General features: G+C 68.7%; 97 protein-coding genes and 1 pseudogene. 49 read left to right on the top strand and 49 right to left on the bottom strand.

The genetic code is table 11. The annotated features are described in order from the left end of the window. Both ACE3N6_RS03330 and ACE3N6_RS03325 read right to left on the bottom strand, forming a co-directional pair. Window positions 1-606 (bottom strand): annotated as a pseudogene (locus ACE3N6_RS03330) (electron transfer flavoprotein subunit alpha/FixB family protein); the annotation flags it as partial. After that, window positions 606-1,355: an electron transfer flavoprotein subunit beta/FixA family protein gene (locus tag ACE3N6_RS03325; RefSeq protein WP_374243747.1), complete on the bottom strand. Its 750-nt coding sequence runs from the start codon at window positions 1,353-1,355 to the stop codon at window positions 606-608. The gene ACE3N6_RS03325 and the pseudogene ACE3N6_RS03330, both read right to left, overlap by 1 nt. Before the next feature lie 228 nt (window positions 1,356-1,583). On the opposite strand from ACE3N6_RS03325, the gene ACE3N6_RS03320 reads away from it, so the two are divergent. Next, a complete protein-coding gene (locus ACE3N6_RS03320) occupies window positions 1,584-2,171 on the top strand; it encodes a TetR/AcrR family transcriptional regulator (RefSeq protein ID WP_374243746.1) in 588 nt (195 codons plus the stop codon). On the opposite strand, the gene ACE3N6_RS03315 is transcribed toward ACE3N6_RS03320, so the two are convergent. From ACE3N6_RS03315 to ppx, 7 genes are read right to left on the bottom strand one after another with little or no spacing between them, the layout of a single operon-like run. Beyond that, window positions 2,134-2,937, bottom strand: coding sequence for a TatD family hydrolase (locus ACE3N6_RS03315; RefSeq protein WP_374243745.1), 804 nt, complete (start codon window positions 2,935-2,937; stop codon window positions 2,134-2,136). The two genes, ACE3N6_RS03320 and ACE3N6_RS03315, sit on opposite strands and share 38 nt — an antisense overlap. A 16-nt stretch (window positions 2,938-2,953) precedes the next feature. Next, on the bottom strand, window positions 2,954-3,754 hold the full coding sequence (locus tag ACE3N6_RS03310; RefSeq protein ID WP_374243744.1) for an enoyl-CoA hydratase: 801 nt from the start codon (window positions 3,752-3,754) through the stop codon (window positions 2,954-2,956). Window positions 3,755-3,809: 55 nt separating this feature from the next. Continuing rightward, on the bottom strand, window positions 3,810-4,442 hold the full coding sequence (locus tag ACE3N6_RS03305; protein ID WP_374243743.1) for a hypothetical protein: 633 nt from the start codon (window positions 4,440-4,442) through the stop codon (window positions 3,810-3,812). Window positions 4,443-4,467: 25 nt separating this feature from the next. Next, complete coding sequence (locus ACE3N6_RS03300) at window positions 4,468-5,418, bottom strand: MlaD family protein (protein ID WP_374243742.1); 951 nt, start codon at window positions 5,416-5,418, stop codon at window positions 4,468-4,470. After that, a complete protein-coding gene (locus ACE3N6_RS03295) occupies window positions 5,418-6,203 on the bottom strand; it encodes an ABC transporter ATP-binding protein (RefSeq protein ID WP_374243741.1) in 786 nt (261 codons plus the stop codon). Before ACE3N6_RS03295 ends, ACE3N6_RS03300 begins: the two co-directional genes overlap by 1 nt. After that, window positions 6,200-7,324: an MlaE family lipid ABC transporter permease subunit gene (locus ACE3N6_RS03290; RefSeq protein ID WP_374243740.1), complete on the bottom strand. Its 1,125-nt coding sequence runs from the start codon at window positions 7,322-7,324 to the stop codon at window positions 6,200-6,202. Before ACE3N6_RS03290 ends, ACE3N6_RS03295 begins: the two co-directional genes overlap by 4 nt. An 11-nt stretch (window positions 7,325-7,335) precedes the next feature. Next, the gene (gene ppx / locus ACE3N6_RS03285; protein ID WP_374243739.1) at window positions 7,336-8,847 is read right to left on the bottom strand and encodes an exopolyphosphatase; all 1,512 of its coding nucleotides are present in this window, start codon (window positions 8,845-8,847) and stop codon (window positions 7,336-7,338) included. A gap of 171 nt (window positions 8,848-9,018) precedes the next feature. Here ppx and ppk1 point away from each other — a divergent pair, with 171 nt between their 5' ends. The 7 genes from ppk1 to bioD all read left to right on the top strand — a co-directional run bounded on the left by ppk1 (window position 9,019) and on the right by bioD (window position 17,351). Further along, complete coding sequence (ppk1, locus tag ACE3N6_RS03280) at window positions 9,019-11,106, top strand: polyphosphate kinase 1 (protein WP_374243738.1); 2,088 nt, start codon at window positions 9,019-9,021, stop codon at window positions 11,104-11,106. 113 nt (window positions 11,107-11,219) lie between these two features. Next, on the top strand, window positions 11,220-12,560 hold the full coding sequence (locus tag ACE3N6_RS03275; RefSeq protein ID WP_374243737.1) for a hypothetical protein: 1,341 nt from the start codon (window positions 11,220-11,222) through the stop codon (window positions 12,558-12,560). Window positions 12,561-12,650: 90 nt separating this feature from the next. Continuing rightward, entirely contained in the window at window positions 12,651-13,988 is a 1,338-nt protein-coding gene (locus ACE3N6_RS03270; protein ID WP_374243736.1) for an adenosylmethionine--8-amino-7-oxononanoate transaminase, read from the top strand. Then, window positions 13,981-15,165, top strand: a complete 1,185-nt coding sequence (gene bioF, locus ACE3N6_RS03265; protein ID WP_374243735.1) for an 8-amino-7-oxononanoate synthase — start codon at window positions 13,981-13,983, stop codon at window positions 15,163-15,165. Before ACE3N6_RS03270 ends, bioF begins: the two co-directional genes overlap by 8 nt. Then, window positions 15,162-15,896 (top strand): alpha/beta fold hydrolase, encoded by a 735-nt coding sequence (locus ACE3N6_RS03260; RefSeq protein WP_374243733.1) that lies wholly within the window; start codon window positions 15,162-15,164, stop codon window positions 15,894-15,896. The genes bioF and ACE3N6_RS03260 overlap by 4 nt, the downstream gene beginning before the upstream one ends. Further along, window positions 15,889-16,668, top strand: coding sequence for a methyltransferase domain-containing protein (locus ACE3N6_RS03255; protein ID WP_374243732.1), 780 nt, complete (start codon window positions 15,889-15,891; stop codon window positions 16,666-16,668). Before ACE3N6_RS03260 ends, ACE3N6_RS03255 begins: the two co-directional genes overlap by 8 nt. 8 nt (window positions 16,669-16,676) lie before the next feature. Then, window positions 16,677-17,351, top strand: coding sequence for a dethiobiotin synthase (gene bioD, locus ACE3N6_RS03250; RefSeq protein WP_374243731.1), 675 nt, complete (start codon window positions 16,677-16,679; stop codon window positions 17,349-17,351). Here the strand turns inward: bioD and ACE3N6_RS03245 are convergent. The 17 genes from ACE3N6_RS03245 to rpsB form a co-directional block, all read right to left on the bottom strand. Next, on the bottom strand, window positions 17,340-18,128 hold the full coding sequence (locus ACE3N6_RS03245; protein WP_374243730.1) for a TrmH family RNA methyltransferase: 789 nt from the start codon (window positions 18,126-18,128) through the stop codon (window positions 17,340-17,342). The genes bioD and ACE3N6_RS03245 overlap by 12 nt on opposite strands. 3 nt (window positions 18,129-18,131) lie before the next feature. Further along, the gene (locus tag ACE3N6_RS03240; RefSeq protein ID WP_374243729.1) at window positions 18,132-18,587 is read right to left on the bottom strand and encodes a CopD family protein; all 456 of its coding nucleotides are present in this window, start codon (window positions 18,585-18,587) and stop codon (window positions 18,132-18,134) included. Beyond that, complete coding sequence (gene rnhB / locus ACE3N6_RS03235; RefSeq protein WP_374243728.1) at window positions 18,584-19,180, bottom strand: ribonuclease HII; 597 nt, start codon at window positions 19,178-19,180, stop codon at window positions 18,584-18,586. Before rnhB ends, ACE3N6_RS03240 begins: the two co-directional genes overlap by 4 nt. Beyond that, window positions 19,180-20,328, bottom strand: a complete 1,149-nt coding sequence (lpxB, locus tag ACE3N6_RS03230) for a lipid-A-disaccharide synthase (protein WP_374243727.1) — start codon at window positions 20,326-20,328, stop codon at window positions 19,180-19,182. The genes rnhB and lpxB overlap by 1 nt, the downstream gene beginning before the upstream one ends. A gap of 3 nt (window positions 20,329-20,331) precedes the next feature. After that, on the bottom strand, window positions 20,332-21,105 hold the full coding sequence (gene lpxA / locus ACE3N6_RS03225) for an acyl-ACP--UDP-N-acetylglucosamine O-acyltransferase (protein WP_374243726.1): 774 nt from the start codon (window positions 21,103-21,105) through the stop codon (window positions 20,332-20,334). Further along, entirely contained in the window at window positions 21,102-21,536 is a 435-nt protein-coding gene (gene fabZ / locus ACE3N6_RS03220; protein ID WP_374243750.1) for a 3-hydroxyacyl-ACP dehydratase FabZ, read from the bottom strand. Before fabZ ends, lpxA begins: the two co-directional genes overlap by 4 nt. A 19-nt stretch (window positions 21,537-21,555) precedes the next feature. After that, window positions 21,556-22,578: a UDP-3-O-(3-hydroxymyristoyl)glucosamine N-acyltransferase gene (gene lpxD, locus ACE3N6_RS03215; protein WP_374243725.1), complete on the bottom strand. Its 1,023-nt coding sequence runs from the start codon at window positions 22,576-22,578 to the stop codon at window positions 21,556-21,558. 10 nt (window positions 22,579-22,588) lie between these two features. Beyond that, window positions 22,589-23,092: an OmpH family outer membrane protein gene (locus ACE3N6_RS03210; protein ID WP_374243724.1), complete on the bottom strand. Its 504-nt coding sequence runs from the start codon at window positions 23,090-23,092 to the stop codon at window positions 22,589-22,591. A gap of 34 nt (window positions 23,093-23,126) precedes the next feature. Beyond that, window positions 23,127-25,415, bottom strand: coding sequence for an outer membrane protein assembly factor BamA (bamA, locus tag ACE3N6_RS03205; RefSeq protein WP_374243723.1), 2,289 nt, complete (start codon window positions 25,413-25,415; stop codon window positions 23,127-23,129). A gap of 6 nt (window positions 25,416-25,421) precedes the next feature. Continuing rightward, entirely contained in the window at window positions 25,422-26,786 is a 1,365-nt protein-coding gene (gene rseP, locus ACE3N6_RS03200; RefSeq protein ID WP_374243722.1) for an RIP metalloprotease RseP, read from the bottom strand. Between the two features lie 46 nt (window positions 26,787-26,832). Further along, a complete protein-coding gene (gene ispC, locus ACE3N6_RS03195; RefSeq protein WP_374243721.1) occupies window positions 26,833-28,026 on the bottom strand; it encodes a 1-deoxy-D-xylulose-5-phosphate reductoisomerase in 1,194 nt (397 codons plus the stop codon). Between the two features lie 3 nt (window positions 28,027-28,029). After that, the gene (locus tag ACE3N6_RS03190; RefSeq protein ID WP_374243720.1) at window positions 28,030-28,857 is read right to left on the bottom strand and encodes a phosphatidate cytidylyltransferase; all 828 of its coding nucleotides are present in this window, start codon (window positions 28,855-28,857) and stop codon (window positions 28,030-28,032) included. Beyond that, window positions 28,850-29,638 (bottom strand): polyprenyl diphosphate synthase, encoded by a 789-nt coding sequence (gene uppS, locus ACE3N6_RS03185; protein WP_374243749.1) that lies wholly within the window; start codon window positions 29,636-29,638, stop codon window positions 28,850-28,852. Before uppS ends, ACE3N6_RS03190 begins: the two co-directional genes overlap by 8 nt. A 49-nt stretch (window positions 29,639-29,687) precedes the next feature. Next, window positions 29,688-30,245, bottom strand: coding sequence for a ribosome recycling factor (gene frr, locus ACE3N6_RS03180; RefSeq protein ID WP_374243719.1), 558 nt, complete (start codon window positions 30,243-30,245; stop codon window positions 29,688-29,690). Window positions 30,246-30,255: 10 nt separating this feature from the next. Then, complete coding sequence (gene pyrH, locus ACE3N6_RS03175; RefSeq protein ID WP_374243718.1) at window positions 30,256-30,972, bottom strand: UMP kinase; 717 nt, start codon at window positions 30,970-30,972, stop codon at window positions 30,256-30,258. Window positions 30,973-30,986: 14 nt separating this feature from the next. Continuing rightward, window positions 30,987-31,883 carry a translation elongation factor Ts gene (gene tsf / locus ACE3N6_RS03170; RefSeq protein WP_374243717.1) on the bottom strand — a complete coding sequence of 299 codons (897 nt, stop codon included), beginning with the start codon at window positions 31,881-31,883 and terminating at the stop codon, window positions 30,987-30,989. 76 nt (window positions 31,884-31,959) lie between these two features. Continuing rightward, entirely contained in the window at window positions 31,960-32,712 is a 753-nt protein-coding gene (rpsB, locus tag ACE3N6_RS03165; protein WP_374243716.1) for a 30S ribosomal protein S2, read from the bottom strand. Window positions 32,713-33,011: 299 nt separating this feature from the next. Here rpsB and map point away from each other — a divergent pair, with 299 nt between their 5' ends. Beyond that, window positions 33,012-33,839, top strand: a complete 828-nt coding sequence (gene map, locus ACE3N6_RS03160; RefSeq protein ID WP_374243715.1) for a type I methionyl aminopeptidase — start codon at window positions 33,012-33,014, stop codon at window positions 33,837-33,839. A gap of 10 nt (window positions 33,840-33,849) precedes the next feature. Continuing rightward, window positions 33,850-36,447 (top strand): [protein-PII] uridylyltransferase, encoded by a 2,598-nt coding sequence (locus ACE3N6_RS03155; protein WP_374243714.1) that lies wholly within the window; start codon window positions 33,850-33,852, stop codon window positions 36,445-36,447. Between the two features lie 2 nt (window positions 36,448-36,449). Here the strand turns inward: ACE3N6_RS03155 and def are convergent, their stop codons facing one another. Together def and ACE3N6_RS03145 are read right to left on the bottom strand one after the other, a co-directional pair. Beyond that, entirely contained in the window at window positions 36,450-36,983 is a 534-nt protein-coding gene (gene def, locus ACE3N6_RS03150) for a peptide deformylase (protein WP_374243713.1), read from the bottom strand. Continuing rightward, window positions 36,980-37,726 carry an S-methyl-5'-thioinosine phosphorylase gene (locus ACE3N6_RS03145; protein ID WP_374243712.1) on the bottom strand — a complete coding sequence of 249 codons (747 nt, stop codon included), beginning with the start codon at window positions 37,724-37,726 and terminating at the stop codon, window positions 36,980-36,982. Before ACE3N6_RS03145 ends, def begins: the two co-directional genes overlap by 4 nt. A 139-nt stretch (window positions 37,727-37,865) precedes the next feature. Between ACE3N6_RS03145 and typA the strand changes: the two genes are divergently transcribed. Further along, complete coding sequence (typA, locus tag ACE3N6_RS03140; RefSeq protein WP_374243711.1) at window positions 37,866-39,680, top strand: translational GTPase TypA; 1,815 nt, start codon at window positions 37,866-37,868, stop codon at window positions 39,678-39,680. Between the two features lie 94 nt (window positions 39,681-39,774). Here typA and galU read toward each other — a convergent pair whose 3' ends face one another. The 4 genes from galU to smc are packed head-to-tail and all read right to left on the bottom strand — an operon-like array spanning window position 39,775 to window position 47,405. Next, entirely contained in the window at window positions 39,775-40,662 is an 888-nt protein-coding gene (galU, locus tag ACE3N6_RS03135; protein ID WP_374243710.1) for a UTP--glucose-1-phosphate uridylyltransferase GalU, read from the bottom strand. Next, the gene (gene ligA / locus ACE3N6_RS03130; RefSeq protein WP_374243709.1) at window positions 40,659-42,761 is read right to left on the bottom strand and encodes an NAD-dependent DNA ligase LigA; all 2,103 of its coding nucleotides are present in this window, start codon (window positions 42,759-42,761) and stop codon (window positions 40,659-40,661) included. Before ligA ends, galU begins: the two co-directional genes overlap by 4 nt. Before the next feature lie 12 nt (window positions 42,762-42,773). After that, entirely contained in the window at window positions 42,774-43,859 is a 1,086-nt protein-coding gene (locus tag ACE3N6_RS03125; protein ID WP_374243708.1) for a cell division protein ZipA C-terminal FtsZ-binding domain-containing protein, read from the bottom strand. 21 nt (window positions 43,860-43,880) lie between these two features. Beyond that, window positions 43,881-47,405 (bottom strand): chromosome segregation protein SMC, encoded by a 3,525-nt coding sequence (smc, locus tag ACE3N6_RS03120; protein ID WP_374243707.1) that lies wholly within the window; start codon window positions 47,403-47,405, stop codon window positions 43,881-43,883. Window positions 47,406-47,630: 225 nt separating this feature from the next. On the opposite strand from smc, the gene dapC reads away from it, so the two are divergent. The 6 genes from dapC to ACE3N6_RS03090 all read left to right on the top strand — a co-directional run bounded on the left by dapC (window position 47,631) and on the right by ACE3N6_RS03090 (window position 53,706). After that, on the top strand, window positions 47,631-48,845 hold the full coding sequence (gene dapC, locus ACE3N6_RS03115; RefSeq protein WP_374243706.1) for a succinyldiaminopimelate transaminase: 1,215 nt from the start codon (window positions 47,631-47,633) through the stop codon (window positions 48,843-48,845). Between the two features lie 32 nt (window positions 48,846-48,877). Then, window positions 48,878-49,708: a 2,3,4,5-tetrahydropyridine-2,6-dicarboxylate N-succinyltransferase gene (gene dapD / locus ACE3N6_RS03110; RefSeq protein ID WP_374243748.1), complete on the top strand. Its 831-nt coding sequence runs from the start codon at window positions 48,878-48,880 to the stop codon at window positions 49,706-49,708. Window positions 49,709-49,785: 77 nt separating this feature from the next. Beyond that, window positions 49,786-50,955, top strand: coding sequence for a PilT/PilU family type 4a pilus ATPase (locus tag ACE3N6_RS03105; protein WP_374243705.1), 1,170 nt, complete (start codon window positions 49,786-49,788; stop codon window positions 50,953-50,955). 89 nt (window positions 50,956-51,044) lie between these two features. Next, a complete protein-coding gene (gene dapE / locus ACE3N6_RS03100; protein ID WP_374243704.1) occupies window positions 51,045-52,187 on the top strand; it encodes a succinyl-diaminopimelate desuccinylase in 1,143 nt (380 codons plus the stop codon). Next, window positions 52,184-53,122 (top strand): 50S ribosomal protein L3 N(5)-glutamine methyltransferase, encoded by a 939-nt coding sequence (gene prmB / locus ACE3N6_RS03095; protein WP_374243703.1) that lies wholly within the window; start codon window positions 52,184-52,186, stop codon window positions 53,120-53,122. Before dapE ends, prmB begins: the two co-directional genes overlap by 4 nt. Window positions 53,123-53,256: 134 nt before the next feature. Continuing rightward, window positions 53,257-53,706, top strand: coding sequence for a response regulator (locus ACE3N6_RS03090; RefSeq protein ID WP_374243702.1), 450 nt, complete (start codon window positions 53,257-53,259; stop codon window positions 53,704-53,706). Between the two features lie 9 nt (window positions 53,707-53,715). Here ACE3N6_RS03090 and ACE3N6_RS03085 read toward each other — a convergent pair whose 3' ends face one another. The 12 genes from ACE3N6_RS03085 to ACE3N6_RS03030 all read right to left on the bottom strand — a co-directional run bounded on the left by ACE3N6_RS03085 (window position 53,716) and on the right by ACE3N6_RS03030 (window position 62,496). Next, entirely contained in the window at window positions 53,716-54,195 is a 480-nt protein-coding gene (locus ACE3N6_RS03085) for a glutathione peroxidase (protein ID WP_374243701.1), read from the bottom strand. A 12-nt stretch (window positions 54,196-54,207) separates the two neighbouring features. Beyond that, the gene (gene iscX / locus ACE3N6_RS03080) at window positions 54,208-54,402 is read right to left on the bottom strand and encodes a Fe-S cluster assembly protein IscX (protein ID WP_374243700.1); all 195 of its coding nucleotides are present in this window, start codon (window positions 54,400-54,402) and stop codon (window positions 54,208-54,210) included. Continuing rightward, window positions 54,402-54,743 carry an ISC system 2Fe-2S type ferredoxin gene (fdx, locus tag ACE3N6_RS03075; RefSeq protein ID WP_153159541.1) on the bottom strand — a complete coding sequence of 114 codons (342 nt, stop codon included), beginning with the start codon at window positions 54,741-54,743 and terminating at the stop codon, window positions 54,402-54,404. Before fdx ends, iscX begins: the two co-directional genes overlap by 1 nt. A gap of 8 nt (window positions 54,744-54,751) precedes the next feature. Then, on the bottom strand, window positions 54,752-56,620 hold the full coding sequence (gene hscA, locus ACE3N6_RS03070) for a Fe-S protein assembly chaperone HscA (protein ID WP_374243699.1): 1,869 nt from the start codon (window positions 56,618-56,620) through the stop codon (window positions 54,752-54,754). Beyond that, a complete protein-coding gene (gene hscB, locus ACE3N6_RS03065; protein WP_374243698.1) occupies window positions 56,620-57,150 on the bottom strand; it encodes a Fe-S protein assembly co-chaperone HscB in 531 nt (176 codons plus the stop codon). The genes hscA and hscB overlap by 1 nt, the downstream gene beginning before the upstream one ends. A 16-nt stretch (window positions 57,151-57,166) precedes the next feature. Then, window positions 57,167-57,490, bottom strand: coding sequence for an iron-sulfur cluster assembly protein IscA (iscA, locus tag ACE3N6_RS03060; RefSeq protein WP_153159544.1), 324 nt, complete (start codon window positions 57,488-57,490; stop codon window positions 57,167-57,169). A gap of 14 nt (window positions 57,491-57,504) precedes the next feature. Beyond that, a complete protein-coding gene (gene iscU / locus ACE3N6_RS03055; protein ID WP_153159545.1) occupies window positions 57,505-57,888 on the bottom strand; it encodes a Fe-S cluster assembly scaffold IscU in 384 nt (127 codons plus the stop codon). A gap of 13 nt (window positions 57,889-57,901) precedes the next feature. Next, window positions 57,902-59,113, bottom strand: coding sequence for an IscS subfamily cysteine desulfurase (locus ACE3N6_RS03050; protein ID WP_374243697.1), 1,212 nt, complete (start codon window positions 59,111-59,113; stop codon window positions 57,902-57,904). 43 nt (window positions 59,114-59,156) lie between these two features. Next, window positions 59,157-60,305, bottom strand: coding sequence for a cysteine desulfurase family protein (locus ACE3N6_RS03045; protein WP_374243696.1), 1,149 nt, complete (start codon window positions 60,303-60,305; stop codon window positions 59,157-59,159). Between the two features lie 17 nt (window positions 60,306-60,322). Then, window positions 60,323-60,811, bottom strand: a complete 489-nt coding sequence (gene iscR, locus ACE3N6_RS03040; RefSeq protein ID WP_374243695.1) for a Fe-S cluster assembly transcriptional regulator IscR — start codon at window positions 60,809-60,811, stop codon at window positions 60,323-60,325. A gap of 103 nt (window positions 60,812-60,914) precedes the next feature. Next, on the bottom strand, window positions 60,915-61,679 hold the full coding sequence (gene cysE, locus ACE3N6_RS03035; protein WP_374243694.1) for a serine O-acetyltransferase: 765 nt from the start codon (window positions 61,677-61,679) through the stop codon (window positions 60,915-60,917). A 94-nt stretch (window positions 61,680-61,773) separates the two neighbouring features. Continuing rightward, window positions 61,774-62,496 (bottom strand): RNA methyltransferase, encoded by a 723-nt coding sequence (locus ACE3N6_RS03030; RefSeq protein ID WP_374243693.1) that lies wholly within the window; start codon window positions 62,494-62,496, stop codon window positions 61,774-61,776. 78 nt (window positions 62,497-62,574) lie between these two features. On the opposite strand from ACE3N6_RS03030, the gene ACE3N6_RS03025 reads away from it, so the two are divergent. Both ACE3N6_RS03025 and ACE3N6_RS03020 read left to right on the top strand, forming a co-directional pair. Beyond that, window positions 62,575-63,381 carry an inositol monophosphatase family protein gene (locus ACE3N6_RS03025; RefSeq protein ID WP_374243692.1) on the top strand — a complete coding sequence of 269 codons (807 nt, stop codon included), beginning with the start codon at window positions 62,575-62,577 and terminating at the stop codon, window positions 63,379-63,381. Beyond that, entirely contained in the window at window positions 63,381-63,995 is a 615-nt protein-coding gene (locus ACE3N6_RS03020; RefSeq protein ID WP_374243691.1) for an arylesterase, read from the top strand. Before ACE3N6_RS03025 ends, ACE3N6_RS03020 begins: the two co-directional genes overlap by 1 nt. A gap of 15 nt (window positions 63,996-64,010) precedes the next feature. Here ACE3N6_RS03020 and ACE3N6_RS03015 read toward each other — a convergent pair whose 3' ends face one another. Next, the gene (locus ACE3N6_RS03015; RefSeq protein WP_374243690.1) at window positions 64,011-64,556 is read right to left on the bottom strand and encodes a class I SAM-dependent methyltransferase; all 546 of its coding nucleotides are present in this window, start codon (window positions 64,554-64,556) and stop codon (window positions 64,011-64,013) included. A gap of 173 nt (window positions 64,557-64,729) precedes the next feature. Between ACE3N6_RS03015 and ACE3N6_RS03010 the strand changes: the two genes are divergently transcribed. After that, complete coding sequence (locus tag ACE3N6_RS03010) at window positions 64,730-65,329, top strand: cytochrome c (RefSeq protein WP_374243689.1); 600 nt, start codon at window positions 64,730-64,732, stop codon at window positions 65,327-65,329. A gap of 97 nt (window positions 65,330-65,426) precedes the next feature. Here the strand turns inward: ACE3N6_RS03010 and ACE3N6_RS03005 are convergent, their stop codons facing one another. Continuing rightward, window positions 65,427-66,707 carry an FCSD flavin-binding domain-containing protein gene (locus ACE3N6_RS03005; RefSeq protein ID WP_374243688.1) on the bottom strand — a complete coding sequence of 427 codons (1,281 nt, stop codon included), beginning with the start codon at window positions 66,705-66,707 and terminating at the stop codon, window positions 65,427-65,429. A gap of 14 nt (window positions 66,708-66,721) precedes the next feature. Continuing rightward, window positions 66,722-67,036 (bottom strand): cytochrome c, encoded by a 315-nt coding sequence (locus ACE3N6_RS03000; RefSeq protein ID WP_374243687.1) that lies wholly within the window; start codon window positions 67,034-67,036, stop codon window positions 66,722-66,724. Between the two features lie 279 nt (window positions 67,037-67,315). On the opposite strand from ACE3N6_RS03000, the gene soxC reads away from it, so the two are divergent. From soxC to ACE3N6_RS02955, 9 genes are all read left to right on the top strand, one after another. Then, window positions 67,316-68,662 (top strand): sulfite dehydrogenase, encoded by a 1,347-nt coding sequence (gene soxC / locus ACE3N6_RS02995; RefSeq protein ID WP_374243685.1) that lies wholly within the window; start codon window positions 67,316-67,318, stop codon window positions 68,660-68,662. Beyond that, the gene (locus ACE3N6_RS02990) at window positions 68,646-69,713 is read left to right on the top strand and encodes a c-type cytochrome (protein WP_374243684.1); all 1,068 of its coding nucleotides are present in this window, start codon (window positions 68,646-68,648) and stop codon (window positions 69,711-69,713) included. The genes soxC and ACE3N6_RS02990 overlap by 17 nt, the downstream gene beginning before the upstream one ends. A gap of 27 nt (window positions 69,714-69,740) precedes the next feature. Further along, on the top strand, window positions 69,741-70,208 hold the full coding sequence (gene soxY / locus ACE3N6_RS02985) for a thiosulfate oxidation carrier protein SoxY (protein ID WP_374243683.1): 468 nt from the start codon (window positions 69,741-69,743) through the stop codon (window positions 70,206-70,208). A gap of 33 nt (window positions 70,209-70,241) precedes the next feature. Next, window positions 70,242-70,553: a thiosulfate oxidation carrier complex protein SoxZ gene (gene soxZ / locus ACE3N6_RS02980; protein WP_284187147.1), complete on the top strand. Its 312-nt coding sequence runs from the start codon at window positions 70,242-70,244 to the stop codon at window positions 70,551-70,553. Window positions 70,554-70,654: 101 nt separating this feature from the next. Further along, a complete protein-coding gene (soxA, locus tag ACE3N6_RS02975) occupies window positions 70,655-71,461 on the top strand; it encodes a sulfur oxidation c-type cytochrome SoxA (protein WP_374243682.1) in 807 nt (268 codons plus the stop codon). A gap of 15 nt (window positions 71,462-71,476) precedes the next feature. After that, a complete protein-coding gene (soxX, locus tag ACE3N6_RS02970; protein ID WP_374243681.1) occupies window positions 71,477-72,097 on the top strand; it encodes a sulfur oxidation c-type cytochrome SoxX in 621 nt (206 codons plus the stop codon). Between the two features lie 16 nt (window positions 72,098-72,113). Continuing rightward, entirely contained in the window at window positions 72,114-73,838 is a 1,725-nt protein-coding gene (gene soxB / locus ACE3N6_RS02965; RefSeq protein WP_374243680.1) for a thiosulfohydrolase SoxB, read from the top strand. Between the two features lie 32 nt (window positions 73,839-73,870). After that, window positions 73,871-74,833 carry an MBL fold metallo-hydrolase gene (locus ACE3N6_RS02960; RefSeq protein WP_374243679.1) on the top strand — a complete coding sequence of 321 codons (963 nt, stop codon included), beginning with the start codon at window positions 73,871-73,873 and terminating at the stop codon, window positions 74,831-74,833. 4 nt (window positions 74,834-74,837) lie between these two features. After that, window positions 74,838-75,302, top strand: a complete 465-nt coding sequence (locus ACE3N6_RS02955; protein WP_374243678.1) for a thioredoxin fold domain-containing protein — start codon at window positions 74,838-74,840, stop codon at window positions 75,300-75,302. A 24-nt stretch (window positions 75,303-75,326) separates the two neighbouring features. Here ACE3N6_RS02955 and ACE3N6_RS02950 read toward each other — a convergent pair whose 3' ends face one another. Beyond that, window positions 75,327-75,629 carry a c-type cytochrome gene (locus tag ACE3N6_RS02950; RefSeq protein ID WP_374243677.1) on the bottom strand — a complete coding sequence of 101 codons (303 nt, stop codon included), beginning with the start codon at window positions 75,627-75,629 and terminating at the stop codon, window positions 75,327-75,329. A 46-nt stretch (window positions 75,630-75,675) separates the two neighbouring features. Between ACE3N6_RS02950 and ACE3N6_RS02945 the strand changes: the two genes are divergently transcribed. The 4 genes from ACE3N6_RS02945 to ACE3N6_RS02930 all read left to right on the top strand — a co-directional run bounded on the left by ACE3N6_RS02945 (window position 75,676) and on the right by ACE3N6_RS02930 (window position 79,403). Beyond that, a complete protein-coding gene (locus ACE3N6_RS02945) occupies window positions 75,676-76,275 on the top strand; it encodes a rhodanese-like domain-containing protein (RefSeq protein WP_374243676.1) in 600 nt (199 codons plus the stop codon). An 81-nt stretch (window positions 76,276-76,356) separates the two neighbouring features. Further along, entirely contained in the window at window positions 76,357-77,382 is a 1,026-nt protein-coding gene (locus ACE3N6_RS02940; RefSeq protein ID WP_374243675.1) for an amino acid ABC transporter substrate-binding protein, read from the top strand. Between the two features lie 18 nt (window positions 77,383-77,400). After that, window positions 77,401-78,363 (top strand): ABC transporter permease subunit, encoded by a 963-nt coding sequence (locus ACE3N6_RS02935; protein WP_374243674.1) that lies wholly within the window; start codon window positions 77,401-77,403, stop codon window positions 78,361-78,363. After that, the gene (locus ACE3N6_RS02930) at window positions 78,363-79,403 is read left to right on the top strand and encodes an amino acid ABC transporter permease (protein ID WP_374243673.1); all 1,041 of its coding nucleotides are present in this window, start codon (window positions 78,363-78,365) and stop codon (window positions 79,401-79,403) included. Before ACE3N6_RS02935 ends, ACE3N6_RS02930 begins: the two co-directional genes overlap by 1 nt. A gap of 2 nt (window positions 79,404-79,405) precedes the next feature. On the opposite strand, the gene ACE3N6_RS02925 is transcribed toward ACE3N6_RS02930, so the two are convergent. Then, entirely contained in the window at window positions 79,406-80,311 is a 906-nt protein-coding gene (locus ACE3N6_RS02925; protein WP_374243672.1) for a LysR family transcriptional regulator, read from the bottom strand. Window positions 80,312-80,424: 113 nt separating this feature from the next. Between ACE3N6_RS02925 and ACE3N6_RS02920 the strand changes: the two genes are divergently transcribed. The 16 genes from ACE3N6_RS02920 to ACE3N6_RS02845 all read left to right on the top strand — a co-directional run. Then, entirely contained in the window at window positions 80,425-81,270 is an 846-nt protein-coding gene (locus ACE3N6_RS02920) for a pirin family protein (protein ID WP_374243671.1), read from the top strand. Between the two features lie 75 nt (window positions 81,271-81,345). Further along, the gene (locus ACE3N6_RS02915; protein ID WP_374243670.1) at window positions 81,346-81,693 is read left to right on the top strand and encodes a hypothetical protein; all 348 of its coding nucleotides are present in this window, start codon (window positions 81,346-81,348) and stop codon (window positions 81,691-81,693) included. 332 nt (window positions 81,694-82,025) lie between these two features. Further along, window positions 82,026-82,592, top strand: a complete 567-nt coding sequence (locus ACE3N6_RS02910) for a DUF4255 domain-containing protein (RefSeq protein ID WP_374243669.1) — start codon at window positions 82,026-82,028, stop codon at window positions 82,590-82,592. Further along, entirely contained in the window at window positions 82,592-83,446 is an 855-nt protein-coding gene (locus ACE3N6_RS02905; protein WP_374243668.1) for a hypothetical protein, read from the top strand. Before ACE3N6_RS02910 ends, ACE3N6_RS02905 begins: the two co-directional genes overlap by 1 nt. Before the next feature lie 18 nt (window positions 83,447-83,464). Continuing rightward, a complete protein-coding gene (locus ACE3N6_RS02900; protein WP_374243667.1) occupies window positions 83,465-85,306 on the top strand; it encodes a phage tail sheath family protein in 1,842 nt (613 codons plus the stop codon). Window positions 85,307-85,340: 34 nt separating this feature from the next. Further along, window positions 85,341-85,796 carry a phage tail protein gene (locus ACE3N6_RS02895; RefSeq protein ID WP_284187166.1) on the top strand — a complete coding sequence of 152 codons (456 nt, stop codon included), beginning with the start codon at window positions 85,341-85,343 and terminating at the stop codon, window positions 85,794-85,796. A gap of 38 nt (window positions 85,797-85,834) precedes the next feature. Then, window positions 85,835-87,916: a phage tail sheath family protein gene (locus ACE3N6_RS02890; protein ID WP_374243666.1), complete on the top strand. Its 2,082-nt coding sequence runs from the start codon at window positions 85,835-85,837 to the stop codon at window positions 87,914-87,916. Beyond that, a complete protein-coding gene (locus tag ACE3N6_RS02885; protein WP_374243665.1) occupies window positions 87,916-88,398 on the top strand; it encodes a phage tail protein in 483 nt (160 codons plus the stop codon). Before ACE3N6_RS02890 ends, ACE3N6_RS02885 begins: the two co-directional genes overlap by 1 nt. Window positions 88,399-88,546: 148 nt before the next feature. Beyond that, complete coding sequence (locus tag ACE3N6_RS02880; RefSeq protein ID WP_374243664.1) at window positions 88,547-89,806, top strand: hypothetical protein; 1,260 nt, start codon at window positions 88,547-88,549, stop codon at window positions 89,804-89,806. Between the two features lie 2 nt (window positions 89,807-89,808). Further along, window positions 89,809-90,006: a hypothetical protein gene (locus ACE3N6_RS02875; RefSeq protein ID WP_374243663.1), complete on the top strand. Its 198-nt coding sequence runs from the start codon at window positions 89,809-89,811 to the stop codon at window positions 90,004-90,006. Continuing rightward, window positions 90,003-91,082, top strand: a complete 1,080-nt coding sequence (locus ACE3N6_RS02870; RefSeq protein ID WP_374243662.1) for a phage late control D family protein — start codon at window positions 90,003-90,005, stop codon at window positions 91,080-91,082. The genes ACE3N6_RS02875 and ACE3N6_RS02870 overlap by 4 nt, the downstream gene beginning before the upstream one ends. After that, window positions 91,079-91,777 carry a phage baseplate assembly protein V gene (locus ACE3N6_RS02865; protein WP_374243661.1) on the top strand — a complete coding sequence of 233 codons (699 nt, stop codon included), beginning with the start codon at window positions 91,079-91,081 and terminating at the stop codon, window positions 91,775-91,777. Before ACE3N6_RS02870 ends, ACE3N6_RS02865 begins: the two co-directional genes overlap by 4 nt. Next, a complete protein-coding gene (locus ACE3N6_RS02860) occupies window positions 91,771-94,296 on the top strand; it encodes a hypothetical protein (protein ID WP_374243660.1) in 2,526 nt (841 codons plus the stop codon). Before ACE3N6_RS02865 ends, ACE3N6_RS02860 begins: the two co-directional genes overlap by 7 nt. Continuing rightward, the gene (locus tag ACE3N6_RS02855) at window positions 94,293-94,682 is read left to right on the top strand and encodes a GPW/gp25 family protein (protein ID WP_374243659.1); all 390 of its coding nucleotides are present in this window, start codon (window positions 94,293-94,295) and stop codon (window positions 94,680-94,682) included. The genes ACE3N6_RS02860 and ACE3N6_RS02855 overlap by 4 nt, the downstream gene beginning before the upstream one ends. A 205-nt stretch (window positions 94,683-94,887) precedes the next feature. Beyond that, window positions 94,888-97,188 carry a putative baseplate assembly protein gene (locus ACE3N6_RS02850; protein ID WP_374243658.1) on the top strand — a complete coding sequence of 767 codons (2,301 nt, stop codon included), beginning with the start codon at window positions 94,888-94,890 and terminating at the stop codon, window positions 97,186-97,188. A gap of 58 nt (window positions 97,189-97,246) precedes the next feature. Beyond that, window positions 97,247-97,714: hypothetical protein (locus ACE3N6_RS02845; protein WP_374243657.1), on the top strand; the 468-nt coding region annotated here is incomplete at its 3' end.

The following is a 97,714-nucleotide window of genomic DNA, read 5'->3' as shown; positions in this document are numbered from 1 at the left end:
GGAGACGATGATCTTGGCTGCGCCCAGTTCGGGGCGGGCCGACTTGGTGAGTTCGCGACCAACCAGCTTGGTGAGACCGGCATCGGCCACCGCGGCGACCTGCTCCAGCGCACCGGCACCGCCCTCGCCCGCCGCCTCGAAGGCCGTGGTACGAACGGTGATAATCTTCACCGCATCGGCAGACTTGACGGTGGCCAGCGCGTTGCCAGCGTAGATCGGGCGCACGAAGGTGTCGGCGGATTCGATGCCGACGATGTCGGAGATCTGCGCCACATCCAGCAGCGCCGCCACGCGGGGCAGCACATTCTTGCCAAAGGTGGTCGCCGGGGCCAGCACGTGGCTGATGGCACCGCCGGCCGCCTTGACGACGGCGACGATCTGGGCGGCCAGATTTTCGGCGGACTGATCGGCGAAGGCGGCCGAATCGGCCACCAGCACCTTGGCGACGCCGGCCACCTTGGCGGCGGCTTCGGCTGCCGCACCGGCACCCGCGCCGGCAACCAGCACTGCCAGATCGCCACCGAGCCTGGCGGCGGCGGAAATCGTATTGAGCGTTGCGGCCTTCAGGGACGCGTTATCGTGTTCGGCAACAACCAGAACCGTCATCACAGCACCTTCGCTTCGTTCTTGAGTTTTTCGACCAGCTGAGCCACATCAGCCACCATCACGCCCGCGCTGCGCTTGGGCGGTTCGACGACCTTGAGGGTCGTGAGGCGGGGGGCCACATCGACGCCCAGATCGGCCGGCTTGACGGTTTCAAGCGGCTTTTTCTTGGCCTTCATGATGTTCGGCAACGTTGCGTAACGCGGCTCGTTCAGACGCAGGTCGGTGGTCACCACGGCCGGCAGGGCGATCTCGAGGGTTTCCAGACCGCCGTCGATCTCACGGGTGACGGTGGCCTTGCCACTGCCCACCGCAACCTTGGAGGCAAAGGTGGCCTGGGGCCAGCCCATCAGAGCCGACAGCATCTGGCCGGTCTGGTTGGCGTCGTCGTCGATGGCCTGCTTGCCGCAGATCACCACCTGGGGTTGCTCCTTGTCGCACAGGGCCTTGAGCAGCTTGGCCACGGCGAGGGGCTGCAGTTCCACGTCGGTCTCGACGAGGATGCCCCGATCGGCGCCGATGGCCATGGCGGTGCGCAGGGTTTCCTGGCAGGCACCGACGCCACACGACACGGCGACGACCTCGGTTGCCACACCGGCTTCCTTCAGGCGCACGGCCTCTTCGACGGCGATCTCGTCGAAGGGGTTCATGGACATCTTGACGTTGGCGATATCGACACCCGAACCGTCGCTCTTCACACGCACCTTGACGTTGTAGTCGACCACGCGTTTAACGGGAACCAGAATCTTCAATGCTGCGCTCCTTCCATATCAGACGTTCTCCACTATTTTCGGCATGCCGACAGGCGGAGAGTTCCACCCCGCCTCGGGCCGACCGGCCTCTTTTTTCCGACTTGCGGACCCCGCCGCACGAATGGCTGCGCGCTGGCGGGATAAAGCAGGCAGCTTCTCACAGCAAGCCTTGCTTTGTCACTTTCCGTACGGTAGCGTATGGAGCAATAAGCGTCAATACTACTGCGTATGGACAAGCAGCCCCGCGCCCAACTCGACCGTACCACCTGGATCCACGCCGCCCTCGACACCCTCGCGGACGAAGGCGCGGGGAGCATTCGCGTGGAGATCCTGGCCAAACGGCTGCACGTCACCAAGGGCAGTTTTTACTGGCATTTCAAGGATCGCCAGGATCTCCTCGACGCCGTGCTGGAAACCTGGAAGGACGGCCGCATCCGCGACATCGTCAAGCAGACCCGCCCCGAACCCGGGCGGGAGGAAGCCCAGCTGTATCACGTCATCGACGTGTACAGCGCCAGCCGCAACAACAAGGGCATCCTCATCGAACTGGCGATGCGCGACTGGGCCCGTCGCGACCCGGCCGCCCAGCGCATCGTCGAGGAAGTGGACACCGCCCGCCTCAACTGCGCGCGGGATCTGTTCGTCGCCTGCGGCCTGCCGCTCCAAGAGGCCTCGACCCGCAGCGTGCTGCTTTACGCCTACGTGTTCGGGGTGTCGATGATGAACTGCGGCAACTTCGACGGCAACGTCGAAGAGATGAAGGCCGAGATCCGTCACATCATTGCCCGCAGCCGGGCGCCTTCCCCCCGGCCCTGAGCGCCGCCAGCCCGGGGACGACCGCAGCCGCATTGGCGCCCGTCGCGGCGATCACCGCCTCGACCGGCATTTGCCGCAGATCGGCCAGCACCCCGGCGATGCGCGCCAGGTTGGCCGGGTCGTTGCGTCTGCCGCCGCACCAGGCGGGCGGAATGTCCGGCGCGTCGGTCTCCAGCACGATGGATTCCAGCGGCAGGCTTGCCGCCAGTTCGCGGATGCGCCGCGATCCGGTGAAGGTCATCGCCCCTCCGAAACCCAGCCGGAAACCCAGCGCGATGAACGCCTCGGCCTGCTGACGGCTGCCATTGAACGCGTGGGCGATGCCGCCGGTCACCGGAATGCGCCGGAGGTACTTGAGGATCTCGTCCTGGGCGCGACGGATGTGCAGCACCACCGGCAGCGTAAAATCCTGGGCCAGCCGCAGCTGTGCCTCGAAGAACCGCCGCTGCAGGGGCAGATCGCCATCCGCCACGTAGCCGTCGAGCCCGATCTCGCCCACCGCCACCGCGGTGCCGTCGGCCAGCCGCTCACGCAGGCGCTCGAGATCGTCCGGCCCGGCGCGGCCGACATACAGCGGATGGATGCCGAAGGCGTGGCAGCAGTCCGGGTTGGCCCGGGATAAGGCCGCCACGGCATCGAGATTGGCGATTTCCACCCCCGGCACCAGAAGGCCGCCGACGCCCGCAGCGCGGGCCGCCGTGAGGATGGCCGGCCGGTCGGGGTCGAACTCGGCCGCATCCAGGTGGCAGTGGGTGTCGATCAGCACCCGGCCCGGCTCCGGCTTACTTGCCGGTCCACACCGGCTTGCGCTTGGCCATGAAGGCGTCGATGCCTTCGGCGGCGTCCTCGCACATCATGTTGCAGGCCATGACCTCGGCCGCCTGCTGGTAGGCGGCATCCAGACCCATCTCAAGCTGGGAGTAGAACATCTGCTTGCCCATCGAGATGGCCGCGGGCGACTTGGCGCAGATCGACGCCGCCAGCTTCGCCACCTCGTCGTCGAGGGCGTCCAGCGGCACCACGCGATTCACCAGGCCGCGCTGCTTCGCCTCGGCGGCGTCGATGAAGTCGCCGGTGACCAGCATCTCGAAAGCCTGCTTGCGGCCCATGTTGCGGGACAGGCCCACGCTGGGCGTGGCGCAGAACAGGCCCACGTTGATGCCGGAGACGGCAAAGCGCGCCACGTCCGACGCCACCGCCAGATCGCACATCGACACCAGCTGGCAGCCCGCCGCGGTGGCGATGCCGTGGATGCGGGCGATGACCGGCTGGGGCATGTTCACGATCTGCATCATCACCTTGCCGCACAGGCGAAACAGCGCCTGATGGAAAGCCTTGGTGTAGTTGCCGCGCATCTCCTTGAGGTCGTGGCCGGCGCAGAAGGCCTTGCCGGCACCGGCCAGCACCACCGCGCGCACCGAGCGGTCGGCGGCGATGGCCTCCAGCTCGGCCAGCAGGGCTTCGAGCATGGCCTGGGACAGGGCGTTGAACTGCCCCGGGCGATTGAGGGTGAGGGTGGCGACACCGTCTGCGTCCTGGCGCAGCAGCATGGGTTCGGTATCGGCTTGGACGACTGCGTTCATGGGTTCTCCTCCGGGTGATGGAATCGCCGGCACGTGTCGGCCGGTCGTGGATGGCTCACGCGCCGCAACGGGCACGCAAGCGGTGGGCCGGATCGGCATCGAGGGTTTCGAGCCAAGCCAGCAGTTCATGGTTCATGCGGGTCACGCCGTCGCGCAGGGCCAGCACGCCGCCCACCGCATTGGGCGAGGGCGCCGGCAGGCTGACGCCGAAACCGCGGGTGGCGATGGGCTGGTCGCTGCGGGGCGCGAGCAGCGCCGCCCTCACCTCGATCACCCCACGGCTCGCCCCTTCGGCGTCGAAGACCTGGGCAAACTCGTCCAGATCGACCCTCAGGCGGCAACCCAGCCCACCGGCCGGCGGCTCGCTGCCCTTGATGTTGCGCTTGAGGGCCAGTTCGAGGAGCTGCCCGGGGTGGGCCGCCCAGCGGTTCTCGACGAAGACGAGCCGGCGGGTGGGCTGGGCGTACAGCAGCCGGTAGTGCATGCCGGTGGAAGCCAGCCAGGGCGCCGGCACCACCTCGGTGCCGCGCAGGGGGAAGGACAGCGCCCGCGGCGGCTCGCCGTGAAGGGGGCCGAAATCGTGGACGGCATAGCCCGGCGCGGCCTTGGGCACGCTACTGCAGGCGGCCAGCGTCAGCACGCAGCCGGTGACGGCGAGGAGCAGGCGGAGCGAGGGCGGAAGGTGCATGGGCCGGTTCCGGTTGAAGGGCGACTCAGTGGCTGCCCGCCGGGCTGCCGAACCCGGCCTCGCCGGGCCCCGGGGGCGGACGGCGGCGGCCCAGGAGCAGCAGCTGCGGGGTCTCGTCGATCTCGTCGAGCAGATCGGAGAGCTGCCGCGAGGTGGTGGTGAGTTCCTGCAGCAGCACGTTCAGGCGCGGCAGGGTGCCGGTGGCGACGCTCTCGCCGGTGGTGCCGACCAGCCCGTCGATGCGCTCGCCGACGGACTGCAGGCGCGCCACCAGATTGCGACCGTCGCGGGCCAGTGGCACGGCGTCGGCGCTGAGCCGCTCCAGGTTGTCGAGGGACCGCCGGATGCGCCCGAGGTTGTCGGGGCTGACCACCTGACGCACCGCAGCGAGGGTCTGCGGCACTTCCTTCAGGGTGCGGTCGAGGCCCTGGCTGGACGACTCGAGGTTGGCCAGGGTGCGCTCGATGCGGGCAAGGTTCTCGGGCGCGGCGAGGATCGTCAGGCGCTGGGTAAGCTCGCGCACCTGACGCAAAGTCTGGACCGAGGCGTCGGCCACCTCATCCACCAGGCCGGGCGACAGCGCCAGACGCGGCGGCCCGCCGCCCTCCCCCGCCAGCGGCGTGGAGTCGTCGCCAGCGTCGTCCAGCGCGATGAAGGCCAGCCCGGTGACGCCCTGGGTGGCCAGCCGCGCCCGGGTGCCACGGGTGATCGGCAGATCGGTGCGGATGCGGGCGGTGACCAGCACCTTGCGCGGGTCGGCGGGGTCGAGGCCGATGGCGGCCACCTTGCCGGCCACGATGCCCCGGTAGCGCACCGTGGCCTGCTCGTTGAGCCCGTTCACGCTGCCGGCGCTCACCAGCAGCAGATCGCGGGTGGCGTCGCGCCGGTCGGAGAACCACCACAGCGCACCCACCAGGGCGCAGCTCAGGATGAGCGCGAAGAGCCCGGCGGCGATGGCGTGGGAACGGTTTTCCATCAGCCTTCGGCCCGTCCGCGGGCCAGCGCCGCGCGGCTGCGCTCGCTGTGGAAGAAGCGTTCGATGAAAGGGTCCTGCACCGTCATGATCTCGTCGAGGGGGCCGCAGGCCAGTATACGCCCTTCGGATAGCACGGCCACCCGGGTGGCCAGCGCAGCCAGGGTGTCCAGGTCGTGGGTGACCAGCACCACGGTGAGGCCCAGCGCCCGGTGCAGGGCGCGGATCAGCCGCACGAAGCCGGCGCTGCGATCCGGGTCGAGCCCGGCGGTGGGCTCGTCGAGGAGCAGCAGCTCCGGCTCCAGCGCCAGCGCCCGGGCCAGGGCCACGCGCTTGACCATCCCGCCGGAGAGTTCGGCCGGCATGCGCAGCGCCACGTCGGCATCGAGTTCGACCATGCCCAGCTTCAACAGGACAAGCTGGTTGACCAATTCCTCGTCGTCGATGCCGGCCTCGCGCAGCGGAAAGGCCACGTTGGCAAACACGTTGAGGGCCGAGAACAGCGCGCCGTGCTGGAACAACATCCCGAAGCGCCGACGGCGGGCGAGTTGCGCGGCGCGGCTGCCGGCGCCCAGCCGCTCGCCGAACAGGCGCACCTCGCCCTCGGTGGGCTGGAGCAGGCCCACCATCTGCCGCAGCAGGGTGGTCTTGCCGCTGCCCGAGCCGCCCACCAGCGCCACCACCTCGCCGGCCGGCACGGCCAGATCGATCCGGCGGTGCACCCAGGTCTGGCCGAAGCGGGTGGACAAGCCCTTCAGCTCGACCGGAAACGTGGTCGCGCCGCTCATCGGAAAGGCAGCCCGATGCTGCGGGTGGCAATGGCGAAAACCGCGTCCACCAGGATCACCACGGTGATCGAGGTGACCACCGACGCGGTGGTGTTGGCGGAGAGGCTCTCGGTGTTGGGTTTCACCCGCAGGCCGAAGTGACAGGCCACCAGGGCGATGAGCAGGCCGAACACCACCCCTTTACCCAGCCCGATGACCAGGTTGGCCATCGGCACGGCCCGGGGCAAGGTGTTGAGGAAGAACTCGTACCCCATGCCCAGTTGCAGCTTGGCCGACACCATGCCGCCGAAGATCGCCACCGCCGAGCCCCACAGGGTGAGCAGCGGCATCGCCAGCGCAAGCGCCACCACCTTGGGCAGCACCAGGCGCACATAACGCGAGATGCCCATCGTGGTGAGGGCGTCCACCTCCTCGGTGACACGCATCACCCCAAGCTGGGCAGTCATCGCGGAACCCGAACGCCCCGCCACCAGCACCGACACCAGCACCGGCCCCAGTTCGCGGATGATGCCAAGGCCCAGGATGTTGACGATGAACACGTCCGCCCCGAAGGCCCGCAGCTGCAGCGCCGACAGGTAGGACATCACCACGCCGATGAGAAAGCCCACCAGCGCCGTCACCGGCATGGCCTTGACGCCCACCTTGTAAAAGTTGGCGGAGATCTCGAGCCACGGCCACGGCCCGCCGCGACGCATCAGGTAGAACAGGTCGAGGCACAGCTGGCCCACCAGCGCCACGAACCCGAGCAGGTGGCGGGCCAGGTCGATGAGCAGACGCCCGAGATGGGCGGTGGCATCCAGAAACCGGTAGGGTGGCTCGCCGGGGATGCGGGTGTCGCCCAGCGCGGCGATACGCTCGAAGATGCCCTCCAGTGGCGCCGGCAACACCAGCCGCGCCGGCCGCCGGCGCCCCCAGCGCCGCCACAGGAGCAGCGCGCCGAAGCTGTCGAGGCGGGTGACGCCGGAGAGATCCCAGGCGGCCGAATCGGGCACCTCGTCCAGTTGCCGGCGCAGTGCGGGCAGCGTCGGCGAGAGCAGGCGCAGGGTCCAGTCGCCCGACAAGGCCGCCGCCGCCCCGTCGGTGCGGAGCGCCGGTTGCGGACGGGCGTCGTCCGGGGCCATCGGCCGCAGGCTCAGGCGCCGGCCAGGTTGCGGGCCGGGGCGCGCTCCACCCGCACTTTCAGGGGCAGCCCGATGGCCTGCCACTGGCGCTCTTCCTCGTCGAGGACGGCGGCGGTAAGCGGCAGGTTGCGCAGCCAGTCGCTGTCGGCGATCAGCACGTGGCCGCGCCCTTCGCGCTTCAGGCGCAGGGGCGGCACGCCGCGCCCGTCCCGGGCCCGATGCACCACCGCCGACAGGCGCAGGCACAGGATGAGCCGCCACTCGGGGCTGTCCGGCCCGAGGGAGCTGACCCGCGACAGCTTGCCCCGGTGGGCGAGCACCATCCGCGCCAGCCGGCCCTGATCCATCCGCGAGAAGCCCGGCATGTCGGCGTTGCCCAGGATGTAGGCGCTGTGCTTGTGATAGCTGGAGTGGGCCACCGAGACCCCCACCTCGTGGAGCAGCGCGGCCCATTCGAGGAAGCGCCGGTCGACGTTCTCCTCGTCGGTGGCGGAGGGGTCGAGCTGGAGCAGGAAGGCCCGTGCGGTCTCGGCCACCTGACGGGCGTGGGCCCGATCGACGCCGTAGCGCTCGACGAAGGCCGACACGGTGGCATCGCGCAGATCGTGGTGGTGGTAGCGGCCCAGCAGGTCGTAGAGCACGCCCAGCCGCAGCGCGCCTTCCGAGAAGGTCATGCGCTCCAGGCCGAACTCCTGGAACACCGCCCACATGATCGAAAACCCGCCGGTGAGCACCGGCAGGCGATCCGGGCGCAGGCCTTCGAGCTGCAGGTTGTCGATGCTGCCGGCCTTGAGCATGGCGGTGCGCAGGCGCTCCAGCCCGGTGCGGGTGATGCCGCCATCCGAAAAACCGTTGAGTTCCAGGATATCCACCAGCGCCTTGGCCGAGCCGCTGGAACCCACCGCCTCGTCCCAGCCCACCTCGCGGTAGGCGTGGGAGATGGTCTGGATCTCCTTCTGGGCGGTGAGTTCGGCCTCGCGCAGGCCGCGCTTGTCGATGCGACCTTCCGGGAAGAAGCGCAGCGAGTAGCTCACGCAGCCCATGTAGAGCGACTCCAGCGCGATGGGCTCGAAGCTCTTGCCGATCACGAACTCGGTGGAGCCGCCGCCGATATCCACCACCAGCTGCTGCTTGTGGGGGTTGGGCAGCGTGTGGGCCACGCCCACGTAGATCAGCCGCGCCTCTTCGCGACCGGCGATGACTTCGATGGGAAAGCCCAGCGCGGCCTCGGCCTGAACCAGGAAGTGAGACGCGTTCTTGGCGACCCGCAGGGTGTTGGTGCCCACGGCACGGACGGCCTCGGGCGGGTAGTCGCGGATGCGCTCGTTGAAACAGCGCAGCGCGCTGATGCCACGAAACTGCGCGGCGGCATCGAGCATGCGGTCGGACGACAGGCCGGCGGCGAGGCGCACCGACTCCTTGATGCCATCGAGGGGATAGATCTGGTCATTCACGATCCGCCCGATCTGCAGGCGGAAGCTGTTGGAACCCAGATCGATGGCGGCGATCAATTCACGATTCATGAATCAGGCACAGACTGCGCCCCGGGGGCGCGGAAGCCAGGGATTCTAGCACCCGCGCGCCGCGCTTCCGCGCGCCGTCGACACAATGTCGAGGCTTGGCCAGGCTTCATCACGCGGTAACAAAATCGTCACATACTTGGCATTCAATCGGCCGATTCGTCAGGAGATTCCATGCGTCCAAACGCCACCGACCGCCAGTTCAGCCACGACCACTTCACCAACCGGGAGCTGTCCCTGCTCCAGTTCCAGCGTCGCGTCCTCGCCCAGGCCGCCGATCCCGCGGTGCCGCTGCTGGAGCGGCTGCGCTTCCTGTGCATCGTCTCGAGCAACCTGGACGAGTTCTTCGAGGTGCGGGTCGCCGGCGTGAAGGAGCAACTGCGGCTTGGCAGCGTGGCGCTCACCACCGACGGGCTCACCCCCGCCGCGCTCCACGCCCGCATCAGCCAGGAGGTGCACGGCCTCATCGGCGAACAATACGCCTTGCTCAACGACGTGATCCTGCCCGCGCTGGCCGACGAGGGCATCGTCTTCCTGCGTCGCAGCGTGTGGACCGACGCCCAGCACCTGTGGGCCCGCGATTACTTCATGCGCGAGGTGATGCCCATCCTCACGCCCATCGGGCTCGATCCGGCCCATCCCTTCCCGCGGGTGCTCAACAAGAGCCTCAACTTCGCGGTCGAACTCGAAGGCCGCGACGCCTTCGGGCGTAACTCCGGCGCCGCCATCGTCCAGGCGCCCCGCGCCCTGCCCCGGGTCATCCACCTGCCGAAGGCGCTCACCGGCGTCGACTACGGCTTCGTGTTCCTGTCGTCGCTGCTGCACGCCCACGTGGGCGAGCTGTTCGAGGGGATGAACGTGCTCGGCTGCTACCAGTTCCGGGTCACCCGCAACTCCGACATGTTCGTCGACGAAGAAGAGGTGAAGGATCTGCGCGCCACCCTCAAGGGCGAACTCCAGCAGCGCCACTTCGGCGACGCGGTGCGGCTCGAACTGGCCGACAACTGCTCGGACACCATGGCCTGCTTCCTGATGAAGCAGTTCGGGCTCGACCCCGCCGACGTGTATCGGGTGCCCGGCATGGTCAACCCGGTGCGTCTCAATCAGGTGCCCGACTGGGTGAACCGGCCCGACCTCAAGTACCGCCCTTTCCTTCCCGTGCGGCCGCGGGGCCTGGACAAGCGCGAAAACATCTTCACCGCCATCCACCGCCAGGACATCCTGCTGCACCACCCCTTCCAGAGCTTCGAGCCGGTGATCGAGTTGCTGAAGGCCGTCGCCGACGACCCGGCCGTGGTGTCGGTGAAGATGACCGTCTATCGCACCGGCACCGATTCGGTGCTGATGGAACACCTCATCCGCGCCGCCCAGAAGGGCAAGGAAGTCACCGTGGTGCTCGAACTGATGGCCCGCTTCGACGAGGAAGCCAACATCAGCTGGGCCGCCCGCCTCGAAGAGGTCGGCGCCCACGTGGTGTATGGCGTGTTCGGCTACAAGACCCACGCCAAGCTGCTGCTCGTGGTGCGCCGCGAGAACGGCAAGCTGCGCCGCTACGCGCACCTGGGCACCGGCAACTACCACCCGCGCACCACCCGCTTCTACACCGACTTCGGCCTCCTCACCGCCAACGACGAGATCGGCGCCGACGTGGCCGAGGTCTTCAAGCAGCTCACCGGGCTAGGCCAGGCCGGCAAGCTGCGCCACCTGTGGCAGGCACCCTTCACCCTGCAGCCCAACGTGGTGGCGGCGATCCGCGAGGAAGCCGAGATCGCCCGGGCCGGCCGCAAGGGGCGGATCATCGTCAAGGTGAACGCCCTGCTCGAACCCGAAACCATCGAAGCGCTCTACGAAGCCTCCCAGGCCGGGGTCGAGATAAGCGTCATCGCCCGCAGCGTGTGCGCCCTCAAACCCGGCGTGCCGGGGCTGTCCGAGAACATCAAGGTGCGCTCGGTGGTGGGGCGCTTCCTGGAGCACCACCGCATCTTCTACTTCCACGCCGACGGCGCCGAGAAGCTCTATCTTTCCAGCGCCGACTGGATGGAGCGCAACTTCTTCAAGCGCATCGAGGTGGCCTTCCCCATCCTCGACCCCAAAGTGAAACGGCGTGTGATGAAGGAGGGCCTGCGCCCCTACCTGGGCGACAACTGCCAGGCGTGGGAACTTGACGGCGACAACCACTATCGCCGCAAGAACCCCCGCACCACCCGCCGCGCGGCGCAGGAAATCCTGCTCAAGGAACTCAGCGGCGTGACAGCCGCCTGAACCCCTCGCACCGACGCCCCACGTCCGCCGGCCCGGCCGGTCGCGCGGGGGGCGGCCAGAGCCCGATGGTGATGTAGAATTCCGGCTCGATTCGTTCATCGATGGCCAAACCCATGCCCGTGTCCCGCCTCCGCATCGCCCCCGCCCCCCTTCTCGCCGGCAGCCTCGCCGCCCTGATGCTCTCCGCCTGCGGCGGCGGAGGCAGCGAGGGCGAAAGCGCCACCCCGGCGCCGACCGGACTCGCCGTTGCGGCGGGCGACGGTCAGGTCACGGTCACCTGGGATGACAACACCCGTTACCAATACTGGCTCTACTACGCCCCCAACCTGAGCTTCTCCACCGTCTCCGCGTGGAGCAAGATCACCGGCGCGCAGTCCAGGGTCGGCTACAACAACGACAAGGGCATCCGGCCGCCGACGGTCGTCACCGGCCTCACCAATGGCACCCCCTACTACTTCGCGATGAACGGCCGCGACGACGGTGGCAAGGGCGGCCCGCTCTCGGCCATCCACTCGGCCACCCCGCGCGCCTCCGGCGACACCTGGCCGGCCGGCGGCACCTTCACCGGCAGCCCCACCCTGCGCAGCCTCGCCCTGGGTGTCGACAGCAGCGACTCCACCAGCGACTACGTCGCCGTCGGCGATGGCGGCGCGATCTACTCCGCCCCGGCCTACACCAGCACCACAGCCCTCGAGTGGACCGCCAAGGCCACCCTCGGCACTCAGCTCAACGGCGTGATCTACACCCTCAGCAAGTACGTCACCGTAGGCGCCGACGGCAAGACCTGGTACTCCACCAACCCCACCACCTGGACCGCCGGCACCGTAAGCGACGCCGGCACCGCCAACCTCAACGCGCTGGCCAGCAGCGGCGCCACCCTGGTGGCGGTGGGCGACAACGGCCGCATCGTCCGCTCCACCGACGGCCAGAGCTGGACCCCCGCCGCCTCGGTGCCGGCCGGCACCCCCAACCTCTACGGCGTCGCCTACTCCGCCAAGGGCCAGTGGATCGCCGTAGGCGCCAACTGCACCGTGCTCACCAGCACCGACGGCAACACCTGGGCCACCCAGGCCGTCACCCTCAGCGGCGCCGGCTGCACCGACCTGCGCAGCGTCGACACCGTCGCCGTCACCACCAACAACGTCACCGCCTACTACTTCGCAGCCGTGGGCACCGGGGCCAGCGGCGGCGCCGTCGTGGTGAGCAGCGACGGCAGCACCTTCACCCAGCTGGCCGACGTGGGCAGCGCGCCGCTCTACGCGGTCGCCGCCTCCGCCGACGGCCGCTTCGCCGCAGTGGGCGCCAGCAACGCGATCTACATCGCCACCGCCATCGACACCTGGGTTGCCCCCACCACCAAGCCGACGCCGGGCGCCACCCTTTACGGCATCGCCCGCGCCAACGCCACCTACACCGCCGTCGGCGCGAGCGGCACCAGCATCTACTCGTACTGAGCACTGCCTACGCAACACCCATTCATCACCGGCAAAAAGTGGAGCGGCTCCCCGGAGCCGGCTCCACTTTGTCCTTCTGAAGCCAGCGCCATGTCCGTCGATCCCTCCTCCGCCAACGCCAGCCTCCTCGGCCGCTCCCTCGCCGCCGTGTGGCATCCCTGCACCCAGATGAAACACCACGAGCAGCTCCCGCTGGTGCCCATCAAGCGGGGCCACGGCGCCTGGCTCTACGACATGGACGGCCGCCGCTACCTGGACGGGATCAGCTCCTGGTGGGTCAACCTCTTCGGCCACGCCAACCCGCGCATCGGCAACGCCCTGAAGGCGCAGCTCGACCAGCTCGAACACGTGATGCTCGCCGGCTTCACCCACGAGCCGGTGGTCGAACTCTCCGAGCGCCTCGCCGCCCTCACCCATCACCGGCTCGGCCACGCCTTCTACGCCTCCGACGGCGCCTCGGCCACCGAGATCGCCCTCAAGATGAGCGCCCATTACTGGCGCAACCACGGCGAGCCCGGCAAGAACCGCTTCGTCAGCCTGGCCGGCAGCTACCACGGCGAAACCGTCGGCGCGCTCGCCGTCACCGATGTCGCCATCTTCCGCGACGCCTACGCCCCGCTGGTGCGCGCCGGCAGCTGCGTGCCCAGCCCCGACGCCCGCCACGCGGCCCCCGGCGAGAGCGCAGTCGATGTAGCCCGCCGCGCCGCCGCCGCCCTCGACGCCCACCTGGCCGAACACGCCTTTGAAACCGCCGCGCTGATCGTCGAGCCGCTCATCCAGTGCGCCTCCGGCATGGCGATGTACGACCCGGAATACCTGCGCCTCGCCCGCGAGATCTGCACCCGCCACCGGGTACATCTGGTGGCCGACGAGATCGCCGTCGGCTGCGGCCGCACCGGCAGCTTCTTCGCCTGCGAGCAGGCCGGCATCTGGCCGGATTTCATCTGCCTCTCCAAGGGCATCTCCGGCGGCTACCTGCCGCTCTCCATCGTGCTCGCCACCGACGACGTCTTCGCCGCCTTCTACGACGACGACACCGCCCGCGGCTTCCTGCACTCCCACAGCTACACCGGCAACCCGCTGGCCTGCCGGGCGGCGCTGGCCACCCTCGACATCTTCGCCCAGGACGAGGTGCTCGCCGCCAACCGGCGCAAGGCCGAACGCCTGGGCGCCGCCTTCCAGGCCGCGGTGGGCAGCCACCCCGCCGTACGCCACCTGCGCCAGCGCGGCATGATCCTCGCCTTCGACGTGGCAGGCGCCCCAGCCGGCTTCGCCCGCCGCTTCTTCACCGAAGCCCTCTCCCGCGAGCTGCTCCTGCGCCCCATCGGCAACACGGTTTACACCATGCCGCCCTACATCCTCAGCGACGCCGAACTCGACCACCTCGCCAGCCAGACCGCCGCCGCCCTGGAGGCCAGCCTTGTCTGAGCCCATCGACCCGCTCCTCGAACTCTCCGCCGGCCTCGCCGATCTCGACGAAGCCGGCCTGCGCCGCCGCCGCCGGGTCGTCACCACCCCCTGCGCGCCGGTCGCCGGGCTGGCCGACCGACCCGACCCGGTCATCGCCTTCTGCGCCAACGACTACCTCGGCCTCGCCGCCGAACCCACCCTCGCCGCCGCCGCCGCCGCCGGCGCCCAGGCCTGGGGCGTCGGCTCCGGTGCGTCGCACCTGGTGAGCGGCCACTACGCCGTCCACGACGAACTCGAAACGCGCCTCGCCCGCTTCGTCGGCATGGACGACGCGCTCTTTTTCTCAACCGGCTACATGGCCAACATCGGCGTGATGCCGGCCCTCGTCGGGCGGGGCGACGCCATCTTCGCCGACAAGGTCAATCACGCCTCGCTGGTGGATGGCGCCCTCCTCTCCCGCGCCGACCTCATCCGCTACCCCCACTGCGACCTCGCCGCCCTCGCCGCCCGCCTTGCGGCCTCCACCGCCCCGCGCAAGCTCATCGTCACCGACAGCGTGTTCAGCATGGACGGCGACCTCGCCCCGCTGCCCGAACTCCTCGCCCTGGCCGAAGCCCACAAAGCCTGGCTGCTGGTAGACGACGCCCACGGCTTTGGCGTGCTCGGCCCGCAAGGCCGGGGTAGCATCGCCCATTTTGGGCTTTCTTCGCCACGCCTCATCTACATGGGCACCCTCGGCAAAGCCGCCGGTGTATCGGGTGCCTTCGTCGCCGGCCAGCGGGATGTCATCGAGTGGCTGGTGAGCAAGAGCCGCAGCTACATCTTCACCACCGGCGCCCCCCCGCTCATCGCCCACACCCTGCTCAGCGCGCTGGATCTGATCGAACACGGCGACGCCCGACGCGCCCACCTCAACGCCCTGATCGCCCGCTTCAAGGCCGGCCTGCGCCTCACCCGCTGGCAGCTCCTGCCCTCCGACACCCCGATCCAGCCGGTAGTCATCGGCGACAACCACGAGACCCTCGCCGTCTCCCGCGCCCTCGACGCCGAAGGGCTGTGGGTGCCGGCCATCCGTCCGCCCACGGTGCCCAAGGGCGCAGCGCGGCTGCGCATCACCCTGTCGGCGGCCCACCGCTTCGATCAGGTGGATCGCCTCGTCGCCACCCTCAACCGCCTCGAAAGCAGCCGGCCATGAGCCCCCCCATCGTCCTGCTCCACGGCTGGGGCCTGTCGTCGGCGGTGTGGGCGCCCCTCACCGCGCAGTTGAGCCCCCAGCTCGCACTCCACGCCCCCGACCTCCCCGGCCACGGCGACGCCCCCATCGCCGGCGACACCCTCGCCGACTGGGCCGACGCCCTGCTCCCCGCCTTGCCCGACGGCGCCACCGTCGTCGGCTGGTCCCTCGGCGCCCAGCTCGCCCTGCACCTCGCCGCCCACGCGCCGCGCAAGGTCGCCCGCCTGGTGCTGATCGGCGCCAGCCCGCGCTTCGTCGCCGCCGACGACTGGCCCAACGCGATGCCCGTCGACACCCTCACCGAATTCCGGCGCAGCTTCGACCTCGACCCCGCCGCCACCCAGCGCCGCTTCATCGCCCTGCAAGCCCTGGGCGACGCCGCCCGGCGCGAGGTGTCGGCCACCCTCACCGCCGCCCTCACCCCCGCCGACGCCAGCCACCAGCCGGCGCTCGCCACCGGCCTGCGCCTGCTCGCCGACACCGACCTGCGCCCCCTCGTCGGCCACATCGCCCAGCCGGTGCGCCTCCTCCACGGCAGCGCAGACACGCTGATGCCCGTCGCCGCCGCCGAATGGCTGGCCGACCACCTGCCCAACGGCCGCCTGTCGGTCTTCCAGCACAGCGGTCACGCGCCCTTCGCATCGCGCCCGGCCGACTGCGCCACCCTCCTCGAAAGCTTCATCCGTGACTGACGCCCCGGCCCCCAAACGCGCCGTCCGGGCCGCCTTCGACAAGGCCGCCGACGCCTACGACGCCGTCGCCACCGTCCAGCGCGCCGCCTGCGACCGGCTCCTCGCCCTCGCCACCGGCCAGCCCTCCGCCCCCCGCCGCATCCTCGACGCCGGCTGCGGCACCGGCTACGCCCTCGCCGGCCTCGCCCGCGCCTACCCGGCCGCCACCCTGTTCGCCCTCGACTTCGCCCCGGCGATGCTACGCCGTCACCCACCCGGCCTCGCCCTGCCCGTCTGCGCCGATCTCGAAAACCTGCCCATCGCCGACGCCAGCCTCGACGCCCTGTGGTCCAGCTACGCGCTCCAGTGGTGCAACCCGCGCCGCGCCCTGCCCGAACTCGCCCGCGCCCTCGCCCCGGGCGGGCGGCTGTGGATCGCCACCCTCGGCCCCGGCACGCTCACCGAACTGCGCGACGCCTTCCGCCACGTGGACGACGACGAGCACGTGCTGCGCTTCCAGCCCCCCGAAGTGGTGGCAGACGCCGCCGAATCCGCCGGCCTGCGGGTGCTCGACAGCGACCGGGACACCCTCCACGCCTGGGCCCCCGATCTGCGCAGCCTGCTCACCGACATCAAGACCCTGGGCGCCCACCAGACCGGCGCCCCGCGCCGCCGCGCGCCCCTGGGCAAATCCGCCTGGGCCCGCCTCTCCGCCGCCTACGAAGCCCACCGGGGCCCGGACGGCCTGCCCGCGTCCTACGACACCTTCTGGCTCGTCGCCGAGAAAACCTGAAACCCAAAATGAGCGCCTACTTCATCACCGGCACCGACACCGAGATCGGCAAGACCTTCGTCACCTGCACCCTGCTCCACGCCGCCCGCGACCGCGGCCTCACCGCCCTGGGCATGAAACCCATCGCCGCCGGCGCCGAAAGGGTGAACGGCGAGTTCCTCAACGAAGACGCCGCCCGCATCCGCGCCGCCTGCAGCTTCGACCCGGGCCTCGCGCTGCTCAACCCCTACTGTCTGGCCAGCCCCATCGCCCCGCACATCGCTGCCGCCGAAGAAGGCGTGACGCTCGACACCAGCCGCATCCTCGACGCGTTCGAAACGCTCAGGGCCAAGGCCGATCTGGTGTTGGTGGAAGGGGTCGGGGGCTTCCGCGTGCCCCTGTCGGACAACTACGACACCGCCGATCTGGCCCGCGACCTGGGCCTGCCGGTGATCGTGGTGGTGGGCATGCGCCTGGGCTGCATCAACCACGCCCTGCTCACCGTCGAGGCGGTGGCAGCCCGGGGGCTGACGATTGCCGGCTGGGTGGCCAACCAGGTCGATCCGGCCATGCTGCGTTTCGATCAGAACCTCGACGCCCTCACGGCCCGCATGCCGGCGCCGCTGCTGGGGGTGGTGCGTTTCCAGCCCGACGGCAACGCCGCCGCGGCTGCCGCCGACCTGCGCCTGCCCTTACCGGCCTGACGCGCGCCGCTGGCGCAGCTGCTCGAACAGGCACACGCCCGCCGCCACGCCCACGTTGAGGGACTCCATGCCCCCCGGCATCGGGATCAGCACCCGGCCGGTCGCAAGCCCCGCCACCGCCGCCGACAGGCCCTGCCCCTCCGAACCGAACAGCCAGGCCACCGGCCCGCGCAGGTCCAGGTCGTAAAGCTCGACCGAATCCCGCAGGTCGGCCGCGAGGATCTGGCCCGGATACCCGGCAAGCGCCGCGGCCACGTCCACGCCCTCCCGGATCGCCAACCCGAAATGGGCACCCATCGCCGCCCGCAGCACGCGGGGCGCCCAGGCCTGGGCACAGCCCGGCGTGAGGAGCACCTCCGGCACCCCGGCCGCCGCCGCCGTGCGCAGGATGGTGCCCAGGTTGCCCGGGTCCTGCACGCCGTCAAGCACCACGCAGCTGCCCAAGGGCCCCGCGCCAGTGGGCTGGGCGGGGATCGCCATCGTCGCCAGCACCCCGCTGGGTGCATCCACGGGACTCACGTGGGCAAACAGGCGGTCAGGCAGCTCGACGCAGATCTCCGGCGGGCACGCCGCCAGCAGCGCCGCGATCTCCGGCTGCCGCCGCCCGCTCTCGCTCACCGCCACCCACCGCAGCCCAGCCCCCCGCGCCAGCGCCACCTCCAGCAGGTGAGCGCCGTCGAGCAGCGTCTCGCCGCTGGCGCGCCGGTCCCGCGCCGACGTGGCAAGGGCGTGGAGGTGCTTGACGGTCGGGTTGTCCCGGGAGGTGAGTTGCTTCACGGTTCAGAAGGCCAGACCAAGGGTGGCGAGCGCCACCGTGAGCGCGCCGAGAATCAGGTTGAGGGTGACCCGCTGGCGGATCGCGTTCATCGCCTTGGCGCCCTGCGCCCAGCTGGTTTCACTCACCGCCTGCTGCAGCCCCCGCCAGGGCCCGAACCAGATGCTGGCAAACACCGCGGCCATCGCCAGCCCGATGGCGGCCATCCCGTGCCACGAGCGCGGCGCCTGGGCAAAACCCACTTCGAGCAGCATCGCAAAGCCGCTCACCACGATGGCCCCGATCGCCACCCAGACGATCCGGAAGAAACGCCCGAGCACGCGGCTCCACAGCCCGAGCCGCTCGGCCGGCGGCAACTCCAGCGCCGCCGGGCGCAGGCAGAAGTGGGCGAAGGCCATCCCGCCGATCCACACGATCACGCCGGCCAGATGGATGAACAGCATCAGGTGGTGGAGCTTCATGCGCAGTCCTCGTCGGTCCAGAGGGGCGGGTTGGCGATCACATCGCGCACCGGCCCGAAGCTCTTGCGGTAGATCTCGCAGGCGCCATGGGCGCGCAGCGCGGCCAGATGTGCCGGCGTGGGATAGCCCTTGTGGCCGGCCAACCCATATTGGGGATAGCGCTGGTCGAGGTCGCGCAGCAGCGCATCCCGCGCCGTCTTGGCGAGGATGGACGCCGCAGAGATCTCGGGCACCAGGGCGTCGCCCTTCACGATGGCCTCGCAGGGCACGGCCAGTTGCGGGCAGCGGTTGCCATCCACCTGAGCCCGGGTCGGCGCGGGCTTGAGCCCCGCCACCGCCCGCTGCATGGCGAGCATCGAGGCGTGGAGGATGTTCAGCCGGTCGATCTCTTCCACGCTGGCCTCGGCCACGCACCAGGCCAGCGCCTTCTCGCGGATCTCGGCAGCCAGCGCGACGCGGCGCTTCTCGGAGAGCTTTTTGGAATCGGCCAGCCCGACGATGGGCCGGGCCGGATCGAGGATCACCGCCGCCGCCACCACCGGACCGCACAGGGGGCCACGGCCGGCTTCATCGACGCCGCACAGGCGGTCCATCAGGCGTGCCCGCGCAGGTAAGGCAGGATCGCCGCGGCGGCCTTGTCGGCGGTGTTCTGGCGCAGCTGGAGGTGCATGTCGGTGAAGACCTCGCCCAGCTCGGCAGCGCGCGCCTTGTCGGTGAGCCAGCCATCGAGGGCATCGGCCAGCGCCTGGGGCGTTGCGGCATCCTGCAGCACCTCGGGCACCACCTCCCGGTTGGCCAGCACGTTGGGCAGGCCGACCCACGGCAGGTAGGCCATGCGCTTCATCAGCCGGAACGACCACTTGCCGATCTTGTAGGTGATGACCATCGGCCGCTTGAGGAGCGCGGCTTCGAGGGTGGCGGTGCCGCTCGCCACCAGCACCACGTCGGCGGCGATCATCGCGTCGGTGGCGTGGCCGAACAGGATGCGGATGGGCAGATCGACATGGGCGTGGCGCCGCAGCGCCTCCTCGAACAGCAGGCGCGTCTCGCGGGTGGCCAGCGGCACCAGGAAGCGCGCGTCGGGATGGCGCTCGTGGAGGATCGCCGCGGTGGCGATGTAGGTGTCGGCGAGGTTGCGCAGCTCGGACTGGCGGCTGCCCGGCAAGAGCGCGAACACCGGGCCGTCGCCGCTGATCTGCAGCATCTCCCGGGCGCCGGCGCGATCCGGCTTGAGGGGAAAGACATCCGCCAGCGGATGGCCAACGTAGCTCACCGGCACGCCGGCCGCCCGGTAGAGTTCTGGCTCAAACGGAAACAGGCACAGCATGTGGCTCACCGCCCGGGCGATGCCCTTCAGCCGCCCCTTTCGCCAGGCCCAGATGGACGGGCTGACGAAGTGGATCGCCGGGACGCCCTTGTCCTTCAGGCGGCGCTCCAGCCACAGGCTGAAATCCGGCGCATCCACACCGATGAAGGCCGCCGGCCGATCGGCCAGCAGCCGGCTCAAAAGGCTGCGGCGGATGCCGGAGAGCTCGCGATAATTCTTGAGGGCGTCCACATAGCCGTGGACCGAGAGCTTCTCGGCCGGCCACCAGGCCTTGAAGCCCTCGGCCTGCATCTTGGGGCCGCCGATGCCGAAGAACTCGGCATCGGGGAGATGGCGCTTGAGCGCCCGGATCAGGTGGCTGGCGAGGAGGTCGCTGGAGGCCTCGCCCGCCACCATGGCGATGCGCACAACCATGGATCAGCGAACGATGCCACGCCCGGAATCGGCGATGAAGTCGGAGAACTGCTGCAGCTCGGGCGCCGACGCAGCCGCTTCGGCAATCTGCCGGCGGGCCTCGTCGAGGGTGAGGCCGTTGCGATACAGCGTCTTGTAGGCGCGCTTGATGGCGGCGATGCCCTCGGCGCTGAAACCGCGACGCTTGAGGCCTTCACTGTTGATCCCGTGGGGCGACGCGGGGTTGCCGGACACCGTGACAAACGGCGGCAGATCCTGCAGCAGCACCGTGCCCACACCGCAGAAGCTGTGAGCGCCGACGCGGACGAACTGGTGCACGCCGGTGAAGCCACCGAGGATCGCCCAGTCGCCCACCGTGACGTGGCCGGCCAGCGTCGCGTTGTTGGCGAAGATGGTGTTGTCGCCGACCATGCAGTCGTGGGCCACGTGCACGTAGGCCATGATCCAGTTGTTGTTGCCAACGCGGGTCAGGCCGCCGTCCTGCACCGTGCCGGTGGAGAAGCTGCAGAACTCGCGAATCGTGTTGCCGTCACCGATCTCGAGCCGCGTGGGCTCGGCAGCGTACTTCTTGTCCTGGGGCTCGGAGCCGATGGAGCAGAACTGGAAGATCCGGTTGTCGCGACCGATCTTGGTGTGTCCTTCGACGACCACGTGCGGGCCGATCCAAGAGCCTTCACCGATCTCGACGTGCTCGCCAATGATCGAATAGGCCCCCACCTGCACGCCTTCGGCGAGGCGGGCACCGGGATGGACAATGGCAGTCGGGTGAATCGTCATCGCTTGATCGCGCACATGAATTCGGCTTCGGTCGCCACTTCGCCGTCGACGCGGGCGACCCCCTTGAACTTCCAGATGTTGCGGATCGTCCGGACGATCTCCGCTTCGAGCATCAGCTGATCGCCGGGCACCACCGGGCGCTTGAAGCGCACGTTATCCACGGAGGCGAAATAGACCATCGCGTCGGGGTCGGGGATCGAGCCTTCGGTCTTGAACGCCAGCACCGCCGCCGCCTGGGCCAGCGCTTCGATGATGAGCACGCCAGGCATCACCGGGCTGTGGGGAAAGTGGCCGGGGAAGAACGGCTCGTTCACCGTGACGTTCTTGAGGCCGACGACGCGCTTGCCCTCTTCCAGTTCGACGATGCGATCCACCAGCAGGAACGGGTAGCGGTGGGGGATGTACTTCTTGATCTCGTTGATGTCGATGATGCTCATTGTTCTTGCTCCCTCATGATTCCTTGGCGCCGAGCTTCTTCTCGAGTTCGCGCAGCCGCTCGGCCATCGCGTCGAGCCGACGCAGATGGGAGAAATTCCTGACCCAGTCCGCGTGGGACTGCAGGGGGAGCATCGACGTGTAGACGCCGGGCTTGTCGATGCTCTTGGTAACGTTGGTGTCGGCGGAGACGGTCACGTCGTCGGCCACCGACAGGTGCCCCGAGAAACCCGCCTTGCCGCCCACCATGACCCGCTTGCCGACCTCGGTGCTGCCGGCCAGGCCCGCCATTGCCGCCATGATCGAGTCGTCGCCCACCCGGCAGTTGTGGGCCACGTGGATGAGATTGTCGAGCTTCACGCCGTTGCCGATCACGGTGTCGTCGAGGGCGCCGCGGTCGATGGTGGTGTTGGCCCCGATCTCCACGTCGTCGCCGACGATGACCCGGCCGATCTGGGGGATCTTCACCCAGTGCTTGTCCGCATCCCGGGCGAAACCCAGGCCGTCGGCCCCGATCACCGCACCCGAATGAATGATCGCGCGGGCGCCGATGGCACAGTTGTCGTAGATCTTCACTCCCGCGTGGAGGAGCGAACCGGCGCCAAGCCGAACGCCATCTCCCAGCACACAGCCGGGACCGATGATGCAGTCTTCACCGATCTCGCAGCCCTCGCCGATCACCGCCTGGGGCGCCACCGATACCGACGCCGGCAGCTCGGAAGCCACTACCGCCGACGGGTGCACACCGGCCACCGGCCGCTTCGGCGGGTTGAAAAGCTGTGCCGCGCGGGCGAAGTAGAGATAAGGATCGGGCGTGAGGATGCGGGTCCGATCCGTGAGGCCGGCAGCCTTGGGCGACAGGATGAAGGCCGACGCGCGGCTCTCCGCCAGGGCACCGACCAGCTTCGGGTTCGAGAGAAAGGCAATCTCGCCGGGCCCGGCGGCTTCGAGGGAGGCTATCTGCCGAACGCGCACCGTCGCGTCGCCAACCAGTTCGCCACCCAGCCGGGCGACCAGCTCACCAAGGGTGATTTCCATCGGTGAGCGCTTACTTGGCTTCGGTCAGCGCCTTGATCACCTTGTCGGTGATGTCGATACGCGGACTGGCGTAGACGGCTTCCTGGAAGATGATGTCGTACTTCTCGGCCTCGGCGATCTGCTTGATCGTCTTGTTGGCGCGATCGAGCACCCCGGCGAGTTCCTCGTTGCGGCGCTGGTTCAGGTCTTCGCGGAACTCACGCTGCTTGCGCTGGAAATCGCGGTTGAGTTCGTTGAACTCCCGCTCCTTGTTGCGCCGCTCGCCTTCGGCCATGGTCATGCCGTTCTTCTCGAGGTTCTCCTGCATGCCCTGGAGCTGCTTGGCGATCCGCTGCAGATCCTGGTCGCGCTTCTCGAATTCCTTCTCGAGCTTCTGCTGGGCGCGCTTGGCCGGCGGCGCTTCCTTCATGACGCGGTCGGAGTTGACGAAGCCAACCCGCACCTCGGCGAGCGCCGTCTGAGCAAAGGCCGCGAGCAGAAGCGCCGCGAGCGTGGATAAACCGATACCTTTCACCTGAAACCTCCATCTGCACCCGATACGGCTGCGATCAGAACACCGTACCCAACTGGAACTGGAATTTTTGCGTCTTGTCCCCTTCCTGCTTCTTCAGGGCCTGGCCAAGACTGAACTTGAGCGGACCAACCGGCGAACTCCAGCTGAACGCCAACCCGGCACTGTACCGCAAATCCGACGCCTGGACCTTGTCGTCCGCGCCCCAGACATAGCCGGCATCCCCGAAGAGCGACAGGCGCATCGACTTGTCCTTGCCACCGGGCATCGGGAAATAATACTCCACGTTGCCAACCACCCGACGGTTGCCGCCGAGGGCCCGGACATAACCGTTGCTGTCGGTGTAGCGCGGGCCCAGGGTGCTCTGCTGGTAGCCTCGCACCGAGCCGATACCGCCCGCGTAGAAATTCTTGTAGAACGGCAGCTCCTTGCCATCGTAGCCGTGGGCGTAGCCGACGTCGCCGTTGAGCATCAGCGCGTAGCCACCGCCGAAGGGAATCCAGTACTGGTGCTGGTAGCTGCCCCGGAAGTAGCGCATGTCCAGGGCCGGCGTGGCCACCTCCATCGACGCCCGCTGGTAGACACCGGACGTGGGATACAGGAAGCTGTCGCGGCGATCCCGCGCCCAACCGGCCGTCGCCACCAGGCTCCGGGCGGTGTCCCCGAAGGTATTGACGAAGTTGATGTAAGGCGGCGGGCTGGTATCGAAGACCTTGATGGAGGTCTGATCCACCGCGAGACCGAAGTTGATCCGGTCGTCCTCGGCAATCGGATAGCCGAAACGCAGGCCCGCACCGATGGACGAGGACTTGTAGGTGGCGACGGAGAGCGAGGTGGGGTCCACGTTCCGCTGGTAGATGTCCCAACCCAGGCTGATACCGTCGATGGTCCAGTAGGGGTTGGTGAAGGACAGCGCCACCGTCTTGTTGATGCGGCCGGTGTTGACCTGCAGGGTCATCGCGTTGCCGGTGCCGAAGAGGTTCTGCTGGGCGATCGAGCCTGACAGGATCACCTTTTCGGCGCTGGAGAAGCCCGCGCCCAGCATCAGGTTGCCAGTGGCCCGCTCCTTGACGCTGAAGTTGGCGTCCACCTGATCGGTCGAGCCCGGCACCGCCGGCGTCTCGATGGTCACGTCCTCGAAATAGCCGAGGCGGTCAAGGCGAGCCTTCGAGCGATTGATCGCGGCACCGTCGTACCAGGCGCCTTCCATCTGGCGGATCTCTCGCCGGATCACCTCGTCGCGGGTACGGGCGTTGCCGGAGAAGTTGATCTTGCGCACATAAACGCGCCGCCCGGGATCGACGAAGAAGGTGAAGGCGACCTCGCGCTTCTGCTTGTCCACTTCCGGCGCCGCATTCACGTTGGCAAAGGCGTAGCCGTCGTTGCCGAGGCGGTCGGAGATCGCCTTGGTGGTGGCCGTCACGGAATCCCGCACGAAGGTATCCCCAGCCTTCAGCTTGACGAGCTTCTGGAGCTCCGCTTCGGGCACGGGCATGGTGCCGGCGAGCTTGACGTCCGAGACAGTGTACTTCTCCCCCTCGCTGATGCTGAGGGTGATGTAGATGTCCTTCTTGTCGGGCGTGATCGAAACCTGGGTCGACTCGATGGTGAAATCCAGGTAACCGCGGTTGAGGTAGAAAGAGCGCAGGGCTTCGATGTCGCCGGACAGCTTGGGCTTGGAATATTGATCGCTCTTCGAGAACCAGGTGAACCAGCCCGGCGTGGTGAGCGAGAACAGCTCGACCAGCTCCTTCTCCTTGAAGGCCTTGTTGCCGATGATGCTGATCTGGCGGATCTTGGCGGCCTCGCCCTCCACCACGTTGAAATTGACGCCAACCCGGTTACGTTCGAGCGGGGTGACGGTGGTGGTGATCTGGACGCCGTACAAGCCCTTGGCGAGATACTGGCGCTTGAGTTCCTGCTCGGCGCGCTCAAGTACGGCCCGGTCGAAGATGCGGGATTCGGCAAGGCCAACTTCCTTCAGGCCCTTCTTGAGGGCGTCCTTCTCGAATTCCTTGGTGCCGACGAAGTCGATCTGCGAGATGGCGGGCCGCTCGTCCACCAGCACGATGATCACATCGCTCTCGACTTCGATCCGCACATCCTTGAAGAAGCCGGTGGCGAACAGCGACTTGATCGCCTGGGCGGCCTTGTCTTCCGAGAAGCGCTCGCCCACCTTCACCGGAAGATAGCTGAACACCGTCCCGGCTTCGGTCCGCTGGATCCCTTCAACGCGAATGTCTTTGACAACGAATGGCTCGAAAGCCAAGGCGGGCGAGGCAGCGAAAAGCGCGGCGATCACCCCGGAGAGGAGCGTGGATTTCATCCGATTTCAGCTAGCAACAAGGCGGTTGATGTCGTTGTAGAAGGCAAAAGCCATTAGCGCCGCCAGCAGAGCCATTCCAATCTGCTGTCCGATTTCCATGACGCGTTCGGAAACCGGGCCGCCCTTGATGATCTCTATCACATAATACAGCAAGTGCCCGCCATCGAGCACGGGCACCGGCAGCAGATTGAGGACCCCAAGGCTGATGCTGATGAGCGCCAGAAACTTGATGTAATGGGCCCAGCCCATGCGGGCCGACTGGCCGGCAAAGTCGGCAATCGTCACGGGCCCGCTGAGGTTCTTGACCGACACCTCGCCCACGAGCATGCGCCCGAGCACCGAGAGGCTCATCGTCGCGGTCTCCCAGGTCTGGCCCACGCCCTTGCCCAGCGCCTCGCCCAGGCCGTACCGGACGGTGACGAACATCAGTTCGCGCTGCCCTTCGGCGTCCGCCATCGCCACGCCGATCCGCCCGATCGTTCGGCCGTTCTCTTCGACCGCACGCGGCACCAGCGTCACCACCACGGTCTCATCGCCGCGCAGCACGGCCACTTCAAGGGCCTGACCGGCGGCGTCGCGCACACCGGCAACCAGGTCCGACCAGGATTCGATCGCGCGCCCACCGATCCGCACCACCCGATCCCCGGTACGGAGGCCGGCGCTGGCGGCGGCGCCGTCGGCGCTCAGCTGCCCCAGCACCGGCGGCAGCTTCGGGCGGTAGAGACGCAGCCCGAGCTGGCTGGCCACGTCATTCTGGGCCTGATCCACATCCACGCTGGCGAGATCCAGCTTGCGGAAAGAAATCTCGTTGTGGACATTGATGGTCTCGACGGTCACCGCGCGATGCTCAAGCGCGTCGTTGAGCAGATGCCAGCGAAACTCGGTCCAGGTCTGAACGGCATCGCCATTTACCGAACGCACCAGTTCCCCTTCCTGGAAGCCTGCTTGGGCCGCCTGACTGTCGGCCTGCGGCGCGCCGACCCGCGCCCGCAGCTCCTCCACACCGCCGGTGTAGAGGCCCCAGTACAACGCGATCGCCAACACGAAATTGGCGAGCGGTCCGGCCGCCACGATGGCGATCCGCCGCCAGACCGACTGACGGTTGAAGGCGCGATGCAGTTCGTTGGCGGGGACCGGCGCCTCCCGCTCGTCGAGCATCTTGACGTAACCGCCAAGGGGAAAGGCCGACAAGGCCCATTCGGTCTGGTCCGCCCCGAGACGCCGGACGAACAGGAGCTTGCCGAACCCCAGGGAGAAGCGCAGCACCTTCACGCCGCACAAGCGCGCAACCAGATAGTGGCCGAACTCGTGGACGAGAATCAGCACACCGAGGGCGACCACGAACGGAAGGATGTAGTCGAGCAGATTCACTGCACGCCCCCTTCAAGCTGGAACTGCATGGACAACCGCGCTCCGGTCACGAGCGATACCGACCCACGAACTCAGCGGCAACCTGTCTGGCCTGACGATCCGCGTCAAACACGACCTCGAGGGATTCCGCCACCTGCGGAGCGATCTTGTCGAGGGTCGCTTCGATCACGCTGGCGATGCGATCGAAACGCAGCCCACCTTCGAGGAAATCCGCCACCGCCACCTCGTTGGCGGCATTGAGCACGGCCGGCGCGACACCGCTTTCCTTCAGCGCCCGGTAGGCCAGCGCGAGACAGGGAAAACGCTCGAGATCGGGGCGCTCGAAATTGAGCTGGCCGACTGCAAACAGATCGAGTGGCCTCACCCCGGCGTCGACCCGCTCCGGGTAGGCCATCGCATGGGCGATGGGGGTGCGCATGTCAGGGTTGCCAAGCTGCGCCAGCACGGAGCCATCCACGTAGGCCACCATCGAGTGGATCACGCTCTCGGGGTGGATCACCACCTCGATCCGCTCGGCCGGCGCACCGAACAACCAGTGAGCCTCGATGACCTCGAGGCCCTTGTTCATCATGGTGGCGGAGTCGACGGAGATCTTGCGACCCATGACCCAGTTGGGGTGCGCGCAGGCCATCTCGGGCGTGACCCCGGCCAACTCCTCCACGGGCTTGCGACGGAACGGACCGCCCGATGCCGTGAGGAGGATGCGGGTGACCTCGGCGCCATCCACTCCCTGCCGAAAACCGGCGGGCAGGGCCTGAAAGATCGCGTTGTGCTCGCTGTCGATGGGCAGGAGGGTGGCGCCGTTGGCGGCGACCTCGTGCATGAAGAGCGCGCCGGACATCACCAGCGCCTCCTTGTTGGCCAGCAGGATGCGCTTGCCCGCACGGGCGGCGGCGAGGGTGGGCACAAGCCCCGCAGCACCGACGATGGCCGCCATCACCATGTCCACCTCCGGAGCGGCAGCCACCGCCACCAGCGAAGCCGCGCCGGACAGCACCTCGGTACAGCAGCCAGCGGCGTCGAGACGGCACTGCAGGGCCTGTGCATCTTCGGCCCGATCGAGCACCGCGTACGCCGGCCGGTGCTGCAGACACTGTTCGTAGAGCTTGTCCACCTGCCGGTGGGCGGTGAGGGCAAAGACGCCATAACGCCCCGGGTGACGAGCGACCACATCGAGGGTGCTGACACCAATCGACCCGGTCGCACCGAGGACGGTGATGAACTTTCTTTCGGAAATCATGGCTTACCGGGCAAACCAGAGGGCCAGCAGACCTGCCAGCGGAAGTGTCGAGGTGAGGCTGTCGATGCGGTCGAGGATGCCGCCATGCCCCGGCAGCAGCGTACCGCTATCCTTGACGCCGGCCTGCCGCTTCAACATCGATTCAAAGAGGTCGCCGATGATGCTGATGGCGGTGAATACCAGCAGCCCGAGCGCGGCGAGCGCCATCCGGCCCGCCCCCAGGCCGTGAGGCAGGAAGGCGGACAGACAAATCAAGCCATAGATCACCACCCCCACCGCGGCGCCGTAAGCGCCCTCCCAGCTCTTCCCCGGGCTGATGGCCGGCGCCAGCTTGCGACGACCGAAGGCGCGGCCGGTGAAGTAGGCCGCAATGTCGGCGATCCACACCGCCGCCATCACCCCCAGCAGCAGCCACGGGCTGAGCAAACGCAGATGGATCATTGCGAGACTCGGGGGAATGAGCAGCACGAACCCCACCAGCGCTGCAGCTCCGGCGCCGGGCAAGGCCCAGCGGGCGCGCAGCCAGAACGGCACACAGAAGATCCAGAACAACGCGCTCAAGCCGTAGGCTGGCACCAGATTGAAGGGCGCCACCGTGGAGTCCAGGTGCAGCCCCGCCGCCAGACCGCCGAAAAGGCAGAGCAACCCGAGCAGCAGCGCGTAGACCCAACGTTGCTTGCCCTGGTAGCCAACAATCCCCCCCCATTCGTGGGCAGCAGCGCCGCAGATGAGCGACACGAAAGCCAGCCATCCCCACGACGGCAGCAGAAAAAGCGCACTGACGAGACCGACAAGCAGGAAGATCGCGGTGATGACCCGCGCTTTAAGCATGGCCTGAACCGGCGGAATCCGCCCCGTCGCCGACAACCTGATCGCTCGTCCGGCCAAAACGGCGCTCACGCCCCTGGTAGGAAGCGATGGCCGCATCCAGCTCGGCCTCGCCGAACTCGGGCCACAGCTTGTCGGTGAAATACAGCTCGGAGTAAGCAAGCTGCCACAGCATGAAGTTGCTGATCCGGGTTTCGCCGCCGGTGCGGATGAACAGGTCGGGCTCGGGACTGAAACTGAGCGCCAGGTGAGGAGCGAGATCCTCCTCGCCGTAGCCGCTGTCCTGGGGGCCGCCTGCCGCAATCATCTTGGCGACGGCCTGCATGATGTCCCAACGCCCGCCGTAGTTGGCGCAGATCGTCAGGTTCATCTTGGCGTTGTTGGCGGTGAGCGATTCACCGTCGCGGATGAGATCCACGAGCCCCTGGTCGAATCGGGACAGATCGCCCACGACGCGCAGGCGAATGTTGTTGCGGTGGATGCGCTCGATCTCCGCCTTCAACGACTTCACGAACAACTGCATCAGGAAGGACACTTCATCCTTCGGCCGGCGCCAGTTCTCGGAACTGAACGCAAAGACGGTGAGGTACTCCACACCCCGGTCGAGGCAGGTGCGGATCACCTCGCGCAGGGAGTCAACGCCCTTGGCGTGGCCGGCAACCCGCGGCATCAGACGCCTGCGCGCCCACCGCCCGTTGCCGTCCATGATGATCGCGATATGCCGCGGAACCTGCGCAGCCTCGGGTACGCCCCGCGTGGAACTGGTGAACGGCAATCGCACGATGTAATCTCCGCCTGACAAAGAACCGGGAAAGCAGATACCGACCTGGCGGTCAGATCTGCATCAGCTCTTGTTCTTTCTGTGCGAGCAGCTTGTCGATCTCGACAACGGCTTTGTCGGTGAGCTTCTGGACGTCGTCCTGGGCACGACGCTCGTCGTCCTCGGAGATCGTCTTTGCCTTCACGGCATCCTTCAGGGCGGCGTTGGCGTCGCGGCGCAGATTGCGCACAGCCACCTTCGCACCTTCCCCTTCGTGCTTGACCACCTTGATGAGCTCCTTGCGGCGCTCTTCGGTGAGCGGCGGCATCGGAACGCGGATCACGTCGCCCTGAGAGGCCGGGTTCAGGCCCAGATCGGAATCGCGGATGGCCTTTTCGACCTTGGCGATCATCGGCTTTTCCCACGGCTGCACGCCGACGGTGCGGGCGTCGATCAGGGTGATGTTGGCCACCTGATTGACCGGCACCAGACTGCCGTAGTAATCCACCATCACATGATCCAGAATGCCGGTGGTCGCCCGGCCGGTACGCACCTTGGCGAGATCCAGCCTGAGCGCCTCGATGGACTTCTGCATCTTGGCTTCGGTAGTTTTCTTGAGTTCCGGGATCATCGGTTCATCCTCAGCAATAGACCAGCGTACCCTCGTCCTCGCCCATCACGACACGCTTGAGCGCACCGCCCTTGAACAGGCTGAAGACGTTGATCGGCAGACGCTGATCGCGGCACAGCGCGAACGCAGTCGCATCCATCACCGCCAGATTGCGGGCGATCGCCTCGTCGAAGGAGATCCGCTGGAAGCGCGTCGCGGAGGGATCCTTCTTCGGATCGGCGGTGTAGATGCCATCGACCTTGGTGGCCTTCAGCACGATGTCGGCACCGATCTCGGAACCGCGCAGCGCTGCGGCGGTATCGGTCGTGAAGAACGGGTTGCCGGTGCCGGCACCGAAGATCACGACCCGGCCTTCTTCGAGATAGCGGATCGCCTTGCCACGAATGTACGGCTCGACCACCTGATCGATCCGCAGCGCGGACTGGACCCGCGCATTGACCCCCGCGGCGCGGAACGCATCCGCCAGGGCCATGGCATTCATGACGGTGGCCAGCATCCCCATGTAGTCGGCAGTGGCGCGATCCATGCCGGACGCGGCCCCTGCCATGCCACGGAAGATGTTCCCGCCGCCAATCACAATCCCGATCTCGACCCCCAGACGGGTGACCTCGACCACATCGCGTACGATGCCGGCGACGACCTCCTGGTTGATGCCGTAGGCGTCGTCGCCCATCAAGGCTTCGCCGGAGAGTTTGAGAAGAATGCGCTTGTAGGCGGGCTGGCTCATCGTCGGGCGACTCCTTACTTCTGGGCGGCAGCGGCAGCCTGGGCGGCCACTTCGGCGGCGAAGTCGGTCACCTTCTTCTCGATGCCCTCACCCACCACGTACAGAGTGAAGCTGGCAACGGAAGCGCCCTTGGCCTTCAGCAGCTGGGCAATGGTCTGCTTGCCGTCTTCGGCCTTGACGAAGACCTGGTCGAGCAGGGTGACGTCCTTCAGGTACTTCTGGACGGTGCCTTCGGCGATCTTCTCGAGCATGGCTTCCGGCTTGCCGGCTTCGCGAGCCTTCTCGATGGCGATGCGACGCTCGACATCCAGCAGTTCGGCGGGCACGCCGGAGGCGTCGAGGGACTTCGGCTTGGACGCGGCGATGTGCATGGCCAGATCCTTGGCCAGGGCTTCGTCGCCACCGACGAGGTCGATCAGCACGCCGATCTTGGCGCCACCGTGGATGTAGCTGGCGACAGCACCCTTGGCTTCGGTACGGACGAAGCGGCGGATGGACATGTTCTCACCGATCTTGCCGACCAGCGCCTTGCGGACTTCTTCCACGGTCTGACCGCCGATCTCCAGCGCAGACAGGGCTTCCACGTCGGCCGGGTTCTTGGTGGCGACGAGTTCGGCGACGTTCTTGACCAAAGCCAGGAAATCGTCGTTCTTGGCAACGAAGTCGGTTTCGCAGTTCACTTCCACCATCGCGCCGAGCTTGGCGTCGGCGGAGATGTAGACGCCGACGATGCCTTCGGCGGTCACGCGGGCGGCAGCCTTGGAGGCCTTGTTGCCCAGCTTGACGCGCAGGATTTCTTCAGCCTTGGCCATGTCGCCGGCAGCTTCGGACAGGGCCTTCTTGCATTCCATCATGGGCGCGTCGGTTTTCTCGCGCAGCTCCTTGACCATGCTTGCGGTGATTTCCGCCATGCTTGCTCCTAGATAACTAATTGAATGGTATTCGGTCGGACGCAAAACGGGCGCCCAAGGCGCCCATTCCGGGGGATCAGGCCTGCTCTTCGGCGCCGTCTTCCACTTCGACGAACTCGTCGGAGCCGGCGGCAACGATTTCCTGGATCACGGCGTTCTTGCCTTCCAGCACGGCATCGGCGACGCCACGGGCGTACAGACGGATGGCGCGGGAGGAGTCGTCGTTACCCGGGATCACAAAGTCCACGCCTTCGGGGGAGTGGTTGGTATCGACCACGGCCACAACCGGAATGCCCAGCTTGTTGGCTTCGGTGATGGCGATCTTGTGGTAGCCGACGTCGATGACGAACAGGGCGTCCGGCAGGCCGCCGAGATCCTTGATGCCGCCCAGGCTCTTCTGCAGTTTCTCGAGCTCACGGGAGGCCATCAGGGCTTCCTTCTTGGACAGACGCTCGACGGAGCCGTCTTCGACCATGGCTTCCATGTCCTTCAGGCGCTTGATGGAAACCTTGACGGTCTTGAAGTTGGTGAGCATGCCGCCCAGCCAGCGCTCATCGACGAACGGCATGCCGGCGCGCGCGGCTTCCTCGGCCACGATTTCGCGGGCTTGACGCTTGGTGCCGACGAACAGGATGGTGCCGCGGTTGGCAGCCAGCTTGCGCACGAAATCCATCGCCTCGTTGTACTTGACGAGGGTCTTTTCGAGGTTGACGATGTGGATCTTGTTGCGCTGACCAAAGATGAACGGAGCCATCTTCGGGTTCCAGAAACGGGTTTGATGGCCGAAGTGGACGCCCGCTTCGAGCATTTGACGCATGGTGACAGACATTGTGTAACTCCAGTTACCGAGGTTTGACCGCCGCCCGGCCTGCCAGCCCCGCCATCGCGAAGCCACGCTTAGCCGCGAACGCCGCACCGTACCCGGTGACAACATCCGCCGGACCCCAATGGGCCGAACGTGTGTATTTTGCCTGGCACCCTTGCCAGACAAGCCGCAGATTGTAGCAGCATCCCGTTAAAGCGCTCAAGGCCGGCATTCGCGACAGCCCGGAAAGCGGGCGCGCGGATTGCCCCGAGAGGCCGCATGAGCTAGCCTAGGCGACTGGAAAACCCCGCAGATCAAGCCCCATGAGCGTCACCATAAAAACGCCGGAAGAAATCGAAAAAATGCGTATCGCGGGCCGCCTCGGCTCGGAAGTGCTCGACTACATCACCCCGTTCGTCAAGGCCGGCATCAGCACCGGCGAGATCGACCGCCTCTGCCACGACTACATGGTCAATGTGCAGGGCTGCATCCCCGCCCCCCTCAACTACGCGCCGCCGGGCTACGTCCCCTACCCCAAGTCGATCTGCACCTCGGTGAATCATCAGGTCTGCCACGGCGTGCCGAACGAAAAGGTGATCCTCAAGAAGGGTGACATCGTCAATCTGGACATCACCGTCATCAAGGACGGCTATCACGGCGACACCAGCCGGATGTTCATCGTCGGCGAAACCTCGATCCGCGCCAAGCGCCTGTGCCAGATCACCTATGAATGCATGTGGCTGGGCATCGCCCAGGTCAGGCCGGGCGCACATCTGGGCGACATCGGCGCCGCCATCCAGAAGCACGCCGAAGGCAACGGCTTCTCGGTGGTGCGTGAGTTCTGCGGCCACGGGATCGGTGCCAGCTTCCACGAGGAACCCCAGGTGCTGCACTACGGCAGGCCAGGGACCGGCATCGAGCTCAAGCCCGGGATGATCTTCACCATCGAGCCGATGATCAACGCCGGCAAGGCCGCGATCTCCGAGTTGCCCGACGGCTGGACCATCGTCACCCGCGACCGCAGCCTGTCCGCCCAGTGGGAGCACATGGTGCTGGTCACCGAGACCGGCGTCGAGGTGCTCACCCTGTCGGCCGGCAGCCCACCCCGCCCCGACGTCGTCGCCCCGTTCTCCGCCCAGATCAAGCCCTGAGCCACCCAAGATGTCCCAGATCGCGCCCGCCGTGCTTTCTCCCGAAACCGCCCGGGAGTTCATCGTCCGTTTCAAGCAGCGCCTGAAGAGCGGCGGCGAGGCGCTGCGCAGCACCTATGAAGCCCACCCGCTCACCGAACCCATCCTCAAGGGCCGGTCGCGGCTGGTGGATGGCGTGCTGCGCGACATCTGGAAGGAGTTTGCGATTCCCGCCTCGGCCGCCCTGGTGGCGGTGGGCGGCTACGGCCGTGAGGAGCTGTTCCCCTACTCCGACGTGGACCTGCTGTTCCTGCTGGACGCGACGCCCGATCACGACCTGAGCGAACGGCTCACCCAGATGATCGGCCTGCTGTGGGATGTCGGCCTCGACATCGGCCACAGCGTGCGCACCGTAGACGAGTGCCTGGAGGAAGCCGGCCTCGACGTCACCGTGATGACCAACCTGCTCGAAGCACGGCTCATCGGCGGCAACGAGCGACTCTTCGAGCGCTTCGGCCGGCAGCTTCGGGAGCAGCTCAACCCCGGTCAGTTCTACAAGGCCAAGTGCCTTGAGCAGGAGCAGCGCTACACCCGTCACAACGAGACGCCCTACTCCCTCGAGCCCAACTGCAAGGAAAGCCCCGGCGGGCTGCGCGATCTGCAGATCATCGGCTGGATCAGCCGCGCTGCCGGTTTCGGCACCCACTGGCGCGACCTCGCCCGCCACGGTCTGGTCACCGCCGAAGAAGCCACCGAGCTGCGCGATCTCGAACGCTTCCTGCAGCACGCGCGCATCCGCCTGCACCACATGGCGGGCCGCCGGGAAGACCGCCTGCTGTTCGACCACCAGGAGAAGCTCGCCCACCGCTTCGGCTTCCACGCCAACGAGCACCGCCGCGCGTCGGAAGTCTTCATGCAGGAGTATTACCGCACCGCCAAGAAGGTCACCCAGCTCAACACCATCCTGCTCCAGAACTTCGGCGCCGAGTTCTTCCCCTACCGCTATCCGGTGGCGATCAACATCAACGAGCGCTTCCAGTGCGTGCGCGAACTGCTCGACGTTCGCGACGAAGGCGTGTTCGACCGCCACCCCGGCGCCCTGCTCGAGTGCTTCCTGATCCTCCAGCAGCGCTCCGAACTCAAGGGCATGACCGCCCGCACCCTGCGCGCCCTGTGGCGCGGACGCAAGCTCATCAACGCCGAGTTTCGTCAGAATCCGGCCAACCGGGCCATGTTCCTGCGCCTGCTCCAGCAAAAGCGCGGGGTCATCCAGGAGATGCGGCGGATGAACCAGTACGGCATCCTCAGCTTCTACCTGCCGGCCTGGCGTCGCATCGTCGGCCAGATGCAGCACGATCTGTTCCACGTCTACACCGTGGATCAGCACACCCTCCAGGTGCTGCGCAACGTGCGACGCTTCATGGTATCGGAGCACGCCCACGAGTACCCGCTGCTCACCCGCCTCGCCACCAGCTTCGAAAAACCCTGGCTGATCTACATTGCGGCGCTGTTCCACGACATCGCCAAGGGCCGCGGTGGCGATCACTCCAAGCTGGGCATGAAGGACGCGCGGGAATTCTGCACCGCCCACGGGCTCGACGAGACCGACACCGCCCTCGTCGAGTGGCTGGTCGAGCACCACCTGTCCATGTCCAACGTGGCCCAGAAGCAGGACATGTCCGATCTGGATGTGATCCGCCGCTTCGGCGAACTCGTCAAGACCGAGCGCCGGCTCATCGCGCTGTACATCCTCACCCACGCCGACATCCGCGGCACCAGCCCGAAGGTCTGGAACGGCTGGAAGGGCAAGCTCCTCGAAGACCTCTTCTTCGCCACCCAGCGCCTGCTGCGCGGCGCCACGCCTCACCAGGCGCTGGGCATGCCCCTGCGCCAGGACGATGCCCGCAATCTGCTGCGCTACTACGGCCTGCGCCCCGGCACCGAAGACAAGCTGTGGGCCCAGCTCGACACCGTGTACTTCATGCGCCACGACGCCGAGGAGGTTGCCTGGCACGCGCGGATGCTCTACTACCGGGTCGAATCCGACGAGCCGGTGGTCAAGGCCCGCCCCAGCCACGGCAGCGAGGGGCTCCAGGTGATGATCTACATGAAGGACCAGAAGGACGTCTTCGTGCGCCTGTGCGGCTTTTTTGCGCGGCTAGGCTTCTCCATCGCCGACGCCAAGATCCACACCACCCGCCACGGCTACGCGCTCGACAGCTTCCTGCTGCTCGACCCGGGCCAGGAGATCCACTACCGCGACGTCATCAACCTGCTCGAACACGACCTTACCGAGCGCCTCCGCCAAGCGGATTCGCCCATCGACCAGCCGGCAAGCGGGCGCCTGTCCCGCGAGGTCAAGCACTTCCCGATCACCCCCGGGGTCACGATTCAGCCCGACGAGCGCGGCCAGCACTACATCATGTCGGTCACCGCCGCCGACCGCCCCGGGCTACTCTTCGGCGTGGCCGAAACCCTGGCCCGCCACGGCATCAACCTCCACACAGCCAAGATCGCCACCCTCGGCGAACGCGTCGAAGACACCTTCCTCATCAGCGGACCCGAGCTTGCCCAGGACACCCAGATCCTCAAGATCGAGGCGGACCTGCTGGAGCGCCTGGCGATCTGACGCTAGTCGTCGCCCGCCGGCAGGCTGCCCGGGAACAGCACCTCGGTAAAACCGAAGCGCGAGAAATCCCGCACCCGCATCGGATACAGCACGCCATCCAGGTGGTCGCACTCGTGCTGCACCACCCGGGCATGGAAGCCCTCGGCCACCCGGTCGATGGGCGCCCCTGCGGCGTCGAAACCCGTGTAGCGCAGCGACCGCCAGCGGGGCACCCAGCCCCGCAGCCCGGGCACCGACAGGCACCCCTCCCAGCCGCCCTCCTCGTCGTCCGAGAGCCGCGTGAGCACCGGATTGATGAGCACCGTATCGGGCACCGCCGCGGCATCCGGATAGCGCGGGCTCGGCCCGCCGCCAAAGATCACCACCCGCAGATCCACCCCGATCTGCGGTGCCGCCAGCCCGGCGCCGGAGAGATGCGCCATCGTGTCGCGCATGTCGGCGATCAGGGCCGCCAGCGCCGGCGTGCCGAAGGCCGTCACCGGCTGCGCCCGCCGCAGCAGACGCGGGTCGCCCATCCGCAGCACGTCGCGGATCATTTTGCCGGCCCCGCGCAGAGGTGCTCCAGCACCTCCCGAACCCGCCCCATCGCCTCGCGCAGCACCACGTCGATGCTGCCGAAGCAGATCTGCGCCGCGCTGTTGCCCCGGCCGGCCGCGAAGTTGGCCACCACGTTGATGGCCGCGTACGGAATGCCCAGCTCCCGCGCCAGCGCCGCCTCCGGCATGCCGGTCATCCCGACCACGTCGGCGCCGTCCCGCTCCAGGCGGTTGATCTCCGCGGCGGTCTCGAGCCGCGGCCCCTGGGTGGCGGCATACACCCCACCATCCACGATCGCCTGACCGGCCGCGGCGGCCGCGGCCAGGATGCGCTGACGGACCCCCTCGTCGTAGGGCCGGGTGAAGTCGATGTGAACCACCGGCTGCTCGGCGCTCTCGTGGAAGGTGCTCTTGCGCCCCCAGGTGTAATCGATGATCTGGTCCGGCACCACCAGCACGCCGGGCCCCATGTCGGCGCGGATGCCGCCCACCGAGGCCACCGAGATGATCGCGTCGGCCTTGGCTTCCCGAAGGGCCCACAGGTTGGCCTGGTAATTCACCCGGTGCGGCGGGATGGTGTGCCCGTAACCGTGTCGGGCCAGGAACACCACCGGCTGCCCGCACAGCTGCCCGAAGGTCAGGGCACCGGACGGCTCGCCGTACGGGGTGCGCATCACCTCGCGACGGATCACGTTCAGGTTGGCCAGTTGGGTAAGACCGCTACCGCCGATGATTGCCAGCATGCCGGACGACTCCTCAGAAAACCGAATGGGCCGGGCATCTTATCACGCACCCCTGCAGCACCCGACCCGCCCACCGATGCTGCGATGCGCAAAAGCATGGTAAAATTCTAGGTTTACAAGTACTTCGGTATCCACCCCCATGTCCCGCGCCATCCGCAACATTGCCATCATCGCCCACGTCGACCACGGCAAGACCACCCTCGTCGACCAGCTCCTGCGCCAATCCGGCACCTTCCGTGAAAACCAGCAGGTTACCGAACGGGTGATGGACAGCAACGACATCGAGAAGGAACGGGGCATCACCATCCTCTCGAAGAACTGTGCCATCCAGTACGGCGAGACCCACATCAACATCGTCGACACCCCGGGCCACGCTGACTTCGGCGGTGAGGTCGAGCGCGTGTTGTCGATGGTCGACAGCGTGCTGCTGCTGGTCGACTCCGTCGAAGGCCCGATGCCCCAGACCCGCTTCGTGACCCGCAAGGCCCTGGCCCTCGGCCTCAAGCCCATCGTGGTCATCAACAAGATCGACCGCCCGGGCGCCCGCCCCGACTGGGTCATCAACCACACCTTCGACCTCTTCGACAAACTCGGCGCCACCGACGAGCAGCTCGACTTCCCGATCATCTACGCCTCCGGCCTCAACGGCTTCGCCATGGAGAACCTCGAGGACGAGCGCAAGGACATGCGCCCCCTGTTCGAGGCCATCCTCAAGCACGTGCCGGCCCCCGAAGTGGACGCCGAAGGCCCCCTGCAGATGCAGATCTGCTCCCTCGACTACTCCACCTACATGGGCCAGATCGGCATCGGCCGCATCAAGCGCGGTCGCATCAGGCCGAACCAGGAACTCGTGGTGATGTACGGCGACGAGAACCGCGGCAAGGGCAAGGTCAGCCAGATCCTGACCTTCAAGGGTCTTGAGCGCTCCCCCGCCGAAGAAGCGGAAGCCGGCGACATCGTGCTGGTGGCAGGCATCCAGCAGGTCAACATCGGCGTCACCCTGTGCGACCCCGAATGCCTCGAAGGCATGACCCCGATCGCCGTGGACGAACCCACCCTCACCATGAACTTCATGGTCAACAGCTCCCCGCTGGCCGGCCGCGAAGGCAAGTTCGTCACCAGCCGCCAGATCCGCGAGCGCCTTGAGAAGGAACTCCTGAAGAACGTCGCCCTGCGCGTCAACTTCACCAGCGACTCCGACACCTTCGAAGTCTCCGGTCGTGGCGAACTGCACCTCACCATCCTCCTCGAAAACATGCGCCGCGAAGGCTACGAGCTGGCCGTGGGCCGTCCCCGTGTGGTCTTCAAGGACATCGACGGCGTCAAGTGCGAGCCCTACGAGATGCTCACCGTCGACGTGGAAGAAGAACACCAGGGCGGCGTGATGGAAGAACTCGGCCGTCGCCGTGGCGAACTGCAGGACATGGCGCCGGACGGCAAGGGCCGCGTGCGTCTTGAGTACCGCATCCCCGCCCGTGGCCTGATCGGCTTCCAGGGCGAGTTCCTGACCATGACCCGCGGCACCGGCCTCGCCAGCCACGTGTTCGACGACTACAGCCCCATGGCCGGCGCCATGAGCGAGCGCCGCAACGGCGTGCTGATCTCCCAGAACGACGGTGAAGCCGTGGCCTACGCCCTGTGGAACCTGCAGGATCGCGGCCGCATGTTCGTGAGCCCGGGCGATGCGCTGTACGAAGGCATGATCATCGGCATCCACACCCGCGACAACGATCTGGTGGTGAACCCGATCAAGGGCAAGCAGCTCACCAACGTGCGCGCCTCGGGCACCGACGAAGCCGTACGCCTGATCAACCCGATCCAGCTGACCCTCGAATCCGCCATCGAGTTCATCGCCGACGACGAGATCGTCGAGATCACCCCGAAGAACATCCGCCTGCGCAAGCGTTACCTCAAGGAACACGAGCGCAAGCGCGCCGCCCGCGACGAGGCGTAAGCCACTTCCGCCCGGCCGGGGAAACCCGGCCCGGAGGCGACGATCCAAAAAAAACGCGGCTCACGAGGCCGCGTTTTTTACGTCCGGCAATCGTTCAACCGGGGCTGCCGACGCTCCGCGCAGCCAGGAAGGCGGCGAACTCCGCCCCCACCTCCGGGTGCTTCAGCCCCAGCTCGACGGTGGCCTGCAGGTAGCCCAGCTTCGAGCCGCAGTCGTAGCGCACACCCTTGAACTGGTAGGCCAGCACCGCCTCTTCCTGGAGCAGCGAGGCGATGGCGTCGGTGAGCTGCAGCTCGCCACCGGCGCCTGGCTTCAACTGGCGCAGGTGCTCGAAGATCCGCCCGGTGAGGATGTAGCGGCCGATCACCGCCTGGGTGGACGGCGCCTCCTCGGGCTTCGGCTTCTCGACGATGCCGGTCACCCGCTGAATCTCGCCATCGTCCCGCTGGGTGCTGACGATGCCGTACTGCTTGGTCTGCTCCCGCGACACGTTCATCACGCCCAGCACCGAGCAGCGGTTGTAGTTGTACACGTCCACCATCTGCCGCATCACCGGCAGATCGCCCTGACCGTCCAGCAGATCGTCGGCCAGCAGCACCGCGAAGGGCTCGTCGCCCACCACCGGCGCCGCGCACAGCACCGCGTGACCCAGGCCCAGGGCTTCGGCCTGACGGATGTAGATACAGTTCACGTGGGACGGCACGGTATCGCGGACGATCTTCAGCAGCTCGGCCTTGCCGCGCATCTCAAGCTCGGTCTCCAGCTCGTAGGCCTTGTCGAAGTGATCCTCGATGGCGCGCTTGGAGCGGCCGGTGATGAACACCAGATCGGTCACCCCCGCCGCCACCGCCTCTTCCACCGCGTACTGGATCAGCGGCTTGTCGACGATGGGCATCATCTCCTTGGGGCTCGCCTTGGTCGCCGGCAGGAAACGGCTGCCAAGGCCCGCCACCGGGAACACCGCCTTCGTAACTTTCTTCATCGATCTTCCTCAAATAGTCCAATCTGCCTATCGGCGGGCGCCGTATCGGCCGGGGCCAGCAAAGCCCGCAAACCGGCTTCGTCAAGAATGGTCACGCCCAGGGCCTGGGCCTTCTCGAGCTTGCTGCCGGCGTCGCTGCCCGCCACCACGTAATCGGTCTTCCTGGAGACGGAGCCGGACACCTTGCCCCCTGCCGCCTCGATCATCGCCGCCGCCTCGTCGCGCCGGAGCGCGGGCAGCGTGCCCGTCAGCACGAAGGTCTTGCCGGCGAAAGCGCCTGCCACGGGCAGCGCCGCCGGCTCGGACTCCGGCCAGCACAGGGCCGCCCGCAGGCGCTCGATGATCTCGCGGTTGTGGGCTTCGGCAAAGAACTCGACGATCGACTTCGCGACGATCGGCCCCACATCGGGCACCTGCAGCAGCGCGGCTTCGTCGGCCGCCAGCAGGCCGTCGAGCTTGCCGAAGTGGCGCGCCAGATCCTTGGCCGTCGTCTCGCCCACGTTGCGGATGCCCAGCGCGAAAATGAAGCGCGCCAGCGTGGTGTCGCGGCTCTTGTCGATGGCGGCAACCAGATTGGTGGCCGACTTCTCGCCCATCCGTTCAAGCCCGGCCAGCACCTCGGCGTTCACCTTGTCGGCGTCGTAGAGGTCCGCCGGGGTCTTCACGATGCCCGCGCCCACCAGCTGATTCACGATCTGCTCGCCCAGCCCGTCGATGTCCACGGCCCGGCGGCTGGCAAAGTGGAGCAGCGCCTGCTTGCACTGGGCCGGGCAGAACAGCCCGCCGGTGCAGCGCGCCACGGCTTCATCCTCGCCGCGCACCACGTGGGAGCCGCACTCCGGGCACTTGTGCTCGATGGCCGCCAGCAGGTCGAAGCGCGGCAAGTCGCCTTCGCGCCGCTCGACAATGGGGCCGACCACCTCGGGGATCACGTCGCCCGCCCGGCGCACCACCACCCAGTCGCCGATCCGAACGTCCTTGCGGTCGATCTCGCCTTGGTTGTGGAGGGTGGCGTTGGTCACCGTCACGCCACCAACGAACACGGGCTCGAGCCGCGCCACCGGCGTGATCGCCCCGGTGCGGCCCACCTGCACGTCGATGCCCAGCAGGCGGGTGGCGACCTCCTGGGCCGGATACTTGTGGGCCACCGCCCAGCGCGGCTCGCGGGAGACGAAGCCCAGCTCTAGCTGGCGGGCAATCGAATCCACCTTGTAAACAACGCCGTCGATGTCGAAGGGCAGCGACTCGCGAAGCTGGGCCATGTCGGCATGGAACTGCGCGAGCCCTTCCGGCCCCTCAACCCGGCGCCGGTGCTCGCACACCGGCAGGCCGAAGGCCGCCAGCGCGTCGAGGATGCCGCAGTGGGTGTCGGGCAGCGCCCAGCCGACCACCTCGCCCAACCCGTAGGCAAAGAAGGACAGCGGGCGCTGGGCGGTGATGCTGGGGTCGAGCTGGCGCAGGCTGCCGGCGGCCGCGTTGCGCGGATTGACGAAGACCTTCTGCCCGGCGGTGGCCTGGGCCGCGTTGAGGCGCTCGAAGTCGTCGCGGCGCATGTAGATCTCGCCCCGCACCTCCAGCACCGGCGGCGCATCGCCGAGCAGGCGCAGCGGCACCTTGCGCAAGGTGCGCACATTGCGGGTCACGTCTTCGCCGGTGTTGCCGTCGCCACGAGTGGCGGCCTGGACCAGCACGCCATGCTCGTAGCGCAAGCTGATGGCGAGGCCGTCGAACTTGAGTTCGGCCGCGTAGCCCACCGGCGGCGCGGCGTCGTCCAGCCCCAGCGCACGGCGCACCCGCGCGTCGAAGGCTACCGCGCCCTGGTCGGTGGTGTCGGTTTCGGTGCGGATCGACAGCATCGGCACCGCGTGTCGCACCGCAGCCAGCTCGGGCGACGGCGCGCCGCCTACCCGCTGGGTGGGCGAATCGGGGGTGACGAGTTCGGGATGGGCAAGCTCCAGCGCCTGGAGTTCACGGAACAGACGGTCGTACTCGGCGTCCGGCACCGTGGGTTCGGCCAGCACGTAGTAAGCGTGATCGTGCGCGGCGATCTCCGCGCGCAGGGCTGCCACCTGCGCGCAGGCTTCGGGACTTGCAGCCACCGGGCGCCCCGCTCAGGAGAACAGGCGCAAGGCCAGCGGCGAACCCGGTGCGATGCCCTGCTCGGCCATCTGCCCCTGGAACTGCTCGATCTGGGCGCGGATCAGGCCCACGGCCTTCTCGCCGAAGGGCGAGCGGTTGTCGTCCACCACCGCGCCGCCAAGGGCGTCGGCGAGCTGCTGGGCAACGCCCATCATGCGCTCGAAGACGCGCACGCCGTCGGCCACCCGCGGCACGTCGAGGGTCAAGGTGACGCCCTGGGTGACGAGGCCGCGCATCTCCTCGGCCGCAAACAGCACCGGCTCCAGGTTGGACAGCACGAACTGGCTCACCCCGAACTCGTCGCGGGCGTGGAAGCTGCCATCGCCCAGCAATTCGAGCCCGGCCGCTTCGGCCAGGCCGCGGAGCTTGGTGCCGGCAAAGCCGTGGTCGCGGGCCACCACATTGACGCCGATCTGGATATCGACGCCAGCGCACAGGCGGTCAAGCTCCGCGGCCCGACTGAGGGCGTCGGCCTTGGCCGGCAGCGACGGGATCGCCATGAACAGATCGCACATGCGCTGCAGCCCCCCGGCCAGCCGGCTCAGGTCGGCATCGCTGGCCGGGCCGCGGCGATCCACCAGCTGCAACGCAGCACACACCCAGTGATAAGCTGCGGCGCTATGGGGGCCGATGGCGTCCCAGCGGTTCTCGGTATCGGAGAAGCCGAACCAGCGCAGCGGCTTGACGAGCCCGTCGAGGTGCTCGGCAGCGGCCTGACACAGGCGGCCACCGACCACCGGCTCGATGGCTTCGATCCGCACCACCCAGTCGGCCCGCTCATCCACCTCGGCGGGCAGCAGCGGCGGCACGCGGCGGGCGCTGGCGTCCTTGACCTCGCGGGCGGTGGGCTGCGGCCGCGCCGGCGCTTCGCCGCCGATCACCGGCTCAACCCGGCTGGCAGCCGGGCGCGCGGCCTCGGCCCCCAGGGGCTCGACGCTGTCGAGCGCATCCATCTGCTTGCGGTGCTTGCGCTCCTGCCACTTGTTGAACGCAAAGATGCCGACGACGACAACGCCGCCGGCACCGATCAGACCCATCTGCAAGTCACTGATAGCCATCGAAATCCTTTGTTTCCCGCATCACGCCGCGGCGGTTTCCGCAAGACGCAGTGCTTCTTCAATATCCACTTCCACCACCCGCGACACGCCCTGCTCCTGCATCGTGACGCCCACCAGCTGCTCCGCGATCTCCATCGTGATCTTGCTGTGGCTGATGAACACGAACTGGGTCTGGGCCGACATGCGCTTGACCATCTGGCAGTAACGCTCGGTGTTGGAATCGTCGAGCGGCGCATCCACCTCATCCAGCATGCAGAACGGCGCCGGGTTGAGCTGGAACATCGAAAACACCAGCGCAATCGCGGTCAGCGCCTTCTCTCCGCCCGAAAGCAGCTGGATGGAACTGTTCTTCTTGCCCGGCGGCTGGGCGACGATGGAAATGCCTGCATCGAGGATCTCGTCGCCCGTGAGCACCAGCCGCGCCTCACCCCCTCCGAAGAGCATCGGGAAGAGATTCCCGAAATGGTGATTAACAGTATTGTACGTCTCCTGAAGCTGCTCTCGCGTCTCCCGATCGATTCTGCGGATGGCGTCTTCGAGGGTTTCGATCGCGCCTAGCAGATCCTCGGTCTGCATGTCGAGGTAGTTTTTCCGCTCCGCGGCGGCTTTCAGCTCGTCGAGTGCAGCCAGATTGACCGGACCCAGCTCGGCGATCTCCCGCCCCAGCCGGGCCACCTCCCGCTGCAGCGCCCCTTCCTTCAGATCCGGCACCAGCAGCGGGGCGAGTGCGGCCTCGTCGGCCTGAGCCTCTTCGAGCCGGGCCGCGTGCTGGGCTTCGGCCATCTCGACCGCCTGGACCCGCAGCCGCAGATCGGCCACCCGCTCGCGCTGGGGCGCGGCGGCGTGCTCGGTGCGCTGGCGATCTTCCTCCAGCCCGCGCAGCTGACCGTTGACCGCCTCCAGGGTGTTGCGGCTGGCGGCAAGCGCGGTCTCGCGGGTGGCGCGCAGGGCCACCGCCTCCTGCAGGGCGGCGGACACCGACACCTCGTCGATCTCCATCAACGACTCGCGGCGCTCGGTAAGCTCGTCGGCGATGCGTTCCAGCTGCTCGCCGGCCAGCGCCCGGTTGCGGGCGATGTCGTCGAGCTTGCTCACGCATTCGCGCTCGGAGTGGCGGGCTTCCTGCAACTCACGGGCCAGCGCGGATTCCAGCGCGCGGGTCTCGCGCAGGCTGCTTTCGCGCTCCCGGCGCACGGCCTCGGCGGCGTCGAGCCGGCCGCGCTGCAGCTCGGCCATCTCGCGGCTGCGCTCCAGTTCGGTCTCGGCGCGCATCAGGCGGTCGCGTTCGGCCTGTTCGGCGTGGGCGATCTCGCCCAGATCCCGTTCGATCTGGCCGCAGCGCTCCTCGTAGCGCTGTCGGGCCTGGCTGAGCTTGAGCACCTCCACCTGCTCGGCGTGCACCCGCGCCTGCAGGGCCTGGGCGTCGCGTCGCAGCCCGGCCAAGGCGTCCTGCACCCGGGCGGCCAGCGCCTCGGCCTCGGCCATGGCTTCCCGCGCCATCGCCGCGCCATCCTGGGCAGCCTCCACCTCGGCGCCCAGCTGGTCGATTTCCCGCTGGCGCTCGATGACGCCGTGGGTGCGCGAATCCGGCGCATAGTGGATCAGCGCGTGACGGCTCAGCAGGCGACCGTCCCGCGACACCAGCACCGCCCCGGCAGCGAGCGACTCGCGCCGGTCGATCCAGGCTGCCAGATCGTCGGCGACAAACACCCGGGCCAGCCAGCTCTCCAGCACGGCGGCCAGCTCGCCATCGGCGCCGACCTTCTCCGCCAGCGGCCGGCAGCCTTCCGGCGGCGGTACGACATCGCCCGCCACCGGCGCACCGGCAAGCAGAAACGCGAAGGCGCCCGGCACCTTGTCGGCCAGCGCCACCAGCGCCACCTTGCCATCCTCGGCCGGCAGCGCGGCGAGGCGTTCGCGCAGCACCGCCTCGACGGCCAGCTCCCACCCGGCCTCCACGCGGATGCACTGCCACAGGGGCTTGAGCGCGTCCAGCTTGTGGCGCTTGATCCAGTCGCCCAGCTGGCCCTGCACCTGCACCTTGTTCTGCAACTGCACCAGCGCCTCGCGGCGCGCCCGCAGCTCGGTGGCGTGGCGCTGGGCCTGACGTTCGGCGTCCAGGGCCTGCTTGAGGGCCTGCTGGGCCGCGGGCAGCTGGGCCTGGGCGTCGGCGATCTCGGACTGGCGCTGGTCCAGGGCCTCCTCGGCAGCCGCCAGCGCCGCCTCGCGCTCGGCGAGCAGCCGCAGGTCGGGCGCCTGGACGGCGGATTCCTCCTGCTGCAGCCGGGCGCGACGCTGCGCCAGGGTGTCGAGCGTGCGCTCGCTGCTCACCCGGTGGGCATCCTCGACGCGGATCTGCTGCTCGGCCTGGTTAAGCTCGCGGCGGATCGCGGCGGCGGCGGCGTCGGCGGCGTTGAGGGCCTCCTCGGCCTCGGGCAGGCGGTCGCCCACCTCGGCGTGGCGCGCCTCGGCCTGCTCGGCACGGATCGCGGCGTTGTCAAGCAGGCCCTGCCAGCGCTCGCTGTCGGCGGCGAGGCTCTCGAGCTGGCTGCGCCACTGGGCGTCGTCGCGTTCCAGCTGGGCCAGCCGACTTTCGAGAATCCGCCGGCTGTCGCGCAGGCGAGCCAGCTCGCCTTCGAGCCGGGTCAGTTCGGAACTCACCGCGAACAGCGCGCTCTGGGCGTGCTGCACGCCCTCGTTGGCGGCAAGCTGGGCCTCGCGGGCGGTTTCGAGCTGGCTTTCAAGCTCCTGCAGACGCGAGGAATCGGCCTCGATGCGCCGGGTAGCATCGGCCAGCTCGTCGGCCAGCCGGGCACGCTCGGCCCGGGCCTCGTTGCGCTTCATGAGCCACAGCAGGTTCTGCCGCTCCGACAGGCTGGCGTTGAGCTGGCGGTACTTCTCGGCCACTGCCGCCTGCTGCTCCAGCTTGCCAAGCTGCTGACCAAGCTCGTTGCGGATGTCGTCCAGGCGGGTCAGGTTGTCGCGGGCGTCAGTCAGGCGCCCTTCGGTCTCCTTGCGCCGCTCGCGGTATTTGGTGACGCCGGCAGCCTCTTCGAGAAAGCCGCGCACCTCCTCCGGCTTGGCCTCGATGATGCGCGAGATCATGCCCTGCTCGATGATCGCGTAGGCCCGCGGCCCAAGGCCGGTGCCCAGGAACAGGTCGATCACGTCCTTGCGGCGCACCTGCATGCCGTTGATGAAATAGGTGGAGTCGCCGCTGCGGTCGAGCACGCGCTTGACCGCCACCTCGGCGTAGGGTTTCCACTGGCCGGCCGCCCGGCCCTCGGCGTTGTCGAACACCAGCTCGACGCTGGCCCGCGACACCGGCTTGCGGGTGGTGGAGCCGTTGAAGATCACGTCCATCATCGAGCCGCCCCGCAGCGCCGACGCGCGGGATTCGCCCAGCACCCAGCGCACCGCGTCGATGATGTTCGACTTGCCGCAACCGTTCGGCCCCACCACGCCCACCAGGTTGCCGGGCGTGAGCACGGTCGTCGGGTCGACGAAGGTCTTGAAACCAGCGAGCTTGAGTTTGGCGAGACGCACGGAAATCCGGATAAGGAACGGGAAGAGTCAGGGCTGGCGGCAATCGGACAGCACGCTTGCTGCACTGCCACATAAACGGCGGACGCTATAATAGCATTCGTTAAAAATCAGGCCAGCGGCTTTGTCTTGCCCTGTGCTGCACCGCCGCCCCGTGGCGTTTTTGCCGCAGCGCCCGGCCATCCGCACCGGGCCGACCCCAGGACGAACACAGGAAATCCCCCGAACGTGAACCCGCACCTCCAGGATCTTCACCCCTACCCCTTCGAGAAACTCCGTGGCCTCTTCGAAGGCATCGTGCCGCCCGCCGGCTATTCGGCGATCCGCCTGTCCATCGGCGAACCGCAGCACGCCACGCCCGAATTCATCAAGCAGGCGCTGGTGGATAACCTCGGCGGCCTCGCCAACTACCCCACCACCCAGGGCTCCGACGCCCTGCGCCAGTCGATCGCCGGCTGGCTCACGCGCCGCTACGGCCTGCCGCAGGTGAGCGCCGCCGCCCAGGTGTTGCCGGTCAATGGTTCCCGCGAGGCCCTGTTCGCCTTCGCCCAGTGCGTGATCGACGGCAGCAAGCCGGACGCCCTGGTGCTCTCGCCCAACCCGTTCTACCAGATCTACGAAGGCGCGGCCTACCTGGCCGGCGCCAAGCCCTACTTCGTCAACAACCTGCCGGGCGACCGCTTCGCCTCCGATTTCGACGCCGTGCCCGAATCCGTCTGGCAGCGCGTGCAGCTGGTCTTCGTGTGCTCGCCGGGCAACCCCACCGGCAAGGTGCTCTCCCTCGACGAGTGGAAGCAGCTGTTCGAACTCTCCGACCGCTACGGCTTCGTGATCGCCGCCGACGAGTGCTATTCCGAGATCTACTTCGACGACGCCCACCTGCCCATCGGCGGCCTCGAAGCCGCCCACCGCCTCGGCCGCACGGATTTCCGCAACGTGGTGATGTTCTCCAGCCTCTCCAAGCGCTCCAACGTGCCGGGCATGCGCTCCGGCTTCGTGGCCGGCGACGCCGAGATCCTCAAGCGCTTCCTGCTCTACCGCACCTACCACGGCTGCGCCATGAGCCCGTCGGTGCAGGCGGCCTCCGCCGCCGCCTGGAACGACGAGGCCCACGTGGCCGAAAACCGTCGTCAATACCGGGAGAAGTTCGCCGTTATCACCCCCATGCTCAAACCCTGGCTCGATGTAGACCTGCCCGACGCCGGCTTTTACCTGTGGGCCAAGGTCTCCCGCCTGGGGGTTTCGGATACCGAGTTCGCCCGCCGCCTGCAGGCTGAATATAATGTGACGGTTCTGCCGGGCAGCTTCCTCGCCCGCGAGGCCCACGGCGTCAATCCCGGCGCGGGCTTCGTGCGCATCGCGCTGGTTGCCGACCTGGCAGAGTGCGTCGAAGCGGCGGGTCGCATCGTCGCCTTCGCCCAACACCTCTCCGAACGCTCATGACCAAGAACCTCAACCCCAATCACCTTCACATCATGCCCCACCACGAAAATCCGTTTGCCGCCCTCATCGAAGACCTCTGGGAACGTCGCGCCGAGCTGTCCGCCGCCACCGTCTCCAGCGAGCAGCTGCGTGCCATCGAGCACGTCATCAACGAACTCGACCAGGGCAAGCTGCGCGTCGCCGAAAAGATCAACGGCCAGTGGGTCACCCACCAGTGGATCAAGAAGGCGGTGCTGCTGTACTTCCGCACCCACGACAACAAGAGCATCTCGGGCGGCGAAGCCCGCTACTTCGACAAGGTCCCGACCAAGTTCGACAACTACACCGACGCCGACTTCCAGGCCGGCGGCTTCCGCGTGGTGCCCAACGCCGTCGCCCGCAAGGGCAGCTTCATCGGCAAGGGCGTGGTGCTGATGCCCTCCTACGTGAACATCGGCGCCTACGTCGGTGAAGGCACGATGGTCGACACCTGGGCCACCGTCGGCTCCTGTGCCCAGATCGGCAAGAACGTCCACCTCTCCGGCGGCGTCGGCATCGGCGGCGTGCTCGAGCCCCTCCAGGCCAACCCGACCATCATCGGCGACAACTGCTTCATCGGCGCCCGCTCCGAAGTCGTCGAAGGCGTCATCGTCGAAGACAACTGCGTGATCTCGATGGGCGTCTACATCGGCCAGAGCACCAAGATCTACGACCGGGCCACCGGCGAGGTCATCTACGGTCGCGTGCCCGAAGGCTCCGTGGTGGTCAGCGGCAACCTGCCCTCCGCCGATGGCAAGTACAGCCTGTACTGCGCCGTCATCGTGAAGAAGGTCGACGCCCAGACCCGCGCCAAGACCAGCATCAACGAACTGCTGCGCGACTGACCCCGATCCGGGCCGCCCACGGTTACCCCTCCGGGAACCCCGAAGCGGCCCTGCCCTGTTGCCGTCGGAGCTGACTGATGATCATCGACAAGCTTTTCTCCCTGATGGCCGAGAAGAAGGCCTCGGACATCTTCATAACCGTCGGCACCCCGATCCACATCAAGATCGACGGCAACACCCTGCCCATCAACCAGCAGGCCATGGACCCCACGATGGTCCAGCGCATGGCCTACGAGATGATGTCGCCCGAGCAGGTCGAGCGCTTCGAGCGCACCCGGGAGATGAACCTCTCCTTCGGCCGGCGCGATCTGGGCAACTTCCGCGTCAACATCTTCTGGCAGCGCAACAGCGTCGCCATCGTCGTCCGCTACATCTCGGGCGACATACCGCGCCTCGAGAGCCTCGGCCTGCCGCCGGTGCTCAGCGAGGTCATCATGGAGAAGCGCGGCCTGATCCTGGTGGTCGGCGCCACCGGCTCGGGCAAGTCCACCACCATCGCCTCGATGATCGACCACCGGAACGAGAACCGTTCCGGCCACATCCTCACCATCGAAGACCCGATCGAATATCTGTTCAAGCACAAGATGTCGATCGTGAACCAGCGTGAGATCGGTCAGGACACCGCCGACTGGCACCAGGCCCTCAAGAACGCCATGCGTCAGGCGCCCGACTGCATCCTGATCGGCGAGATCCGCGACCGCGAGACCATGCAGGCCGCCTTGTCCTACTCCCAGACCGGCCACCTGTGCCTCGCCACCCTGCACGCCAACAACGCCTACCACGCGCTCAACCGCATCTTCAGCTTCTTCCCGATGGACGGCCGGGCCCTGCTCGCCCTCGACCTCGCCGCCACGCTCAAGTGCATCGCCTCCCAGCGCCTAGTCAAGAAGCCCGACGGCGGTCGCATTCCGGCGGTCGAGATCCTCCTCAACTCCCGCCAGGTGTCCGAACTCATCGAGCGCAGCGAGATCTCCGCGATCCGCGAAGCGATGGAGCAGAGCCTGGCCCAGGGCTCCCGCACCTTCGAGCAGGATCTGTTCCGGCTCTACAAGGAGAAGGTCATCACCCTCGAAGAGGCACTCACCAACTCCGATTCGCCCACCAACCTGTCCTGGCTCATCAACAACGCCCAATTCGGCAACACCAACAACGAGGCCAGCCGCAACGCCTCGGCCATCGACTTCGAAAGCACCCAGCCGGACGGCTCGTCCTTCCGCGAGTTCACCCTCGAACTCGACGACGACTGAGCGTCGCCCCGGCCGGCCCGCCGCATCGGCGCCCCGCCCCGGGGCGGCGGCGGGCCCATCGCCTGCCTCAACCAAAAACAATACACGTCATGAACCCCACCCTCGAACTCACCCGCAGCCTCATCGCGCGCCCGTCGGTCACCCCCGAAGACGCCGGCTGCCTCGACCTCATCGCCAGCCGTCTGGCGCCCCTCGGCTTCGTCTGCGAACGCATCGACGGCGGCGGCGTCAGCAACCTGTGGGCACGACGCGGCACCGCGCGCCCGCTGGCGGTGTTCGCCGGCCACACCGACGTGGTGCCCACCGGCCCGCTGGACGCCTGGACCTCCCACCCCTTCGAGCCCACCGAGCGTGACGGCATGCTGTTCGGCCGCGGCGCCGCCGACATGAAGACGTCGCTCGCCGCCTTCGTCACCGCCATCGAAGCCTTCGTCGCCGCCCACCCCGATCACGCCGGCTCCATCGCCCTGCTCCTCACCTCCGACGAAGAAGGCGACGCCACCCACGGCACCACGCTGGTCGTCGAAACCCTGCGCGCCCGGGGCGAAGCCCTCGACTTCTGCATCGTCGGCGAGCCCACCTCCACCAACACCCTCGGCGACACGATCAAGAACGGCCGCCGCGGCAGCCTGTCGGGCAAGCTCACCGTCAAAGGCGTGCAGGGCCACATCGCCTACCCGCACCTGGCCAAGAACCCCATCCACCTCGCCGCCCCGGCCCTGGCCGAACTCGCCGCCGAAAAATGGGACGAAGGCAACGAATACTTCCCGCCCACCTCCTGGCAGATGTCCAACATCAAGGCCGGCACCGGCGCCACCAACGTCATCCCGGGCACGCTGGAGGTCCAGTTCAACTTCCGCTTCGCCACCGTGCACACCGCCGACCAGCTCAAGGCCCGCGTACACGCCGTGCTCGACCGCCACGGGTTCGACTACGACCTCGCCTGGACCCTCGGCGGCAAGCCCTTCCTCACCCCCCGCGGCAGCCTCGTCGGCGCGATGGAGACCGCCATCCGCGACACCCTCGCGATCAGCCCCGAACTCTCCACCACCGGCGGCACCTCCGACGGCCGCTTCATCGCCGACATCTGCCCCCAGGTGGTCGAATTCGGCCCGGTGAACGCCACCATCCACAAGCTCAACGAGTGCATCGCGCTGGACGCCATCCAGCCCCTGTCGGACATCTACCGCCGCACCCTCGAAAACCTGCTCACCCCATCGGACAAGGCATGAACGACCACCACGACGACCCGCTCGACGACGACGAGCACGCCCACGAACACGGCCCCCTGGCCGAACTCGTCACCGTCCGCGACTGGCTGCGCTATGCCGTCACCCGCTTCAACCGGGCCGGCTGCTACTTCGGCCACGGCCTGCCCGACGCCTACGACGAAGCCGTCTACCTCATCCTCCACACCCTCGCCCTGCCGCTCGATCGCCTCGAACCCTTCCTCGACGCCTGCATCCCGGGCGACGAGCGGGAAGCCATCTTCGAAGTCATCGAGAAGCGCGCGGTGGACAAGCTCCCCGCCGCCTACATCACCGGCGAGGCCTGGCTGGGGGATTTCCGCTTCGAGGTGGACCCACGGGTCATCGTGCCCCGCTCGTATTTTGCCGAACTACTGGAAGACGGCTTCGCGCCGTGGGTCCAGAACCCGGAAGAAGTCACCGCGGCCATGGACATGTGCACCGGCTCGGGCTGCCTCGCCATCCTGATGGCCCACGCCTTCCCCAACGCCCACATCACCGCGGTCGACATCTCCCAGGACGCGCTCGATGTGGCCGCCGCCAACATCGCCGCCTACGGCCTTGAAGACCGCATCGCGCTGGTCAAGTCCGACGGCTTTGCCGCGGTGCCCGAGCAGCGCTTCGACTTCATCCTCAGCAACCCGCCCTACGTCACCCGCGCATCGATGGAATCGCTGCCGGCCGAATACCTCCACGAGCCCGGCATCGCCCTCGGCTCCGGCGAGGACGGCCTCGATCTGGTGCGCAAGCTGCTGGCCGACGCCCCGCGCTTCCTCACCCCCGAGGGCGTGCTGGCGATCGAGGTCGGGCACAACCGCGCCCTCGTCGAGGCGGCCTTCCCGGCCCTTTCCGCCACCTGGCTATCGGCTCCGAGCGGCGACGATAAGGTATTTGTCGTCGAAGCCGGTCAATTGTTGTAAAACCCAGCGATTTTTGAGAACTAGGTCAACCCGGTCGCCTACGTACCGTACTTATGATCTTGCCTGAGAGGGGAAGGTGTCTGCCCTCCGCACAACAAAACCAGGCAAAACGATAATAAGGTCAAGGAGTAGCTATGGCGACCGACCGCCCCATCCTCCTCGTTGAGGACAATCCCGACGACGAGGCACTCACGCTCCGCGCTTTCACCAAGAACAAGATCGCCAATCAGGTCGTCGTGGCGAGAGACGGTGTCGAGGCGCTGGACTACCTGTTCTGCACCGGTCAGTACAGCACCCGCGACAGCCTCGTGATGCCTGCGTTCGTGCTTCTGGATCTCAAACTGCCGCGCATCGACGGGCTTGAGGTGCTCCGGCGCATCCGTGCCGACGAACGCACCGCGCTCCTTCCGGTGGTGGTGCTCACCACCTCCAAAGAGCATCAGGACATTTTTGAAGCCTATCGGCTGGGTGCCAACAGCTACATCCGCAAGCCGGTGGATTTCGAACGCTTCCTGCAGGCCGTCGGCCAGTTGGGGCTGTACTGGCTGTCTCTCAACGAGCCGTCGGACCCGACCGCGCGCTGAACCCGGCCCCTACAGCAGCGCCTCGATGTCTGCCGCCAGGGTTTCGGGTGGGGTCGTCGGGGCGTAGCGCCGGATCGGCCGGCCCGCCCGATCCACCAGGAACTTGGTGAAGTTCCACTTCACGGCACGGCTGCCCAGCACGCCCGGCAGCGCTTCGGTGAGATAGGCGAAGACCGGATGGGCATCCGGTCCGTTCACCTCCACCTTGCCGGCCATCGGAAAATCCACACCATAGCTGCGCTCACAGAACGCGGCGATCTCGTCTGCGCCGCCCGGCTCCTGGCCGCCGAACTGGTTGCACGGGAAACCCACCACCACCAGCCCCCGCCCCGCAAACTGCCGGTGCAAGGCCTGCAGGCCCCGATACTGGGGCGTGAAACCGCAGCGGCTGGCCGTGTTCACCACCAGCAGCACCTTGCCCGCGAAATCCGAGAAGCGGATCAGCCCGCCCTCCAGGCTCCGGGCTTCGAAGTCGTGGATGCCCGGCATGGCACGCGGCCGTCAGGCCACTTCGTCGATCCAGGCCTGCTGGATCGCTTCCAGCACCCGTTCGCCGCAGCGCTTGGGGTCGTCGTCGAACTCGGGCAGCGCCACGACCCAGCGCATCAGGTCAACAAAGTTGACCTTTTCCGGGTTTACGTCGGGGTGTGCCTCGGACAGCTGGATGGCGATTTCCTGAACGTCGGTCCACTTCATCAGTGCTTGCCCTCCCGGGCCATGTTGATGGAGTACTTGGGAATCTCCACGGTGAGCGGCGTGGTGCCCACCACCGCCTGACACGACAGGCGCGAATTGGGCTCCAGGCCCCAGGCCTTGTCGAGCAGGTCTTCTTCGAGTTCTTCGGCCGGCTCGAGGCTGTTGAAGCCCTCCCGCACGATCACGTGGCAGGTGGTGCAGGCACAGGATTTCTCGCAGGCGTGCTCGATCTCGATGTCGTTGGCGAGCAGGGTGTCGCAGATCGTCTGGCCGGGTTCGGCCTCGAGCACGGCCCCTTCGGGGCACAGCTCCACGTGGGGGAGCACAATCAGGGTCGTCATGTTCGCGCTTAAATCTTGATGTCGTCGATCTTGTGGCCAGCCAGGGCCTCGCGGATGCTCTTGTCCATCCGGCGCGAGGCAAACTCGTTGGAGGCGCGGTTGAAGGCTTCAAGCTGGAGCTTGATCGCCCGCACGTCCTGGCCTTCGGCGGCAGCCCGCAGCGCGGCGATGGCCGCATCCAGGGCAGCCCGCTCGCCGGTGTCGAGCAGCCCGCCATCGACGGCCAGCGCCTTCTCGGTCGCCTCGAGCACCCGCGATGCCTCAACCTGCTGCTCGGCCAGGCCGCGCAGCTCCATGTCGCGCTGGGCGTGCTCGAAGCCCGCCTTGAGCATCTCGGCGATCTCGTCGTCGGCGAGGCCGTAAGAGGGTTTCACCTCCACCCGCGCCTCGACGCCGGTGGTCTGCTCGCGGGCGGTGACCGACAGCAGGCCGTCGGCATCCACCTGGAAGGTCACGCGGATGCGGGCGGCGCCGGCCACCATCGGCGGAATGCCGCGCAGCTCGAAGCGGGCCAGCGAGCGGCAGTCGGAAACCAGCTCGCGCTCCCCCTGCACCACGTGGAAGGCCATGGCCGTCTGGCCATCCTTGAAGGTGGTGAATTCCTGGGCGCGGGCGGTGGGAATGGTGGAGTTGCGGGGGATGATCTTCTCGACCAGCCCGCCCATGGTCTCGATGCCGAGGGACAGGGGGATCACGTCGAGGAGCAGCCACTCGTCCTCGCCCGCCCGGTTGCCGGCCAGCACGTTGGCCTGCATCGCGGCGCCCACGGCGACGACGGTGTCGGGGTCTAGGTTGGTGAGGGGCGTCTGGCCGAAGAAGTCGCCCACGGCCTTCTGAACGTGGGGCATGCGCGTGGCACCGCCCACCATCACCACGCCCTTCACGTCGGCAGGGTCGAGGCCGGCGTCGCGCAGGGCTTTCTTCATGGGGCGCAGGGTTTTGTCCACCAGCGGCCGGGTAATGTCCACGAACACCTCGCGGGCGATCACGAGATCCACCTCGTCGCCGCTGTCGAGGCTCATCTGGATGGGCACGGACTCGTCGAGGGTCAGGCGCTCCTTCACCTCGCGGGCCTTCATCAGCATGCGCCGGGCGTCCCGGTCGGACGGCAGCGAGATGCCGGCGTTGTCGAGCATCCAGCAGAACAGGCGGTGGTCGAAGTCGTCGCCGCCCAGGGCCGCATCGCCGCTGGTGGCCACCACCTCGAACACCCCGCGGGAGAGCCGCAGGATCGAGAGGTCGAAGGTGCCGCCGCCCAGGTCGTACACCGCATAGACGCCTTCCGAGGCGTTCTCGAGGCCGTAGGCGATGGCCGCCGCGGTGGGCTCGTTGAGCAGGCGCAGCACGTTGAGCCCGGCGAGGCGGGCCGCATCCTTGGTGGCCTGGCGCTGGGCGTCGTCGAAGTAGGCGGGCACGGTGATGACCGCGCCGGTGAGCTCGCCGCCCAGGCTGCGTTCGGCGCGCAGGCGCAGATCCTTGAGGATCTCGGCGGAGACCTCCACCGGGCTCTTGACGCCCTGCACGGTGCGCAGGCGGACCATGCCTTCGGTGTCGACGAAATCGTAGGGCATGGTCTCGACGTGGGCGACGTCCTTCAGCCCGCGGCCCATGAAGCGCTTGACCGACACGATGGTGTTGCGCGGATCGACCGCCTGGGTGGCCATCGCCTTGCGGCCGACGACGATCTGGCCGTCGGGCAGGTAATGCACGATGGACGGCAACAGCATCTTGCCGTCTTCGTCCTGCAGGCACTGGGGGATGCCGTTGCGCACGGTGGCCACCAGGGAGTTGGTCGTGCCCAGGTCGATGCCCACCGCCAGCCGGTGCTGGTGCGGGAGGGTGGACAGGCCCGGTTCGGAGATTTGCAGCAGAGCCATCAGGATTCCAGCGCCGTCAAGGCGTCATTGATTTCGTGTTGCAGCTTCTCGAGGAACTTCATGCGGCGGACGGTATCGGCCGCGGCGTCGAGGTCGGTGGCGTCGTCGAGCTGGCTGCCGAGCTGCTCCACCATCGCGCGGGTGCGCTGGCGGATGCGCCGGGAAAGCTCGTCGAGCACATCCTCGTCGGCAGCGTCACGCGCCTCGCCCAAGGCCTCGCGCCACTCCATCTGCTCCATCAGGAACTCGGCGGACATGGCGGTGTTGGTGTCGAAAGCCGGATCGACCCCACGCAGTTCGAGCAGGTAATGCCCCCGGGTGAGCGGATCGCGCAGGGTGCGGAAGGCCTCATTCACGTGGGTGGCCCACTGCATCGACTGGCGCCTCTCGGCGTCGCTCAGGTGGGCGAAGCGGTCGGGGTGCACCCGGCCCTGCAGATCGAGGTAAGCCTGTTCGAGCCGGTCCTCGTCGAGCCGGAAGGCCGGGGTCAGGCCGAACAGGGCAAAGTAATCCTGCTTGAGATCGAGCATCGTGGACGTTCGCGCTTCAGACGGTGAAGCTTTCGCCGCAGCCGCACTGGTCCTTCACGTTCGGGTTGTTGAACTTGAAACCCTCGTTGAGGCCCTCGCGCACGAAGTCGAGTTCGGTGCCGTCCATGTAGGGCAGGCTCTTCGGGTCGATCAGCACCTTGAGCCCGTGGCTCTCGAAGACGATGTCCTCGGGCAGCACCTCGTCGGCGAACTCCAGCTTGTACGCCATGCCGGAGCAGCCCGAGGTGCGCACGCCGAGGCGGATGCCGACGCCCTTGCCGCGCTTGGCGATGAAGTTGCCGATGTGGGTTGCCGCCTTGTCGGACAGGGTTACTGCCATGATCGAACTCCTTGTCAGCCGTTGTGCTTCTTTTTGTAATCCTCGACCGCGGCCTTGATGGCGTCTTCGGCCAGGATCGAGCAGTGGATCTTCACCGGCGGCAGGGCCAGCTCTTCGGCGATGGCGGTGTTCTTGATCTCGAGCGCCTGATCGAGGGTCTTGCCCTTGACCCACTCGGTGACGAGCGAACTGGAGGCGATCGCCGAACCGCAGCCGTAGGTCTTGAACTTGGCGTCCTCGATGATGCCATCCTTGCCGACCTTGATCTGCAGTTTCATCACGTCGCCGCAGGCCGGGGCGCCGACCATGCCGGTGCCCACGCCGTCGTCTTCCTTGCCGAAGGCGCCGACGTTGCGGGGGTTCTCGTAGTGGTCCAGGACCTTTTCGCTGTATGCCATTTTCGCTCTCCTGTCAGTGCGCTGCCCACTGCACGGTGTCAAGGTCGATGCCTTCCTTGAACATGTCCCACAGGGGCGAAAGTTCGCGGAGCTTGCCGACCTTGCGCTGCAGCAAGTCGATTGTATAGTCGATTTCCTCGTCCGTCGTGAAGCGGCCGATGGTGAAACGGATGGAGCTGTGCGCCAGCTCGTCGTTGCGGCCCAGGGCGCGCAGCACGTACGAGGGCTCCAGGCTCGCCGAGGTGCAGGCCGAACCGCTCGACACGGCGATGTCCTTGATCGCCATGATGAGGGATTCGCCTTCCACGTAGGCGAAGCTGATGTTCAGATTGTGGGGCACGCGATGCGTCATGTCGCCATTGACGAAGGTCTCCTCGATCTGGCCGAGGCCCTTCAACAGGCGGTCGCGCAGGGCGCCGACGCGCTTGTTCTCGTCGGCCATCTCGAGGCGGGCCAGCCGGAAGGCCTCGCCCATGCCGACGATCTGGTGGGTGGCCAGGGTGCCGGAGCGCAGACCGCGCTCGTGGCCGCCGCCGTGCATCTGGGCCTCCAGGCGCACGCGGGGCTTGCGCCGCACGTAAAGGGCGCCGATGCCCTTCGGGCCATAGGTTTTGTGGGCGGAGAAGGACATCAGATCGACCTTCAGCCTGGCGAGGTCGATCTCGACCTTGCCGGTGGCCTGGGCCGCATCCACGTGGAAGACGATGCCCTTCTCGCGGCAGATCTCGCCGATCTCGGCGATGGGCTGGACCACGCCGATCTCGTTGTTCACGAACATCACCGAGACCACCGTGGTGTCGGGGCGGATCGCCGCCTTCAGGGCATCCAGGTCGATCAGGCCGTCTTCCTTCACGTCGAGGTAGGTGGCCTCGAAGCCCTGGCGTTCAAGCTCGCGCACGGTGTCGAGCACGGCCTTGTGCTCGGTCTTGACGGTGATGATGTGCTTGCCCTTGCCGGCGTAGAAATGCGCAGCGCCCTTGATCGCCAGGTTGTTGGATTCGGTGGCGCCGGAGGTCCAGATGATTTCCTTGGGATCGGCACCCACCAGCGCCGCCACTTCCTCGCGGGCTTCCTCGACGGCCTTCTCGGCGGTCCAGCCGAAAGCGTGGCTGCGGGATGCAGGGTTGCCGAACAGCTCGGTGAGGTAGGGGATCATCTTCTCCGCGACGCGGGGATCCACCGGCGTGGTCGCCGAGTAATCGAGGTAGATCGGAAACTTGAGCATCGTCGTCTTCTCCGTACTGCAAAAATTTAAGCTGTTCAGAAACTTAGACCGCCATCGCGGTCAGGGTTCGGAGGCCGGCGAGCATCTCGCCGAGGGCCTTCAGAAAATCGTCCACGTCGCGCGGGGCCGTGCCGGCGCCGACGCTCACCCGCACCGCAGCGCGGGCCAGCCCGGCCTCGACGCCCATCGCCAGCAGGGTGTGGGAGGGCTCGGGGTTGGCGCTGGAGCAGGCCGAGCCGCTCGCCACCGCAAAACCGGCCCGGTCGAGCTTGCCGACCAGGGTCTCCCCATCCACGCCACCAATCGCGAAGAAGGTGGTGTTGGGCAGGCGCCGGGCATCTGCCGAAAAAACTTGCGCGCCCAAGCCAACCAGCCCGGCTTCGAGCCGCTGCTGGAGCCCGGCCATCTGCGCAGCGCGGCTTTCGACTGCAGCCGCCGCCAGCTCGCAGGCCTTGCCGAAGCCGACGATGGCCATCACGTTCTCGGTACCGGAACGCAGGTTGCGCTCCTGGCCGCCCCCGGCCACCAGCGGCGCGAGTTCGACCCGCTTGTCGACCACCAGCGCCCCGGCTCCCAGCGGGCCGTAAATCTTGTGGGCCGACAGCGTCAGGCCCTGCACGCCCAGGGCGCGAAAATCCAGCTTGATCTTGCCCAGTGCCTGCACCGCGTCGCAGTGCATCCAGCCACCGGCCGCCCGCACTGCCTTGGCCAGCCCGGCCACGTCCTGGATCACGCCGGTTTCGTTGTTGGCGAGCATCACCGACACCAGCTTCGGCTTGCCGGCCAGGCAGGCCTCGAAAGCCGAAGCGTCGATGCGCCCTGCCCCATCCACCGCGATCTCCTCGAACTGCCAGCCCTGGCGCACCAGCTGCCGGGCGGGCTCGCGCACGCAGGGGTGCTCGATGGCGCTCACCGCGATGCGACCCGGCCTCATCAGCGCCGCGGCGCCCTTGATGAACAAGTTGTTGGCCTCGGAGCCGCCGCTGGTGAACAACACCTCGGTGGGATGCGCCCCCACCGCCGCAGCCACCTGGGCCCGCGCCTCGTCGATCGCCTTGCGCGCCGCGCGGCCGTATTCGTGGCGGCTCGACGCGTTGCCGAAGCGCTCGCCGAGCCACGGCAGCATGGCCTCGCGCACCGCCGGATCGAGGGGTGTGGTGGCGTTGTGATCGAGATAAACCGGCGCAAACACCGATCGCTCCCCGATGCTCAGGCCGCTGCCGCCGGCACGACGCCGGCGCCCTTGCAGGCGGCCCCGCGCTCATCGTGGAGCACCGAAACCTGGCCCATCTTGGCCCGCTGCTGTTCGACGAGGTTGGCCAGCGTCACCGAATGCAGGTATTCGTACATGCGCCGGTTGAGGTTGGTCCACAGCTCGTGGGTCATGCAGCGGTGCTCGTCCTTGCAGTTTTCCTTGCCGCCGCAGGAGGTGGCATCCAGCGGCTCATCCACCGCCGCGATGATGTCGGCCACGGTGATCGACGCCATGTCCCGGGCCAGCGCGTAGCCGCCGCCGGGGCCGCGCACGCTGCTGACCAGCTCGAAGCGCCGCAGCTTGCCAAAAAGCTGCTCCAGATACGAGAGGGAGATCTTCTGGCGGTCGGCGATGCCCGCCAGCGTAACCGGCCCGTCGGTACAACGCAGCGCCAGATCAATCATTGCCGTGACGGCAAAACGACCTTTGGTGGTGAGTCTCATGGTGGCTCCTGGGGACGGACGGGCTAATAGTTGAACGTTTCAGTCAAGAATATCAAACCCGACAAAATCGATCAACTATTTTCACGCCGGCGGCGCCGGCCGCTCAATCCACCATTTTGCCCAGCCCCTGCGGGTCGAAGGCGTCCTCCGACTTGGCGGCTTCCTCGACCGGAATCCCGGCCTCGGCCAGCTTGTCGAGCAGCACGCGGATGCGCCGGTCGGTCTCGACGGCGTGGTCGAGCAGGCCGTGCAGCGCCTTGGAAACCGGGTCGTCCAGATCGCGGGTGACGCCGTAGGCGGTAAAGCCCATCTGCTCCGCCTTGGCCTCGCGGGCCCGGGCGGCGTCGTCCTTGCCCGCCTCGATGACGCGGGCCGGATTGCCCACCGCGGTAGCCCCCGCCGGCACCGGCTTGACCACCACCGCGTTGGAGCCCACCTTGGCCCCGTCGCCCACCTCGAAGCCGCCCAGCACCTTGGCCCCGGCGCCGATCACCACGCCGCGACCCAAAGTGGGGTGGCGCTTGGTGCCCCGATACAGCGAAGTGCCGCCGAGAGTCACGCCCTGGTAGATGGTGCAGTCGTCGCCAACCTCCGCCGTCTCGCCGATCACCACCCCCATGCCGTGGTCGATGAACACCCGCCGGCCGATGGTGGCGCCCGGGTGGATCTCGATGCCGGTCAGCATCCGCCCCACGTGGCTGGTGAAGCGCCCCACCCAGCGGAAACCGTTGAGCCACGCCACATGGGCAAAGCGATGCAGCCACAGGGCGTGCATCCCGGGATAGCAGGTGAGCACTTCCCACCTGGAGCGTGCGGCCGGATCTCGCTCAAGCACATTGGCGATGTCCTCACGCAGACGACTGAACATGAAAGGGAACTCCCGAAACGAATCGCGCTGTTTTCCGCCCCGCGCCAGCCTGAGTGCAACCGAGCGAGGTGTTCTTATATCCGACTATTTTAGTCTACTTCTTCTCGAAGGCGCTCAGCATTCCGCGCAGGATGTTGATCTCGTCCTTCTCCAGCCGAATCCGCCCGAACAGCCGGCGCAGCCTTGGCCACAGGCGCTTGGAGTTGCTCGGATGAAAGAAGCCGCTGGCCGTGATGGCCTGATCCAGGTGGGCGAAGAAGCCCTCCACCTGCTCGAAGGTGGCCGGCTCGGATTCGAGGTTCGGCGGCGCGCCCGGATCGAGGGCCGCCATCCGCAGCTCGTAGCACAGCACCTGCACCGCCGCCCCCAGGTTGAGGGACGAGTACTCGGCGCTCACCGGGATCTTCACCGGCATGTGGCACAGGGCCACGTCCTCGTTGGAGAGCCCCACCGTCTCGTTGCCGAAGACCAGCGCCACGTCGCCGAACGCCGTGCGCCCCACGATGTCGCCGGCGGCCTCCCGGGCCCACTTCATCGGCACCGCGAGTTCGCGCCGCCGCGCCGTGAGCGCCGCCGCGAAGACCGTGCCCTCCAGCGCCTCGGCAAGACTGCCGACCACCCGCGCGCCTGCCAGGATGTCGTCGGCGCCCGCCGCTCGCGCGGAGGCCACCGGGTCGGGGAAGGACTGGGGTGAGACAAGCACCAGTTGCGACAGGCCCATGGTTTTCATGGCCCGGGCCGCCGCTCCGATATTGCCTGGATGACTGGTACGGGAAAGTACGACACGCACGCGCCCAAGCGCGCCATCGTTGTTCATATTAAAATGTCGGGTTTCCGAATTAGTGTCGACCGGTGGGGCAATCCTGCCCGGGCCGGCCAACCTTGCCAGACACCCATGCATCCCACTCTGAACATCGCCATCAAGGCCGCACGCCGTGCCGCCGCCGTCATCAACCGGGCTTCGAACGACGTCGAACTCCTGCGGGTCGAATCCAAGTCGCCCAACGACTTCGTCACCGAAGTCGACCGGGCAGCCGAAGAAGCCATCATCCAGGTGCTGCGCGATGCTTATCCGACTCACGCCATTTTAGCAGAAGAGTCCGGCGAGACCGGCCCGGAGGCCGAGACCGAGTACCAGTGGATCATCGACCCCCTCGACGGCACCACCAACTTCATCCACGGTTTCCCGCAGTACGCGATCTCCATCGCCCTGGCCCGCCGCGGCGTGGTCGAGCAGGCGGTGGTCTATGACCCGAACCGCAACGAGATGTTCACCGCCTCCAAGGGCGCCGGCGCCTTCCTCAACGACCGCCGCATCCGCGTCTCCAAGCGCCTGCGCCTGCAGGACGCCCTGGTCGGCACCGGTTTCCCGTACCGCCAGTTCGGCAACGTGGACACCTACCTCGCCATCTTCAAGGAACTCACCCAGAAGACCGCCGGCCTGCGCCGCCCGGGCGCCGCCTCGCTCGATCTGGCCTACGTGGCCGCCGGCCGCCTCGACGCCTTCTGGGAATTCGGCCTGTCTCCGTGGGACATGGCCGCCGGCAGCCTGCTGATCAGCGAGGCGGGTGGCCTGGTGAGCGATCTGGCCGGTGAATCCGACTACCTCACCACCGGCAACATCGTGGCTGGCACGCCCAAGGTGTTCCCGCCGCTGATGCAGATCATCCAGGGCCACTGCGCCGACAAGATCTCCGCCTGATGCGCACCGTCGCCCTCCTCCGCATCCTGCTGGCGAGCCTGCTGCTCGCCGCGCTGCCGGCCTTTGCCGGCACGGTGCTGGTGTGGGGCGACAGCCTGTCGGCGGGCTACGGCCTGCGTCCAAGCCAGGCCTGGCCGGCGCTGCTCGAGCGGCGCCTGCAGGAATCGAAGCCGCCCTACCGGGTTGTGAACGCCAGCATCAGCGGCGAAACCACCGCCGGTGGCCGCAGCCGGCTGCCGGCCGCGCTGCAGGCCCACCGCCCGACGGTGGTGGTGATCGAGCTGGGCGCCAACGACGGCCTGCGTGGCCTGCCCATCCCGGCCATGAACGCCAACCTGCAGGCCATGATCGACGCCAGCCGTCAGGCCGGCGCGCGGGTCCTGCTGGTGGGCATGCAGATGCCGCCCAACTACGGCCCCGACTACACCGCCCGTTTCGCAAAAGCGTACCAGGATCTCGCCCGGACCAATAAAGTCCGGCTGGTGCCCTTCATGATGGCCGGCTTCGCCGACCAGCCCGCGCTCTTCCAGCAGGACGGCATCCACCCCACCGCCGAAGCCCAACCCCGCATCCTCGACACCGTGTGGCAGGAGCTCAAACCCCTGCTGCGCTGACCGCGCGCCGCCCGCTCAGGGCAGGCGCAACGACGGGTTGTGCCCCTTCACCGCGCAGATGCGCTGGATCACCGCCGGCTTCGGCTCGGCCACCTCGCCCTGCTCGTAGGCCAGCACCGTGCAGGTGTCGGCCACCCGCTCGAAGAGTTCGTGGCTGCGCAGCAGGAAATCCGGATTGCTCGGCTTGCCGAAGCGCTCGTTGCCCACCATGAAGGTCTCGTAGATGAGCACGCCGCCGTGGTTGAGCGCTGTCAGGAGCAGCGGCAGACGCGGGCGGAACAGATAGTTGGTGACGACGATTGCGTCGAAATGGCGGCCGGCGTAAGGCCACGGGCCGTCTTCGAGATCGGCCTCGCGGGTGTTGAGGTGCGGCACGCCCGCCAGCAGCTCCAGGGCCACCGCGTCGCGATCCACCGCCTCCACCCGGAACCCCCGGCTCGCCAGCCAGCGCGCGTGGCGACCGCTGCCGCAGGCAAGGTCGAGCACCTCACCGCCGGCGGTGATGAGAGACGCAAAACGGGTGACCCACGGCGAAGGGGTCAGCGAGCCAGTGTGACGCATGGGCGACGAATCTCCGGAGCAAAGGCGTGAGGTTGCCATTCTGTCAGAGTTGGTGGCCGCGTCGCAGTTCCCGCCACCCGGCGCGCCTGCGGCCGCGCCGGCCTATTTCAGTTTATTAACGGATTCTGATAGCCTTCCGGCACATCCAGAAAACCCAAAATAAGGAGACAAACATGAACGGGAGATTCCGCTTTGCCGCCCTCGGGCTGGCCCTCGCCGCCAGCACCGCCGGTGCGGCCGACCTGAAGCGGGCCGAAGAGATCGTCGGCGGCCGCTGCTTCATCTGCCACGGCCTGGACGGCGAGGCCGCCTCGGCCATCTACCCGCGGCTGGCCGGCCAGCACGCCGACTACATCGCCAAGCAGCTCGCCGACTTCCAGAGCGGCAAGCGCAAGAGCGACACCATGGCCGGGATGGTCACCGACCTCACCCCGGACGAGATGAAGGCCCTCGGCCAGTTCTTCCAGGCGAAGCCCTCGGCCCGCGGCGCACGGGCCGAACCGGAGCTGGCCGGCGTGGGGCGCTACATCTTCAACAAGGGCAACCAGTACTCCGGCGTGGCCGCCTGCGCCTCGTGCCACGGCGCCAAGGGCTACGGCACGCCGCAGCTGCCGCGGCTCGCCGGCCAGCAGTCGCTGTACCTGGAAAACCAGCTCAAGCAGTTCAACAGCCGCGAGCGCAACAACGACAACGCGGTGATGCACTCCATCGCCTCCAAGCTCACCGAGCTTGAGGTGAAAGCCGTCTCCAGCTACATCTCGACGCTGGAGTAAATTCGGCTCCACCAAAAAAGAAGGCGGCGCCGGACACCTGCCCGGCACCGCCTTCGGTGGCTGGCGACCGGCACCGGGCCGGCCGCTGCCGCCGGGGTCACACCAGCATGTCGGCCCAGATGTTCCTGGCCCAGGCCAGCGCCGCCTTGCCCTCCAGCTCGTTGGCCGCGGCCGACACGCCCCCTGCGCCCGGCACCGGCAGCACCGTCTTCTTCTCGGCGTCGTACTGATGCACCGACGCCACGTGGATGACGTTCTTCGAATCCACGAAGCTGTAGCAGGTGTTCATCACCACCGGCGTCGGGTTGGGCGCCTCGCCCGAGAGCAGGTTGAGGATCGCCGCCGCCGCCACCTTGGCGTGCTGGTTGGCCATGTGGCCCGATTTGGGCATGGTCGGCGCCGGGAAGATCGCGTCGCCGATCACATGCACCCCCGGGGTGTTCACCGATTCGAAGCTCAACCAGTCGATGTCCACCCAGCGCCCGTTGATGAGCTTGACCCCCGACTTCGCGGCGATGTCACCCGCGCGCTGGGGCGGCACCACGTTGAGCACGTCGGCCTTCACCTTGTCGAACTCCAGGATCGCCGTGCGGCTGGCTGCGTCCACCTCGCGCAACTCGCTGTTCGGGCGGTATTCCAGGATGCCCGCGTACTTCTCGAAGGCCTTGGTGAACAAGCCCTTCTTGGAGGTGATCTCCTCGTTGGCGTCGAGCACCAGCACCTTGGATTTCGGCTTCTTCTGCTTGAGGTAGTTGGCCACCAGGCAGGCCCGCTCGTAGGGCCCCGGCGGGCAGCGGTAGGGCGCCTTGGGGATGGTCAGCGCGTACACGCCGCCGTCCGGCATGTCTTCAAGCTGCTTGCGCAGAGCCACCGTCTGGGCGCCGGCCTTCCAGGCGTGGAGCACCGCCGCCTGGGCCGCCTCGGTCTCGAGGCCCGGCACCTGGTCGAACATGAACTCCACCCCCGGCGACACCACCAGCCGGTCGTAGCGCAGTTCGCCACCCGAGGCGAGCTTCACCTTGCGCCCGGCCGCATCGATGGCGGTGACGCTGTCCTGCATCACCTTCACGCCCCACTTGTCGCGCAGGCCCTCGTAACCCAGGGTGATGTCGGCCATGGTCTTGTCGCCGCCGATCACCAGATTGGAGATCGGGCACGAGATGAACTGCGGGTTGCGCTCGACGAGGGTCACGTCCACACCCCGCTCGCTCCACATGCGCAGATACTTGGCCACGGTGGCGCCACCGTAGCCGCCGCCCACCACCACCACATGGCCGCGGGGCCGGCTGCCGCCCAGGGCGCAGCCGCCCAAGCCCGGGATCGCCAGCGCGCCGCCGGCAAGGGCGGCCGTCTTCAGAAAATCGCGTCGATTCTGCATGGTGTCCGCCCCCTTCATTTCTGGGCGGCGAAGTACGCCGCGATCAGTTCCAACTGGGCTTCGGTGTAGCCCTTCGAGATCTGGTGCATGATCGTCGCGGGCTTGGCGCCGGAGCGAAAGTCACGCAGCTTCTGCAGGAGCTTCTCCTTGTCGGTGCCAGCCAGCGCGTCGTTACCCGCCCCGGCGACCGCATGGCCGTTCGTTCCGTGGCAATTGGCGCAGGTGGCGGCCAGATTGCGGGCCAGGTTCGGGTCCGGCTGACCGGCGGCCTGGACCGCGCCAACCGCGCCGACCAGGCACACGGCCGAAGTCCATCGAAACAGTTTCATCACGTCTCCTCCTTGATGCCGCAGGCGCGGCGAGCAGTTGAACCAACCTATTGTTCTCCGCGGCCGCCCCCCGGGCAAGCCGCCATGGCCGTCGTGGCGCGGCCTTTCGTCGATACCTGCCTGCCGCAGCGCTCATCGTGAGCCGCAACAATATTAGCAATTGACTATATAAGTTTATGGTTATAAATTGTTCGAGATCAAGGGAGAAAAAAACTTTATGGCGCGCCTCGACGCCACCCCCTTCGACACCGACCACTGGAACAAGGGAGAGACACACCCATGGCAGACCAGCCGACCCAGCGCGGGCGGGTCCGTCCCGCGCCCGAGCACTTCCTGACCGAAGCGGACATCGCCGAGGTCAAGGACGGGCGCCGCGACTTCCTGCGCAAAGCCTTCCTCACCGCCTCCGCGGCCATGACCGCCCCGGCCATCGCCCGCGCCGCCGACGGCGACCCCGACATCCTCAACCTGCCGCCCTGGACCACCAGCCTCGGCCAGCCCGTCGCCGCGCGCCCCTATGGCCTGCCGTCGCAGTACGAGAAGGGCCTGCAACGCCGCGAATCGCCCGGGCTCACCCGCATGTCGCAGGTGTCGGTGGCGTTCACGCCGCTGCAGGGCCTGTTCGGCATCATCACCCCGTCGGGCCTGCACTTCGAGCGCCACCACCAGGGCTGGAGCGACATCGATCCGTCGAAACACCGCCTGATGGTGCACGGCACCGACGAGGGCTTCGTGAAGCAGCCCAAGGTCTACACCGTCGACGACATCCTGCGCCTGCCACCCGTGTCGCGGATGCACTTCATCGAGTGCGGCGCCAACACCGGCATGGAGTGGGGCAACGTGGCGGTGCCCACGGTGCAGTACAGCCACGGCATGCTCAGCTGCTCCGAATTCACCGGCGTGCCCCTGCGACTGATCCTCGAAGACTGCGGCATCGACTGGAAGAAGGCGAAGTACGTGCTGGCCGAAGGGGCCGACGGCTCGTCGATGACCCGCACCATCCCCATCGAACTCGTGCAGTCCGACGAGGTGCTCGTCGCCTACGGCCAGAACGGCGAGATGCTGCGCCCCGAAAACGGCTACCCGCTGCGCCTCGTGGTGCCCGGCGTGCAGGGCGTGAGCTGGGTGAAGTGGCTGCGCCGCATCGAAGTGGGCGACAAACCCTGGGCCACCAAGGACGAGGCGATCCACTACATCGACCTGATGCCCGACGGCCGGCACCGCCAGTACACCTCCACCCAGGAGTGCAAGTCGGTCATCACCACCCCGTCCGGCGGGCAGATCCTGCTGGACAAAGGCTTCTACAACATCTCGGGGCTGGCGTGGTCGGGGCGCGGAAAGGTCAAGCAGGTTGACGTATCCACCGACGGCGGCATCAACTGGCGCCGGGCACGCATCGAAGGGCCGGTCAATTCCAAGTGCCTGACCCGTTTCAACATCGACTGGGTGTGGGACGGCAAGCCCGCCATCCTGCAATCCCGCGCGGTGGACGAGACCGGCTACGTCCAGCCGTCGTACGGCCAGCTGCGCGCGGTGCGGGGCACCAAATCGATCTACCACAACAACGCCATCCAATCCTGGAAGGTAGTCGAGAGCGGGGAGGTGAGCAATGTCCAGGTTCTCTAAGACTCTCGTCGCCATCGCCCTGGCCGCCTGCGCCACCGGCGTGCTGGCCGACGGCAAGTTTGCCGGTGTGGGCCGGGCCGCCAAACCGGCCGAGATCCACGCCTGGGACATCGACGTGCGCCCCGACTTCAAGGGCCTGCGCCCTGGCAGCGGCAGCGTGGATCAGGGCATGGAAACCTGGGAGGCCAAGTGCGCGTCCTGCCACGGTAGCTTCGGCGAATCCAACGAGGTGCACACCCCGCTGATCGGCGGCACCACCAAGGACGACGTGAAGACCGGCCGGGTAGCCTCCCTCGCCAAGGGTGACGCCCCCCAGCGCAGCGCCATCATGAAGGTGGCCACCGTCTCCACCCTGTTCGACTACATCAACCGGGCGATGCCCCTCACCGCGCCCAAGTCCCTCAGCAACGACGAGGTGTACGGGCTGGTGGCCTACCTGCTCAACCTGGCCGAAGTGGTGCCCAGCGACTTCGTGCTCTCGGACAAGAACATCGCCGAGGTGCAGGCCCGCATGCCCAACCGCAACGGCATGAGCACCGACCACGGCATGTGGCCCGGCGCGGCGGCCAGCAAGGGCGGCATCGGCAACGGCGGCAAGCCCGACGTGAAGAACAGCGCCTGCATGAGCAACTGCAAGACCGAGGTGAAGGTGGGCTCGCTGCTGCCGGTGTATGCCGAGACCGCCCACGGCAACCTGGCCGAGCAGAACCGCCCGGTGGGCCCGGTGCGCGGCAAGGATACGTCGGGCAAGGCGCCCGCCGAGGTCAAGCCCGCCCCGCAGAGCGACAACGCCGCCACCACAAAGCTCGCCACCGACAACGGCTGCATGGCCTGCCACGGCGTGGCGAACAAGATCGTCGGCCCCGGCTACAACGAGGTCGCCGCCCGCTACAAGGGCCAGGCCGACGCCGAAGGCAGGCTCGCCGCCAAGATCAAGGCCGGCGGGCAAGGCGTTTGGGGGTCGATCCCCATGCCACCCCAGGGTCAGCTCAAGGACGACGACGTGCGCCGGCTCGTGAAGTGGATTTTGTCTGGCGCCAAGGCGCAGTAACCCAGGATCAATCAAGGAGAGAGACCCATGAACAACCAACGCCGTGAAATCCTCAAGGCAGGCGGCGGGCTCGGCCTGTTCGGCCTGCTGGCCGCCGCCGGCCTGATCACCCCGGGCGAAGCCCGCGCCGAGTGGAACAAGCCCGCCTTCGACGCCAAGACCATCGACGAGACCCTCAAGGCCCTGGGCGCCACCGCCCCGGCCAATTCTGCCGACGTGCAGCTCACCGCGCCGGACATCGCCGAAAACGGCGCCGTGGTGCCGGTGGGCGTGGTGTCGACGCTGGCCGGTGTCGAGGCCATCGCCATCCTCGTCGAGAAGAACCCCAACCCGCTGGCCGCCAGCTTCACCCTGCCCGCCGGCACCGAGCCTTCGGTGCAGACCCGCGTGAAGATGGGCCAGACCTCCGACGTGTACGCCCTCGTCAAGGCCGGCGGCAAGTTCTTCATCGCGAAGAAGGAAATCAAGGTCACCCTCGGCGGCTGCGGCGGCTGAGCCCTGCGCCCTTCATTAAAGAAAGGAATCGAAATGGCAGATCCGATGAAGATTCGCGCGAGCGCGAAGGATGGCATCACCGAAGTCAAGGTGCTGATGAGCCACGAGATGGAAACCGGGCAGCGCAAGGATTCGTCCGGCAACCTCGTCCCGGCCCATTTCATCACCGAAATCACCGCCGAGCACAACGGCCGCCAGGTGCTGGCCGGCCAGTTCGGCACGGCGATCTCGAAGAACCCCTACCTCGCCTTCAAGTTCAAGGGCGGCGCCAAGGGCGACAAGCTCACCGTGAGTTGGGTGGACAGCAAGGGCGACAAGCGCACCGACGAAGTGCAGATCGCCTGATGCCCGGCGCTGCCGGCCGATACGCCGGCGGCGCCCCCCTCAAGCCGACCCCCAGACCGCCCCAAGGCGGCACGCCCCCCCCACCAGAAGGAGGAAGACACATGCAGCCCAACCTGCGCACCGCGCTGGCCACCGCCGCCATCGCCCTCGCCGGCCCGGCCTTCGGGCAAGGCGGCACGATGGACGAGATCGCCCGCTACCGGGAGATGCTCGCCGACGGCAACCCCGCCGAACTCCTCGAAGCCAAGGGCGAGGTGCTCTGGAAGAAACCCCGCGGCCCCAGGAACGCCAGCCTCGAGCAATGCGACATGGGCCTGGGCCCCGGCAAGCTCGACGGCGCCTACGCCCAGCTGCCGCGCTACTTTGCCGACACCAAGAAGGTGATGGACGCCGAATCCCGCCTCGTCCACTGCATGGTGAGCCTGCAGGGCTTCACCGAAGCCGAGGCCACCAAGCGCTGGTACTCCAGGCCCGGCCAGGATTCCGACATCGAGGCGCTGGTCACCTACATCGGCGGCAAGTCCAACGGCTTCAAGATCGACGTCCCCGCCCGTCACCCCGAGGAGGCCCGCATGGCCAAGGTGGGCGAGCACATCTTCTACCGCCGCAGCGGCCCGCAGGATTTCTCCTGCGCCATCTGCCACGGCCAGGAAGGCAAGCGCATCCGCCTGCAGGAGTTGGGCAACCTCACCACCCGGGCGGGCGCCGGCACCGCCATGGGCAACTGGCCCTCGTACCGCGTCTCGCAAGGCGCGGTGTGGACCATGCAGCGCCGCCTCATCGACTGCATGCGCCAGGCCCGCTGGCCCGAGCCCAGCTACCTCGCCGACTCCATCGTCGCCCTGGAAGTCTTCCTTCAGAAGACCGCCAGCGGCACCGTGATGCAGACCCCCGGCATCAAGCGCTGACCCCCGGAGACGACCATGAAAACCACCTTCATCGCCGCCCTCCTCGCCCTTGCCAGCGTGGGCGCCCCGGCTGCCGACCCGATCGCGGCCCAGGCCGAGCAGATCTTCCGGAGCGGCTTCCGCCCCGACAACGCCAAATACTGGATGACCCGCCTCGACCAGGACGAGGCCATGCGCCTGTGCAGCCAGTACAAGGACAACCCGCCCCCCAAGGTGCGCGCCCAGATCGAGAAAGCCCAGCAGGCCACCATCCGCTATCCGGTGGACGGCAAGCTGATCGGCGACTGGCGCGAGGGCGAGAAGCTCGCCGCGGTGGGCACCGGCGGCCACATCGGCTTCATCCAGCCCGACCCGCCCGGCCGGGTGCGCGGCGGCAACTGCTACGCCTGCCACCAGCTGGCGCAGAAGGAAGTCGCCTACGGCACCATCGGCCCCAGCCTCCAGCACTTCGGCAAGCTGCGCGGCACCGGCGACGAGATCGTCAAATACGCCTACAACAAGATCTACAACTCCAACGCCTTCACCGCGTGCACCAACATGCCGCGCTTCGGGCTGCACAGCTGGCTGACGCCCGAGCAGATCACCCACATCGTCGCCTTCCTGGTCGATCCCGAATCGCCCGTGAACAAAGATTGAGAACGGAGTCCACCGCATGTCCATGAACCGTCGGGATTTCCTCCAGGTGCTGGCCGTCGCCGCGGCCGGCGGCCTCGCGCTGCACAGCAACCCGGCCGAAGCCGCCAAGGCCGCCGGACGGATGTACGACCTGCCGCGCTTCGGCTCGGTGAGCCTGCTCCACATGACCGACTGCCACGCGCAGCTCCTGCCCATCCACTTCCGCGAGCCGGACGTGAACCTGGGCATCGGCCCGATGGCCGGTCAGGTGCCGCACCTCGTCGGTGAAAACCTGCTGCGCCACTTCGGCATCCGCCCCGGCACGCCGGAGGCCCACGCCTGCACGTATCTCGATTTCGTGAAGGCCGCCAAGACGTATGGCAAGGTCGGCGGCTTCGCCCACCTCGCCACTCTCGTCAAGCAGCTCAAGGCCAGCCGCCCCGGCGCGCTGCTGCTGGACGGCGGCGACACCTGGCAGGGCTCCGGCCTCAGCCTGTGGACCAACGCCCAGGACATGGTGGATGCCTGCAAGGCGCTGGGCGTCGATGTGATGACGCTCCACTGGGAAGCCACCTATGGCGAAGCCCGCGTGAAGGAGATCGAGGAGAAGGATTTCGCCGGCAAGGTGGATATCGTTGCCCAGAACATCAAGACCGCCGACTTCGGCGACCCGGTGTTCAAGCCCTACGTGATCCGCAACATCAACGGCGTGCCGGTGGCCATCGTCGGCCAGGCCTTCCCCTACACGCCCATCGCCAACCCGCGCTGGCAGGTGCCCAACTGGAGCTACGGCATCCAGGACGACAACCTGCAAAAAGTGGTGGACGAAGCCCGCGCCGCTGGCGCCCAGGTGGTCGTCGTGCTGTCCCACAACGGCATGGACGTGGATCTGAAGATGGCGAGCCGCGTGCGCGGTGTCGATGCCATCCTCGGCGGCCACACCCACGACGGCGTGCCCGCCCCGGTGATCGTCAAGAACGCAGGCGGCCAGACGCTGGTCACCAACGCCGGCTCCAACGGCAAGTATCTGGGCGTGCTGGATCTCGACGTGAAGGCCGGCAAGGTGGTCGACTTCCGCTACAAGCTGCTGCCGGTGTTCGCCAACCTGATCCCCGCCGACCCCACGATGGACGCCCTCATCAAAAAGATGCGCGCGCCCTACGAGGGCAAGCTCGCCGAAAAGCTCGCGGTGAGCGAGGGCCTGCTGTATCGCCGCGGCAACTTCAACGGCGCGTGGGACCAGCTCATCCTCGACGCCCTGCTCGCCGAGAAGAACGCCGAGATCGCCTTCTCGCCCGGCTTCCGCTGGGGCACCAGCCTGCTGCCCGGCGACACCATCCGGATGGAGCACCTCCTCGACCAGACCGCCATCACCTACCCGTGGACCACCGTCACGACGATGACCGGCGAGCAGATCAAGACCGTGCTCGAAGACGTCTGCGACAACCTCTTCAACCCCGACCCGTACTACCAGCAGGGCGGCGACATGGTGCGCGTGGGCGGCCTGCAGTACGCCTGCGACCCCAACGCCGCGATGGGCAGGCGCATCACCGACATGCGCCTCGCCGGCAAGCCCATCGACGCCGGCAAGACCTACAAGGTGGCTGGCTGGGCGCCGGTGTCGGAAGACGCCAAGAACGCCGGCGGCGAGGCGGTGTGGGATCTGGTCGCCCGCTACCTCAAGGGCCAGAAGGTGATCCGCGCCCGGCCCCTCAACCTGCCCACCCTCAAGGGCATGGCCGGCAACCCCGGCATGGCCTGACCGCCCCCACCCGCCCGAACAAGGAGACGACGATGAACCGCGCCAACGCATCCCTCCCCGCCTGGCTGCGGCTCATCGTCGCCATCCTTGTTCCGCTGCTGGCCGGGCTGGCCGCGGCAGCCGAACTCAAGCCCATCCGCGTCTCCGAACACGCCTGGTACGTGCTGGGCGATTCGGGCATGGCCTCCGGTGCCAACCAGGGCTTCAACAGCAACGCCGGCTTCGTGGTGACTCGCGACAGCGTGGTGGTGATCGACGCCCTCGGCACCCCGCCCCTGGGCGAGGCGCTGGTCGCCGCCATCCGCAAGATCAGCGACAAGCCCATCCGCCGGGTGATCCTCACCCACTTCCACGCCGACCACTTCTACGGCCTGCCCGCCTTCAAGGCCGCCGGCGCCCAGGTGTGGGCCCACCGGGCCGGGCGCGACTACTTCACCAGCGGCGAGGCCGCCGCCCGCCTCGCCCAGCGGCGGCAGGATCTCTTCCCGTGGGTGGACGACCACACCCGCCTCGTCGAGGCCGACCGCTGGCTCGACGGCGACACCCGCTTCGAGGAAGGCGGGCTGCACTTCCGGGTCAGCTTCCTCGGCCCGGCCCACTCGTCCGAAGACCTGATGGTCAGCGTCGAGGAAGACGGCGTGGTGTTCTGCGGCGACATCCTCTTCGCCGGGCGGATTCCCTTCGTGGGCAGCGCCGACAGCCGCCGCTGGCTCGTCGCCATCGACCAGCTCACCGCCCTCAAGCCGAAGATCCTCATCACCGGCCACGGCCGCCACTCCACCGACGCCGCCGCCGACCTCACCCTCACCCGCGACTACCTCATCTACCTGCGCGAGCAGATGGGCCGCGCTGTGGAAGAGATGGTCCCCTTCGACGAAGCCTACGCCCGCACCGACTGGCGGCGCTTTGCCGGTCTTCCCGCCTTCGAGGCCGCCAACCGCATCAATGCCTACGGCACCTACCTCACCCTCGAGCGCGAATCCCTCGCCCGCTGATCCCATGCGCGCCGGCCTGCTTGCCCCGATCCTCGCCGCCGGCCTCGCCCTGGCCGGCCCGCCCGCCTTCGCCAAGGGCCCGCTGGAATCCCGCCTGCACGAACCCGCCGCCCGGCCCGACGTGCTCTACGTCGTCCTCTTCAGCCTGCCCGACTGCCCCTACTGCGTGGCGATCCGCGACGCCTACCTGCCGGCCTTGCCCGACGACCCGCGCTTTCGCGAGCGGGTGCGCATCCGCGAGGTGTCCATCGGCAGCCCCCGCAGCCTCACCGACTTCGACGGCCGGCCGGCCCGCCACAGCGACGTGGCCCGCCGCTACGGCGTGAAGTTCGCCCCCACGGTGCTGTTCCTCGACCGGAACGGCCAGGCCCGCGCCGAGGCCCTGCTGGGCGGCGACAGCGTGGGGCTCTACGGCGGCTACCTGGAGAAGCGCGTGCTGCAGGGGCTCGATGCCGCGGCAGGCCACTGACGCCGCCGCGCCCCCCCGAGCCGGCTACTTGAACTGGTAATAGCGGTGGTTGAGCCAGGCAACCACATCCTCCTCGTCCTCGGGGAACCAGCCGGTCTTCAGCTGGGTGCTGCAGAAGCTCACCTGGGCGTGCAGCTGCGGCAAGGTCTTCACCTTGCGGTCGCCGCGCAGGTAGAGCTTCGAGCCATCGCCGCCGATCAGGCGTTGATGGCAGGCCGCACAGTTCTTGTCGGTCACCAGTTTTTCGCCCGCGGCCGGATTGCCGGCCCAGGCACCCGCGGCCACCGCAAGGCCGGCCGTCAGCGTCAGGAATCGCATTGCAGTCATGGTCTGCCTCCCCGGAGGTCGATCGGATGAAACCCAGGGAGGAAGTATGAAACATTTTGCCGCCGGCGCGACGATCGCGCTGTTTGCCATCGTGCTGCCGCTGCCCGGCTTCGCCCAGGTAGACCCGGCCGGCGTGCCGGAGATCAAGCGCAGCCGGCTCCAGCTCTACCTCACCGCCCGCGAAGCCCACGAGATGTACGCCCGCTCCCCCGCCCGCGTCCTGTTCCTGGACGTGCGCACCCGGGCCGAAGCCATGTACGTGGGCATGCCCAGCGACGCCGACGCCCTGGTGCCCTACGTCGAACACCAGGAGCTGATGACCGACTGGGACGAGCGGCGCCACATGTACCAGCTCATGGCCAACAGCGACTTCACCGCCGAGGCCGAGCGCCGCCTCAAGGAGAAGGGCCTCGCCAAGACCGACCCGGTGATCCTCATCTGCCGCTCCGGCGACCGCAGCGCCCGCGCCGCCGACCTCCTCGCCAACGCCGGCTACACCCGCGTCTACAGCGTGGTGGAGGGCTTCGAGGGCGACGCCGCGAAGGATGGCCCCAAGGCCGGCCAGCGCATCGTGAACGGCTGGAAGAACGCCGACCTGCCCTGGTCGTACAAGCTCGACCAGGCCAAGATGTACTTCCCGCGCTGATCCCCGCCGGCTCGGGCCGCTTGGCACCGCCGCCCCCGCGCCCGTAAGCTACGGGGCTCCGGCCCTTCCGCGTCTCCCGCCATGTTCGCACTCCACCCCCTCGCCGCGGCCGCCGCCGCGCTCCTCGTCAGCCTCGCCACACCGGCCCACGCCGGCAAGACCCTCGACGCCATCAAGGCCCGCGGCCAGCTCGCCTGCGGCGTGAGCACCGGCGTGATCGGCTTCTCCGCCGCCGACAGCCAGGGCCAGTGGCGCGGGCTGGACGTGGACGTGTGCCGCGCCATCGCCGCCGCCGTGCTGGGCGACCCCGCCAAGGTGCGCTGGGTGCCCCTCACCGCCCAGCAGCGTTTCACCGCCCTCCAGTCGGGCGAGGTGGACCTCCTCTCCCGCAACACCACCTGGAGCCTGACCCGCGACGCCGGCCTGGGCCTGCACTTCGCCGCCGTCACCTACTACGACGGCCAGGGCTTCCTGGTGGCGAAGAAATCCAGGGTCGCCAGCGCAAGGCAACTGAAGAACGCCGAGATCTGCGTGCAGTCCGGCACCACCACCGAACGCAACCTTGCCGACTGGTTCCGCGCCCAGGGCATCAAGGTCAAGCCGGTCGTGTTCGACAAGTTCGAGCCCTCCATCAAGGCCTTCTTCAGCGGCCGCTGCCAGGCCTACACCACCGACGCCTCGGCGCTCGCCTTCATCCGCACCAAGGAGGCCCCCAACCCCGACGACTACCTGGTGCTGCCCGAGATCATCTCCAAGGAGCCCCTCGGCCCGGCCGTGCGCCGCGGCGACGACGAGTGGTTCGCCATCGTCAAGTGGGTGGTCAATGCGCTGATTGAAGCCGAAGAGCTGGGCATCGCCCAGGCAAAGGTGGACGCCCTCAAGGCCTCGCCCGACCCGGCCATCCAGCGCTTCCTGGGGGTGGGCGAAGACCTGGGCAAGAGCCTCGGCCTCGACCGGGAATGGGCCGCCCGGGCCGTCAAGGCCGGCGGCAACTATGGCGAACTCTTCGAGCGCAACCTGGGCGCCGGCTCGCCCCTCAAGCTGCCCCGCGGCCTCAACGCCCAGTGGACCAAAGGCGGGCTGATGTACGGCCTGCCCCTGCGCTGACCCGGGCACCGCCACCCCATGCGCAACACCCCCGGTGCCCGCATCGCCGCCCAGGCGCTGATCGTCCTCGCCGTCGCCGGCCTGCTCGCGCTGCTGGCCAGCACCGCTGCCGACCGTCTCGCCCAGCGCGGCATCCGCAGCGGCTTCGACTTCCTGCTCGAACCCGCCGGCTTCACCCTGGGCGAGAGCGCGATTCCGCTGGACGCCGGCGACTCCACCCTGCGCGCCTTCGTCGCCGGCCTCGCCAACACCCTGCGTCTGGCCCTCCCCGGCGCGGCGCTGGCCCTGGGGCTGGGCGTGCTGGTGGGCTTCGGGCGGCTGGCCGATCACCCGCCGCTGCGCGGCCTCGCCGGCGCCTTCGTGGCCGCCTTCCGCAACGTGCCCCTGCTGCTCCAGCTGCTCGGCTGGTACTTCATCCTCACCGACCTGCTGCCCGCCTCCGACGCCGCCCTGCGCCTCGCCCCCGGCGTGTTCCTCAGCAAGTCCGGGCTGGCCCTGCCCTGGTGGGGCGAGGGCGGCTTCGAGATCCCGGAGCCCGCCGGCTTCGGCATCGAAGGCGGCGCCCGCCTCACGCCCGAATACCTGGCGATGCTGGTGGGGCTCACCGCCTACACCGCCGCCTACATCGCCGAGATCCTGCGCGCGGCGGTCGAGGCCCTGCCCCCCGGCCAGCGCCTCGCCGCTCTGGCGATGGGCATGACGCCCCGGCAGGCCTTCCGCCTCGTGCTGCTGCCCCAGGCCTGGCGCGCCGCGCTGCCGCCGGTCACCAGCCAGCTCCTCAACCTCTCCAAGAACGCCTCGCTGGCGGTGGCCATCGGCTACCCCGATCTGGTCTCGGTGGCCGGCACCAGCCTCAACCAGACCGGCCGCGCCATCGAATGCCTCGCCATCGTGATCGCGGTGTACCTGCTCCTGTCGCTGGCCGGCGCGGCCCTCAGCCACCGGCTCGAACGGCGCAGCCTGCGGGGCGGCGTGGCGTGATGGGGCTGCCCGATCCCGCCGCGCTGCGCCGCCGGCTGTTCGGCGACCGCCTCGGCACCGCGCTCACCCTGCTGCTGGCGGCGGTCGCCGTCGTCGGGCTGCCGCCGCTCGTCCGCTGGGCGGTGCTCAACGCCCAGTTCGCCCCGGACGCCGCCGCCTGCACCGCCCTCGACCACGCGGGCGCCTGCTGGGGCGTGGTGGCGGAGAAGGCCCGCTTCATCCTGCTCGGCCGCTACCCGGGCGACGAAAGCTGGCGGCCCGTCGCCGCCGCCGGGCTGATCCTCGCCGGCTGGCTCGCCGTGGCCTTCGGCCGCATCGGCGGGCGCGCGGCGCTGCCCGCCCTGGCGCTGCCGCCCGTGCTGGCAGTACCCATCCTGGGCGGCGGCGTCGCCGGCCTCGCCCCGGTGCCCACCGAACTCTGGGGCGGCCTGCCCCTCACCCTGCTCCTCACCGCCGGCGGCATGACCGGCGCGCTCCCCCTGGGCATCGCCGTGGCCTACGGCCGACGCGCCCGCCTGCCGGCGCTGCGCGCCCTGCTTACCGCCTACGTCGAGCTGGCGCGGGGGATTCCCCTCGTCGCCGCGCTGTTTGTGGCCTCCTTCCTGCTGCCCCTGTTCTTCCCGGACGGCGTGGCCCTCGACATGCTGTGGCGGGTGCTCATCGCCATCGTGCTGTTCGCCGCGGCCTACCTGTCGGAGATCGTCCGCGGCGGGCTGCAGGCGATCCGCCCCGGCCAGCGGGACGCCGCCGCCGCGCTGGGCCTGTCGCCGTGGCAGACCGAGCGCTGGGTCGTGCTGCCGCAAGTGCTGCGGGCCACCGCGCCGTCGCTCGCCAACAGCGCCATCGCCCTGTTCAAGGATACGTCCCTGGTCACCGTGGTCAGCCTCTACGAACTCACCGGCTCGCTGGGCCTCGCCCTCGCCGGGGATGGCGAATGGCGGCCGTTCTACCTTGAAGCCTGGCTCTTCCTGGCCGCCATCTACTGGCTGGGCTGCGCCCTGCTGGCGCGGATCAGCGCCGCCCTGCCCGCCCGCGCCTGAGTTCAGCCCGACACCCCCGCCACCGCCGCCTGCAGCATCTCCGCCAGACAGCGCACGCCGGGCCCGGCGCAATCCGGGTCGGCGATCACCAGATACAGCGGCACCCGCCGCAGCTCGGCCCCGCCCAGGGGCAGCGGCTTGAGCCGGCCCTCCGCCAGCTCCCGGAAGATGTGCGCCTCGGGATACCACGCAAACCCGTGCCCGGCGCAGGCCGCCGCCACCGACATGGCCATGCTGCCGAAAGTCCAGCGCTGCTCCACTTCGACGGTGGTGGTGCGACGATCCCGCACCGAGCCGGTGGCCCGCACCGGCAGATGCCGCCACGGCCGCAAGTCCTGCTCGCCCAGCTCGCGCCCAGCCCGGTGGAGCGGATGATCCGGCGCCGCCACCGCCAGCAGCGGCACGTCGATCAACGGCGTGCCCAGGAAGCCCGGCGGGATCTGCGGCGTCACCGCCAGATCGGCCTGACCGCCCAGCAAGGCCTCGGCCGTGCCGCCCAGCACCGACTCGATCACCTCCACCCGCGTCCGCGGCGCCTCCGCCCCGAAGCGCCCCAGCGCCTCGATCAGCAGATCCGGCGGAAACAACACCTCCACCGCCAGCCCGATCTCCGCCTCCCAGCCCGCCGACAGCTTGCGCGCCGCCTGCTCCAGATCCCCCGCCTCGGCCACCAGCGCCAGCGCCCGGCGGTACAACATGTGGCCGGTGGGGGTGAGCACCGCCTTGCGCCCGTGGATCTCGAAAGCCCTCACCCCCAGCACCGACTCGATCTTGTGCACCGCGTAGCTGATCGACGACTGGCTCTTGTGGAGCGCCTCGGCCGCCTGGGCGTAGCCCCCCGCATCCACCACCGCGATGAGGGCGCGCCACTGGTCAAGGCTCAGGTAAGGGGCGGGGGCAAGGGTCATGATCGAATCATCCGATAGATTTAAACCAAATCTTCTCCTTTTTTATCTTCGCGTCAAATCGTTTAATACACTCATCGCCACGGGCACGCGCCCACCCCACCAGGAGCCCCACCATGAGCACCCGCCGCCTGCAGACCATCGTCCCCTCCGTCCCGGTGTCCGACGGCGCCGGCGTCAAGCTGCGCCGCAGCCTCGGCCACAGCCAGCGCCTCGACCCCTTCCTAATGCTCGACGAGTTCGCCTCCGACAACCCCGACGACTACATCGCCGGCTTCCCGCCCCACCCCCACCGGGGCTTCGAGACCGTCACCTACATGCTCGCCGGCGCCTTCGAGCACCGCGACCACCTGGGCCACACCGGCCACCTGCGCGGCGGCGGCGCCCAGTGGATGTCCGCCGGGCGCGGCATCGTCCACTCCGAGATGCCCCTCCAGGACAGCGGCCGCCTCCACGGCTTCCAGTTCTGGATCAACCTGCCCGCCGCCGAAAAGATGAAGCCCGCCGCCTACCGCGACATCCAGCCCGAAGCGATCCCCGAGGTGGCGATCCCCGGCGGCAGCGTCAAGGTGATCGCCGGCACCCTCGACGGCGCCGGCGCCGCCCCGGTGCCCGGGCCGATCCAGGGCCTCTCCACCGCCCCCCTGTTCCTCGACGTGCGTCTCGCCGCCGGCCAGGGCTTCGCGCAGACGGTCGACGACGGCCACACCGCCTTCCTCTACCCCTACGCCGGCAGCCTGCTGGTGGGCGACGACGCCCGGCCCCTCGCCGCGCGTCAGGCCGGCGTGCTGTCGGCGGGCGAGCGCATCGCGGTCGCCGCCGGGCCCGAAGGCGCCGGCTTCCTGCTCCTCGCCGCCCGCCCCCTGGGCGAGCCGGTAGTGCAGTACGGCCCCTTCGTGATGAACACCCGCGAAGAGATCGAGCAAGCCCTCGCCGACTACCGCAACGGCACCCTCGCCTGAAACATCGGATTGCACAATCCCGGAACGCGGCGCCCCCGCGCCGTGTCCCACCCCATATTTCACCAAGGAGCCCCCATGGCCGGATTTGAAAACTACGCCCAGGACACCCACGACATCGAACTCGAGATCGAACGCAAGGGCGTCGCCCTGGGCATCGACTGGCACGACGAGGAACACGTCCGCGCCTTGGCCCGTGAAGCGCTGGATTTCGCCGGCGCCGACGAACGGGAGAAATCCTTCGACGAGCAACACCCCGATTACGCCCGGCTGGCCAAGATCGAGCTGTTCGGCCTGGCCGGGCTGATGCTGCGCACCATGCAGGAAAGCGCCGCCACCGCCGGCTTCGAGAGCCACGGCGGCGACGCCTGGAAAGCCTTCGCCCGCGCCCTGTGGGCCGAAAAGAAGCTCCGCCAGCCCGGCTGATCCGCCCCCCGCCCCGCCGTTCGTCGGCCCGCCCGGCCGCGCCTTGATTTGCCAATTTGCATGTGCTTCACTGCACTGGCAGCGCCCTGCCGGGTAGCGTTTTCCGCTCATCGTCCCCGCATGCCCGCGGCGGGTTTCCCCATGCCCGGCGCCCTTCGCGGCAGTCTCCTCCTGCCGCGGGGCGTCGACATGTTGCCAAGCTGTTTCATCCCGCCCCAGAGGGTTTACGTTTCATCGGATTGGTGTAGATTGCATAGACGGAAGCAGACGTATCGGTAACGTCACCACGCCCACAAACTTGCATCAAGCACCCCACCCGGGAAGGCGATGAAATGTTTATAGCTGGAACAAGTGCCACCCTTCGACGCCTGATCGAAGACCAGCTGGTCGCCACCGGCGGGCTGGATGGCTACGACGTCCAGCTCTTCTCCACCCGCAACTTCACCGGCACCATCACCAACAAGGTCGCCCTGTTCCTCTACCGCGTCGAGGTGGATGAATCCCGGCGCAACATCGATCTCCCCCGCCTCGCCCCCAACGCCCCCCGCCGCCAGGCCCTGGGGCTCGAGCTGCACTACCTCCTCACCGTGTGGGGGCAGCGCAACGCCGAAGGCGAACAGGTGATGCTGGCCCGCTGCATGGACATCCTCGACCGCCACGCGCTGGTCAGCGGCCCGCTCCTCGACCACACCTACCCCTGGGAGCCCGAAGACAGCCTGCGGGTTGCCATCAACCACCTCAGCACCGAAGACATGCTGCGCCTGTGGGACAGCCTCGAGCCCCCCTACCAGCTCTCGGTGCCCTACGTCGTGCGCACCGCCCGGCTCGCCGCCCGCGAGCGGCCCGACCCGGCCATCGCCGATTCGCGCACCCTGGTCTTCACGCCCCAGGTGCCCTGATGCTCGCCGCCGCCGACACGCCCCTCGCCTGGGCCGCCCGCCACTCGCCCGATCGGATCGCCGCCGTCGGCGTGCTGGCCGTGAAGGCGCTGCGCTACCTCACCGACAACGCCGACCCCGGCCTCACCCCCATCCCGGGCCTGCGGGTACGCGTCGCCGGCCACCCCGAGCGCCCCCTCTGGCACGAGACCACCGGCCTCTACGGCTTCCTGAACCTCCCGCCGGGCGAAGCCCGCATCGAGATCGACGACCCCACCGGCCGCTACCAGCCCCAGGCCATCGTCGCCACGGTGCCCGACCGGGCCGATCTCAAGGCCGCCCTCGAAGCCGGCGAGACGCCCCCCGCCGCGCCCACCCCGGCCTACCCCCAGCTCGCCCTGCGCCCGGCGCCCACCCTGCCCCTGCCCCCCGGCACCAGCGCCCTGTGGGGCGTGCTCAAGGACGCCGGCCGCCCGGTGCCCGGCGCGCTGCTCCGCCTCGCCACCGTGCGCAGCGGCGCCGCCGACAGCATCACCGCCCTCAGCGGCCCCGACGGCAGCTACCTGCTGGTGCTGCCCTTCGAGGTCATCGACCGCAGCGTCACCCCCCCGCTGCGCGCCTTCGACCGCCTGCTCACGGTGCTCGCCCCGCGCCCCGCGCTGGCCACCGCGCTCGCCACCAAAGGCTTTCTCGCCGGTCAGCCGGCCAACGTTTTTGGACTCACCGCGGCCGCGCAGAATGCGCTGTTCCTGCCGCGAAACTTTCAACTGCGCGACGCTGGCGGCGCCCTGCACCCGCAGGTCGGCGACCAGAATCCGCCCGCTTCGGTTTCGGTCGGCACCAAGATCCGGCTGGATATCGAGTTGTCACCCTAGCCAAGATGGAGGCTCGAAATGCCTGAATACCTCGCCCCGGGAGTTTACGTCGAAGAAACCAGCTTCCGCGCCAAGTCCATCGAGGGCGTGGCGACCTCCACCGCCGGCTTCGTCGGCCAGGCCCGCTTCGGCCCCACCGCCGGCCTGCCCACCCTCGTCACCGGCTTCGAGGAGTTCCAGCGCCACTTTGGCGACGGCGACGATCTGCTGCTGGGCGGCGTGCCCACCACCAACCAGCTCGCCCACGCGGTGAGGCTGTTCTTCGAGAACGGCGGCAAGCGGGTGTACGTGTCGCGCATCTTCGTGCCCACCGGCGGCGGCTCGGTGGCCGCCAGCCGCTCGGCCAGCAGCGCGATCTCGGTGCTTGGCACCGACCGCTTCCTGCGCGCCCGCTTCCCCGGCCGGGCGGGCAACGTGGTGGTCAAGATCGCCGCCACCCGCAGCGGCAACCTGCTCACCGGCGCCGCCGGCAGCCGCCGGGTGATGGGCCTGCGCCTGGGCGACGTGGTCGAGGCCGGCGCCCTCAAGGAGAGCACCGTCACCGCCGCCGGCCCCAACGCCGTCACCGGCGCCAACCTCTACAGCGTCAGCTTCGACGCCGCGGGCAGCCCGCTCCTCACCAACGCCGGCGGCACGCTCGATCTCAACGGCGCCGCCCTCGCCGCGGTGCAAAAGATCACCCTCGACATCGCCGTCGGCCCCAACCTCGACGGCTCCACCGGCAGCCGCAGCGAGCAGATCCAGCGCCTGTCGCCCCACCCGGATTCCGACCAGTTCGTCGGCCGCGTGCTGCGCCACGAAGATCCGGACGCCGGCGTCGAGCCGCCCGCCGACCGCAGCCAGCGCATCTACTTCGACGCGATGGTCGACCTGCCCAGCGTCGCCGCCCAGCGCACCACCTTCGCCCGCGACCTGCTCACCGGCCTCGTCGCCGCCTCGCCGCTCACCCTCTCCGGCGGCAGCGACGGCATCGCCCCGGACGCCGCCGCCTTCACCGGGGGCGGCAGCGGCCACGACGCCACCGGCCTCGCCGCGCTGGCCGAGATCGAAGACATCGCCATCGTCGCCGCGCCGGGCTCCGCCGCCCTCGCCTCGCCCATCGACCAAGCCGTGCGCGACGCGCTCGTCAGCCACTGCGAAAACCTGCGCTACCGCTTCGCCATCCTCGCCGGCCCGCGGGACGCCGACCAGGCCACCATCCGCCAGGTGCGCGGCCAGCACGACTCCAAATACGCCGCCATGTACTACCCCTGGCTCGTCGCCAGCACCCCCGGCAGCGCCCGCGAAACCGTGCTTTACTCGCCCGAAGGCGCGATGGCCGGCATCTACGCCCGCAGCGACATCGAGCGCGGCGTGCACAAGGCCCCGGCCAACGAAACCGTCCGCGGCGTGCTGCGCTTCTCGCGCAATGTGAACAAGGGCGAGCAGGACGTGCTCAACCCCGAAGGCATCAACTGCCTGCGCTTCTTCGAAGGCCGCGGCTACCGCGTGTGGGGCGCCCGCACCATCAGCTCCGACCCCGAGTGGACCTACATCAACGTGCGCCGGCTGTTCATCTACCTCGAACACTCCATCGACCGCGCCACCCAATGGGCGGTGTTCGAGCCCAACAACGAAGAGCTGTGGCTCAAGATCCGGCTCACCATCGAAGGCTTCCTGTACGACGTGTGGCGCACCGGCGCCCTGCTCGGCTCGCGCCCCGAAGACGCCTACTTCGTGCGCTGCGACCGCAGCACCATGAGCCAGTCGGATCTCGACAACGGCCGCCTCGTCTGCCTGATCGGCGTCGCGCCCACCAAGCCGGCCGAGTTCGTGATCTTCCGCATCGGCCAATGGACCGCCGACGCATCCATCGTCTGAGCACCGATAACCGACGTTTCAAAGGAGACCGGCAATGGCCACCCTGCGTGAAGACCCCTACGGCCCGTTCAACTTCAAGGTCACCATCAACCCCGCGAGCGGCGGCGAATTTCGCGGCGGCTTCTCCGATGTCTCGGGGCTGTCCACCGAGATCACCCACGCCGACTACCGCGAGGGCACCGACGCCTTCAACCGGCCCCGCAAGGTGCCGCTGATGTACAAGGCCGGCGACGTCACCCTCAAGCGCGGCATGATCGCCTCGCTCGACCTGTGGAACTGGGTCAATCAGGTTCGCCGCGGCAACATGGACGCCCGCGCCACCGTCGTCATCGAGCTGATGAGCGAAGACCGGGGCAGCACCGTCGCCCAGTGGAAGCTCATCAACGCCCGCCCGTCCAAATGGACCGGCCCCACGCTGGCCGCCAAGGGCGCCTCCGACGTGGCGATGGAAGAACTCACCCTGGTCTGCGAAGACCTGGAGTTCGAATAAGCCGCCCATCCGACACGCGCTGAACTGAGGTCCACTCCATGACCGTCGCGCTGCTGGGCAGCCTGTGGCGTCCCGGGCTGCCGCCCGGCATCTACGAGGAACGGCCCGCCGTGGCCACCCGCTCGAGGGTGCGCCTGGATGTCGCCGCCCTGATCGGGCTCGCCGAACGGGGGCCGGTGAACACGCCGGTCGTCATCGACGACGCCCGCCAGTTCGAAGCGATCTTCGGTCGCGCCCTGCCCGGCCTGCAGCTACCCCTGGCGGTGCGCCTGTTCTTCGCCAACGGCGGCCGGCGCTGCGTGGCGGTGCGCTGCGTGGATCACGTCAACGTCCGCACCGCGCGCCTGCTGCTCCCCGGCGTCAAGGCCGTGCGCGGCAGTTCCCGGCGGCAGGCACGCCTTGCCGCCCGCAACCCGGGTAGCTGGGGCAACCGGCTGCAGGTGCGCGCCCAGCTCATCCAGCGCCCGGTGGCGCTGGGCTTCGATCCCGTCACCCACGCCATTCGCATCCCGCCCGACCGCCCCGCCGTGGGCGCCACCCTGCGCCTCACCGGCCGCCCCACCAGCCCTGGCGCCGCACCGCGCAGCCGCTGCTTCCGGGTCGCCCTCGACGCCACCCGCCAGCCCATTCTGGTGCCCACGCCCACCGCGCCCTTCCTCGACGCCGAGCTGCTCACCGCCGCCGTCGAACTCAGCCTGCGGCTCGACGTATACCTCGACGGCAGGCGCGTCGAAACCTGGGACGACGCCGCCCTCCACCCCAGCCACCCGCGCTTCCTGCCCCGCCTGCTGGGCCGCCGCGCCGCCAGCGAAGCCCTGCTGCCGCCCCGCACCGACACCCCCGACCCCGACGCCCCGTCCGCCGAGCCCGACCGCCTGTGGGGCAACGCCGACGAGCCCTGGGGCTCCGACTACCTGCGCCCCAGCGCGCTGCTCGCCGACGCCTGGCTGTTGCCCACCAAGGCCCTGTTGGCCGCCCCCACCGGCATCCTGCTCACGGCCGCCGAGATGCCCGCCTCCCGCCATGGCCGCGACGCCACCGCCAGCACCGGGCGCCAGCATTTCTTCGAGAGCACCGCCATGGCGCTGGACGACCTCGTCGAGGATTCCGACCACCGCTTCGTGGCCTTCAACGCCCGCCCGCCGGCCCTCGACGCCCTCGCGGTGTGGGATCAGGCCCACCCCTTCGAGCCCGTCGCGCTGGTCGCCCTGCCCGATCTGCTCCACCCCACCCCGCCCGAAGCCCTCAGCCTGCCGCCGGCCCTGCCCGACGAGTTGTGCTTCGGCGCCCAGTGCAGCCGCGGCAAGGCCGACACCACCGCCAGCGCCCTGCACTACCCGCTGCTCGGCTTCGACGCCGACGAGCTGCAGGCCTGCCAGCTCGCCCTCATCCGGCACTGCGAAGCGCTGGATGCCCGCCTCGCCCTGCTCGACCTGCCCCCCGGCCTGCGCGCCGGCGACATCGTGCAATGGCGCCACGCCCTCGCCAGCCCCCGCGCCGCGCTGTACACCCCGTGGCTGCGGGTCGACGCCGACGGCACCGCCGCCACCGTGCCGCCCGCTGGCGCCGCCTGCGGCATCGCCGCGCAAGTCGAGAACGACACCGGCGTGTGGGGCGCGCCCGCCAACCGCAAGGTGCAGGGCGCCTTCGCCCGGGCCGACGACGCCGGCCTGCCCGACCCCGGCTTCCTGTTCGAAGAGCGCATCGACGAGATCCGCCGCACCGAGCGCGGGCTGATGCTCCTGGGCGCCCGCACCACCGCCACCGACCGGGACTGGACCCACATCCCGGTGCGCCGCCTCATCGACTGGCTCAAGGCCCAGCTCGCCGCCGATCTGGCCTGGGCGCCCTTCGAGCCGAACGACGCCGTGCTGTGGTCCGCCATGGCCGGCACCGCCCGCCGGCGCCTCAAGGCCCTCTTCAACGCCGGCGCCCTGGCCGGCCGCACCGACACCGACAGCTACTTCATCCGCTGCGACGCCAGCACCCACACCCAGGGCGATCTCGACGCCGGCCGGGCGATCATGCAGGTCGGCGTCGCCCCCGCCGTGCCGGCCGAATTCATCGTCTTCCGCCTCGTGCGCAGCGGCGCCGACGCCCCCCGCATCGAGGTGATCTGATGCCGGCCCAAGCCATGCTCACCCACTTCAACTTCGCCGTGCAGATCGAGCTCTCCGGCCTCGGCGGCGACGAAGGCCTGGCGCTGGGCGGGCGCAAGGGCGCCTTCTCCGAAGTCCAGGGCCTCGAGATCACCCTCGAGCCGGTCACCTTCCGCGAAGGCGGCTACAACCGCGGCACTCGCCAGCTCGTCGGCAAGACCACCAACCCGCCGCTGGTGCTCAAGCGCGGCCTGTCCCTCGACCCCGCCTTCTGGGCCTGGGTCCAGCGCTGCATCGACGGCACCTTTCCGCTGCCCTACGTCTCCGGCACGATCCGGGTGATGCAGGCCGACAGCACCGCCGCCGGCGCCGGCGTGTGGCGTTTCGAGAACGGCATCGTCACAAAGGTCAAGTGTGTTGACCTGAATGCCGCCACCGCCCGCGAAGTGGCCCTCGAAGAACTCCACATCGTCCACGAAGGCCTGAGCCGGGAGCAGTCATGAGCGCATCCGCCCAGCCGCCCGAAGGACGCGCGACTCCTCCCTTGGGGAGGGTTGAGCCGGGGAGTCACGACGCCCTGCGCCGTGCCGGCGAAACGGGCCGGCCGTGCAAAGCCGGCCCACCGTCCGCCTGCGACAGGAGGGCCGTACCATGAGCACCGCCCAGTTCCGCCGTGCCAAGCTCGTCCCCTTCGACGCCGGCGGTCGCAACGTCGAAGAGAACCGCGCCATCCCCCTCGACTTCAACCCCGAGACCCTCACCCTCAAAGTCTCCGCCGGCGAGCAGCGCGACCGCGGCCGCCGCGGCCGCCAGCAGGTGCAGAACGTCGGCTCGTCCAAGGCCACCCTGTCCTTCGAGTGCTACTTCGACTCCACCCGCCCCCGCGACGACGACACCAACGAGGGGGGCGGCGGCGAAGAGATGCTCGACGTGCGCGTGCGCACCAAGCCCATCGCCGATCTGGTGCAAACCTACGGCAGCGGGCGCGAGCAGGCCCCCCGGCGGGTCCAGTTCCGCTGGGGCACGCTGCTCTTCAACGGCGTCATCTCGTCCCACCAGGAGGTCTTCGACTACTTCACCCCCAGCGGCGTGCCCCTGCGCTCCAAGGTTCAGCTCACCCTCACCGAGCAGGAGTTCCGCTACGAAGTGAACGCCAGCGACGCCGCCCAGCGTCGCCAGGCCGTGGAGCAGGCGAGCAGCGGCGCCCGCAGCCAGGCCGCCGCGGCCGGCGCCGGCAGCCTGCTGGGCGGCGGTGCCAACGGCGGGCTGGGCTTCGATCTCTCCGCCGGCTTCGCGCTGTCGGCCAGCCTCGACGTGAATCTGGACGTGAGCCTCTCCGCCCAGGTCGGGCTGTCGGCCAGCCTGGGCGCCTCGGCCGACATCGGCCTGTCGGTAGGCGCCGGCATCACGCTCGACGCCTCCACCGCCATCGACGTCTTCGGCCCCGCCGCCCTCGGCGCCACCGGCGACCTGGGCAAGAGCGGCCTCGCCATCCCCAAACCCTCGCCCGGCCTCGCCGCCGCCGGCGTCACCCCCAACCCGTGGGCGCCCGACGGCCCGGCCCCCGGCAGCAAGGCCGCCGGGCTCGCCGCCGTGGTGAGCGACCAGCGCGCCGCGGGCGCCGTGCCCCCCCTGCCCAAGCCCACCGGCGGCGGATCGGCCTCCGGCGCCAGCAACTCAAGCCCAAACGCCCCGCTGCCCGTGCGCGGCAGCCCGCCGCTGGCCCTGCGCCGCAGCCCGCCCGCCGGCAGCCCGCTGTTCGCCACCGGCGGCGCCCCCGTCGAGCTGGCCGCCGGCGAACGCCGCCCCCGCTGGGAGACCCTCCCCGCCCCCGCCGCGTCCGCCAGCGGCGCCGCCAACTCCACCTGCACCTGCGGCGGCTGTGGCTGCCAGCGCTGCTCGGATTGCTGACCATGCCCGTCACCATCGGCGAACTCTCCACCACCATCGAAACCCTGCCCGGCGACAGCGCCGAACGGGGCAGCGGCGGCAGCGCGCCGGCCGACGACACCGCCTTCGAAGTGCGCATCGAAGATCTGCGCGCCCTCGTCCGCGCCCTGGTGGCCGAAGAACTCGAACGCCAGCTGCGCCACCGCGGAGACTGCCCGTGAGCGACGCCCCCCTCCTCGCCAGCGGCCGGCCGCAGATCACCGTCGATGGCCGACGCGCCGACCGCCTCGAAGCCGACCTGATCCGCCTCGAAGCCCGGGCCGACGCCGCCGGCGTAGCCTCCCTCGAAGCCGTGTTCCTCAACTGGGGCAGCCGCGAAACCGGCCAGCCGGTGGATTACGTGCACTTCCACACCGCCGATCTCGATTTCGGCAAGCGCCTCGCCATTTCATTCACCACCGGCGGGCAGGCACAAACCGTCTTCGACGGCCTCATCACCGGCATGGGCGCCGCCTTCCCCGAGCTGCGCCCGCCCGAATTCAGCCTGCTCGCCGAAGACGACCTCGCCGCCCTGCGCTACCACCGCCGCACCCGCCTCTCCGAAAACCAGAGCGACGGCGACATCGCCGCGCGCATCCTCACCGACGCCGGCCTGAGCCCCGACGCCGGCCGCAGCGGCGCCAGCCACGTGGCGCTCCTGCAAGTGAACGAAGACGAACTCACCGCCCTGCGCAACCGCAGCGGCGACGCCCTCATCAGTCTTCGCGACGGCACCGCGCACATCAGCGAAGCCTCCGCCCTCACCGACCCGCCCATCCGCCTCACCCGCGAGAACGAGCTGATCCGCTTCACCGTGCTCGCCGACCTCGCCCACCAGCGCGGCGAAGTGCGCGTGCATGGCTACGACGTGGCGGCCAAGGCGGCCATCCACGAAAGCGCCGACGCCGACGCCATCCGCCCCGAAGCCGGCCCCGGCCGCCTGGGCCCCGAGGTCGTCGGGCGGGTCTTCCCCGACGCCTCCGACGACCTGCACCTCGAAGCCCCCGCCACGGCTGCCGAAGCCCGCGCCGCGGCCGAAGCTGCCCTGCGCCGCCGGGCCCGCCGCTTCGTGCGCGGGGTCGGCGTCACCCGCGGCACGCCGCAGCTGCACGTCGGCTCGAAGGTCGAGCTGGTCGATCTCGGCCCGTGGTTCGCCGGCACCTACCTGGTCACCGCCGTCACCCACCGCTTCGACCAGCAGGACGGCTACCGCACCGAGTTCGAAGCCCAGCGGCCCAACCTGGGAGACGCCTCATGATCCCCGGCGCAAGCGCCCCCCCGGCCGGCGACCGCCCGCGCCTCTACGGCGTCTACCCGGCCCTCGTCACCGACGTTCAAGACCCGGACAACCAGGGCCGGGTACAGATCAGGCTGCCCTTCGTCGAAGAGAGCGACGGCGGCAGCGCGCTGGCCTGGGCCCGCCTCGCCACGATGATGGCCGGCGGCGACCGGGGCACCTGGTTCATCCCCGAGGTGGACGACGAAGTGCTGGTTGCCTTCACCGCCGGCGACCCCCGACGCCCGGTGGTGATCGGCGCCCTCTGGAACGGCGTGGACGCCCCGCCCGAGACGATGGACAGCGCCAACAACCTGCGCTCCATCACCTCCCGCAGCGGCCACACGCTCACCTTCGACGACACCGCAGGCGCCGAAAAAGTCGAACTCAAGACCAAGGGCGGCCACACCTTCACGCTGGACGATGCTGCCGGCGGCACCGTCACCCTCGCCCACAGCAACGGCGCCACCGTCAAGATCGACGCCGCCGGCAACATCGAGATCACCGCCAACGTCAAGGTCAAGGTCAACGCCCCCGCCGGCCTCGACGTCACCGCCGCGATGGTCACCGTCAACGCCGCCATGTCCAGCTTCTCCGGCGTGGTGAAGGCCGACACCGTCATCACCAACAGCGTGGTGTCGGCCAGCTACACGCCCGGCGCGGGGAACATATGGTAGCCAAGGCCCCCGCCGCGCGGCGGCTCCTCGTCCCGGCCAACCGCCCCCCCTCGCGGGAGCACCTGTTTGCCGCCGATCCCTTCTTCCTGCGACCGTCCGACGCGCAGCCCGTCGCCGCCCGCCCGCGCATCCTCTCCTTCGAGAGCGATGCCTTCATGGACGACTTCCTCGCCGTCGCCGCCGGCAAGCGCCTCGCCCCGCCCCGGCTCCTGCCCTGGCGCGACTGGGCCGAGCCGCCCGCCGGGCTGGTGGACGCCGCCGGCGCGCCCCGCTACCCGACCACCGCCCCCACCGACCTCGTGCGCCGCCCGCCCGGCGCTGCCGACATCGACCCCGCCAGCGGCCCCGCGATGGACGACGACGGCATCCCCCACGGCCTCGTCAGCGGCGAGAAGACCACCACCCCGCCCTGGCTACGCAAGCTCTACCTGCCCACCCACGAGCGCTTCAACCTCATCGGCTTCGACCTGATCTGCGGCGCCGCCGGCCTGCCCCGGGTGGCCCGCAGCCGGGTGAAGGGCAGCGGCGCGGTCATCCGCCGCCTCGTGCCCGACCCCACCCAGGAGCGCTGGGAAGACTGGGTCACCGTCGATGAAAAGCACGGCGCCTGGCTGCCGCTGCTCCCCGCAAGCCTGCACACCGGCACACCCGTCGACCCGGCCGCCCTCACCCCGCCGGCCGGCCTCGAAGCCCGCCTGCGCACCCTCTTCGGGCTCACCGCCGCCACCCCGCTGCCGCCCATCGCCCTGGCCAGCCAGCCCCTCGTGCTGCTGCCGCCCGACGCCGGCCACGCCGCAGACCACTGCACCCTCTACGGCTACCTGCCGGTGTTCAGCGCCGCCCGGGAAATCCCCCTCCAGCCGCTCACCGGCAGCACCGTCGCCGAGATCGCCGCCGCCCTCGCCCAGCAAAGCCGCAGCCGCCTCGACACCCTGTTCCAGCACGCCGCCGACCTGCGCGACGCCGCCCGCCCCCATCTGCGCTCCCTGCTCGACGCCACCGTGCTGCCCGCGCGCCCCGGCACCGCCGCCGCGGCCAGCGCCGAAACCTTCGCCGCCGGGCTGGCCGCCAGCGCCCCCCCCGGGCTCGGACAAGTGGGCAACGTGCTCGGTCGCAGCATCGACCTCGCCCTGCGCCAGGCCCTCGCCCGGCTGTGGCGGTTCGCCACCGACCCCACCACCGACGACGACGACATCGCCGGCACCTTGCGCAGCGCCGACACCCTGTGGGCCGACAGCCACGCCGCCACCGCCGCCAGCGAGCCCGGCCTCTTCGACAACCTGCCCGATTTCAGCCCCGTGCCCGGCAACCAGACCGCCCAGTGGCTCGCCGCCAGCGCCCCCGCTGGCGCCTGGGACACCCTGCTGCGCCTGCGCCTGCACCAGCTGATGGACGCCTGGCTCGCCGGCGCCGCCCTGCCCCCGCCGGCCCTGGGCGGCGCCAGCCTCATCAACCCCGGCCACCTCGCCCTGGTGGTGGCAATGGCCCTGCTGCGCCTGCGCGGCTGCCGGCTCACCATCGCCGCCAGCATCAACCAGGCCCTTTACGGCGACCGCAAGCCCGCCGAACTCAAAGCCTTCGCCGCCGACGGCAAGCGCGAACTGGGCCTGCCGGCACTGGCCGAGACGATCGAAGCCGTGCTGGCGATGGAAGCCGCCCGGAGCGACATCACTGCCATTCCGCCGTGGCCGCAGGTCGCCCTGCCGGCCCAGTGGGTTCTTGACGTACACGACGACGGCCAGGCCATCGCCAGAATCTACGCCCGCTTCGACGACGGCCTCGCCACCGCCGGCAACGCCGCCATCGACCAGCTCAAGGCCCGCGCCGCCAGCATCGAAGGCCAGCTGGACAGCGCCCTGCACACCTGCGACGCCGGCCTCGACATCGACGCCGCCCGCCTCAGCTTCACCGAGCAACCTCTGTGCGGCCTGCTGGTGCTGCCCGGCATCCGCCTCGACAGCACCGCCTTCACCGCCTTCCGCAACGCCGCAGGCGCCCGCTACATCGCCGACCCCGAACGCGCCGCCCTGCCCGAAGCCCGTACCGACGACGCCCAGCCGCGCCTGCGCTTCGACGCCGAACACCTCTACGCCGCCTGGGCCTGGGTGCGCGTCGCCGGCCGCACCCCCTGCGAACCCGAGCGCATCGTCTGGACGCAGCGCACCGAACCCTTCTCCATCGCCGACCCCACCGACCTCCTCGGCGCCCGCCCGGCCAGCATCCAGATGCCCGACATCCCCAAGCTGCTGCGCGACATCCCGCGCATCGCCCGGGCCCGGGCCAAGCCCTTCGCCGGCATGGCCTCGCCGCCTGGCTCCGGGGTCGTCACCGGCGAAGACATGGCCGACACCCGGCGCGATTTCGGCATCGGCATGATCTGCAACTTCGGCATCCCCATCCTGACGATCTGCGCGCTGATCCTCTTCAAGATCATCTTCACCGTCCTCATCGCGCTACCCTCGTTCAGCTGGATGCTCTTCCTCAAGTTCTGCCTGCCATTTCCCAAGAGGGGACCATGAGCACAGCCAAGCTCGGCACCGGCCTTCGCTTTCCGCTCGTCACCGGCGACGGCTTCGGCTGGATCTCCGGTGCCGGCGCGGTGGAGCAATCCATCCGCAGCATCCTCCTCACCGAACCCGGCGAGCGCATCGCCCGCCCCAACTTCGGCGTCGGGCTGCGGCGTTTCCTCTTCGCGCCCAACAGCCTCGAACTGCGCACCCAGATCCGCGCCGCCGTCACCGACGCCCTGGCCCGCGACGAAGCCCGCATCCGCGTCGAATCGGTCGCCGTCAACACCGACCCGCGGGAACCCACCGTGCTCTCCATCGCCATCCGCTACCAGATCCTCGACGAGCCCGGCGTGCAGAACCTCGTCTTTCCCTTCTATCTGAACGGGGGTCGCTGAGATGAAACAACGCCCCCCGAAGCACCAGCGGCGAGGAGGGCCGGCCGCTCCGGAGCGGCCGAGCGCGGCCGGCCTGTGGCCCGTTTCATGCGCCATGGGTGGTGCACCGCTCAATGGAGAACTGACATGAAACAGCCCCACATCGACGGCCTCTGTGCTCTCCGCGGCGAACCTCGCCGCCTCTCCACTGCAGGGCGGTGCTGACATGGCCATCCTTCCTCCCCGCCTCGACGACCGCGCCTTCGACGACCTGCGCGCCGAACTCATCCGCCGCATCCCCACCCACGCGCCGGAATGGACCGACCACAACGCCGCCGATCCCGGCATCGCGCTCATCGAGCTCTTCGCCGCCCTCGGCGACAACGTGCTCTACCGCCTCAACCGGGTGCCCGAAGCCGCCCGGCTGGCCTTCCTCAACCTGCTGGCGATCCCGCCCAAGCCCGCCCGCGCCGCCCAGGCCATGGTGAGGCTCGACGCCCGCCGGAGCGTGGCGCCGGTGCCGGTGGATTTCACCATCGGCAGCCCCACCCTCGAATTCACCGCCGGCGACATCCACTTCCAGGCCCTCGACGAGATCACCGTGCTCCCGCTCGAACTCAGCGCCTGGATCAAGCAGCCCTATTCCGGCCCCGTGCTCGCCGGCGGCATCGAGAACGTCAGCACCCTGCTCGCCGATCACCTCGGCAGCACCCCCGAACTCGCCCAGTACCGGGCCTTCCCCCTCGATGCCCCCCAGGGCGGCCGCCTGCCGGCGCCCCTCTCGTCCGGCGCCAGTCTCGACGGGCGCATCTGGCTGTGCCTCGCCGCCCCCGAAGCCACCTGGGCCGACGCCCTCAAGGCCGCCGGCAACGATGCCGCCGCCGCCCGCACCGCCCTGCGCCGCGGCCTCTCCGGGCAAGTGCTCAACCTGGGCGCCCACACCGACGACGCCCTGTGCGGCAGCACCGATCACCACCGCTGCCCCGACGCCGGCACCGACCCCGAACGCTGGCCCCTGCGCTGGGAGATCTCCACCGGCGGCTTCACCGGCGCCTCCGCGCAGGTGGACCGGGTGCGCTACCAGCGCCTCGCCGTGGTGGCCGACACCACCGACAACCTCGGCCGCCGCGGCACGATCCGCCTGCGTCTGCCCGACGCCGGCGCCAGCGCCGAACCCTTCGGCAACTGGACGGCCGCCAGCTTCGCCACGCCCGACCCCGACCTGCTGGGCATCGGCGAACTCCCCCCGCGCATCGACAACGACAAGCTCGCCCAGCGAGTGCTCGGCTGGATCCGCGTCAGCCGCGCCGACGCCACCCACCCACCCATCCGCCTGCGCTGGATCGACGCCAACGTGGTGCGGGTCGAGCAAGCCGTCACCGCCGCCGCCGAGCTGCTGGGCTACGGCGACGGGCGCACCGGCCAGCGCCACACCCTGTCGCGCACCCCGGTCATCCCGGGCAGCCAGCAGGTGCAGGTATCCGGCCCCCTGGGCTGGGAAAACTGGCAGGCGGTAGACGACCTCGCCCTCGCCGGCCCGGACGACCCCTTCTACACGCTGGACCCGACCGACGGCAGCATCGCCTTCGGCGACGGCATCCACGGCCGCATCCCCCTGCCCGGCGAGGCCATCCGCTGCCTCACCTACAAGTACGGCGGCGGCGTGCGCGGCAACGTGGGCGCCGAGCGCATCAACCGGGTGTTCCGCGCCGCACCGCCGGCCGCGCTGGCCCTGAAGGCCACCAACCCGCTGCCCGCAGAGTTCGGCGCCGACGCCGAAACCCTGCCCGAAGCCAGCGCCCGCATCCCCGAAGTCCTGCGCCACAACGACCGCGCCGTGGCCACCGACGACTTCGCCGCCCTGGCCCTCGAAACCCCCGCCGTGCAGGTGGGCCGCGCCCAGGTGCTGCCCCGCCACAAGCCCCACGAGCGGGTCGATGGCGTGCCCGGCGTGGTCACCCTGATCGTGCTGCCCGCCTACGACCCGATGCAGCCCGACCAGCCCACGCCAGACAAAGAGATGCTGCGCCGCGTCTGCGCCTGGCTCGAACCCCGTCGCCTCGTGACCACCGAGCTTTACGTCACCCCGCCGCAATACGTGCGCCTGTCCTGCTCGGTGGCCGTCGAACCCGATGCCGGCGCCGCCGAGGAAACCCTGCGCCGCCACATCGAGCTTGCCCTGCGCCAGCACCTCGCCCCGCTGCCGCCCTACGGGCCGGATGGCAAGGGCTGGCCCTTCGGCCGCCCCGTGCGCGACCGCGACATCGAAGCCGCCACCCTGCGGGTGCAGGGCGTGAAGCTGGTGAACAAAGTGTTCGTGGTGGGCGAGGAGATCAGCCGCACCGGCGTGCGCACCGCGGTCGACGAGGCCGTCGCCCTGCTGCCCTGGCAGCTGCCGGTGCTGCTGGAGGTCAAGGTCGCCATCGGCGCCGACGCCACTGCCGAAGCCCTGCCCCCGCTCGACACCGAAGCCCTCCCCACGCCGGTAAGCAGCATGCCGGTGCCGGTGGGCAAGGAGGAATGCTGATGAACCCCCGCCGCACCGCGCCCCCCGTCGCCCGGTGCCCGGCCCCGGAGACGCTGCCATGACCGGCCCGCGCTTCGCCCACCTCACCGGCCGCCCCATGTGGGAACGCTGCGACCACGCCGGCACGCGCATCGAAGGCGCGCCCGCCGCGGTGGTGCTCGCCCCCAAAGGCACCGGCACCGACGCCCCCCCGCCCCCCACCCCGGCCGACTACGCCGCCTGGCAGGCCAGCCTGGGCAGCGCGGCGGTGCTGCCCTGCCCGCCCGATCAATGCACCGACGGCCACGTGGTGCTCGCCCAGCCCGGCCGCCCCCTCGCCATCCTCACCCCCGCCGGCTGGCTGCCCCTGCCCGCGCCCCGCCCGGCCCCGGCCCCCGCGCCCGCCCCGGGGCTGGATTTCGCCCCGCTCGCCCCCCCGCCGGCCCCCGCCTCGCCCGACGCCATCGCCCTCGACCCCCTCGGGCGCTGCTGGCTGCTCGACCGGGCCGGGCGCCGCCTGCTCCTGCTCACCCCCGAATTCCACGTA

This window comes from Zoogloea sp. (genome assembly GCF_041904905.1).
GTDB lineage: Bacteria > Pseudomonadota > Gammaproteobacteria > Burkholderiales > Rhodocyclaceae > Zoogloea.
This window is presented reverse-complemented; position numbering and strand designations above follow the sequence as displayed.

Bases quoted from the DNA above. Each gene is read 5' to 3' on its own strand.
- rnhB (WP_374243728.1), bottom strand. From the start codon at position 19,180: ATGGACCGCCTGTGCGGCGTCGATGAAGCCGGCCGTGGCCCCCTGTGC.
- ACE3N6_RS02925 (WP_374243672.1), bottom strand. From the start codon at position 80,311: ATGACCCTTGCCCCCGCCCCTTACCTGAGCCTTGACCAGTGGCGCGCC.
- ACE3N6_RS03305 (WP_374243743.1), bottom strand. From the start codon at position 4,442: ATGCACCTTCCGCCCTCGCTCCGCCTGCTCCTCGCCGTCACCGGCTGC.
- ACE3N6_RS03105 (WP_374243705.1), top strand. From the start codon at position 49,786: ATGATCATCGACAAGCTTTTCTCCCTGATGGCCGAGAAGAAGGCCTCG.
- ACE3N6_RS02920 (WP_374243671.1), top strand. From the start codon at position 80,425: ATGAGCACCCGCCGCCTGCAGACCATCGTCCCCTCCGTCCCGGTGTCC.
- ACE3N6_RS02950 (WP_374243677.1), bottom strand. From the start codon at position 75,629: ATGACTGCAATGCGATTCCTGACGCTGACGGCCGGCCTTGCGGTGGCC.
- lpxB (WP_374243727.1), bottom strand. From the start codon at position 20,328: ATGGTTGTGCGCATCGCCATGGTGGCGGGCGAGGCCTCCAGCGACCTC.
- galU (WP_374243710.1), bottom strand. From the start codon at position 40,662: ATGAAGAAAGTTACGAAGGCGGTGTTCCCGGTGGCGGGCCTTGGCAGC.
- ispC (WP_374243721.1), bottom strand. From the start codon at position 28,026: ATGATTTCCGAAAGAAAGTTCATCACCGTCCTCGGTGCGACCGGGTCG.
- iscR (WP_374243695.1), bottom strand. From the start codon at position 60,811: ATGAGACTCACCACCAAAGGTCGTTTTGCCGTCACGGCAATGATTGAT.
- ACE3N6_RS02905 (WP_374243668.1), top strand. From the start codon at position 82,592: ATGCTCGCCGCCGCCGACACGCCCCTCGCCTGGGCCGCCCGCCACTCG.
- lpxA (WP_374243726.1), bottom strand. From the start codon at position 21,105: ATGACGATTCACCCGACTGCCATTGTCCATCCCGGTGCCCGCCTCGCC.
- soxY (WP_374243683.1), top strand. From the start codon at position 69,741: ATGAACAACCAACGCCGTGAAATCCTCAAGGCAGGCGGCGGGCTCGGC.
- soxA (WP_374243682.1), top strand. From the start codon at position 70,655: ATGCAGCCCAACCTGCGCACCGCGCTGGCCACCGCCGCCATCGCCCTC.
- cysE (WP_374243694.1), bottom strand. From the start codon at position 61,679: ATGTTCAGTCGTCTGCGTGAGGACATCGCCAATGTGCTTGAGCGAGAT.
- ACE3N6_RS02955 (WP_374243678.1), top strand. From the start codon at position 74,838: ATGCGCGCCGGCCTGCTTGCCCCGATCCTCGCCGCCGGCCTCGCCCTG.
- ACE3N6_RS02850 (WP_374243658.1), top strand. From the start codon at position 94,888: ATGGCCATCCTTCCTCCCCGCCTCGACGACCGCGCCTTCGACGACCTG.
- dapD (WP_374243748.1), top strand. From the start codon at position 48,878: ATGCCCCACCACGAAAATCCGTTTGCCGCCCTCATCGAAGACCTCTGG.
- ACE3N6_RS02875 (WP_374243663.1), top strand. From the start codon at position 89,809: ATGCCCGTCACCATCGGCGAACTCTCCACCACCATCGAAACCCTGCCC.
- ACE3N6_RS03290 (WP_374243740.1), bottom strand. From the start codon at position 7,324: ATGGCCCCGGACGACGCCCGTCCGCAACCGGCGCTCCGCACCGACGGG.
- ACE3N6_RS02915 (WP_374243670.1), top strand. From the start codon at position 81,346: ATGGCCGGATTTGAAAACTACGCCCAGGACACCCACGACATCGAACTC.
- ACE3N6_RS03275 (WP_374243737.1), top strand. From the start codon at position 11,220: ATGCCCGTGTCCCGCCTCCGCATCGCCCCCGCCCCCCTTCTCGCCGGC.
- ACE3N6_RS03125 (WP_374243708.1), bottom strand. From the start codon at position 43,859: ATGGCTATCAGTGACTTGCAGATGGGTCTGATCGGTGCCGGCGGCGTT.
- ACE3N6_RS02910 (WP_374243669.1), top strand. From the start codon at position 82,026: ATGTTTATAGCTGGAACAAGTGCCACCCTTCGACGCCTGATCGAAGAC.
- ACE3N6_RS02885 (WP_374243665.1), top strand. From the start codon at position 87,916: ATGCCGGCCCAAGCCATGCTCACCCACTTCAACTTCGCCGTGCAGATC.
- ACE3N6_RS03010 (WP_374243689.1), top strand. From the start codon at position 64,730: ATGAACGGGAGATTCCGCTTTGCCGCCCTCGGGCTGGCCCTCGCCGCC.
- ACE3N6_RS02895 (WP_284187166.1), top strand. From the start codon at position 85,341: ATGGCCACCCTGCGTGAAGACCCCTACGGCCCGTTCAACTTCAAGGTC.
- tsf (WP_374243717.1), bottom strand. From the start codon at position 31,883: ATGGCGGAAATCACCGCAAGCATGGTCAAGGAGCTGCGCGAGAAAACC.
- ACE3N6_RS02990 (WP_374243684.1), top strand. From the start codon at position 68,646: ATGTCCAGGTTCTCTAAGACTCTCGTCGCCATCGCCCTGGCCGCCTGC.
- ppk1 (WP_374243738.1), top strand. From the start codon at position 9,019: ATGCGTCCAAACGCCACCGACCGCCAGTTCAGCCACGACCACTTCACC.
- ACE3N6_RS02900 (WP_374243667.1), top strand. From the start codon at position 83,465: ATGCCTGAATACCTCGCCCCGGGAGTTTACGTCGAAGAAACCAGCTTC.
- ACE3N6_RS02880 (WP_374243664.1), top strand. From the start codon at position 88,547: ATGAGCACCGCCCAGTTCCGCCGTGCCAAGCTCGTCCCCTTCGACGCC.
- ACE3N6_RS03310 (WP_374243744.1), bottom strand. From the start codon at position 3,754: ATGAACGCAGTCGTCCAAGCCGATACCGAACCCATGCTGCTGCGCCAG.
- ACE3N6_RS03320 (WP_374243746.1), top strand. From the start codon at position 1,584: ATGGACAAGCAGCCCCGCGCCCAACTCGACCGTACCACCTGGATCCAC.
- ACE3N6_RS02860 (WP_374243660.1), top strand. From the start codon at position 91,771: ATGGTAGCCAAGGCCCCCGCCGCGCGGCGGCTCCTCGTCCCGGCCAAC.
- ACE3N6_RS02865 (WP_374243661.1), top strand. From the start codon at position 91,079: ATGATCCCCGGCGCAAGCGCCCCCCCGGCCGGCGACCGCCCGCGCCTC.
- prmB (WP_374243703.1), top strand. From the start codon at position 52,184: ATGAACGACCACCACGACGACCCGCTCGACGACGACGAGCACGCCCAC.
- ACE3N6_RS03155 (WP_374243714.1), top strand. From the start codon at position 33,850: ATGTCCCAGATCGCGCCCGCCGTGCTTTCTCCCGAAACCGCCCGGGAG.
- ACE3N6_RS02855 (WP_374243659.1), top strand. From the start codon at position 94,293: ATGAGCACAGCCAAGCTCGGCACCGGCCTTCGCTTTCCGCTCGTCACC.
- iscA (WP_153159544.1), bottom strand. From the start codon at position 57,490: ATGGCAGTAACCCTGTCCGACAAGGCGGCAACCCACATCGGCAACTTC.
- hscB (WP_374243698.1), bottom strand. From the start codon at position 57,150: ATGCTCGATCTCAAGCAGGATTACTTTGCCCTGTTCGGCCTGACCCCG.
- iscX (WP_374243700.1), bottom strand. From the start codon at position 54,402: ATGAAGTGGACCGACGTTCAGGAAATCGCCATCCAGCTGTCCGAGGCA.
- ACE3N6_RS03240 (WP_374243729.1), bottom strand. From the start codon at position 18,587: ATGAAGCTCCACCACCTGATGCTGTTCATCCATCTGGCCGGCGTGATC.
- ACE3N6_RS03300 (WP_374243742.1), bottom strand. From the start codon at position 5,418: ATGGAAAACCGTTCCCACGCCATCGCCGCCGGGCTCTTCGCGCTCATC.
- soxB (WP_374243680.1), top strand. From the start codon at position 72,114: ATGTCCATGAACCGTCGGGATTTCCTCCAGGTGCTGGCCGTCGCCGCG.
- dapE (WP_374243704.1), top strand. From the start codon at position 51,045: ATGAACCCCACCCTCGAACTCACCCGCAGCCTCATCGCGCGCCCGTCG.
- ACE3N6_RS03270 (WP_374243736.1), top strand. From the start codon at position 12,651: ATGTCCGTCGATCCCTCCTCCGCCAACGCCAGCCTCCTCGGCCGCTCC.
- ACE3N6_RS03015 (WP_374243690.1), bottom strand. From the start codon at position 64,556: ATGCGTCACACTGGCTCGCTGACCCCTTCGCCGTGGGTCACCCGTTTT.
- ACE3N6_RS02960 (WP_374243679.1), top strand. From the start codon at position 73,871: ATGAACCGCGCCAACGCATCCCTCCCCGCCTGGCTGCGGCTCATCGTC.
- def (WP_374243713.1), bottom strand. From the start codon at position 36,983: ATGATCCGCGACGTGCTGCGGATGGGCGACCCGCGTCTGCTGCGGCGG.
- ACE3N6_RS03000 (WP_374243687.1), bottom strand. From the start codon at position 67,036: ATGAAACTGTTTCGATGGACTTCGGCCGTGTGCCTGGTCGGCGCGGTT.
- ACE3N6_RS03050 (WP_374243697.1), bottom strand. From the start codon at position 59,113: ATGCTCAAGTTTCCGATCTACCTCGATTACTCGGCGACCACGCCGGTG.
- hscA (WP_374243699.1), bottom strand. From the start codon at position 56,620: ATGGCTCTGCTGCAAATCTCCGAACCGGGCCTGTCCACCCTCCCGCAC.
- bioD (WP_374243731.1), top strand. From the start codon at position 16,677: ATGAGCGCCTACTTCATCACCGGCACCGACACCGAGATCGGCAAGACC.
- ACE3N6_RS03030 (WP_374243693.1), bottom strand. From the start codon at position 62,496: ATGAACAACGATGGCGCGCTTGGGCGCGTGCGTGTCGTACTTTCCCGT.
- ACE3N6_RS03025 (WP_374243692.1), top strand. From the start codon at position 62,575: ATGCATCCCACTCTGAACATCGCCATCAAGGCCGCACGCCGTGCCGCC.
- fdx (WP_153159541.1), bottom strand. From the start codon at position 54,743: ATGACGACCCTGATTGTGCTCCCCCACGTGGAGCTGTGCCCCGAAGGG.
- ppx (WP_374243739.1), bottom strand. From the start codon at position 8,847: ATGAATCGTGAATTGATCGCCGCCATCGATCTGGGTTCCAACAGCTTC.
- ACE3N6_RS03190 (WP_374243720.1), bottom strand. From the start codon at position 28,857: ATGCTTAAAGCGCGGGTCATCACCGCGATCTTCCTGCTTGTCGGTCTC.
- rpsB (WP_374243716.1), bottom strand. From the start codon at position 32,712: ATGTCTGTCACCATGCGTCAAATGCTCGAAGCGGGCGTCCACTTCGGC.
- ACE3N6_RS02930 (WP_374243673.1), top strand. From the start codon at position 78,363: ATGGGGCTGCCCGATCCCGCCGCGCTGCGCCGCCGGCTGTTCGGCGAC.
- ACE3N6_RS03090 (WP_374243702.1), top strand. From the start codon at position 53,257: ATGGCGACCGACCGCCCCATCCTCCTCGTTGAGGACAATCCCGACGAC.
- ACE3N6_RS03005 (WP_374243688.1), bottom strand. From the start codon at position 66,707: ATGCAGAATCGACGCGATTTTCTGAAGACGGCCGCCCTTGCCGGCGGC.
- soxC (WP_374243685.1), top strand. From the start codon at position 67,316: ATGGCAGACCAGCCGACCCAGCGCGGGCGGGTCCGTCCCGCGCCCGAG.
- bamA (WP_374243723.1), bottom strand. From the start codon at position 25,415: ATGAAATCCACGCTCCTCTCCGGGGTGATCGCCGCGCTTTTCGCTGCC.
- ACE3N6_RS03085 (WP_374243701.1), bottom strand. From the start codon at position 54,195: ATGCCGGGCATCCACGACTTCGAAGCCCGGAGCCTGGAGGGCGGGCTG.
- frr (WP_374243719.1), bottom strand. From the start codon at position 30,245: ATGATCCCGGAACTCAAGAAAACTACCGAAGCCAAGATGCAGAAGTCC.
- pyrH (WP_374243718.1), bottom strand. From the start codon at position 30,972: ATGAGCCAGCCCGCCTACAAGCGCATTCTTCTCAAACTCTCCGGCGAA.
- ACE3N6_RS03260 (WP_374243733.1), top strand. From the start codon at position 15,162: ATGAGCCCCCCCATCGTCCTGCTCCACGGCTGGGGCCTGTCGTCGGCG.
- ACE3N6_RS03295 (WP_374243741.1), bottom strand. From the start codon at position 6,203: ATGAGCGGCGCGACCACGTTTCCGGTCGAGCTGAAGGGCTTGTCCACC.
- iscU (WP_153159545.1), bottom strand. From the start codon at position 57,888: ATGGCATACAGCGAAAAGGTCCTGGACCACTACGAGAACCCCCGCAAC.
- ACE3N6_RS03145 (WP_374243712.1), bottom strand. From the start codon at position 37,726: ATGCTGGCAATCATCGGCGGTAGCGGTCTTACCCAACTGGCCAACCTG.
- ACE3N6_RS02935 (WP_374243674.1), top strand. From the start codon at position 77,401: ATGCGCAACACCCCCGGTGCCCGCATCGCCGCCCAGGCGCTGATCGTC.
- ACE3N6_RS02940 (WP_374243675.1), top strand. From the start codon at position 76,357: ATGTTCGCACTCCACCCCCTCGCCGCGGCCGCCGCCGCGCTCCTCGTC.
- ACE3N6_RS02890 (WP_374243666.1), top strand. From the start codon at position 85,835: ATGACCGTCGCGCTGCTGGGCAGCCTGTGGCGTCCCGGGCTGCCGCCC.
- ACE3N6_RS03020 (WP_374243691.1), top strand. From the start codon at position 63,381: ATGCGCACCGTCGCCCTCCTCCGCATCCTGCTGGCGAGCCTGCTGCTC.
- soxZ (WP_284187147.1), top strand. From the start codon at position 70,242: ATGGCAGATCCGATGAAGATTCGCGCGAGCGCGAAGGATGGCATCACC.
- typA (WP_374243711.1), top strand. From the start codon at position 37,866: ATGTCCCGCGCCATCCGCAACATTGCCATCATCGCCCACGTCGACCAC.
- soxX (WP_374243681.1), top strand. From the start codon at position 71,477: ATGAAAACCACCTTCATCGCCGCCCTCCTCGCCCTTGCCAGCGTGGGC.
- map (WP_374243715.1), top strand. From the start codon at position 33,012: ATGAGCGTCACCATAAAAACGCCGGAAGAAATCGAAAAAATGCGTATC.
- lpxD (WP_374243725.1), bottom strand. From the start codon at position 22,578: ATGGAAATCACCCTTGGTGAGCTGGTCGCCCGGCTGGGTGGCGAACTG.
- ACE3N6_RS02945 (WP_374243676.1), top strand. From the start codon at position 75,676: ATGAAACATTTTGCCGCCGGCGCGACGATCGCGCTGTTTGCCATCGTG.